The organism is Streptomyces sp. NPDC001373 (assembly GCF_042895815.1).
Classification (GTDB): domain Bacteria; phylum Actinomycetota; class Actinomycetes; order Streptomycetales; family Streptomycetaceae; genus Streptomyces.
In genome coordinates this window covers 1-113,796 of the sequence record NZ_JBIAWQ010000019.1, presented here as the reverse complement: position 1 = coordinate 113,796, position 113,796 = coordinate 1, and the positions used below count along the sequence as shown (strand labels likewise).

Here is a 113,796-nt window from a genome sequence, read left to right as displayed (position 1 = left end):
CCCCGTCGGTGCTGGTGAGGGCCAACGCGGGAGGGACGGGGACGAAGGGCGGGCGGGGCCGGTGAAGCCGGGGGCTGCGGCGCCGACACGGCCGCGGCGGGATCACGCAGCACGACGCCGGTTCGTCGGACACGGCAGAGGCACCGCCGCGGTCCCGCCGGTCCGGAAGGGCTGCACAGGGGCTCGGGGGGCGCGACGGCGCAACCTCGCGAGTGACCGCACGGGCCGTCCGGGCAGTTGGCATACTTCGTCCCCGTGGACCAGTTGATCGCAGCAGACCCGACGCACATCGGTCCGTACCGTCTGATCGCCCGGCTGGGTGAGGGCGGCATGGGCCTGGTCTATCTGGGGCGTTCCGAGGGCGGGCGCACCGTCGCGGTGAAGGTCGTGCAGGCCGAGCACGCCGGGCACCCCGAGTTCCGCGGGCGCTTCGCCCGGGAGGTGGCCGCCGCCCGGCGGGTGGGCGGGGACTGGACGGCGGCGGTGCTCGACGCCGACCCGGGGGCCGCCGTGCCGTGGGTGGCCACGCAGTACATTCCGGGGCCGGACCTGCGCACCGTGGTCGCCGAGGACTTCGGGCCGCTGCCCGAGTACTCGGTGCACACCCTCGCCAACCGGCTCGCCTGTGCCCGAGTACTCGGTGCACACCCTCGCCAACCGGCTCGCCTTCGCCCTGCGGGCCGTACACGGGGCGGGCCTGATCCACCGTGACCTGAAGCCGTCCAACGTGCTCGTCACCGTCGACGGCCCGCGCGTCATCGACTTCGGCATCGCGCGGGCGATGGACAGCCTCACCGGGGACGCCTGCACACCCGCACCGGCATGCTCATCGGCTCCCCCGGCTTCATGTCTCCGGAGCAGGTCCGCGGACGGCGAACTCACCCCCGCCAGCGACGTCTTCTGCCTCGGCGCCGTCCTCGTGTACGCGTCCACCGGACGGCTCCTGTTCGGCGCCGCCGACTCCGGGCTGAACGCCCACCTCTTCCGGGTCGCCGAGGAGGAACCGGACCTCACCGGCGTTCCACAACAGCTGGCCGGCCTCGTCCGCGCCTGCCTGGAGAAGGACCCGGCCGCCCGGCCGACCCCTCAGGAAATCGCCGACCGGACGGCGGTCGAAAGCGCCGGGGAGTGGCTGCCGGGCGCGGTGCTGGCACAACTCGGCCGCCGCGCAGCCAGGTTGCTGGACTGGGCCCCCGAGACGCCCCCGGTGGAGCCTCCCGCGCAGCCGGACCCCCGCGTTCCCTCCGTGCCGCGCCAGCACCAGCACCAGCCGGTGCCTGCGCCACCGCCCCCGTACGCGCCCACGGTCCCGGCCGCGGCGCAGTCCGTCGCCGCGCAGAGCTTCGGGCCGCTCGCGGACGCCCCGCCGGCCCCGGCGGCGGCCCCGCACCCCAGGCGTTGGTGGGGCCTGGGCGTGATCTCGCTGACGCAGCTGCTGGTCCTGCTCGACGTGATGGGATTCAGCACCGCCCTGCCGACCGTGCGGGCCGATCTCGGCTTCGCCGACGACGGATTGAACCCGGTCACCGTCTACGTGTTCGCCTTCGCCGGGCTGCTGCTGCTCGGCGGGTACGCATCCGACCTCCTGGGCGCCAAACGGGCCCTGATCACCGGCCTGGCCGGCTTCACGATCGCGTCCGTGCTCTGCGGCTCGGCCGACGGCCCCGGCCTGCTGATCGCGGCGCGCGCCCTGCAGGGCGCGTTCGCCGCCCTGCTGACACCGTCCGCGCTTTCCCTGGTGTCCACCGGCTTCACCGACCAGAGGGAACGCGCTCGTGCCTTCGGGATCTACGGGGCGGTCGCGGCCGGCGGCGGGGTGCTCGGGGTGCTCGTGGGTGGCTGGCTCGCGGAGCTGGCGTCGTGGCGCATGTCGCAGTACGTCTCCGTCCCGCTGGCGGCGCTCACCCTGACCGGCGCGGCCACCCTGCTGCCGGGCCGCCCGCCGGGCGACGTCGCCCGTTCCGACCGGTTGGGCGTGCTGCTCGGTTCAGGCGGACTCGCCGTCCTGGTCTACGGCATGGACGAGGCCGGCCGGCTCGGCTGGACCACTCCCCCGGCCCTTCGCCTCCTGGCGGCGGGCGCCCTCCTGCTCACGGCCTTCCTGTGGAGGCAGACCGCGAGGTCCGGTGCCCCGTCGGCCGGGTCCCTCGGGTGGGGCCGCGACCGCCTCGGGTGTGCCCTGACGATGCTCCTGACCGGCACCGGGTTCCTCGCACTGCTCCCCGCGCTCACCGTTCACCTGCAATACGTCTACGGCTACGCCCCGGGCATGACCGGAGTGATGCTCCTTCCGCTGGCCGCCGCGGCCGTCATCGCCGCCACACAGGTCTCGGCGCGCCTCCAGGAACGCACCGCGCCCCGCGTGCTGATCGTGTCGGGGCTGGTCACCGCTGCGGCCGGGATGCTGATCCTCGCCTGCGCCGACGCCGGCAGCGCGTACGGGCCCCATCTCCTCCCCGGCATGCTCCTCACCGGATTCGGCGGCGGCCTCGCCTTCGGGCCGCTCTTCGCCACCGCCACCTCCGGCGTCGCCCCGCAGCACTCCGGCGCGGCCTCGGCGGTCGTGGTCATGGCCCAGCAGGTGGGCGAGGCGATCGGTGCGGCGCTGCTCGTGACCCTCGTCAGCGCTCGTCTGGCCGGTTCGTCGGAGGAGAGCCAGTCCGACCAGCTGGTGCACGGCTACACCGACACCCTCTGGTGGGCGGCCGGCGCGCTGCTGTTGGCGGCGCTGGTGGCCGGCCTGCTGGTCAGGGGCCGGGCGCCCACGGCGGTCGGTGTGAACGTCCGGTGACCGGCGCCGACCTGCCGGAACGCCTGGACGGCGGAGGGGGCGAGGTCCACATGCTCGGGTGGGCGGTGGCGCGCGGGGCGCCGTACGCGGGGCCGTGCCCGGCGGCCGGACCGGGGTGCACGAGCCGGTACCGATCGCCCGCCGCGAGGGCGGATCCTGAAGCGTCACGCGTCGGCCGGGGCGGCGCAGGCCTCGACCTGGTCAGTCGAGACGCAGGGGGACGACGGCTTCGCGAGCAGTCTGCTCCACCGCGGAGCGGGCTGCGGCGTCTTCTCGTTCCGCATCCCCACCGCGGCTGGGCGGCAGCAGATACCTCACGCTTACGGTCACGTTGGCCACACGGACCAGAGCAGCAGCCTCGTTGCCCGGTACCGACACGGTGCTGGCTTCGTCGCCCAGGCCGGCCACCGTTACGGTGTGTGATCCTTCCTCCTCGATGTGGCGCCGGTTCATGGCCTGCTGTTCGCGCGCGGCGTCGGTCGCGCTCCCACCCATGGTCCCCCGCCATTGGGCGAGTTCGTACTCGATCCAGAGAGTCGCGCCGTTCTCCGCATCCCGCCACACGCAACGAGCTCCGGGACCGAGACCGGTTTTCGGTGGGTGGTCGCCTTCGCCGCCGGCATGGGGGGTCAGGCGGGAAGCGGCAACGGCTCCGACAATGCATGGGGCGGGCAGTCGCGAGGCCTCGTGACGGCCCGGCCACCAAGGTGCGTTCCATGGGCGGTCGGCCACCGCGGCGACCGCTACCAACACCACCGTGAGCATCAGCCACGCGCGTCCGTACGAACCGGACGGCGGATGCGCCGGTGCGGAGCCGTCGCCACCCGCTCCATCGCGACGCGTAGCGACCTGTCCGTACACGGTGAGAAACACCGAAACCCCGAGCAGCAGGCTGAGCCACCAAAGGGCCAGTTCGCTGCCCAGCAGGCCCCGGCTGTGGAACCAGCGGCTCGCCGCCACCTTCTGACTGCAGTCTGGCCCCGGTCGCCCGTCACGTCACAGGCCAGGGGGGAAGTGCGGCGTCCGGGCCTGTGCGGTCCGCCTGGTCACAGGATCAGGGGCAAGGCCTCCGTCGAGTGGGACGCAGGTCGGTGGGGACCCTCAGTGGTAGGCCCAGAGGTAGTAGTAGCCGTCGGTGTGCGGACCGCGGCATTGGGTCCGCCACCCGGTGGTATAGGTCATCCGGGTGGCATACGAATGGCACTCGATCTCCCAGTAGTACCTGGCTCCGGTGTACCGCCACCGGGGCGCGGCGCCGGCGGCATCTGCGGTGGTCGCCTGCACGGCACGGGCGTCGACGTTCGAGGACGTCCGGATCGGCACTTCGTTCACGACACCCGTGGGCGCGTGCGCCGGAAGGGCGGAAGCGGCGTACGCGGCCGTGGGTTGCACCGCCAGGACTGCGGTCACGGCACTCCCCGTGAGGATGCGTCGGAGGTTCACGGTTCTCCCTCGTTTCGTTATGGGCTCGTCGCCTCACCGGCGACAGGACAGCGCGTGGACGCAGTTGTTCCACCGACCAGTTGCGTCCGGCACGGGTTTCACGTCGCGACGCTGGGCGCCGCGCGGCGCATGTCCAGATTGCTGCGGAGCCCGGGCGGCCGCCTTGTACAAAGGCGCACTCTGTTCGTACAGAGCAAAATGACACGACATACCGGCGCGGGCGGGCCGCAGACGGAGGTTGAAGCATCCATGGAATCGAGGACCAAGGGCGAGTGTGTGGAGCGTCGCGCTTCCGAGCGATTACGGGCTCAGGTGGTGGTGTACAGAGGCCATCGCGTCACGCGGCCCGGGCCCGTCAGGCTCACCCTCCCCTCGGCCACGGTGACGTTGATCCTGGGCTGGGGAGATCCCCTGAGCCTCTTTCACGAGGCCGGGAGTGCCCCGGCAGAGCGAACAACGTGGCATGCGATGCTCGCCGGTCTGCAGACGGCGTCTATCAGGGGCGGCTTCGGGGGTGTCGCGGAGGCGGTCGAGGTGGAGTTCACTCCCCTCGGGGCGTACCAGTGCCTGCGGCTGCCACTGCACCACTTGGCCAACGCTCGCCTGCACCCGGATGAGGTGCTGGGCGCCGGCTGGTCGGCCAGGCTCACCGAGCAGCTCATGACGAGGCCGGATTGGGAAGGGCGCTGGGCCGTCATCGACAACGCCCTGGCGAGGCGGATAGTGGACGCTCCACCGCCCTCGCAGGTGGTTGCCGAAGCGTGGAGCCGACTGCGCGCCTGCCACGGGCAGGTATCCGCCAAGGAACTGACCGCCGCCACGGGCCGCGGCAGGCGGCGGCTACAGATGCTCTTCCGCGAGCAGATCGGACTGCCGCCGCAAACCGTCAGCCGGATACTGCGGTTTCAACGTGCGCTCACCCTGGAGTCCGGCGCCTGTCGTTCATTGGCTGACCGGGCCACTCTGTGTGGCTACTACGACCAGGCGCACATGAGCCGCGACTTCCGCGACCTTGCCGGACTCACCCCGGCACAGCTGTGCCTTCTCGCCGACCGTTCCGCCTCCCGAGGCCAACCCCCGACCGAAGGGCGGCTGGCCAATGTCTTCGATCGTTGAGGGTGCGTCTCGCACTCCGTCTGCCCGATGAACGCCGACTGGCCGAACGACGTGGTCCGCGTTCCACTGAACTTGATCCTGTGATGCCGGTGCCGTTCGCCTGCCAGCCGGTTCGACGCCGGCAGCCCTGAGACATGAGGTACGCGTAGGGCGGCGGGCTGGCCCGGGAGAATCGCGCGAAGATCGCCGCTTCTCGTCGGATCGGGTGACGGGCGGCCGGTCGGCAGCGGCATCGCACCTGCTGCCGACCGGCCTTGCCCGACGGTGTCAGAAGAGGCCCGGCAAGTCCGCCAGGGACACGATGAACGGCACTGCCGCGGTGACCGCTCCCCGGCAGACCACGCGCCCACCGGCGCTCATTCGGCAGTCTTTCTGTCACCGGAAACGAGGATCTGGAGCGTGTACGACACAACGTCTTCCCCTGGCTCCGCACGACTGACCACCAGTCCTACTACGGCGTCCTCAAGCCACTGCTCCAAGACCACGCCGAGCCTGAGCGTGATGGGCAAGGTCAGGACCGCGCGGTACGGAACGCCAGATAGCGGCTGAAGGCTTCGTTGCTGTCGGGGGTGAAGCTCCACTCCAGCAGGGCCGACCGCAGCTCAGGCTCGGTCAGCCAGCCATGCCAGGCGACCTCATCGGGATCGGGGACCACGGCGTCCGGCACCACGGCTTCGTGCACGCCGAGCCAGTGAGGGCTCAAGCCGCTGCGGTTGATGAACGTGAACAGCAGGCGCGGCAGCGCACGAATGCCCAGCTCTTCGGCCAGTTCCCTCGCGGCGGCCTGTTCATAGGACTCACCGACATGTGCGGCACCACCGACCTCGACCTCATAGAGCCCAGGGAAGCGCGATGCCTGCTCCGACCGTCGGTGGACGAGGATCCGTCCACGCTCATCACGACACACCGTCACGGCGACTCGGTGCAGCCAACCCTTCCGAATGGCCTGCCGGCGGCTGACCACCATCCCCAGCACACGATCTTGATCGTCGACACGCTCCACCAGTTCATCCACGACATACACCCTGGCAGAGCCCACTGACAACGCCGCTTCTCGTAGCCCGCAGAGGCCGAGCAGGAGAAGCGCACCAGGAGGCCGGACACGGATGACCACGGTTGTCGACCTGTCGCGCGCAGGATCAACCGCCCACAACACCGTCGGCGACATCCGGCCTGCCTGTGTGACAAGCCTCGCGCTTCGGCTCAGCGAGGCTCCCAGCCGATCGGTGCACGCAGACGGGATGGCAGGAACCAGCCGCCTTGCGGCTCAGACACGGTCGAACTCCGATGGCACGCGATCAAGGTTCGCTGGCACGGGACAGCAGCCTTCCGGGCCGCCGATACCGATGGCAGCGGCCACCTGGGGGCCTACGAGTACCGGAAGTTGTTCGGGGTGCCCCGGGTGCGACCGGCCGGACTCAACGACGGGTTCAGGCAACTGGACGCGGACGGGGGCGGACAGGTCGAGGAGGCGGAGTTCGTCGCTGCGTCTGCACCTTCTTCTCCGCCCGCATCGACAGCACGGCAGGGGCGGGCCTGCTCGGCCGGTCAGGGACGGACCGGTCCACGGGGCGGCAAGCGCCCGCGCGCTCGCGGGACGGCCGCCTTGCTCAGCCCGCGTAAGGCGGTTCGACGGAGTGGATGCCTGGCGGTGTCAGGTGCGCCGCTCGGATGCGTTCCTGAAGTCGAGCGTGGCCCTGGCTGCCTCGGACAGCTCTGCGACTCCATTCGACGCGAACGTGCCGAAGGTACTCGCGTCGCTCCAGGCACAGACGGACATCGCGGGGTTGTTCTCGTAGTGCCCGCAGGCCAGACGGCCGCCGAGAGGGCCGGCAGGGTACTCAGCGGAGTCGCTGCTCCTGGCTCCGGCGAAGAAGTTCCGGAACTCCTGCGTCATCGAGTCCCTGCGCTTTTCCGCAGCCAGCTTCTGCGACCACTGGGTGGTGTCGATGTGAAGGACGCCGTCGGCGCGGCCGTCATCGTCCCGGTCGTAGTACCAGGTGCGGCCCCGGGGAAGGCGTACGGCCTCCGCCTCGCGGTAGGAGGCCGTCTCCTCCTCTGCCATCAGCCGGTAGCCGTCCAGGGTTGCGGGCGGCATGATCGTACGCGGACCGGTCGGGGCCGCGGCGGCTGCCACCGGGCCGCTTGAGGCCGCGGCGGTCTCCGCCGTGCGCGGCTCCGGCCCGTACCGGAGTACGGCACTCACCACGGCACCCGCCCCGAGCAGGCCCAGGATGATCAGAACCGTACGGAGCCGGCGCACTCGCAGCGCCGCGGTCTGCCCGTCGGCGGCCGCGCCGGGAGGCAAGGCGCTGACCCGCCGCCATGACGCGGTGGCGAACCAGAGCACGAGCATCAGCACGGCGGCACCGAAGAGGAGGCCCAGTAGCCTCCCGCTTTCGTACGCCTCGGAGGTGGTGTCGATGGACAGGTAGATCATCACCGGCGCATCGTACGCGTGTCCGAAACTCGCACGGCGGCCGGTCCAGCCGGGTGATACGTACCGGGCCGGCACATCGACGAGTGCGTCCGAGGCACCCACACACCACGACGGACGGCTCCGGCACGGGCACCCGGCGACCAGGGCCGCCATGCCGAGCTGCCGGAACCTCACCCGTTTGCCGTCCGATCTGGACCACTACCAGGTTCCGGCCACCTGACCTTGACCAGTGTTGGGGCAACGGCGGGGGGTGCTGCGCGGCCCTAAGGTGATCACCGGCCGGCTGGAGCTTCGGATCTCGGGGGGGTGCTACGAGCCTGGCAGGTGCTGCGCCACGTCCGGGCCCGGCGGACGCGGATCTGCCGGGACCTGTCGGCATCACGCTCTGAGCGGTGCCGGGGTTCACGGGGTTCGCGATCCCGGGCGGCGTTCGTCTGGACACGCGTTGTGACGGTGCGCGCCGACGGCGTCAGGGGTCTTCGGGTTGACGCGCGGGTCCAGTGCGTGAGGGGGCTGGTGGGGGCCGTGTGCGACCGGACGAGGGGCGCCGGTGGAGCGCGGCGCGCACCCTGGAGATGGAATGATCCGGACACCTGAAGGCGGTGGTGGCGATGCGGCAGTGCGGCGTGCCGGTCCGGCGGCGCTCGTATCCGGGACGTGCCCCGGCTTCGGGGTGAGTGGCCGTGCAAGGTGAACAGTCGGTACAGGCGGCTGCGGCCCTGGACCCGGAGGAGCGGGTGGAGCTGCTGCTGCGGGATCTGCGCAGTACGCGCACGGGGCTGACAGCGCGGGAGGCGGCCCGGCGGCTGGTGCACTACGGACCCAACATGCTGCGCCGGCGTGGAGGTCGGCGCTGGCCGGGTGAGCTGGCGCGGCAGTTCACGCATCCGCTGGCGCTGCTGCTGTGGGCAGCGGCGCTGCTGGCATGGTGGGCGGGGATCATCGCGGTGGCGCTGGCCGTCGTCGTGGTGATCGTGGTCAATGCGGCGTTCGCGTTCGTGCAGGAGATGCAGGCCGAGCGGGCGGTGGAGGCGTTGGCGGCCTATCTGCCGGAGCGGGCGAAGGTGCTGCGTGACGGGCAGGAGCTGGTGGTCGATGCGGTCGATCTGGTTCCCGGGGACGTGCTGGTGGTGGAGGAGGGGGACCGGATCTCGGCCGACGCGCGGCTGATCACGGGGGGAGTGGAGGTCGACCTGTCGGCGCTGACGGGCGAGTCGATGCCCGCCTACCGCTCCGCCGAGCTCACCGATGTGCACGTGCCGCTGCTGCAGGCGCGGGACCTGGTGTTCAGCGGGACCGTGTGCACGGAGGGCGAGGGGCGGGCACTGGTGTTCGCCACCGGCATGCACACCGAACTGGGCCGGATCGCAGCCCTGTCGGAGCGGGTGGAGCGCGAGGTCAGCCCTCTGGAGAGCCAGGTCAGACGGGTGGCCTGGCTGATCGCGCTGATCGCGATGGTCACGGGCCTGGCGTTCTTGCCGATAGCGGTGTACGGCGCGAAGCTGCCGTTCCACGACGCCGTCGTCTTCGCGGTCGGCCTGCTGGTGGGCAACGTCCCCGAAGGACTGCTGCCGGTGATCACCCTGGCCCTGGCCCTGGGCGTGCGGGAGCTGGTACGGCGCGGTGCGGTCGTCAAGCGGCTCAGCGCGGTGGAGACGCTGGGCTCGGCGGACGTGATCTGCACCGACAAGACCGGCACCCTCACCGAGAACCGCATGCACGTCGCCATCGTGTGGACCACCGCCGGGCTCCACCACCTCGCCGACGCCGACAGCGCGGCGGGCAGCGCGGACAACGCGGCCCTCGCTGCCCTGGCAGCGGTGATGGCCCGCTGCAACAACGCCCGGTCCCCCACCGACAACCCCGACGGCACGGCGACCGGTGATCCCACCGAGCTCGCCCTGCTGGAGGCCGCCGGCCGTCTGGGCCACGCGATGAGTCCCGCCGACCGGGAACGAGGCCGTCTCCGGCAGTTCCACTTCGACCCGGTGCTCAAGCTGATGTCCACCGTGGACGAGCGCGATCACGGGATGTGGACGCACACCAAGGGCGCGCCCGAAGCGGTCATCCCCCTCTGCAGCCGGATCCAGCAGGGCGACGCGAGCACTCTGCCCCTCACCGAGGACGCTCGCCGCCAGGTCGGCGAGCAGGTCGACGCCCTTGCCCGGCAGGGACTACGGGTCCTGGCCATCGCCCAGCGCCGCATGGACGCCGCCACGCCGCCCGCATCCCGCGCCGAAGCCGAGCAGGACCTGACCCTGATCGGCCTTGCGGCCATGGCCGACCCGCCCCGCCCCGAGGTCGCCGAGGCCGTCGCCCACTGCCACCACGCAGGCATCCGGGTCATCGTCGTCACCGGCGACCACGCCCTGACCGCCGCGGCGATCGCCCGCCAGGCCGGCATCGGCAGCCCCCACCTCCGGGTGGTCAACGGCGACGAACTCGACCGCATGCCCGAGGACGAACTCGACCGCCTGCTGCGCCACCACCGCGAACTGATCTTCGCCCGCTGCTCACCGGAGGCGAAACTGCGGATCGCCGACGCGCTGCGTGCCGAAGGCCACGTGATCGCCATGACCGGCGACGGCGTCAACGACGCCCCCGCCCTCAGGCGCGCCGACATCGGCGTCGCCATGGGACGCTCCGGCACCGACGTCGCCCGCGAAGCGGCCACCATGGTCCTCACCGACGACAACTTCGCCACCATCGTCACGGCCGTTGAAGCAGGGCGCCGGATCTACGACAACATCCGCAAGTTCATCTACTACATCTTCGCCCACACCACCCCCGAGGTCACCCCCTTCCTGGTGTTCGCCCTGGGCGGCGGAGCGATCCCCCTCCCCCTGACCGTGATGCAGCTGCTGGCCTTCGACGTCGGCACCGAAACCCTGCCTGCCCTCGCCCTGGGCCGTGAACGCGCCGAACCCGGCCTGATGGACCGCCCACCGCGCCCCCGCTCCGAAGGGGTCATCCGCGGCTCCATGCTGCTGCGCGCGTGGCTCTTCCTCGGCGTCATCTGCGCCGTCCTGCAGATGGCCGGGTTCTTCACCGTCCTCGTCCACGCCGGCTGGCACCCCGGCGACCCCACCGGCCCCGGCACCCCCTTGCACCACGCCTACCAGCAGGCAACCACCATGACCTTCCTGGGCATGATCGCCGGACAGATCGGCACCGCCTTCGCCGCCCGCACCGACCACGCGTCCCTGCGCTCCATCGGCGTCTTCACCAATCCCCTGCTGCTGTGGGGCATCGGATTCGAACTCGCCCTGGCCGCGCTGTTCATCTACGCCCCGCCCTTCCAGCACCTGCTGGGTACCGCCGCCCTCACCCCCGCCATGGTCGCCCTCGTCGTCCCGTTCCCGTTCGTGGTGTGGGGTGCCGACGAACTACGACGCTGGCTCCTGCGCCTACGACGAGCACGTGGGCCGGCCAAGGCGAACCCCGGAGAGGCGGTGGTGCGACGTTGAGGCTGCCCGTGTGGTCGCGGCCCGGCTCTGCCCCTGTCGCAGTACTCGCGGTGGAGCGCAACCGGTGAAGGTCTCAGCGAAGGCGGCGTTCGCGGCACTGGCGGTGCCGAACTTCCGTCTCTTCTTCGCAGGCCAGTCGGTCAGCCTGATCGGCACGTGGATGCAGGCCGTGGCCCAGTCGTGGCTGGTGCTCCAGCTGACCGGGTCGGGAACGGTCCTCGGGCTGGTGGTCGCCGCCCAGTTCCTGCCCGTCCTGCTGGGCGGCCCCTACGGCGGGCTGCTGGCCGACCGGGCTGACAAGCACCGGCTGCTGATGGCCACACAGTCCGCCCTGGGAGCCCTCGCCCTGGTGCTGGGGCTCCTGACGGTCACCCATGTGGTCCGGCTGTGGATGGTCGTGGTCCTGGCGGTCGGCCTCGGCGCGGTGAACGCGGTGGACCTCCCCACCCGCCAGACGTTCGTGCCGGAGCTGGTCGGCCCGGAGCTGCTGCGCAACGCGGTCGGCCTGAACAGCATCATGATCAGCGCGACACGCGCGATCGGCCCCGCGGCGGCCGGGTTGCTCATCGCCACGGTCGGGGTCGGGGCCTGCTTCCTGGCCAACGCAGCCAGCTTCCTCGCCGTCCTTCTCGCGCTCCACCTGATGCACACCGGCCGGCTGCACCCCGCGGGTGCCGTCGAACGGGCACCCGGCCAGCTGGCCGAGGGCCTGCGCTACGTGCGCCGCACGGCCGGTCTGTGGGCACCGCTGGCGATGATGGCCCTGATCGGCACCTTTGCCTACGAGTTCCAGGTCGTTCTGCCGCTGCTGGTGCGCACCGTCCTGCACGGCGGACCGCAGACCTACGGCTTTCTCACCGGCGCCATGGGGCTGGGCTCCGTGGCCGGCGGACTCGCCGTCGCCGCCCTGGGCCGGGCCGGCGTCGTCCCCCTGATCGGCGCCGCGGCCGGATTCGCCGCCACGCTCGCCGCCGCGGCGGCGGTGCCGACCGCGCCGGCCGAAGTGGCGGTCCTTGCCCTGGTCGGGGTGGCCGGCACCGTCTTCCTCGCCATCGGCAACACGACACTGCAACTGATCAGCGATCCGGCGTTCCGGGGCCGGGTCATGGCCCTGTGGTCCGTCACCTTCCTGGGCAGCACCCCCGTCGGCGGACCCGTCGTCGGCGTCGTCTCCCAGCGCCTCGGTCCCCGCGCCGGGCTCGCCCTCGGTGCGGGAGCGTGCCTTGCCGCCGCCGTCCTGGGCCTGCTCGCCCTTCCCGGGATCCCGCAAGCCGCACGCTTCGTCGAGCGTACGAGAGCCCGCCGGCAGCCTCCTGCGTCTGACACCGGTACCGACCGCGCCTGACCGCTCCATGCCGAAACCCCCCGACCAGATCCGCCGCCTCTCCCCACGCGCCGGGCCTACTGTGGAGGAGTGGGAGCGAGCCGCAGCGCTGAGACGGACCGCGAGGTCACCGTCTGCCTGGCCGGCGACGTGATGCTCGGCCGGGGCATCGACCAGGTGCTGCCGCACCCGGGTGACCCGCGGCTGGCCGAGCCGTGGGTGACGGACGCTCGCGCCTACGTCGAGATGGCCGAAGCCGTGAACGGCCCGGTGTCCAGGGCCGCCGGCTACGACGGGCCATGGGGCGACCTGATGGAGGAACTTCGGGCTACGGGGCCCGACGCCTGGGTGCTGAACCTGGAGACCAGCGTGACCCGGGCGGACGACTTCGCTCCTGGGAAGAGCGTCCACTACCGCATGAATCCGGAGAACATGCCCTGCCTGACCGCCGCCCGGCCCGACGTGTGCACACTGGCCAACAACCACGTCCTGGACTTCGGCCGGGACGGGCTGGCCGAAACCCTCGACAGCCTCGGCGCCGCCGGGCTGCGCACCGCCGGTGCGGGTGCCGCCGCAGCCGAGGCGTGGCGTCCGGCCCGGGTGGCGCTGCGGCCTCCCCCGTCCGGCACGGGGTCCGCGTCCCGTCACGGGCCGCGCCTCCTCGTGTTCTCGGTCGGACTCCCGTCGAGCGGCATCCCTCTCGACTGGGCTGCCGCCCCGGACCGCAGCGGCATCGCCCTCGCCCCCGGACCCTCGCCGGCCGCCGCGGCCGACCTGGTCGCCCGTATGCGGTCCGCCCGCCGGCCCGGCGACCTGACAGTCGTCTCGATTCATTGGGGTTCCAACTGGGGCTACCGGGTCCCGCCCGAGCACATCCGGTTCGCCCACAGTCTTGTCGACGGCGGCGCCGACCTCGTCCATGGCCACTCCTCACACCACCCCCGCCCCTTGGAGGTCTATCGCGACCGGTTGATCCTCTACGGCTGCGGAGATCTGGTCGACGACTACGAAGGGATCAGCGGTCACGAGCAGTACCGCAGCGACCTCCGCGTCCTCTACACGGCCCGCCTCGACGAGGCCACGGGGGCGCTGCGAGAACTGCGCCTGACCCCCTTCCAGGCCCGCCGCCTCACACTGCACCGGGCCCACCTGCGCGACGCCCACTGGCTGCGCGGCGCGCTCACCCGGCACGGCGGCCCCTTCTCGACGGCCCTCACCGTCAGCGGCGACGGGGTGCTCACCCTCTCCCCGCGGACGCACGAGGTGTGACGTCAGACCACCTGCCCAGCCGTTCGCCCGTCAGGCAGCGACCTGATCACCCGGCCCGTCCGACCATTGCGGCAGACGGTCCGCGCACCCTCCGACACGGCGTGTTCAGGTCCGTCGCATATCGTGCGCGCGGGACGCGGGCCCGCCGGTCCGCGCTGCAATCGAAGGAGCAGCGACGTTGAACAACGCGTACAAGCCCGCCCCGGGGGTTCCGGACGAGCTCCAGCGGCGGCTGGGGGTGCCGGACGCGGTGCTGATCGGGCTGGGGTCGATGATCGGCGCCGGTATCTTCGCCTCCCTGGCCCCGGCCGCCCACGCGGCCGGCTCCGGCCTCCTGCTCGGTCTCGCGGTGGCCGCGGTCGTCGCCTACTGCAACGCCACCTCATCCGCCCGGCTCGCCGCCCTCTACCCGGCCTCCGGCGGCACCTACGTGTACGGGCGTGAGCGCCTGGGTGAGTTCTGGGGCTACCTGGCAGGCTGGGCGTTCGTGGTGGGCAAGACCGCCTCCTGCGCGGCCATGGCCCTGACCGTCGGCTCCTATGTCTGGCCTGCCCAGGCCCACGCTGTGGCCGTGGCCACCGTGGTGGCCCTGACCGCGGTCAACTACGCGGGCATCCAGAAGTCCGCCCTGCTCACCCGCGTCATCGTGGCGGTCGTCCTGGCGGTCCTCGCCGCCGTCGTGGTCGCCTCGCTGGCCTCGGGCGTCGTGGACACGGCGCACCTGGACATCGGTACCGACGCGACGGCCGGCGGGGTGCTCCAGGCGGCCGGGCTGCTGTTCTTCGCGTTCGCCGGCTACGCCCGCATCGCCACCCTCGGCGAAGAGGTCCGCGACCCGGCCCGCACCATCCCGCGGGCCATCCCGATCGCCCTGGGCATCACCCTCGTCGTCTACACCCTCGTCTCCGTCTCCGTCCTGCTGGTCCTGGGCCCGGATGGCCTCGCCTCCGCCGGTGCACCGCTGACGGAGGCCGTGCGGGCAGCCGGCGCCGAGCGGCTCGTCCCCGTCGTACGCGTCGGTGCCGCCGTCGCCGCCCTCGGCTCCCTGCTCGCCCTCATCCTCGGCGTCTCCCGTACCACCCTGGCCATGGCCCGCGACCACCACCTCCCCCACGCGCTGGCCGCCGTGCACCCACGCTTCAAGGTCCCCCACCGCGCCGAACTCCTCATCGGCGCCGTCGTCGCCGTAGCCGCCGCGACAAGCGACGTCCGCGGAGCGATCGGGTTCTCCTCCTTCGGCGTCCTGGCCTACTACGCCATCGCCAACGCCTCCGCATGGACCCTGACCCGGGCCGAAGGCCGCCCGGTCCGGATCGTCCCCGTCGTCGGCCTCGTCGGCTGCCTCGTCCTCGCCTTCGCCCTCCCGCTGCCCTCCGTGATCGCCGGAGCCGCCGTCCTCCTCGTCGGGGCTGCGGCCTATGGGGGGCGCCGCATGCTCACCGGCCCCACCCCGTAGCGACACGTGCCGACGACAGTCAGGAGGCGGCGCAGACGGTCTCGACGAAGTGACCGATCTGCTCTTCCGTGAGGTGGCGGGCGAGGTCGGCTTCGCTGATCATGCCGACCAGCCGGTGGTCCTCAATGACGGGCAGCCGCCGAACGCGGTGCTCCTGCATGATCTCCAGGACCCGTCCTGTGTCCGCATCCGCCGCCACCGTGTACGGCTTGCCCTGAGCGAGCATTCCTGCCGTCATACGGTGCGGGTCCTTGCCCTTCGCCAGGCACTTCACGACGATGTCGCGGTCCGTGATGATCCCGTGGAGCCGGTCGTCAGGTCCGCAGATCGGGAGTGATCCCACCCCGAGTTCACTCATGCGGCGGGCCGCGTCCATGAGCGTCTCGTCTTCCTGCACGCAGGACGCGCCTTTGTGCATGATCTCTCGTGCGGTCGCCATGGCTTCCTCCTCTCGATCGAGGGCCCCGGCGGAGTCTCCTCCGGAACAGGGCATGCGCCGCGAGCCCCCTGGCCGCTGCTTGCGCCGACGGCTTCGACCGCCTTCGGCGCCCCGCACCGGTCCGTCTGTCCCATTCTCCGTCCCGGCGGTCGGCGACGCGAGCGCGATCGGGTCGATGGTGTTCCGTCATCGGGTACGGGGCCGGTCGGCGGGGGCGGTCATCAGCCAGGACACGGTACGGCTGATGTCGGAGGACGCGACGATGCCGACCAGCCTGCCGCTGTCGTCGACGACGAGGGCCCGCCGGGGCCCGCCCGCGAGCATCTGCGGCAGTACGTCGACGAGCTGCTCCTCAGGGCCCACCACCACAACCTCCGGCCGGGGAACCATGACCTCCCGAACCCTTGTCACCCCACGCTGCGCCTCGGCGACCCGGCCTGCCGCGGCGAGCGTGAGCAGACCCGCCGGGGAGCACCCGTCGTCACCGATGACGGGAAAGGCCGAGTGGCGGTAGCGGTAGCGGGGATCCGCCAGGAGGTCCGCGATGGTCAACGAGGCAGGGACCGTGACCGGGGAGGGCGTCATGGCGTGCCGCACGGTCACACCTGCCAACACGACCCGCAACTGCGCCTGCCGGCCTTCCGCGGTCGCGGCGGCGATCAGGAACCAGGCGAGGAGGACGAACCACAGTCCGCCGACCACGTCGCCCCGTGCGAACAACAGCAGCCCTGCCAGGAGGAGCAGCCAGCCGAACCCGCGCCCCGCCGCGGTCGCACCGGCCGTGGCCCGCGCGCGGTCTCCGGTCCTCCACCAGATGAAGGCCCTCAGCAGTCGGCCTCCGTCCAGCGGAGCTGCCGGCACGGAGTTGAACAGCGCCAGCAGAAGGTTGATCACCGCGAGCCACACCAGCGCTTCGCTCAGCAGCCCCCGCCCCGCCGCACTGTCGACCAGCCACGCGCCCAGTGCGAAGAACGCACCCAGCCCCAGGCTGACGAGTGGTCCGACGCCGGCGATCCGCAGTTCGGCGGCGGGTGTGGACGCCTCCGTCCTGAGCCTGGCCACCCCGCCCAGAAGCCACAGGACGATGTCGTCCACCGCCACCCCGTTGCGACGGGCCACCACGGCATGGGCCAGTTCGTGGGCGAGCAGTGAAGCGAAGAAGAGGGCGGCCGCCAGCAACCCGACGAGCCAGTAGGCCCACCAGGCGCGCCCCGGGGACACGGCGGGCAGCCGCCCCTGCGCCAGCCCCAGTGCGATGAGCGTGAAGATCGCCAGGATGCTCCAGTGGACACCCACTCGGACTCCCGCGATCCGGCCCAGTACGAATGTCGGTTTCACGATCCCTCCGGTTACCAGCGTAGGCACGGGCCGGTTTCGCGACAGGGCCGACCGGGCCCTCTCGCTGCCCTACCGGGTGCGGACCGCACTCCCCCGTACGACGCTGGAAGCAGGGGTGCTCTGCTTCGGCCGACCGGTGTCCGTCACGGAGCCGGCCCGGGCTTCCCGGTCGTTCACAGGCCCCGCGACCGGCCGACGGGGGACGGCCCGCCGACGGATCCCGGCCGCGTGACGGGAGGCCGCTCATGTTGTTCTCCGATCGAACCGCCGCCGGCAGGCTGCTGGCTGACGACGTCGCCCGGCTCGCCCTGACCCGGCCGGTGGTCCTCGGTCTGCCCCGCGGCGGGGTGCCCGTGGCCGCGGAGGTGGCACGGGTCCTGGGGGCGCCGTTGGACGTGATCGTGGTCCGCAAACTCGGTGTGCCCTTCCAGCCCGAGGTGGCCTTCGGCGCCATCGGGGAGGGCGGCGTACGGCTCGTCAACGATGCGACGGTCAGGGCGGCCCACCTCGGGGAACGCGACTGCGCCCAGGTCGAGGAGGCGGAGCGGGAGGAACTGCGGCGGCGGCTGGCACGCTACCGCCGGGGCCGGGAACGGACGGCGCTCACCGGACGCGTCGTGGTCATCGTGGACGACGGGGTCGCCACCGGATCGACCGCGTCCGTGGCCTGCGAGGTGGCACGCCGGCAGGGAGCGGCGCAGGTGGTCCTGGCCGTCCCGGTCGCGGCGCCACAGGCACTGCAGCGGCTGCGGCACGAGGCCGACGCCGTGGTGTGCCTGTGGGCGCCCCCGCACTTCTCTGCCGTGGGCCAGTGGTACGAGGACTTTTCGCAGGTCGGCGATGAGGAGGTCTCGGCACTGCTGGCCGCTGCGACGAGGGCCGGCACGCATCCGGTGAATCCGGCAGGGGCCACGAGCCCGGTGGAGATGGGCGACGTGGTGGTGGACGCCGGTGGAACGGCCCTGCCCGGGCTGTTGGCCGTGCCCGGTGATCCGGCGGGCGTCGTCGTCTTCGCGCACGGCAGCGGCAGCAGCCGCCTGAGCCCCCGCAACCGGCGGGTGGCCGAGGTGCTCAACGACGCGGGACTCGCGACGCTGCTCTTCGACCTCCTCACCCCGACCGAGGCACAGGACCGGACCAAGGTCTTCGACGTTCCCCTCCTCGCCCTCCGCCTGACGCAGGCCACCCGATGGCTCCGGCCGAGGCTTCCCCTGCACGTCTGCTACTTCGGTGCGAGCACGGGCGCCGCGGCGGCACTCGTGGCCGCGGCCGAACCGCGGTCGGACATCGCGGCGATCGTCTCCCGGGGCGGCCGTCCGGACCTGGCACTGACCCGGCTCGCGGCCGTGCGCGCTCCGACCCTGCTGATCGTCGGCGGAGCGGACCTGCAGGTCCTGGACCTGAACCGCCAGGCCGCCGCACACCTTCGGTGCGAGCACCAGGTCGCTGTGGTCACCGGGGCCACGCACCTCTTCGAGGAGCCCGGAGCGCTCGACGCAGTGGCCGACGCGGCATTGGACTGGTTCACCCGTCACCTCGCGCCTCTGAGCGCCACGACACGGTGGTCGGCCCACCGGCGCAGAGCGTGACGGCCGACCGAGCGTGACGGCCGACCGAGGTGGAACCGCCGCCCCCGGTTCCATGGGCCGGCCGCGCCCGGGTGCGTCTCAGCCCCGTGCTGCGACAATGCGGAGGGAAGCATGCATCGTGCAGTCCGGATCAGGCGGCGAACATGTCCGACGTACCAGGTGGCACCTCCGAGGCGCCGATCAGGCTGTTCCTCCTCGACGACCACGAGGTGGTCCGGCGGGGGCTGCGGGACCTCCTCGAAGCGGAGGCGGACATCACCGTCGTCGGCGAGGCGAACACCGCGGAGCAGGCACTGGCACGCGGGCCCGCGCTGCGCCCGGACGTCGCGGTCCTCGACGTGCGCCTGCCGGACGGCGACGGCATCACCGTGTGCCGGGAGCTGCGCTCGCGGATGCCGGACCTGGCGTGCCTGATGTTGACGTCGTTCGACGACGAGGAGGCCCTGCTGGACGCGATCATGGCGGGGGCGGCCGGGTACGTGCTCAAACAGATCAAGGGCGCCGACCTGGTGTCGGCGGTGCGTACCGTCTCCACCGGGCAGTCCATGCTCGACCCCGCGACCACGGCCCGCCTGATGCACTCACTGCGCGACCCGGAGGCCGCGCGGGGGCCCGAGGACACCCGGCTGGCCACGCTCTCCGAACGGGAACGGGCGGTCCTGGAACTGATCGGGGACGGCCTCACCAACCGTCAGATCGCCAAAGAGCTCTACCTGTCCGAGAAGACGGTCAAGAACCACATCTCCCGGCTTCTGGGCAAACTGGGGGTCGAACGCCGCGTGCAGGCAGCGGTGATCGCCGCGCAGGTCCACGAGCAGGAGCACGAGGGCGGCGCCCCGTCGTCCAAGCGCTGACCGGGCACACCGGTGAGGCGCCGCGTCGCAACCGTCTTTGCGCACGTGGACCGAGCGGCCCCCGCCCGGGACCGTTCGGCCCTCCCCCGACGCGCCGCCTCCGGCGGATGGTGGTTTCGCACCACCTCAGGCCTCGTGGTGGACGAGGAGCTGGCATGACCTACCCGATCATCACCAAAGAGCCCCGTCCGCGCGGCACCTGGCGGCTCCCGGACTACGAACAGGCCCGCGCGACCTTCACCTGGGGCGAGGCCCGGTCGTGGCTGAGCGGCCTGCCGGACGGCGGCGGCCTGAACATGGGATTCGAGGCGGTCGACCGGCACGTCGCGGCCGGTCACGGCGCGTGGGAGGCCTTGCGGTGCGTCGCCGCCGACGATTCCGTCACCCGCGTGAGCTATGCGGACCTCGCCGCCGACACCTCCCGGTTCGCCAACGTCCTCGCAGCCTCGGGGGTGGCCCCACAGGAGCGGGTGTTCACTCTGCTGGGCCGGCGCCGGGAGCTGTACACCGCTGCTCTGGGCACGCTGCGTGCCCGGCGCGTGCTGTGCCCGCTGTTCTCCGCCTTCGGCCCGGAGCCGGTGCGGCAGCGGCTCGCTCTGGGCGACGCCCGGGTCCTGGTGACAACGGAGGCCCTCTACCGGCGCAAGGTCGAGGCGATCCGGCACCTGCTTCCCGGCCTGGCCCACGTACTGCTGGTCGGTCCCGTCACCGACCCGCCCGCGGGCACCCTCGGACTGGAAGACCTCATGGCGCAGGCCTCCCCCGTGTTCACGGTGCCGCCGACCGACCCCGAGGACATGGCCCTGCTCCACTTCACGAGCGGAACGACCGGCACGCCCAAGGGCGCGGTGCACGTCCACGACGCGGTCGTGGCCCACCATGCCACGGCGTCCTTCGCCCTGGACCTCGGGCCGCGGGACGTGTACTGGTGCACGGCCGACCCCGGCTGGGTGACGGGCACCTCGTACGGGATCCTCGCCCCTCTCACGCACGGTGCCACCCTGGTGGTGGACGAGGGCGACTTCGACGTGCACCGCTGGTACCGGATCCTCGACACGCAGAACGTCGCGGTCTGGTACACCGCTCCCACAGCGATCCGGATGCTGATGCGGGCCACGCCGCGGGGCGGCGGAAGCCGTCTTCCCGGCCCGTACGACCTCTCCGCCCTCCGCTTCATCGCCAGCGTCGGCGAGCCGCTCAACCCCGAAGCCGTCGTATGGGGGCAGGAGGTCCTGGGCCTCCCCGTGCACGACAACTGGTGGCAGACGGAAACCGGCGCCATCATGATCGCCAACTACGCCTCCAGCGACATCCGCCCCGGCTCCATGGGGCGTCCCCTGCCCGGCGTGCACGCGGCGATCCTGGAACGCGGCCAGGACGGACGCGCAGCCGTCACCGACGGGCACGTACGACCCGTGAGCCGACCGGGTGTGGAGGGTGAACTGGCACTCCGGCCGGGCTGGCCCTCGATGTTCCGCGGCTACCTGGACGACCGCCCTCGCTACGAGGCCTGCTTCGCCGACGGCTGGTACCTCACCGGCGACCTGGCGAAGCGGGACGAGGAGGGCTGGTTCTGGTTCGTCGGCCGTGCCGACGACGTGATCAAATCATCCGGTCACCTCATAGGGCCGTTCGAGGTCGAAAGCGCCCTGATGGAGCATCCGGCCGTGGCGGAGGCGGGGGTGATCGGCCGCCCGGACCCGGTCGTGGGGGCCGTGGTCAAGGCATTCGTCTCCCTGCGGCCCGGCTACGAGGCCGCGGACGCGCTGAAGCGCGAACTGCTCGCGTTCGCCCGGCAGCGGCTCGGGCCGGCAGTGGCCCCGCGCGAGATCGACTTCGATCAGAACCTCCCGAAGACCCGCAGCGGCAAGGTGATGCGCCGCCTGCTGCGGGCCCGTGAACTCGGCCTGCCCGAGGGCGATCTGTCGACCCTGGAAAGTCCTGCCTGAGCAGCGCGTGAGGAAGGCCCTGCCATGAACGCCACCACCAGGAGAGCCCCCGGCCCGAAGCGCCCCGGCAGTCGTCGTCAGCCGCATGCGGCCCAGGACGGCGGACCCCGCCCCGAACGTGACCATCAGCTGGTGCTCCTGCGGCAGATGCTGTTGATCCGCAGGTTCGAGGAACGTTGCGTCGAGCTGTACAGCGCGGCGAAGATCCGCGGGTTCGTCCACCTGTACATCGGCGAAGAGGCGGTCGCCGTGGGTGTCGGCCAGGCCCTCCGCGAGGAGGACGCCGTCGTGTCCACCTACCGCGAGCACGGTCACGCGCTCGCACGCGGCGTGCCCGCCGAGGCCGTCATGGCGGAGATGTTCGGCAAGACCACGGGGTGCAGCCGGGGGCGCGGCGGGTCGATGCACTTGTTCGACGGCGGACGGCGGTTCTACGGCGGCAACGCCATCGTCGCCGGCGGACTGCCGCTGGCCGCCGGACTGGCCCTCGCGGACCGGATGCGCGGCACCGAACGGGTGACGTGCTGCTTCTTCGGCGACGGCGCCTACGCGGAGGGCGAGTTCCACGAGACGGCCAACCTTGCCGCCCTGTGGCAGCTGCCCCTCCTGCTGGTCTGTGAGAACAACCTGTACGCCATGGGGACCAGTCTGGCGCGGGAACACGCGCAGACGAACCTCGCGATGCGCGCCGCGTCGTACGGTATGCCCGCCTGGACCGTCGACGGCATGGACGTGCTGGCCGTCGAGGCCGCCGCACGGCGGGCGGCGGAGTCCGTCCGGGCGGGTGGAGGCCCGCACTTCCTCGAGGCGCGGACGTACCGCTTCCGCGCCCATTCCATGTACGACCCGGACCGGTACCGGAAGAAGGAGGAGATCGCGCAGTGGAAGACACGTGACCCCCTGGACGGCCTGGAGGCGATGATGCGTGACGCCGGGAACCTGGACGACGGGGCGATGAAGCGGCTCGAGGAGGACGTGGCCGCGCAGATCGACGCATCCGTACGCGCCGCGGAGGCCGCCCCGTGTGAACCCGTCACCGACCTGCTGCGGTTCGTGACGAGCCCCCCCGGGAGGGCGGCGTGAGCGCGCACGGGTCCGCCGAGGGTGCCGGGACCGCACGTACGACGTACCGCGAAGCCCTGCGAGAGGGGCTGCGCGAGGCGCTGCGCGGCGACGACCGGGTCTTCCTCATGGGCGAGGACGTAGGCAGGTACGGCGGGTGCTTCGGGGTGAGCCTGGGGTTGCTGGAGGAGTTCGGGCCCGACCGGATCCGCGACACCCCGCTGTCGGAATCCGCTTTCGTGGGAGCCGGAATCGGTGCCGCGCTGGGCGGGCTGCGTCCTGTCGTCGAGATCATGACCGTGAACTTCAGCCTGCTGGCCCTCGACCAGATCATGAACAACGCGGCCACCCTGCTGCACATGTCCGGCGGGCAGCTGAACGTACCCATCGTGATCCGTATGACGACGGGGGCGGGCCGGCAGCTCGCCGCCCAGCATTCCCACAGCCTGGAGAGCTGGTACGCCCATATCCCGGGCATCCGGGTGATCACCCCCGCCACCGTGGACGACGCCCGTCACATGCTGGCCGCGGCCCTCGACGACCCCGACCCCGTCGTGCTCTTCGAGCACGGGAGCCTCTACAACGACGAGGGTGTGCTGGACACCACGATCGACTCCGTCGGCCTGGACTCGGCCGCGGTCCGTCGGCCCGGCACGGACGTCTCCGTGATCACGTACGGTGGCTCCCTGCCCAAGGCACTGGCCGCGGCGGAGGAGCTCGCCGGGGAGGGCATCGGCGCGGAAGTGGTCGACCTGCGGTCCCTGCGGCCCCTGGACGACGCCACGGTGATGGAGTCCGTCGCGCGCACCCACCGCGCCGTCATCGTCGACGAGGGCTGGCGCAGCGGCAGTGTCTCGGGGGAGATCGCGGCCCGCATAGCAGAGCAGTCCTTCTACGATCTCGACGCGCCCGTCCAGCGGGTGTGCAGCCAGGAGGTGCCGATGCCCTACGCGCGACAGCTGGAGGAGGCCGCCCTGCCCCAGGCCGCTTCCGTCGTGGCGGCGGTCCGCCAGGTGGTGGCCTGACATGGGCGAGTTCACCATGCCGTCCCTCGGAGCCGACATGGACGAGGGCACCCTCGTCGAGTGGCTGGTCGCCGCAGGAACCGAGGTCGCGCGGGGTGACGTCGTGGCCGTCGTGGAAACCGCCAAGTCGACGATCGAGGTCGAGTGCTTCGAGTCCGGCACGGTCACCGCACTTCTGGTCGAGCCGGGCGCGACGGTGCCCGTGGGAACCCCCCTGGCCGTCATCAGCCCCGAAGCCTCCGGGCCCCCTGCCGTGGCGCCCCGGCCGGTCCTCGCCGGGTCCGCCCTGGCCACCCCCCTCGTGCGGCACCAGGCGGCCGAGGAGGGAGTGGACCTCCAGGCGGTGGACGGCAGCGGCAGGGGCGGCCGGATCACCCGCGCGGACGTGTCCCGGGCCGCGCACCCGGCGCCCGCGCGGATCGCGGCGTCACCGCTCGCCCGGCGCCTCGCCGAGTCCCTGGGCGTCGACCTCGCCGCCGTCAAGGGCACGGGCAGCCGCGGCGCGATCAAGGCCGACGACGTCCGCGCCGCCGCCGGAGGCGTGGGCACGGAGCCGGCTCCCGCACTCCCGGCCGAACGGGCCGTGCCGGCCGTGCCGCCGGCCATGTCCGCCGGGGCCCGCGCAGCACCGTCCGGCGGTGACCGGCTCGCCATCGCCCGGCTGATGACCCGCGCCAAGCGGGAGATCCCGCACTACTACCTGTCCACGGTCATCGACCTCGCCGCCGCTCTGGAATGGATGCGCACCGAGAACGGCACGCGGCCGGTCGCCGACCGCCTGGTCCCGGCCGCGCTGCTCCTCAAAGGCGTCGCGCTGGCCGCTCGTGAGGTGCCGGAACTGAACGGCCACTGGAGCGACGACGGGTTCGTGCCCGCGACCGGTGTCCGCCTCGGCACGGCCGTGTCGCTGCGCGGGGGCGGACTGGTGGCGCCCGCCCTGGCGGACGCCGACCGGTTGCCCCTCCCGGAGCTGATGGCCACCCTGAAGGACCTCGTCGCCCGGGCCAGGCACGGCAGGCTCCGCGCCTCGGAGACGGCGGACCCGACGCTCACCGTGACCAACCTGGGTGATCAGGGCGCCCAGACGGTCTTCGGCGTGATCTACCCGCCGCAGGTCGCGATGGTCGGCCTCGGCCGGGTGACCGACCGCCCCGTCGCGGTCGACGGCATGCTCGCCGTCCACCCGACCGTCACGGCCACCCTGTCCGCCGACCACCGGGCCAGCGACGGTGCGACCGGCTCCCGCTTCCTCACCGCGCTCGACCGCCTGCTCCAGCACCCGGAGGACCTGTGACCCGAGACGAAGCCCTCGAGACGATCAAAGCCGTGATCGAGGAGGTCGTACCCGGCGCCGACCTCGCCGGGGTGTCCCCCCACGAGAACTTCCGCGAGCACCTGGAGATGGACTCGCTGGATTTCCTCAACTTCGTCGAGGTGCTCAGCGCACGGACGGGGCTCGCCCTGCCGGAACAGGACTATCCGTCGCTCACCACCCTCGAGGGCTGCGCGGACTACGTGGCCACCCGCAGCCGGGGCACGAAGGAGGACCCGCCCCGCACAGCGTGAGAACCCGGACCACGCAGCCCCCGCCCGGGACCCGGTCGGCCCTACTCCTCACCGGGCGCGGACAGCGAGTCTGGAAGGGCTCGGAACCAGGGGCTGGAGGAAACATGCACCACCTGCGCACCGTCAACGACGTCATGACACACGCCGTCGTCTCGGTCGGCCAAGCGGCACCGGTCCACGACATCGTCGAGGCCATGCGGCGGTGGGGCTTCAGCTCCCTGCCCGTCCTGTCGGCCGAGGACAGGGTCATCGGCGTGGTCTCCGAAGCCGATCTCCTGGCCAAGGCGGAGGGCACCGACGCGTCCCACACCGTGACCGCCGGGCAGCTGATGACCGTTCCGCCCGTGACCGTGCCCCCGCACGCCACGATCGCCGCTGCCGCCCGCCTCATGGCGGAAGGACACTTCAAGCGGCTGCCGGTGGTCGACGACGACGGCAGGCTCGTGGGCGTCGTCAGCCGCGGCGACCTCCTGAAGATCTACCTCCGCCCCGACGCGGACATCGCCGAGGAACTGCGGGACCTGCTCACCTCTCGGCTGATCGCCTCCGGAACGGCCAGCGTGCACGCACACGTCGACCACGGAGTCGTCCGGATGGAGGGCGAGGTGGCCGATCCGGCACTGGCCGACGTACTCGTGCGCGTCGCACGCGCCGTTCCCGGCGTCGTGGACGTCACGTCCACGCTCCACTCGCGGGTGCCGGCCTGACCCGGGACCACGGTGAACACAACGGATCCGGCTGGAAGGAACGGGACGATGAAAGTGTCCGCGTCCATGTCCGCGCCCGCGGTGTCCGTCACCACCGCGACGACCATCGGAGAGGCCGCCCGGCAGATGGACGTCCACGGCGTCGGCTGCCTGGTCGTGACGGAAGGCGGAGCCCTGCGCGGTGTCGTCACCGACCGTGACATCGCCGTCCGTGCGGTGGCGACAGCACTCGACTGCGACGTTCCGGTGCGGGAGGTCATGACCACTCCGGCCGCCACCGTCGACGTGGGCGACGACATCCACGCCGCGTACGCGATGTTCCGCACCAGGGGAGTCCGGCGCCTTCCCGTCCTCGACGGACAGCGCGTCGTGGGCATGCTGACGGTCGACGACATGCTGATGGACGTCTTCCGGAGGGTGGCGGACCTGCTCGGTCCGGTCGCCTGGAGCGTCCTGGAGGAGCCGCCCGGTCCCCGGGACGAGATCGGCCCGCGCGCACCCACCCCGGACAGCCCTCGCGCTCCCTGAGACCGCGGGTCGCGGTGGTGGGGAGCGCGTTTCGGTGGCGCGGCCGCTCAGGCGGCCGCGGCCAGTTCGCTGCTGATGTGGTGGGCCCAGGTCTGGATCCGCTCCGAGTTGCGGAAGTCGCCGCCCTTGCCGTGCCGGACCACTGCCTTGGCGATGATTCCCGGTGTGTGTTCGGTGATGCTGCCACCGAAGGTGACGTGCTCCCGGGCACCGAGCCGTTCCATCTGCCTGGCCACAGCCGGGACCGGCGGGATCTCGTGCTGTTCGGCGGAACTGTCGACCGGGCCACTGCTGAACAGGAAGACCGGCCGGTGCCGGAGGTACTGCTCGTTGCGTTCCGCGCAGTGCAGGGCCTTGCCGCTCCAGCGGCCGGCGTACAGGGCCCCGCCCAGGACGACCGCGTCGAAGCCCCGGACGTCGTCCACGTCGTCCGCCGGGAGCACCACGGCGTCGAGGCCGTCCTCGCGGAGGGCCTGTCCGATCTCCGAGGCGATCCCGGCGGTCGCGCCGTGTCGGCTGCCGTAGGCGACCAGCACCCTCTTGGCGCTCATGCCTGCTCTCCTGCCTCCGGGGCCTGGGGACGCCGGACGGGAATGCTGCGGCGGCCCGCGGGAGGTTCGGCCTCCATCGGGACGCGGACCGTGAGGATCCCGTCCTCATAGGCGGCCTCGACCCCGTCGGTCGGGATCTGTCCGGGCAGCCGGACGCTGCGCAGGAAGGATCCGTAGCGGAACTCCGAATGGTCCTTGTCCTCCGTGCTCTCGGTGTGTTCGGCGCTGACCGTGAGGGTGTCGCCGTCGACGGTGATCTCGATGTCCTTCTCGGGGTCCAGCCCGGGCATCTCGGCGCGGAGCGTGTACGTGCCGTTGGAGTTGGTCACCTCGATCGGGATCGGGTGGACGTCGAGGGCCGGCCGCCACACGGGGAGGCGCGGGAAGTCGGCTCCGAGCCAGTCGGTGAGGTCGGGGAAGAGGCCGCGCCTCCGCTCCATCTGTGTGCCTGCCATGGGGTGCTCCCGGGTCTCCGGCGCCGCACGGCGGCGCCTTCGTACGGTTTCTGTCACCACGATCGGCCTGTCGGCTCACGGTCCGCTTGGGCCTGTCGGGGCAGCGCCGGGACCATTCGGCCCCGGGTCGCGAAGCGAGGCATCCGCCAGGCGGCGCACGGCTGCTCCTGCAGGGCCACCCGGTCCCCAACGGTCCCCTGGTGGCCCCGTCCAGGGGCCTGTCGAGCGGTGGATGCTGGAACCATGTCCGAGGTGACCACAACAGATCTGTACGAGGTCACGATGGCGATGTCGTACCTCCGAGAAGGCATGTGCGCCGACGCGACCTTCAGTCTCTTCGTCAGGGACCTGCCACCAGGGCGGGGCTTCCTGGTCGCTGCCGGCCTGGAGCCGGCCCTCGACTACCTGGCCCGGTTCGAGGTGACGGCGGACGACGGCCGGGTGTTCGCCGAGGCACTGCACCGGCCGGCGGCGGATCTGGCGCAGCTGGTCGGTCTGCGGTTCGAGGGTGAGGTCCGTGCGGTCCCCGAGGGGCGGCTGGTCCTCGCCGGTGAGCCGCTGCTGGAAGTCACCGCGCCACTCGCCCAGGCCCAGCTCGTCGAGACGTTTCTGCTCAGCCAGCTCTGTCACCAGACGGCCGTCGCCTCCAAGGCGGCCCGGTGTGTCCTGGCCGCCCGCGGCCGGCCGGTGATCGACTTCTCGCTGCGCCGCGGCCACGGGCCCCAGGCGGGTTTCCAGACCGCCCGCCTCGGGGGGATCGTCGGGTTCGCCGGAACCAGCAACGTCGATGCGGCGGTGCGGCTCGGCCTGACCGCCTCGGGCACCATGGCGCACTCGTACATCGAGTCCTTCCCCTCCGAGGAGCACGCGTTCCGGGCCTTCGCGCGCGCCCATCCCGGGCCGGTCACCTTCCTCGTCGACACCTACGACACCGACCGCGGTGTGTCGACCGCCGCCCGCGTCCTGGCCGAGCTGCGGCGGGGCCCGGGCTGCGCGATCCGCCTCGACAGCGGCGACCTCGGAGAGCTGGCTCACCGCTCCCGTGGTCAGCTGGACGCGGCAGGCCTGCCCGACGTGCGGATCATCGCCAGCGGTGGCCTGGACGAGTACGCGATCGACGACCTCGTGCGTTCCGGGGCTCCGATCGACGTCTTCGCCGTCGGGACCCGCGTGGGTGTTGCCGACGACGCACCGTTTCTGGACGCCGCGTACAAACTGGTGGCCTACGACGGGCGGCCGGTGATGAAGCTGTCCTCGGCGAAGGCCACCGCCCCCGCGGCCAAGCAGGTGTACCGCCGGGCCGGGCCGGCCGACGTGATCTCCCTGCGTGACGAAGCACCTCCGCCGTGCTCGGAGCCGCTGCTGGAGACGGTGATGCGCAACGGCCGCAGAACCGGTCCACCCGACTCGCTCGCCTCCGCGCACTCCCGGTTCGAGGCCGACCTCGACGCCATGCCGCGCGAAGCCAGGCGTATCCGCGGCTCCCGGCCCCCCGCCCCGACCGTTTCGGAGCGGCTGTCCCGTCTCACGGAGGAAGTGCGAGAACGCCTGCTCAAGGAGATCGGGAACCCGGGTGCCACCCGCTTCACGGACGGTACTCCACCCGGCGGCCGGTGAGCCGGTGCGGAGTGAGCTTCATCCAGTGGGTGCGCTCTCCGCCCGCCCAGGGCGTGGCGTGGACGGCCTCGGCCAGGCTTTCCAGCACGTCGGGACGGGAGGCTGCCTCGAGCACTCCCACGGCCAGCACGCTCCACCCCCTCGCCGCCACCTCGTCGATATGCTCCGCCTCGAAAGCGGCCTCGGTGCTCGCGGCCCGTGCCAGCACGGTGTCGGCCCCGGTCCGGAAGGCGATCCCGTCATCGACGACCAGGTAGTTCACCGGGTGGACGGCCGGGCCGTCCGCGGCGAAGACGGCGACCCGGCCGATGCCGCGGACGCCGAGCAGCCGTCGGCACTCCTCCTCGCCCAGAACGACAGGCCGGGCTTCGGTGCAAAGCGTCCTGGCCGGTCGCCCGGCATCGTGATCGGTGCGGGTGCCGGCCAGGGCGCCGACGGTGGTACCGAGCACCTGGGCGATGCGGACGAGCGTTCCGACCGTCGGGAGGGCGACGTGGTCCTCCAGGGAGGCGATGTAGCGCGCGTCGGCCCCGCAGCGCTCCCCCAGTTCCTCGCGACTCATTCCGGCTGCGGTTCTGCAGGCGGCAAGCCGCCGCCCCAGGTCGGTGGTCATGGTGTGAACCCTCCTCGAGCCGCTGGACCGCCGTGCGCGTGCCGCGGTCCACGGGACGCGCCCTGCCTGTTCCCGGTACAGCCAGGCTGGGCCGCGGCCGGGCCCCTCCGCATGGGCCGGTCGGTCCCCTCTCCCGGTCGGGGCCGTCCCCCGCGGTGCTCTTCCGGGTGCCGGAACACGGCCCACCGCCGCGTGGAGCTCCGCCTGGACGTGAAGCACACTGGTGGAGCGGACGCGACGGCCGTGTGCGGGCCGTCCGCTTTCCGGGTTCCCCCGGCATGGGCCGTTCGGGCCCGGGAGGGGGCCGCAGGGCCCGCGCCGGGAGGCGAGGGCAGACGAAGACTGGAGAGGGACTCGCGTCAGGAGGCCGTCAATGAGCACCCCGTCACCCACCCGAATCGCCACGGCACTGCCGGCCGACTGTCGCACGCGCCTGATGGAGATGGCCCGAGAGGTGAACTTCGCCGAGGGGACCCGTCTCTTCCGCGAGGGCGGCCACGCCGACAGGTTCTGGATCGTCCGGTCCGGCACCGTGACGTTGGACGTCCATGTTCCCGGCCGGCGCGCAGCGGTCGTCGAGAGTCTGGGAACCGGCCAGCTCGTCGGCTGCTCGTGGCTGTTCAAGCCCTACACCTGGCACCTGGGCGCCGAAGCGACGACCCCTGTCCGCGCGTACGAGTTCGATGCCGAGCACGTACGGATGCTGATGGACGCCGATCCCGTGTTCGGCTCCGCCGTCGGCCACTGGGTCGCCCAGGTCCTCGCCCACCGCCTGCAGGCGACCAGGGTCCGCCTGCTCGACCTGTACGCCCCTTACGGAAGCGGCAGCTCCCTGTGACCACCGTCCGACCGGGGACCGTGAACGGCTCGCCGAGGAGGCCGTGGCCTACTCGGCCGAGGGCTGCTTAGCTGCCGTTTCGTGCAGATGCCGGACGTGGGCGTCCGGGCCCGGGAAGAAGACGGTCGTACGGCCGGTGTCGGACCAGCGCACGTCGAAGGGCGGGGTGCCGTCGTCGTGGTGCAGGGCTACGACCTCTCCGTCCCGGCCAGGCCGGCCGACGGTGGGCCCGCCCACGACGATCTGGTCGCCTACCTCGGCATGGATCCCAGATCCGTGTTCCCGTGCATAGGCGTTCATGACCTCGCCTTTCTGTGGAATGCGCCCCGCAGGAGCCGGGCGGCCACGAATGCGGAGAGCGCGGCAGCGAAGGCCAGCCATATGCCGGTCCAGCCGACGGGCTCGGTGTCCAGGAGCGACCGCAGTGAGGGGACGTACAGGGCGGCCGCCCCGAGGACGGCGGATGCGGCCGCGGAGGCGGGCAGGAAGAGGTTCTCCGTGGTCATCAGACGGGCCCTCAACCCCAGGGCGACGCCCAGCTGGGCTGCGAGCAGGGCCAGGAAGAGCACGCTCTGCCACGGCAGGCCGGCGGTGCGGGCGGCCGCACCGGCCAGCAGGCTGACGGCCGTCACGGCGGACGCCAGAACCAGGAGGCGCTGCCAGACACCCGCGGCGAGGATGTGCTGGCCGGCGGGCCGAGGCGGGCGCCGCATGGCCTGCGGCGCGACGGGCTCCGCGCCCATGGCCACGCCCGTGAGGCCGTGGGTGAGGAGGTTGATCCACAGGATCTGCGCCGCGCGCAGCGGCAGGGCCAGGCCCAGGAAGGGACCGATCAGCATCACGAGGATCTCCGCGGCTCCGCCGGCCATGGCGTAGACGAGGAATCGCCGGATGTTGTCGTACACCCGGCGGCCCTCTTCGACGGCCGTGACCACGGTGGCGAGCTCGTCGTCCGTGAGGACCAGGTCTGCGGCCTGGCGGGCCACTTCCGTGCCCCGGGCACCCATGGCGACACCGATGTCGGCCTGGCGGAGGGCGGGGCCGTCGTTGACTCCGTCGCCGGTCATGGCGGTGACGGCGCCGTGGGCCCGCCAGGCGCGGACGATGTCCAGCTTCTGCTGCGGGTCCGTGCGGGCGAAGACCCTGATGCCGGTCAGGTCCGTGTCCGGCGCGGCGGCCAGCTCGGGGCCGGTGAGGACGTCCCCAGGTTCCCCGTCCTGGACGAGGCCGGTGCGTTCGGCGATCGCGCGCGCCGTCGCGGGGTGGTCGCCGGTGATCAGGACGGAGGTGATGCCCGCATCCCGGCAGGCGGTCAGGGTCGCGGCGGCAGCGGCTTTCGGCGGATCGCTGATGGCGATCAGCCCGAGCAGACGCAGTCCCTGTTCTGCCTCGACGGCCGGCCGGTCCCACAGGAGCCGCTCCGTGCCCGCGACCGCCAGCACGCGGAACCCGTGGGCGGCCAGGATGGCGGTCTCGTCGCGGGCCCGGTCCAGCAGCTCGGGCGGGTCGGCGAGCACGCGGGGGGTGAGGACGGCCTCGGGAGCCCCTTTGAGGCAGACCAGCACGTTGCCGTCGGGCAGGTGGTGCAGTGTGCTCATCCGCTTGCGCAGGCTGTCGAAGGGCGCTTCCGCGATCCTCGGACAGGCCTGGCGGAGCTCGGCCGGGCCGGGGCAGCCTGCTTTGGCAGCTGCTGACAGCAGGGCGGCCTCCATGGGGTCGCCGACGGCGCTCCAGGCGTCCGATCCGGGTCCGGGAGGCTTGAGGCCCGCGTCGTTGCACAGGGCCGCCGTGGTGAGCAGCTCCCGCAGCGGGCGGAGCTCTTCGGGCGTCAGCGCGCGCCCCGCGCGTGTCAGCTCCCCGTGCGGTGCGTATCCGGTGCCCGACACATCGGCGCCGCCCGAGGGCGTCCACAGGTGCTGGACGACCATACGGCCCTCGGTGAGGGTGCCCGTCTTGTCGGTGGCCAGCACACTCACCGACCCGAGGGTCTCGACGGCCGGCAGGCGGCGGACGAGAGCGCCGCGCGCCGCCATCCGGCGGGCTCCGAGGGCGAGGGCGAGGGTGACCACGGCCGGCAGGGACTCGGGGACCGCGGCGACGGCCAGGCTGATGGCGGTGACGGCCATCGTGTCCGGGGCCAGGTCCCGTAGCAGGCCGAGGGCGAAGACCAGCACGCACAGGGCGAGGGTGACCAGGGCGAGGACGCGTCCCAGGGAGGCGAGCCGGCGCTGGAGCGGGGTCGGCTCGTGGCCGCCGTCCAAGAGGGCGGCGATGCGTCCGAGGGCGCTCGCCGGGCCGGTGGCCGTGGCGGTGGCGGTGCCGCGACCGCGTACGACGACGGTTCCGGCGGACACCGTCCCGCCCGCGGCCTTGTCGACCGGTTCCGACTCGCCGGTGAGCATCGACTCGTCCATCAGGAGCGCGGACGCCTCGGTGAGACCGGCGTCCGCGGCGACGATGTCTCCCTCTCCCAGCAGCAGGGCGTCCCCCGGGACCACCAGCGCGGCGGCCACCTCGTGCGGGGCTCCGTCGCGCAGCACCCTGGCGTGGGGGGCCGAGAGGGCGGAGAGCGCGGCGACGGCGCGGTCGGCCCGGACCTCCTGGGCGACCCCCACGGTGGTGTTGACGACGATCACCAGTCCTATGACGACGGCGTCCGGGTGGTCACCGATGGCGATGGTGAGCACGGCGGCACCGAGCAGCACCATGATCAACGGGTCTCGGAGCTGGGCGAGCACCCGCTGGTACAGGGGCGTCGGCGGGGGCGGTGCCACCTCGTTGCGGCCGTAGCGGACCAGTCGGCGCTCGGCCTCGGCCTGTGCCAGCCCCGAGGGGTCCGGAGCCTGCGGGGCTCGGACGGGCTGTGCGTCGATCGCGCGGTGGGTCACGTCGGCCTCATCGCTCCGGGACGGTGATCACCGGGCAGTGGGCGCGGTGCAGCAGGCCGTGCACCGTGGATCCGAGACGCATGCCGGTGTATCCGCCCCGGCCTCGACGGCCCACGACGACGGCCAGGGCGTGCTCGGCCGCCCGGGCCAGTTCCTCCACCGGGTGGCCGATCGGCAGTTCGTGGGTGAGGCGCACGTCCGGGTACTTCTCGGGCAGGCCCGCGGTGGCCTCGGACAGCAGGGCCCTCTGCGCCTGCAGGGCGACTTCCTCGTCGTGGAGCAGGAAGACCGGCGACTGCCACACGGAGATGGCCCGGACGGCGGCACCGTGCAGATCGGCCGCGTCGAAGGCGAACCGGAGCGCCTTGGCCGAGGCGGCGCTGCCGTCGATGCCGACGACGACGTACGGCGGTTCCTGGGTGGTGTGCGGGGCATCGCCCACGACGACGACCGGGCACGGGGCCTGCGCGGCCACGGGGACGACGAGCGATCCCGCACTGAGCGTTTCCGCGACGCGGCCCAGGTGCCGTGAGCCGAGCACGACCATGCGGGAGCGTCCCGCCGATCCCACGATGACCGCGGAGGGGACACCTTCGCGCAGACTGGTTTCCACAGCCGACTCGGGATGGCGTTCGCGGACCCAGTCGCGGGCCTGATCGAGCCTCTCGGCGCCTGCCCGTCGCAGATCCGTCCGCCCCGGGCTGTCGTCGGCGTGGTGGGTGTCGTGCCGGGGCGGCACGACGAGCACCAGACGGACCGGAAGGTGGCGCAGGTGGGCTTCGTCGGCGGCCCAGGCCAACGGCAGGCGCCACTCCCGTTCGGGGTCGATGCCCACGAGGACGTCGCGGGCGGCTTCCCACTGGCCGGTCACGACCCGCTCCCGAAGTCGGCCCCCGCTCGGGGGAGGAGGAGGACCGGGCAGTGGGCGTGGTGCAGCACGCGGTGCGGGACGCGGCCCAGGCTGCGGCCGAGTCCGAGCGGGGTGAGTGCCCTGCGCCCGCCCATGACGAGCAGGTCGGCGCGGCGGGACGCCTCGACGAGAACGCCCGCCACGGAGCGGCTCTTCTCCGCGTCGCTCTCGACCGGCAGCTCGGGGAACTCGGCGTGGACCTTGTCCGTGACGGCCTCCAGAACCGCCGCGTGCTCACCGGCGATCGCGCCGACGTCGTCGAGCGTGCTCACCACCCTGCCGACGGACTGGAGGATGTTCCACACGTGCAGCAGCCGCAGCGACGCCTTGCTCAGCTCGGCCTCCCGCGCGGCGTACCGGGCACATACGAGATCGTGCTCGTCACGGACGGCGGCGAGGACGGTGCCCCGCCCACCTGTCTCGTCGAGGCCGCGGACCACGACGACCGGAGTCCTCGCACCGGCTGCCGTATCGAGGCCCACGGAGCCCAGCATGAGCGAGTCGAAGCCGCCCAGGCCCCGGTTGCCCACCACGATGGTGCCGTGCAGGCCGGCGGCCCGGTGCAGGCTGGTGACGGCATCCACGCGGCTGAACTCGGTGGTCATCAGCAGACCGGGGTACTCGGCCGCGACGGCCTTCGCCGTCTCGTCCAGGAGCGTGCGGCCGGCCGCACGGACTTCTTCGACACCCCCCGCGGACAGGTACAGGGTCCTGCTGTCGGTGTCGGAACCGTGGACGATGTGCAGGGGGCGGCTGCGGCGTACGGCCTCCCCGCCGGCCCAGAGGGCAGCACGGCGGGCCGGCTCCGAGCCGTCCACACCGACGACGACCGAGCTGGTGTCCGGGGTACGGATGGTGCTTTCCACGGTTCCTCCCGACAGAGAGGCCGATGGGGGACACCACCCACGCTGACACCGGCGGTGCGGCGGGAAGAGGGCCGCACGGGACCGCTGCCAGGACCAAAGGTCCCCATCGTGGCGGCCCGCCTCCGTCCGTCCGCGGCCGGGTGGCCCTTCCGGTCCCTGGAAGGGGCTGTTCGGCCCTCGATTCCCTCCCTCTCCCCGGCGGAGGGTGAGCAGACACGGACGCACGGCTTCGGCCTCCCACGGACCGGAAGCGCAGGAAGGCGACGCCGGGCCACCGCATGAAGGAGCTGGTCGTCGTGAAGCACCATGTAGCGGTCGGAGTCGACGGCTCCGACGAGAGCCGGGCGGCCGCCCATTGGGCAGCGCGGGAGGCCGTCCTGCGGCAGGTGCCCCTGCGGCTCGTCCACGCCGTCGACTGGCCCCTGGACCCGGTCCTCCCCGGCCTGGGCAGGCAGGACGCGGACCGGTGGGCGGACCAGGCCCTGACCGAGACGGCGCAGGAGCTGCGTCGGCGCCATCCGCGCCTGGAGATCACGAGCCGCTGTCCGAAGGGGCGCCCGGCGGCGGCCCTCGCCGCCGAGGCAGCCGACGCTTCACTGCTGGTCCTGGGCTCGCGCGGCCTGGGCGGCCTGGTCGGGTTCCTCATCGGCTCGGTGGCGCTGTCCACCGTGATCGCCACCGACACCCCCGTCGTCCTCGTCCGGGCCGCCGACGACCCGGACGGCACCGGCCCCGGAGCCGGTGCGGCCGCCGAGGTGGTCGTCGGGGTCGACATCCACGAGGCCGGCGACCGGATGCTCGCCTTCGCCTTCGAAGAGGCGGAACGACGCGCATGCCCGCTGCGGGCCGTGCACGGATGGAAGATGCCCCCCGCCTACACGTATATCCCCTTCTTCGACCCGGACAACGAGCGCGACATCGCCCGAAGCGTCACCCACATGGTCGACGACATGCTGCTGCCCTGGCGGCACAAGTTCCCGGACGTGGACGCCACCACCAGCGTGTTCATGGGATCCGCCGGTGAGCAGCTGGTCCAGTGCTCCCGAGGAGCGGAACTGGTCGTGGTCGGTCGCCGCCTCCGGCGCTCCCCGCTCGGCGCACACCTGGGGCCCGTCGCCCACGCGGTACTGCACCATGCGGCAGCACCCGTGGCCGTCGTCGCCCACGCCTGAGGGACCCGTACCTTCCGCCGGCCCGCCCACAGCAGAGGAATGGCCATGAAACACCTGTGCACCGTCGACGACGTCATGACCGATGCCGTGATCTCCGTCGACCACGACACCGCGTTCAAGGACATCGTGGAAGCGATGCGGATGTGGAACGTCAGCGCCCTCCCGGTCCTGTCCGGGGAGGGAAAGGTGACCGGCGTCGTCTCGGAAGCCGACCTGCTGCTCAACGGAACGGACACCGGCCCTGACCGCGCGACCACCGCGGAGCGGCTGATGACGCGCCCGGCCGTGACGGTGACGAGAGACGCCACGATCCCGGCCGCGGCACGCCTGATGGCGCGCTGCCACCTCAAGCGCCTGCCCGTGGTCGACGGCGACGGCCACCTGATCGGCGTCGTCAGCCGCGGCGACCTGCTGAAGGTGTACCTCCGGTCCGACGCCGACATCGGAACCGAGATCCGTGAGCTGATCACGGGCCTGCTCAGCCCCCGCGGCCCCGCCGAGATCCACGTCCACGTCGCGAGCGGTGTCGCCTATCTGTACGGCTCCCTGCCCGATCCGACGCTGGAAGACGTGGTGGTCCGCGCCGCCGGCACCGTGCCGGGAGTCGTGGACGTCAAAGCCGAGTTCACGGTCACCGTACCCGTCTGACACCCGGGGACCCGGTGGGCGGCAGGACCTGGGAGCAGCGGGTATCCCGTCCGAGGAGGAAGACCATGTCGAACAAGATCATCGCAGGCCTGGACGGATCGGGCGCAGACACCGCTTCGGCCGACTGGGCGGCCGAGGAGGCCGAACTGCGCGGTGCCGGGCTCGAGCTCCTCCACGTGGAGGACTGGCCGGAGTACGCGCCCTTCGCCCTACCGCTGCCCGAGGCCCGTAGGCAGTGGACCGACGACCTCCTGGCCGCCACCCGCAAACGACTGGAACACGCACACCCCGCCCTGGCCATTCGCACGCGGCGGATCGACGGGCGCCCGGTGGCCGACGGCCTCGCGGCCGCCGCCGCGGACGCGGACCTCCTCGTTCTCGGCTCACGCAGACTCGGCGCCGTCGCCGGGTTCCTCGTCGGCTCCACCGGCTCCGACACCCTTCCCAGAACCGAGACACCCGTCGTCCTCGTCCGCGCAGCCCCGGAGACCGGCGACACGGCCGGGCGGAAGGCCGACGGCGGGCCGGTGGTGCTCGCAGTGGACCTCCACAGCAACTGCGATCGGCTGTTCGCCTTCGCCTGCGAGGAAGCCCACCGGCGGTCCTGCCCGCTCGTCGTCGTCCACGGCTGGTCACCGCCGCCCATGCTCGCCTACGCTCCCATAGTCGACCCTGGAGTCGAGCAGGAGATCGCCGATGGGCTGGAGGCCACGCTCCGGGAACTGCTGAGTCCCTGGCAGTCGAAGTACCCACGGCTCGCCATCGACTCACGCTCCGTCATCGGACAGCCGGCGGTACAGATCCTGGAGGCGGCGACCGGCGCGGCACTCGTCGTCGTCGGCCGGCGCATCCGCCGCGCGGCGCTCGGCTCCCACATCGGCCCCATCACCCACGCCGTGATGCACCATGCCCCCTCACCGGTGGCCGTCGTCGCACACGACTGAGCCTCCACCACCACGAAACCGCAGGTCCCATGGCTCCGGTGACCGCTGCTGATCCGACTGCCGCCGAGGGCGCCGTGCACCGGCCTCCTCGCCTCGGTGTCCTCCCCGCCGGCCGCCGCCGGAGGTCCTGGGTCATGGGTCATGGGTCACGGGGCGAGGTCCCGGCGGTGGAGCAGCAGGTGGGCCAGCACGAGGCCCAGCAGCCCGGCTCCCGCCAGGATCCCGCACTGGGGCCAGAGGACACCGCCTTCGGCCAGGGCGTCGCCCGGGACGTAGTAGTGGAAGGGGCTGAGGAACCTCAGCGGTGCGGCCGGCGCCCAGGCCAGAGCGATGAAGTTGGCGGCGAAGCCCACTGCTCCGATCGCGATGACCGCACCGATCACCTGGGCCCGCCTGCGGCCCGCCGCCGACACGGCCATGGCCGGGCCGATCATGCACCACGCGAAGGCGATGCCCATGACCCCGGCGGCGAAGACCCCGCCCAGGGGCACGACACGGTGGATACCCGGTGACAACGCCACTCCCACGGCGACCGTGAGTGTCGCGGCGGCGTTCAGGGCCACCACCACGGCGAGCAGCGCGGCGGTCCTCTCGGCCAGCAGCCGGGTGCGGCTGACGGGGCGGACCATCACCAGCTCCACCGTCCCCGATTCCACGTCCGCCGCCACGGCGGCCGCCGCAAGCGAACCGATCGCCGTGAGCTGCATGGCGATCCAGAACGGGTGGGTGAGGCCGGCGCCCAGCAGCCCGGGGTAGCTGGCGATGGACACACTCCCGCTGGAGCCGCTGAACGCCTGGTAGGCGGACGGCGGGCCCTTCCCACCGGCGGAGAAGAGTTCCTCCGGAGCGAGCGCATCGGCCACCACCACGATGAGCGCCTCGAAGGCCGCCATCCCCAGCAGCAGGGCCCCGAGCATCCGGCGCCGCCGGTAGAGGGCGAGCCAGAACAACGGCCACCGGCTCCTCACGCCTGCGCCTCCTTGCCACCGCCGCGGTAGAGGTCCAGGAACGCCTCGTCGAGACCCGCCTCCTCGACGGTGACGTCGACGACCGTCGGCCCCAGCAGCCCGCGCAGCGCCTGCACCACCTCGCTCGGCGGTACGAGCAACTCGACCCGGTTCCCGTGCCAGCGCGGGGTCCACCGCTCCGCGGCGCCGAGTGGACGGGGTCCCGAACCTTCCTCGAAGGCCAGCCGGATCCTCCTGGCCCGTGCCTCGCGCAGGCCCGCCACGCTCTCGACCGTCACCAGCCGCCCGTCGCGCACGATCGCCACTCGCCCGCAGGTGCGCTGTACCTCCGGCAGTACGTGACTGGACAACAGGACGGTCCGCCCGGCCGCCGCCATGTCGAGCAGCAGTGCGTAGAAGGTCTCCTGCACCAAGGGGTCGAGCCCCTCGGTCGGTTCGTCGAGCACCACCAGCTTCGGGTCGTGCTGCAATGCCTGCACCAGCCCCAGTTTCTGTTTCATGCCCCGGGAGTAGCCGCCCACGGGGCGCGCGAGCACCGCCTGCGTCAGACCCAGCCGGTCGCACAGGTCACCACGGCGGGGCGCCAGCGCGCCCTGCAGGGCGGACAGCAGGTCGAGGGTCTGCGCCCCTGTCAGCTCCGGGTAGAACCGGAGCTCGCCGGGGAGGTAGCCGAGGTACGGTGCCACTCGGCCGTGGTCGCCGATCGGATCCAGTCCCAGGACCTTCACCCGGCCCTCACTCGGCCGGAGCAGTCCCACCAGGCAACGCAGGGTGGTCGTCTTTCCCGCGCCGTTCGGCCCGAGGAAGCCGAACACCTCCCCGGTCCTCACGGTCAGGCTCAACCGGTCGACCCCTACCACGGTGCCGTACGTCTTGGTCAGACCGCTCAGTTCTATCGCCGGCTCGTCACCCATGGCGTCATTCCGACGGGGTGGCCCACGGTGTGCTCCTTCCCCGGGGGCGGGCTCCGGCGCCCTCCATGTCGCCGAAGGCGAGGCGCTTCAGCTGCGCGCCGAGGTCTTCCATGGCCCGGGCCGCCGCGAGCTCGTCACCGATCTCCGGCACGTCCGCGTCGGTGGGGTTGCAGCGTGCGGTTCCGTGGCCGGTGAGCTGCGTGGTGCCGGTGTCCAGTTCGACGCGGACGTTGGTCGTCCCGTCTTCTTCGAACAAGTAGATGCGGGTCTTCCATTCAGCGATGTGCGACATGGTGTTCCTCCGGTGGTGTCAGGGGTGGTGGCGCCGTCGGCGGGCCCAGCGGCGTGCTTCGTCGGTTCCCCAGACCAGCGGCGGGAAGGCGGCGATGAGTAGGACGACGTCCAGAGGGAGGGCCGCGGTACCGAAGAGGTGCTGGAGCGGGGGCGCGTAGACGAGTGCCGCGGTGAAGGCGAGTTCGAAGGCGATGCCGGCGAGCAGCAGGGGGTTGGTGAGAAAGCCGATGTCGCGCAGGGCTGCGTGGTCGGTGCGTGCGGCGATGGCGGTGCCGACCTGGCAGGTGACGATCCCGGCGAAGGAGGCGGTGGTGGCGGTGAGGTAGGCGTGGTGGAGCGGGGTGCCGGGGCCGGTGGGGTCGCCGGGCTGCCATCCGGCGCGCCGCAGGACGTAGAAGAAGGCGGTCATGACCAGGGCCGCGGAGACGGTGCCCAGCCAGCCCCAGCTGCGGACGAGCATGTCCTTGTTGATCACGCCCTGGGTGACGGGCCGGGGAGGCTTGGCCATGATGCCCGGTTCCGCGGGCTCACGGCCGAGAGCGAGGGCGGGGAGGGTCTCGGTGCCGAGGTCGATGGCGAGGATCTGAAGCACGGTCAGGGGCAGCGGCACCGCGCCCGCGGAGAGCGCGAACACGAGGAAGGGAACCACCTCGGGGGTGAGGTGGGCGAAGATGTAGACGATGAACTTCCGGACGTTGTCGTAGACCCGGCGCCCGGATTCGACCGCGGTGACGATGGTGGCGAAGTTGTCGTCGGTGAGGACCATGGTGGAGGCCTCGCGGGCCACGTCCGTGCCCGACTTCCCCATGGCCACGCCGATGTGGGCGCGGTGCAGGGCAGGGGCGTCGTTCACCCCGTCGCCCGTCATGGCCACGATCCGCCCGTGTGCCCGCAGGGCGTCGGCCACTTTCAGCTTGGTCTCGGGCGAGGAGCGCGCGAAGACGATCTCGGTGTCGCCCTGCTGGAGGAGGTGGTCGAGGTCGTGGTCCGCGACGGCCTCGGACTGGGCGATCACCGTCAGTCCGGGCACGCCGATTCCCACGGACCGGGCCACCGCGGCGGCCGTGGCGCCGTTGTCGCCGGTGACGACGTGCACGGTGAGGCCCGCCTCGTGGCAGCGGTCGACCGCGGCCGCGACCTCGGGACGCGGCGGGTCGTAGAGACCGACCAGCCCGAGCAGGTGCAGGTCCCGTTCGGCCTGCTGACGCCGCGCCGGGGGCTCGGCACCGGCGGGCAGGTCGCGCGCGGCGACGGCCAGCACCCGCATGCCGTCCGTCGCCAGCGCGTCGGCCGCCGCCTGGGCCTCGCGGGTGGGCTCCCCGTCCGTCAGCAGGGACAGGACGGCCTCCGGTGCTCCCTTGGCGATCACGCGAAGGCGGCCGTCGTCCGTCAGCTGGACCACCGACATCAGGCGCAGGCGGGGGTCGAAGCGGAAGCAGGCCCGGCGGTCGGCGTCGCGGTCCGCCGGGTCGACGGGCAGGGCCCGCTCCGCGGCTCCCTCGGCCAGGGCTATCTCGGTCGGATCTCCGTGCAGCCGGCCGTCGGTCTCACGGGTGACGGTGGTGCACAGGGCTGCCGCGCGGATCAGATCGGCGCTCCCGGGCCCGGTCTCCGTGTGGTTCCCGGGCGTCCAGAAGCCGTGCAGGCGCATCTCGTTCCTGGTGAGGGTGCCGGTCTTGTCGGTGCAGATGACGTTGGTGGATCCCAGGGTCTCCACGGCGCTCAGCCGTTTGACGACCGCGCCCTGCCGGGCGAGCACGCGGACGCCCACGGCCAGGGCCAGGGTGATCGTGGGGAGCAGCCCTTCGGGAACGTTGGCGACGAGCAGGCCGATCGCGAACATCAGCGAATCGGTCACCGGCAGGCCCACCGCCACACCGGTCACGAGGAACACCGCCCCCATGGCGACGGCGACGACCGCGATCAGCCAGGCGACCCTCTTGACCTGTCTCTCCAGCGGGCTGGGCTCACGGCGGGTCCGCTGGCTGAGGGCCGCGATCCGGCCCAGCTCCGTGTGGTCGCCGGTGGCGAAGACGATGGCCTGCGCCTGCCCTTCCGTGGCGCTGGTGCCGCTGAACACCAGGTTCGGCTCCTGGAGCACGGGCACCGCCTGCAGACCGGGGCCGGCCAGGCGCTCGACCGGCGAGGACTCTCCCGTGAGCATGGACAGGTCGGCCTCGATGCCCCCCTTGGTCAGACGGGCGTCCGCGGGGATCCGGTCGCCCTCCTCCAGCACGACGAGGTCGCCGGGGACCAGATCACGGGCGGGGACGTGCTGCGGCTGCCCGTCACGGATCACCCGGGCCCGCGCGGGAAGGTAGTGGGCCAGGGTTTCCACGGCCTTCTCGGCCTGCTGCTCCTGGACGAGGGCGAAGCCGGCGTTGACCAGGACGACCGCGACGATCGCCCAGCCGAGCACGGCGATGGCCGCGATGAAGGCGAGGGCCGCCGCCGCCCACAGGAGCAGGGCCAGGGGGTGGACCAGCTGCCGCAGGAGCTCCCGCAGGATGCTCGGCCGGGCCGCACGACGGACCTCGTTGGGCCCGTAGACCGCCAGACGCCGTTCCGCCTCACGGCTCGACAGGCCCAGCGGCCCGGTGTGCAGTTCGCGGCGGAGCAGCGGGAGGGGCTCGAGCGGATCCGGGGTGACGTCCGGCCTGAGGTCCGGGTCCACGGTGATGTCAGCCATCGTCGGCTTCCCGACCGGGCCGCAGGCGCCCGGACCACAGGGGCTCGACGCCCTCCCACTCGGCCTCCCAGGCACGGGAGCTGCGTGCGTCGACGAGCCGGAGTCCGAAGCGGACGAGAACACCTGAGACGAGCAGGATCCCGGTGAACACTCCCATTCCGAGGCCGGACGCGTCCATCCCTACTTCGACCGCGCCGGGTGGCGCGGTCGCCGCGTTGCCCGCGTCGTCGACCCAGACGCGGACCGTGTCCCCCTCACGCGTGCCCACGGGGACGGGAAGGGCGCCCGTGTGCCCGCGATCCACGGGATAGTGCCACGTGACGGGGGCAACGGTGACGGGCGCCCCGCTCGGCCCGTCCCCGGCCCGGTAGGTGGTGCGGCCGACCGTGACGGCCTGGACCTCATGCCGATGCCGGGCGAGCGACTCGGCGGCGCGGCTGCCGTCCGTCCAGGCGGCACGTCCCACGGCGACACCGCAGAGGACGGCGACGAGGCAGGCCACGGCGAAGACGGCGTGCAGACAGGTGCGGGTGCGGTCCGCCTTCCGCCGCAGCGGATTGCTCCCCGGCCCCGACCTCCGGTCGTCCATGGCGCGCCTCCGCACTGCGTACCCGCCGGCCCGGCCGCCCGGTTCAGGCGGCGGCGAGCTCGGCGCTGTTGTGGTGGGCCCAGGACCGGATGCGCTCGGGATCACGGACATCGCCGCCCTTGCCCTGGCGGAGCATCGACCGGGCGGGCATTCGGGGAGTCCGGGCCGTGACGCTCCCTCCGAACGTCCGGTGCTCCCGCGCGCCGAGGAGCTGCATCTGCTCGGCGATACCGGCGGTGGCTCCGTGCTTGGTCCCGTGGGCGACCAGAACCTTCTTGGCGGTCATGGCGGGACTCCTCGTCTCGTCCTCGTGTGCTGATGTCACTGTCACGCGGCCGACGGCGGTTCCGCATGGGCCGGACGGATCCCGGAGGGGACCATTCGGTCCCCGCCGTAGCGGCTCCCCTCGGCCGCGGCCACGTGCTGCTTGACGTCGGCGAAGCTGTCGGGGACCACGGAGATCGAGTCGATCTCGACACCGACCAGGAACGCCGCGAACGCGGGATCGTCACTGGGACGCTGGCCGCACAGGCCCACGGGGCGTCCGACGGCGTGGGCCCGTGGGACGAGCATCCGGATCAGGCTGGTGACGGCGGGGTCGTTCTCGTCGAAGACGTCGGCGAGGGCTTCGGAGTCCCGGTCCACGCCGAGGGTCAGCTGGGTGAGGTCGTTGCTACCGATGGAGAAGCCGTCGAAGCGTTCGGCGAAGTCCTGGGCGAGCAGGACGTTGGCCGGGATCTCGGCCATCACGTAGACCTTGAGCCCGTTCTCCCCCCGGCGGAGCCCTTCGGCGGCCATGACGTCGAGGACCTTGTCGGCCTCTGCGAGGGAGCGGCAGAAGGGGATCATGACGATGACGTTGGTCAGGCCCATCTCGTCGCGCACCCGGCGCAGGGCCCGGCATTCGAGGGCGAAGCCCTCGCGGTAGCCCTCGCTGTAGTAGCGGCTGGCGCCCCGCCAGCCGATCATCGGGTTGGCCTCGACCGGCTCGAAGGGACGGCCGCCCAGCAGCTTGGCGTACTCGTTGGTCTTGAAGTCGCTGGTGCGGACGACGACGGGGTCCGGCCACCGGGAGGCGGCGATCCGGGCGATGCCGTACGCGAGGCGGTCGGTGAAGTACCCGGTGCGGTCGAGGTGGCCCTCGGTGAGCTGGTCGACGGCGCGCCGGTCGGCCGCGTCCAGGCGTTCCGGGTGGACCAGCGCCATGGGGTGGACCTTGACCTGGTGCGCGACGATGAACTCCAGGCGGGCCAGTCCCACTCCGTCGGCCGGCAGCCGCCACCAGCGGAACGCCGCCGAGGGGTCGGCGAGGTTGAGCATCACCCGGGTACGGGTAGCCGGCAGGGCGGCGAGGTCGGTCTCGGTCTCCTGGTACGGCACCAGGCCCGCGTACACCCGGCCGCGGCTGCCCTCGGTGCACGAGACGGTGACGTGCCCGCCGTGGCGCAGGACCCCGGTGGCGTTGCCGGTGCCGACGACGGCGGGGACGCCGAGCTCCCGGCTGACGATCGCCGCGTGGGAGGTGCGGCCCCCGTGGTCGGTGACGATCGCGGCGGCGCGCTTCATGATCGGTTCCCAGTCGGGGTCGGTGATCGCAGTGACCAGCACGGCGCCCATGGGGAAACGGTCCAGTTCGACGGGGGTGTCCAGGCGGCACACGGGGCCGGCGCCGATGGCTTCGCCGACCGCGATGCCTTCCGCGAGCGGCTCGCCGGGCATGCCGGTGAGGAGGCAGCGGCGCAGGGTCGTGGACCGCCGACGGGACTGCACGGTCTCCGGCCGGGCCTGGACGACGGCCAGCTCGCCGGACGTGCCGTCCTTGGCCCACTCCAGGTCCATCGGGCAGCCGTAGTGCTCCTCGACGGCCACGGCCCACTCGGCGAGCTGCCGCGCCTCGGCGTCGGTCAGGACGCGGCGGCCGCGCTCCTCGGCGGTGGTGTCGACGGTCCCGGTCAGCCCGCCTTCCGCGTAGACGGCCTTGCGGCGCTTGGCCCCGATGCGTACGTCGATGACGGGATTCAGGGCCGGGTCCTTCAGGGAGGGCTTGAAGACGGTGTACTCGTCGGGGTCGGTCTGCCCGCTGACGACGGTCTCGCCGAGGCCCCAGGCCGCGCTGATCACGACGACCTCGCGGAAGCCGGTCTCCGGGTCGAGGGTGAAGATCACCCCGGCACCGGCGAGGTCGGAACGGACCATCGCCTGGACACCGACGGAGAGGGCCACGCCCAGGTGGTCGAAGCCCATGCGCTCGCGGTAGTCGATGGCCCGGTCGGTGTAGAGGGAGGCGAGACAGCGGTGCACGGCCTCCAGCAGGCGCTCGGCGCCGCGGACGTTCAGGAACGTCTCCTGCTGCCCGGCGAAGCTGGCCTCCGGCAGGTCCTCGGCCGTGGCGGAGCTGCGCACGGCCACTTCGGGTACCGGCCGGCCCAGTTCCCTTCCGAGGGCCTCGTAGGCGGCGGTGATCTCGTTTCGAAGGGCCTCCGGCAGCGGCTCGGCCATGATCAGCGAACGGATGGCGGCACCGACGTCCTCGAGCGCGGCGCCCTCGCGGTACCGGTCCAGCTGCTCCGCGATGCGGGGGCGCAGGCCATGCCGGTCGAGCAGTTCCCGGAAGGCGTCGGCGGTGGTGGCGAAGCCGGGCGGTACGGTCACGCCGGCCGAGGCCAGCCCAACGGTGAGTTCGCCCAGCGAGGCGTTCTTCCCTCCGACGCGGCCGAGGTCTCCGCGGCCGAGCCGGGTGAACGGTATGACGCGTCGCATCTGTCCCATGACGGCCTCCGTGGCCTGGCTGACGGTGGGTTGCTCAGTAGGGCAGGGGGCGGCCGGACGGCGTGCGCAGGTCCAGGGGGGCGGGCTCGCGGGGCTGCTTCGGCCGGGTCTGCATCCGTTTGCGCTGCATCAGGGTCACCCTCCTGGAATAGCGGCGCCGCTCTGGCGTCCGGGTTCCACGATCACGCCATGTCCCGCTCCGTCCCCAGTGCCGAGAGGGCCCGTCGGCCGGGGCCGAGTGGTCCGCCCGGGTGTGGGGCCGATCGGCCCGCGGGAGGGGCCCCGAGTGGCGGGCGGCCGGGCTGCGGCACCCGACACGGCTCACGCCACGGACACGTCCGGTCGGACGATCGTGACGGGGCACGGGGCGTGGAGCGCCACTTGCAGGCTCACCGAGCCGAGGAGCGCCCGGCGGAAGCCGCCGCGTCCGCGGCTGCCCACTACCAGCATGTCGGCCCCTTGGGCCGCGTGCACCAGGACCTCGGCCGGGGGGCCGTGCACCAAGCGCTCGTTCACCAGGAGGCTCCCCGGCTCACCGAGCACGGTGCGGACCTCATCGACCAGCAGCCTCTCGGCCTGCTCCTGGTCGAGCGTCGCGTCCACCGCCGGAGCCGACCATGACGCCTCGCCCGGGATCTCCCAGGCAGTGACCGCGTCCACCCTTCCGCCGACGAGGCCGGCGTACCCGACCGCCCAGCGCAGGGCCGTCCGGGACGAGGGCGACCCGTCGACGCCCGCGACGATCCGCGGAACCTCATGCTGCCTGTCCATGTCCTTGCCCCTCGCGGGACATACCTTCAGCGTGTGCGCGACGAGTGGCCACCGCCACCCTGCGTCTCCGTGCGCCGTGTACCGTCCACGGCCCTCATCGCTCCTGCGGCGGTACGGCGACCGTGCCGTGCTGCCGGCCGCCGAGCACGACCTTGAGGGCGCCGGTGTCCGCGGCGCGGGAGAAGACGTCGTACGCCTCTTCCATCCGGTCCAGGTCGAAACGGTGGGTGACCATCGAGGCTCCGGGGAGGCGGCCGGCGGCCATCATGCGCAGCAGCATGGGGGTGGAGGAGGTGTCGACGAGGCCGGTGGTGATGGTGACGTCCTTGATCCACAGGTCTTCGAGGTGCAGGGTGGCGGGCTTGCCGTGGACGCCGATGTTGGCCACGCGTCCGCCGGGGCGGACCATGCGTGTGCACATCTCGAACGTCTCGGGCACACCCACCGCTTCGATCGCCACGTCCGCGCCGAGCCCGTCGGTCAGGTCCTCGACCAGACGCTCGGGCTCCTCCCGCGCGCTTGCGGTCGCGTCCGCACCGAGGTCGCGTGCCGCCGTCAGGCGGGAGGCCGCGAGGTCCACGGCGATGATCCGGCCGGGGCTGTAGAGCGACGCGGTGGCGATGGCCGCCAGACCGATGGGCCCGGCACCGACCACGACGACCGTGTCACCGGGGCGCACGTTCGCGTTGAGTACGCCGACCTCGTAGGAGGTCGGGAAGACGTCCGCGAGCAGTACGGCGTCCTGGCTGCTCACAGCGCTGGGAAGCGGGTGGACGGAGAGGTCGGCGAAGGGGACGCGGACGTATTCGGCCTGGGTGCCGTCGATGGTGTGGCCCAGCACCCAGCCGCCACCCCCGCGGCACTGCCCGTAGCGGGACTCGCGGCAGAACCGGCAGCGTCCGCAGGCCGAGATGCAGGAGATCAGGACGCGGTCGCCGGGGCGGACGCTGCGAACGTCGCCACCGGTCTCGACGACGGTACCGACGGCTTCGTGGCCGAGTATGCGACCTGGGGTGACCTCGGGGACGTCGCCCTTGATGATGTGCAGGTCGGTGCCGCATATGGTGACGGCGTCGACCCGGACCACGGCATCGGCGCCGTTCTTGATCCCGGGGTCGGGAACCTCCTGCCAGGAGGTCACTCCCGGGCCTTCGAAGACGAGTGCCTTCATGGTTGCGTCCTCTCTGCGCCGGGCGGTAGGGGTCACTGTCAGGCTGCGCCCCCGCGCCTCCACGGCGCTTGGGCCGGTCGGCCCCTGCCGAGGGGACCGGTCGGTCACCTGCGGCCCCGGCTCCCCCGCTGCCTCACGGCCGCCCGTAGCCGCCTCCACCGGGGGTGTGCAGGACGAAGACGTCTCCTGGGTACACGTCCACGGAGTCGCACCCCGCCATGGGCACGGCGCTGCCGTCGGCCCGCTCGACGTGGTGTTCGCCCAGGGCACCGGGAGCGCCGCCGGCCATTCCGTACGGTGGAACGCGGCGGTGCTGGGAGAGCACGCTGACGGTCATCGGTTCGCGGAAACGGATCCTGCGCACCACCCCGTCACCTCCGTGCCACCGTCCCGCTCCGCCGCTGCCGGCCCGTACCGAGAACTCCTCGACGAGGACCGGCAGGCGAAGCTCCAGTACCTCCGGGTCGGTCAGGCGGGAGTTCGTCATATGGGTCTGCACCGCGGAGGCGCCGTGGAACCCCGGTCCCGCGCCGGCCCCGGAGGCGACCGTCTCGTAGTACTGGTGGCGCGCGTTGCCGAAGGTGACGTTGTTCATCGTGCCGCTCCCCTCCGCCTGGGCGCCCAGCGCGGCGTAGAGGGCCCCGGTGACGGCCTGGGAGGTCTCGACGTTGCCGGCGACGATGGCCGCGGGCGGGGAGGGCGCCAGCATCGAGCCGGGCGGGACGATGAGGCGCAGCGGCCGCAGGAAGCCGTCGTTGAGGGGGATGTCCTGGGTGATGAGGGTGCGGAAGACGTACAGCACGGCAGCGGTGACCACGGAGGTGGGGGCGTTGAAGTTGGTGCCGAGCTGGGCCGAGGTACCGGTGAGGTCGACGGTGGCACAGCGCCGGGACCGGTCCACGCTCACGCGGACGGCGATCACGGCCCCCGAGTCGGTGCGGTAGCGGTACGCGCCCTCACTGAGCGCGCCGATGGCTTCGCGGACGGCGTTCTCCGCGTTGTCCTGAACGTGCCGCATATAGGACTGGACCACGTCCAGACCGAAGTGGCGGATCATGCGGCCGACTTCCACGACGCCCCTGGCGTTGGCGGCGATCTGGGCGCGCAGGTCGGCGAGATTCGTGTCGGGGTCGCGGGAAGGGTAGCGCGCGCCGGTCAGAAGGGCCCGCGTCTCCGCCTCCCGCACCACGCCTTCCTGGACGAGCAGCCAGTTGTCGAAGAGAACGCCTTCTTCCTCGATGGTCCGGCTGCCGGCGGGCATGGAGCCGGGTGTCAGCCCGCCGATCTCGGCATGGTGACCGCGGGAGGCCACGAGAAACAGGATGCGGTCCGCGTGGGCGGTCCCCTCCTCCCCGAAGACCGGGGTGATCACGGTGATGTCGGGCAGGTGGGTGCCGCCGTGGTAGGGATCGTTGACGGCGTATGCGTCTCCAGGGCGCATGGCTCCGGCCCGGCGCCGTACGATCTCGCGTACGGCTGTGCCCATGGAACCCAGATGGACGGGGATGTGCGGCGCGTTCGCGACCAGGCCGCCCTCCGGGTCGAACAGCGCACAGGAGAAGTCCAACCGCTCCTTGATGTTGACGGACTGGGACGTGGCAGCCAGCCGGGCGCCCATCTGTTCGGCGACGGAGACGAACTGGCTGTTGAAGATCTCCAGCATGACGGGATCGGCACGGGTTTCCAGCTCGGGCCCGGCAGGCCGGGTCGCCCGCTCCAGGCACAGGTGTCCCGCTTCGGTGACAGTGGCTCGCCATCCGGCATCCACGACGGTGGTGGCGTGCGTCTCTGTGATCACCGCGGGCCCCGGCACGGTCTCACCGGGGCGCAGCAGTCCACGCTCGTGGAGCGTGACAGTCCGCCAGCCGCCTTCCGTGTGGATGCGCGTGGTCTTCTCCGTGCCGTGGCCGGCGACGGCCTCGGACCGGTGCCGCAGATCGGGCTGTGGCGTAAGTCCCCGGGCCTCGCACGAGAGGGCGTCGACCACCAACGGCCGGTCGAGCAGGAAGGAGTACATCGTCCGGTGGCGATCGGTGAATTCGGCTGCCATGGAGTCCGCGTCGGCGAGTTCCACGGTGACAGGTGTGTCCGTGCCGTCGTAGCGCAGCCTTGCCGTGTGCCGGACGCGGACGATGTCGTCGGGGACGTCCTCGTCCCGCAGCACCCTGCGGGCCTCGGCTTCGAGTTCCGCCGCCGTGTCCCGCACGCGCCGCAGGTTCGTCTCGTCGAGCCCGCATTCGAGGGAGCGTTCCCGGACGGTCGTGACGTCCGCGAGTCCGATGCCGACCGCGGACAGGACCCCGGCCAGGTGCGGTACAAGGACGGTGGTGATGCCGAGGGCGTCGGCGACCGCACAGGCGTGCTGGCCCCCGGCGCCGCCGAAGCTGGTCAGGGCGTACCGCCGGATGTCGTGGCCTCGTTGCACGGAGATGCGCTTCACGGCTGCCGTCACATGGGCCACCGCGACCTGGAGGAAGCCCTCGGCCACCTCTTCCGGAGTCTTCAGGACACCGGTGGCGTCGTGGATCCTTTCGGCCAGGGCGGCGAACTCGCGCCGTACGACCGCCTCGTCGAGAGGCAGGTCGCCTGTGGGGCCGAAGACGTGGGGGAAATGGGCGGGCACGATGCGGCCCAGCAGCACGTTGGCGTCGGTGACGGTCAGCGGGCCTCCCGCGCGGTAGCAGGCGGGACCCGGCTGCGCCCCGGCGGAGTCGGGTCCCACGCGGTAGCGGCCGCCGTCGAAGTGCAGCACCGACCCGCCGCCGGCGGCCACGGTGTGGATGTCGAGCATCGGCGCCTGGAGGCGGATGCCCGCGACCTCGGTCGTGGTCACCCGGTCGAAGGCGCCCGCGTAGTGGGAGACGTCGGTGGACGTGCCTCCCATGTCGAAGCCCACGACGTGGTCGTAGCCGATCTGCCCGGACAGCCGGGCCATGCCGACGATGCCTCCCGCCGGTCCCGAGAGAATGGCGTCCTTGCCGAGGAAGTGTTCCGCGGCGGCCAGTCCCCCGCTGGACTGCATGAACATCACCGGGACGCCGTCGAGCTCCCGCGTCACGTGGCGCACGTACCGGTTCAGAGCCGGAGAGAGGTACGCGTCGACCACCGCGGTGTCTCCTCGGGGGACGAGCCTGGTCAGCCTTCCGGTGGCGGAGGAGAGGGAGATCCGGGTGAAGCCGATACGGCCGGCGAGCTCTCCGACCGCCGCCTCGTGCGCCGGGTGCAGGGCACTGTGCAGGCAGACCACCGCAACCGCCCGGATACCGTCCTCGAACGCCTCGCCCAGGGCTGTGGCAAGGGTGTCGAGGTCCGGCAGCCGCAGGACCTCGCCCCGCGCGGTGACGCGTTCGTCGACCTCGATGACGCGCTCGTACAGCGGTTCTGGCAGTTCGATCTTCCGGTCGAACAGCCGCGGTCGGTTCTGGTACCCGATGCGCAGGGCGTCGCGGAAACCCCGGGTGACGACCAGGACGGTGCGGGCACCGCTGCGCTCGAGGAGCGCGTTGGTGGCAACGGTGGTGCCCATGCGCACGGCCTGGACCGCCTCCGCCGGGATGGCCTCGCCCGGGCGGAGACCGAGGAGCGTGCGAATGCCCTCCACGGCCGCGTCGCGGTAGCGGCCGGGGTTTTCGGAGAGAAGTTTGAGGGTGCGCAGCCGGCCGCCGGGTGCAAGCCCCACGATGTCGGTGAAAGTGCCGCCTCTGTCGATCCAGAACAGCCATCCGGGCCGGGGTGTGAGGGCCATCTCGTGAGGCTCCCTTCCGTGTCGTCCGCCAGGCGCCCGCCGCTCTGCCGGCATGGCCGGTGCGGCCCACAGCCGCCGTGCCCACGGCCGCCCCTGCCGAACGAGCCGTACCGGACCAACCGGAAGGTAACAGAGTGTGATGAGCACGGCGCTGGACGTGTGCAGCGAGTCCACTCGGGGCGACCATACGGGGCTGGACGTGCTGGTCCAGTCGGGTGCGGGTGAGGGAGCCGGACTGCCGGACGCCGCCCACCTCGCGGCGGGCGCGAGGGGCGGCGCGCGGGAAGGCGCTCGCGGGGGCCGCCTGCGCTCCCTCCTCGACCGGACCGCCGCTGCCGGTCTGCCCTGACCGGCACGGACCCGGAGCGCCGCCCGCGGCCGCCTCACCTCTGCCGGGCGCCCTCACGCAGCAGGTCCGCGGTGCGGGCCATCGCGGCCGCCCTCTGCGCGCACTCCTCGTAGCAACGGCCGAGCACCGCGGCGTCGACCGCATCGGGCACGGTGCACACCGTGGCGCCCGTCAGCAGCCACCGGCTCAGGGCACTCTGTCGCACGCCGATGTCCGTCAGGTCCCTCTCCAGCACGGCCGGGGGCGCCTTCAGGTGGAGGGCGTCACCGGCTCTGGCCACCAGCCGAAGACTGGCCTCGCCGAGATCCCCCACGGGCACCAGAACGGTGCCGGCGAGCGGGGGTCCGGACTCTCTGGCCCTGGCCCCCGATCTCCTCGATCAGGACAGCGATGCGTCCGGCGTCCTCCGCCAGGTGGACGCCTGCGAGGACTGACGCACGCCGCCTCTCCTCGGCGGGGCCGTCGGATCCGGCGGAGGCAAGATCGGCAAGCCCGTGTCCTCGTGCCCGACAGTGCACCCCGCACTGCCTCCCCGCACTGCCTCCAGCGGCGGTCAGGGCACCGCGGTTCCGCGGTAGCCCCGGCGGGGTGGGGGCGGGGGCAGCAGCGTCGGCGGAGCCGGTGGCCGCAGGTCGGCGGGTTCTTCCCGTGCCGGGTGACCGGCGAAGGCGGCGACGATGTCGGTCGCCGTCAGCACGCCGACGAGTCGCCCGTCCTCCCCGAGCACGGGGACTGCGTCGGTTCCCGTACAGGTCATGAGGTCCGCCGCGTGGCGTACGGTCTGCGCCACATGCACGATCACCGGCCCGTGACCGCGCAGGAGATCCTCCACGCGCAGGCCGGACAGTGCAACGGCCGGGGCCGCGCAGGCCACCGCGACGTCGGCCCGGTCCAACAGTCCGGCACAGCGCCCGTCCGGGCGCACGACCGGTAGGTGGGAGGAGCCGGACCGCTCGAACAGCTCCCATGCCACGAGCGCGCTTTCGTCGGCGTCGACGGTGGTCGCCGCGGGACGCATCACGCGGTCGACCGTCCGTGCCAGAACTCTCCGCTCATGGTGGAGCCCCTCCGGCTGCTGTTCCATGGTCGCCTCCTTCGTGTACGCGCGCCTCGCGGCGACGCCGCCGGGGCGTTGCGGTCGGGCCGTCAAGCGCCCGGGGAGGGCCTCGCCGCGCGGAGTCGCGGTCAGGAGCCGGGCGGCTTCCCTGCCCGGCCGCGTGCGTCGCGGCAGAGACCGGATGATGCCATCGTATGTACCGAGGGCCTGCGCGCGGGGTTGCGCGCCGGCCGCAGAGGAAGGCGTGAGGACACATGAGGCTCCCGCTGACGGTGGGCATCGACGGATCGGATTCCAGCCTGCAGGCCGTGGACTGGGCGGTGGACGAAGCCTCCCGCCGTGGGCTGCCCCTGCGTCTGGTCCATGCCTCGCTGTGGGAACGTTACGAAGGCGGCCGCCCCTCCTTCGGCGCCGATCGCCCCACCGAGGAGGTCATGGTGCAGCACATCGTCGCCTCCAGCGCGGAACGCGCCCGACTGCGCAACCCGGAGGTGCCGGTAGCGGGCGACGTGTTGCCCGACGATGCGGTCTCCGCCCTCCTGCAAGCAGGGCATGAGGCATGTGCCCTGGTCACGGGAGCCCGTGGCCGCGGCGAGATCGCCGGGATGCTGCTGGGGTCGGTCAGCCTCGCGGTCGCAGCCCGTGCCACGTGCCCGGTCATCGTGGTCCGTGGCCCGGAGCGGAACCGGCAGGGGTCGTTCGGCCGGGTCGTGGTGGGGATCGGCGAGCCTGCCGGCGCAGGGGATGCCGTACGGTTCGCCGTCCGAGCGGCCGAGGTTCGCGGCTGTGCCCTGGAGGCCGTCCGTGCCTGGCGCGTGCCGGCCCACGATCGTCTGGCCCCGCGCGCACACGAGGAACAGGCCTCGGCCGACCTCACGGAGGCGCTCCGTGACGTCATACGGGAGCACCCCGCCGTGCAGGTGCACCGTCGTCCCGTCGAGGGTCCGGCCCACCGGGTTCTGCTGGAGGCATCGGCCACCGCAGACCTGGTCGTGGTCGGCGTTCCGGGACGGCACGGACACTTCGGTCTACAGCTGGGCCGGGTCGCTCACGTCCTGCTGCACCACGCCGCATGCCCGGTGGCCGTCGTTCCACAGCGAGCCTGATCTTCGAGGCCCACAGTGACAGCAGGTCACGGAAACCGGAGGTGCCGCCATGGCAGACACTGCGCCGGAAACGACCGGGGGGCGGCTGCCCGGGGACACCCACCGGCTCGAAGTCACCCACGTCGACGGTGACGCCTACGTGGTCGACGTGGGTGGGCACCGCCTCCGTGTCGACCAGCCCACGGACGCGGGCGGGACGGACACCGCGCCCACGCCCACCGAGATGTTCGCCGCGTCCCTGGCCACGTGCGTCGCGTTCTACGCGGGGCGCTACCTGCTCCGCCACGATCTGCCGCGCGCGGGTCTGGTCGTGCGGGCGGAATTCACCATGGCCACCGACCGACCCGCTCGGGTGGCCGCGGTGCGCATCGTGATCGTGCCTCCCCCGCAGCTTCCCGAGGGGCGGCGCGCGGGTCTTCTCGCCGTCGCCTCGCACTGCACCGTCCACAACACGCTCCAGCGGCCGCCGGACATCGACATCGGGCTCGCGCCGTAGCCGCCCCTGCCGGGTGGGCGGCCCGGCAGCGCGTGGTGCCGCGCCCCGGCCCTTGCGCGGCACCGGTCGGCCGGGGTCAGCCGAACAGCTCCCGTACGCGGATGGTGTGGATCCGACGCGGCGGTGTCTCGTTCCGCTCCCCCCGGGGCCGGGCCCGCTTGGGCAGGCGCCCGCTGGGGCAGGGCCCCGGCTGCCGGAAACCGACCCGGAAGGCGGGGGGCACGGGCTTGGCGGCACGGGGCGTGCCACCGGGTTTCGGTGCAGGTGTGTTCACGGGTCCCACCGCGCCGTCTGCGGCAGGTCGAGCCGGGCGGCGGGCGGTTCGGCGCTCGTGGACTCCCCTTCGACGAACCGGGTGAGTGCCCGGGCACTCTCGAGGAACTGAGCGGGGAAGACGATGGTGGAGTTCTTCTCCGCCGCGATCTCCGCGAGGATCTGCAGGTTGCGCAGCTGAAGGGCGATGGGGTGACGGCCGATGACGTCCGCGGCCTCGGCCAGGCGGTCGACGCTGAGGGCTTCTCCTTCGGCCGCGATGATCTTGGCGCGCTTCTCGCGTTCCGCCTCCGCCTGGCGGGCCATGGCGCGTTGCATCGTGGTGGGCAGTTCGATGTCCTTGAGCTCGACCAGCAGAACGTAGACACCCCACTGCTGAGTGAGGCTGTCGAGGATGTCCTTGATCTGGATGTTGAGGGTCTCCGTGTCCGTGAGCACCTGGTCGAGCAGCGAGCGGCCCACCACGTTGCGCACGGTCGTCTGGGCGATGTGGTTGATCGCCGACGAGACGTCCTCGATCTCCACGATGGACTTGACCGGGTCGTCGCGGCGGAAGTAGGCGACGGCGGCCACGCCTATGGAGACGTTGTCCCGGGTGATGACCTGCTGGGACGCGATCGGCATGGTCACCGTGCGCAGACTCACCTTCCACATGTGGTCCACCAGCGGGATCATGAAGCGGATACCAGGATTCCGCACGTTGCGCAGCCTTCCGAACCGGAAGACCACACCGCGCTCGTACTGGCGCACGACGGCAACGCCGAGACGGGACATCCGGACCACCTCCTCGGGTGCTGCCCATGGTGACGCGAGGGTGTGCGCGGCCGCCTGGGCCCATCAGTACCCAGCCGGGGTCCGAACGGTCCCCGGAACCGGTGCGGCCGGCGCCGCGGCTCTCGTCCTGTCCGTGACCGGCGTGACCATCGCCGCGAACCCGGGAGGGCCGGACGCGGGACCGGGCGGCCGCCGGCGGGCGTGCCCCGCGCGCCCGGGTGACAATGCGGGAGGTGGGCCGCAGGGCAGGCAGGGCCGGCCCCGGAAGAGGGGTTCGACGTGGCCGAGAGCGCGGTCCGCACAACGGTCATCGGGCTTGGCAACGACTTCCGCCGGGACGACGGGATCGGGTGGGCCGTCGTCGCCGCGCTCAGGGAGCGGGCGGCACGTCGCGAGCTGCCACCGGGGACCGTCCTGACACAGTGCGACGGCGATCCCGGTCGGCTGCTGGAGCTGTGGGCGGGCGCCGGTCGAGTGATCGTGGTGGACGCCTGCTTCCCGCCCTCGGCACGGCCGGGGCGGACCTGGCGGTGGGACAGTGCGGTGGGCGGCACCCCGCTTCCGGCCGGGCCGGGCCGGCACAGCACACACGCGCTGGGGCTCTCCGAGGCCCTGCGGCTCGGTGCGGCACTCGGGCGCGGCCCCGATCGTCTGGTCGTGTACGCGGTGGAGGGAGCGGACCGCTCGGTGGGACCGGGCATGACCGCGGCGGTGGCGGCAGCGGTGCCGCGTCTGGTGCGGCGGGTCGAGGCGGAGATCGCACGGCACGCCACGTTCCCCGACGGCGTCCGCACCCGTACGGGCTCCCCGGACGGGACTCGCCGGACCGCGTTCGCGGCCCGCAGACCACCCGCCTGACACCCTGTCCGTACGCAGTCGCACACCGTGGCGCCCCGGCGCGCGGGCAGGACCCGCGTCCCTCCCCGGGCGCGCCGGACGCGCCCGCGCCCTCTCGGGCCGCAGGGCCCGCAGAAGAGAGGGCAGGACAGGACATGGACGACCCCGACGACACCGCAACCGCCCCCGGCGGCGGAACCGAGGCGGTGCTCGGCCCCGACGGGCTGGAGGCGCTGGTGCGGGCCCTGAAGCGCCGCGGCCGTACGGTGATCGGCCCGACCGTGCGCGACGGGGCGATCGTCCTCGACGCTCTGGACTCGGCGGCCGCGCTGCCGTACGGCTGGGGAGTGGAGCTGGAGGCGGGCCGCTACCGGCTCCGCCCGCGCGCCGACGGAGCGGCCTTCGCCCACAGTGCGGGGCCCCAGTCGTGGAAGTCGTTCCTGCACCCCGAACGCGTCCGCCAGTGGTCGGCCGACCGCGGGCCCGACGGCGGGCTGGCCGTGCGTGAGGAGGAGCCGGAGGACCTCTCGTACGCGTTCCTCGGCGTGCGGCCCTGCGATCTGCGCGCCATCCGGATCCTGGACCGGGTGCTGACCGGCGGCCGCCACCGGGACCCTGCCTACGCCTCCCGGCGGACGGGCGCCTTCCTGATCGCCGTCGAGTGCACGGAGCCCGGGGCCACCTGCTTCTGCGTCTCGATGGACACGGGCCCAGCCGTGGACTGCGGGTACGACCTCGCCCTGACGGAGGTGGTGGACGCCGCCGGCCACCGCTTCCTGTGCCGCAGCGGAACGCCGGAGGGGGCCGAGGTACTCGCGGAGCTCCCGGGCCGGGCCGCCGACGAGGCCACGCGTGCCGCCGCGGCCGACGGGGTGCGGGGGGCGTCGGAACGGATGGGCCGGTCCCTGCCGGTCGTGGACCTGCGGACGCTGATGCGGGACTCACTGGACGCGGACCGCTGGGACGACGTCACCGCCCGGTGTCTGAGCTGCGGCAACTGCACCATGGTCTGCCCCACCTGCTTCTGCACCACCACCGAGGACGTCACGGACCTGACCGGCGACCACGCCGAACGGTGGCGCCGCTGGGACTCCTGCTACGACCTGGACTTCTCGTTCCTGCACGGCGGCCCGGTCCGGGCGAGCCCGCGCAGCCGCTACCGCCAGTGGCTCACCCACAAGCTCGGCACCTGGCACGACCAGTTCGACAGCTCAGGCTGCGTGGGGTGCGGCCGGTGCATCGTCTGGTGCCCCACGGGGATCGACCTCACGGAGGAGGTACGCGCCTTGCACGAGGAGGCCGCACGCCCGCAGGGCGCGCCGTGACCGCGGCTGCCGGAGGGCCCGCCGCCGCGGGACTGCCGGGCGCCCTTCCGCCGGAGGAGCGCGAGCGGCTCATGGCCCTCGCCCGCTCCGTCACCCTGCCCGGCGGCGCACGCGTCTTCGAGGAGGGCGGGCAGGCCGACCGGTTCTGGATCGTCCGCTCGGGCGCCGTCGCACTGGACGTGCACATGCCCGGCCGGGGGCGCTCCGTGGTGGAGACGATCGGCGCGGGCGGCCTGCTCGGCTGGTCCTGGCTGTGCCCGCCCCACCTGTGGCACCTGGGCGCCGAGGCCCTGGAACCGACCCTCGCCTGGGAGTTCGACGCCGCCGCGGTGCGCACCCTGTGCGCCGAGCGGCCCGCGCTCGGCCTGGCCCTCGTCACCGTGGTCGCGGGGACGATCGGGGACCGGTTGCGTGCCGCGCGGACCCGGCTGCTCGACCTGTACGGGCCGCAGCAAAGCGGGCCCGTACCGTGACGGCCGTACCGCTGCCGTACCGCGTACGGGAGCGCCGGGAGGAGACCGGTGACGTGGTCACCCTCACCCTGGAGCCGGTCGACGGACCGCCGGCGCCGTTCGCGCCCGGCCGGTTCGCCATGCTGTACGCCTTCGGGGTCGGCGAGATCCCGGTCTCCGTGTCCCGGATCCTCGACGGGGGCGCGCTCGCCCACACCGTACGGGCCGTCGGCGCCGTCTCGCGGGCGCTGTACGGGCTCCGGCCCGGGGCCGTGGTCGGGGTCCGCGGTCCCTTCGGCACCGGCTGGGACGCGGCCTGCGCCCGGGGCGGCGACGTGCTCGTCGTCGCCGGCGGCATCGGCCTCGCCCCGCTGCGCCCCCTGATCGACGCCGTGCTGGCCGCACCGGAGGCGTTCGGGCGGCTGAACGTGCTCGCCGGTGCCCGCACGCCGGCCGATCTGCTGTACCCGGAGGAGTTCCCCGCGTGGCGCCGGCCCTTCGCGGCCGTGACCGTCGACCGGCCGTCCGCCGGCTGGACCGGGAGGGTCGGTGTCGTCACCGCGCTGCTCGACGAGGCCGCGTTCGAGCCGGCGCGGACGACCGCGTTCGTCTGCGGCCCCGAGGTCATGATCCGCGCCACCGGCCGCGCGCTCGCCCACCGCGGCGTGCGCCAGGACCGGATCCGGGTCTCCCTGGAACGCACCATGCGCTGCGGCACGGGGCACTGCGGGCACTGCCAGCTCGGTCCCCTGCTGCTCTGCCGTGACGGCCCCGTCGTCGGCCACGACCAGGCCGAGTCCCTGCTCTCCGTCCGGGAACTGTGACATGACCACCCCCAGCACCCGCCCGCTCCCACCCGCCCGGCCGCGTCTCGGCGTCTTCAAGTTCGCCTCCTGCGACGGCTGTCAGCTCACCCTCCTCGACTGCGAGGACGAACTGCTCGGCCTCGCCGCCGAACTGGAGGTCGTCCACTTCGCCGAAGCGTCCAGCGGCACCGCGCCCGGCCCCTACGACCTGGTGCTCGTCGAGGGCTCGGTCAGCACCCCCGAGCACATCGACCGGATTCGGCGCGTCCGGTCCGAGGCCCGGCACCTGGTCACCATCGGGGCCTGCGCCACCGCCGGCGGCGTCCAGGCCCTGCGCAACCACGCCGACACCGACGCGTACCTCGCCACCGTCTACGCGCGACCCGACTACATCGCCACCCTCGCCACCTCGACGCCCGTCTCCGCCCATGTCCCCGTCGACTTCGAACTGCGCGGCTGCCCCATCGACCGCGGCCAGCTCCTCGAGGTGATCACCGCGTTCCTCGCCGGGCGTAGGCCCGGTATCCCGAGCCACAGCGTGTGCTTCGCCTGCAAGCGGCGCGGCACCGTCTGCGTCACCGTCGCCCACGGCACACCCTGTCTCGGCCCCGCCACCCACGCCGGCTGCGGAGCCCTGTGCCCGGCGTACGGACGGGGCTGCTACGGCTGCTTCGGACCCGCCGAGACCACCAACCTGCCCGCGCTGGTTCCGCTGCTGCGCCGTGACGGGATGACCGAGGAGGACGTCGGCAGGTTCCTGCACACCTTCAACACCACCGCGTTCGCGGCCGTGGAGGAGCAGGGACCCGGCACGGCGGCCCCGGAAGGAGCCGGATGAGCGAGCCGGCCCCCCGCTCCCGGATCCTGCGCGTCCCCGCCCTCACCCGTGTGGAGGGCGAGACCGCGCTCCACCTTCGCATCCACGGATCGACCGTCACCGAGACACGTCTGGCGATCTACGAGCCGCCGCGCTTCTTCGAGGCCTTCCTCCGGGGCAGGGCCCACACGGAGCCCCCCGACCTCACGTCGCGCGTCTGCGGGATCTGCCCCGTCGCCTACCAGATGAGCGCCTGCCGGGCGATCGAGGACGCGTGCGGCGTCCACGTCGACGGACAACTGGCCGCCCTGCGGCGCCTGCTGTACTGCGGGGAGTGGATCGAGAGCCAGACCCTGCACGTCCACCTGCTGCACGCCCCCGACTTCCTCGGCCACGACGACGTGATCGGCCTGTCGCGCACCCACCGGGAGCACGTCGAACGCGGGCTGCGCCTGAAGCAGGCGGGCAACGCGGTGGTCGAGCTGCTGGGTGGCCGCGCGATCCACCCCGTCAACGTCCGTCTGGGCGGCTTCCACCGCACCCCCGCCCGCTCCGAACTGCGCCCGCTCGCGGAGCGGCTGCGCACCGCCCTCGACGACGCCTGGGACACCGTGCGCTGGGTCGCCGGCTTCGAATTCCCCGACGCCGAGTGCGACGCCGACCTGTTCGCCCTCGCCGAAGCGGGCACGTACGCCATCGAGTCCGGCACCCCCACCGTGCTCCGGTACGACGATCCCCGCACCCCCCGTCCCTTCCCCCTGCGGGACTTCTGCGACCACGTCACCGAGGAGCAGGTCCCGTGGTCCACGGCCCTCCACGCGCGCCTCGACGGGCGGCGGCACCTCACCGGCCCCCTCGCCCGCTGGGCCGTCAGCGGCCACCTCCTGTCGCCGACGGCCCTGGAAGCGGCCCGGGAGGCCGGACTGGGCGATCCCCCGCCGCGCCCGGGTGCGCCGGACGGCACGCGCGGCTCCGCCTGCAGAAACCCCTACCGGAGCATCCTGGTCCGGGCGGTGGAAGCCCTCTACGCGGTCGAGGAGGCGATCCGCATCATCGACGCGTACGAGCCCCCGCCCCGCCCGTACCTCGAGGTGCCGCCGCGCGCCGGCACCGGGCACGGGGCGACGGAGGCACCGAGGGGGCTGCTCTACCACCGCTACGCGCTCGACGGAGCCGGCCTCGTCACCGATGCCCGCCTCGTGCCGCCCACCGCCCAGAACCAGGGCGCCATCGAGGAGGACCTGCGCCGCACCGTCCAGGCGGGCCTCGACCGCGGAGAGGACGACGAAACGGCTCTGACCCACCTGTGCGAGCGGGTGGTCCGCAATCACGACCCGTGCATCTCGTGCGCGGCCCACTTCCTCGACCTCGACATCGAGCGGACCCCAGGGCTCACCTGACGGCCGCGGCGGCCTCGGCCTGGATCCCGGATCGCCCTCCGGAAGCCGCACAGGCGTTCAGGGCCGCGCCTCGCTGCGCAACCCGCCCCGCCTGGGGAACCGGGCGGTGGGCGCCGTCCAGAACTCCAGGATCCACAGCGTGCCGCACTCGACCGTGAACTCGACGCCGTACAGGTCCTCGTGCTCGGCCCGCAGACGGTCCATGCACGCGCGCAGCCGTCCGTGGACCGCCGGGGCGAGCTCGCCCAGCCGTTCGAGCGGCAGGGGGCTGCGGGCTGCGGCCAGGACGTCCTCGCCCTGGGTGTCGGGCAGGTAGGCGCCGTGGAGTCCGGGCCGCCCCGTGACGGGATCCCGGACGAAGGCGACGCCGCTGCCGGAGTCGGGTCCGAGGTTGCCGAAGACCATCGTCTGGACGGTGACCGCCGTGCCGGAAGCGCCGGGGAGGCGCTCCGCAGCCGGTGCCGCGTCCGGGGCCGCGAAGACGGCCAGGACGGCCCGGCGCAGCTGCTCGGCCGGGTCCTGGGGGAATTCCTCGCCGGCCCGCTCCGCGATCAGGTCCTTGAAGGATTCGACGAGGGTGATCAGGTCGACGGTGTCGAAGCGGCTGTCGTCGGCGACGGCGTGCCGCCGTCCGAGCCGGTCGGCGATCTCCTCGAACAGCGAGCCGTCCACCCCCATCAGTGTGGTGCCGAACATGTGGACGAGGCGCCGGTAGGAGTCCCAGGCGAAGCGCTCGTGCCCGGGCGCCTTGCCCAGGCCCAGTACGGCGAGGTCGTTCAGGCCGATGTCGAGGACCGTGTCCGTCGTACCCGTCGGGCCGGAGTCCGAGCGGACGGAGAGCAGCAGCGGGTCGTCCACCCGGCCGAGCCGCTTGCCCGTCGCCCGCTCCAGGGCCGCGAGGTGGTGCGCGAGCTGCTCCTCCAGCCCCTCCGGTGGCGCACCCGTCGCCCGGAAGACACGGCACGCCTCGGAGGTGACGGTGAACCCCGGCGGGACCGGCAGGCCCAGACGGGTCATCTCCGCCAGGCCGGCTCCCTTGCCGCCGAGGAGCCCGGCCGGGTCGGGGCAGCCCTCGGTGAAGTCGTACACGTACTGCTTCATCTGACCTTCTCCGTCCGCACACGCCCGGAACGCCTTCCCCTTGCACTGTCCACTCTCACCTGGGGGCCTCCCTTCGCATCAGGGCCCTTCGGTCCCCGGGCGCGGGAATCCGGCGCTGCGGCGCGCGGGCCGTCGAGTCCGGGATGCGTCCGGGTGTGGGCCGAAAGGGTCACCTCCCTGGGCCGCTCGGCCCTCCCGGTGCGACGGACCGTGCAACAGACTGAGCCGTGGACGCGGCCTGTACGCCCCCGGCAACCGCGGCAGCCCCTCTCCTGCCCCCGTCCAGCGGCCGATCGCCCCAGGAGCCAGCCATGCCCGCCTTCCGGTACACCGTCAGCGATGTCATGTCGCACACCGCGGTCGCCATCGGCCGCAAAGCCTCCTACAAGGAGATCGTCGAGCTGATGCACCAGTGGAAGGTCAGTGCCCTGCCCGTCCTGGAGGGGGAGGGCCGCGTCGTGGGCGTCGTCTCCGAGGCCGACCTCCTTCCCAAGGAGGAGTTCCGTCGCGCCGACCCCCAGCTCCCCGGACAGCTCGACGAGGCGGCGAAGGCGGATGCGGTTTTGGCCGAGGACCTCATGTCCAGCCCCGCGGTCACCGTCCGGGCGGATGCCGCGCTGGCCGAGGCCGCGCGCATCATGGCGCGCAGGACCGTCAAGCGGCTGCCGGTCGTCGACGACCTCGGCATGCTCGAAGGCGTCGTCAGCCGCAGTGACCTGCTCAAGGTGTTCCTGCGTCCCGACGAGGAGATCGAGGCGGAGATACGCCAGCTCGTCCTCGGCGAACTCCCCCTGCCCGCCCACATCGAGTTCACCGTGCTCGACGGCGTCGTCACGCTCGAGCCGATCCGGGAACGCGCCCTCGTGCCCCTGCTGGCCCGGGCGATCCGGGCGGTCGAAGGGGTGGTGGAGGTGCGCACCGACCCGGAGCGGGCGGACGCTGCCGCTGCCTGACTGCGCCCCGCCCCGCGAGCGGGCCCATGTGTCCGGCACAGCCCTCCTCGAAGAGGCCACCATGGACCACCGCATCACCGTCGGACTCGACGGATCACCCGAGAGCGCCGCCGCCGCCCGCTGGGCCGCTCGCGAGGCCGAGCTGCGCCACGCGCGGTTGCGCATCGTCCACGCCGGTGAGCGGCCGGTGCCGGTCGGCGTTCCCGAGGCGGCCTCCGCGGTACGGGGCGAATGGGCCGAAGTCCTGCTGCGGGAGTCCGCCGCCGCCCTGCGCCGCGTCCACCCGGAGCTCGACATCACCACCGGGTCGGTCTGCGGTCCGCCGGCGGCCGCGCTGGCCACCGAGGCGGCCACCTCCGACCTGCTGGTCCTGGGATCCCGCGGGCTCGGGACACTGACCGGCTTCGCCGTCGGCTCGGTCGCACACGACGTACTCCATGCCACCGAGCGGCCCGTCGTGCTGGTGCGCAGCGGAGAGGACGCGCTCCCCCACCCGAGTGGCGGCCACAGCGGGCGTGATCTCGTCGTGGGCGTCGACATCAGCCGCCCGTGCGACCCCGTGCTCGCCTTCGCGTTCGAGGAGGCTTCACGTCGGTCGTGTCTCCTCCACGTCGTCCATGCCTGGACGCCCACCCCGTTGTTCGGGTCCGGAGCGGCCTACGATCCCCGCATCCGCGCCCAGCTCGGCGAGACCATGGCGGGCGACCTGGACGATGCCCTCGCACCCTGGCGGGACAGGTTTCCCTCGGTCCAGGTGACTGCCCGGGCCCCGATGGGGCACGCCGCGCAGAAGCTGCTGGCCGCGGGTGCGGAAGCCGGGCTGATCGTCGTCGGCCGCCGGATCCGCCGCCCGTCGTACGGCGCGCGCGTGGGCTCGACCACGCACGCCGTGATCCACCACAGCACCTCGCCCGTGGCCGTCGTCGCCCATGACTGAGGTCCGCACATCGGCGGCACACGGTCGGTCTCAGTCCGGCTCCATGTAGGGGCGCCGGAAGACCGGGGCCTGGCCGGTGCCCCACGGCCGTACGGCGGCAAGGGCCTGGACGACCGCGGATTCCAGGGACCCGCCGGTGTCGACGGCGACCGCCTCGGCCCACGGCGCCTCCTGGGCCGCCATGGCGGTGGCGATGCCGAGGTCGGCGTCGGAGGCTCCGGTGGCCCGGTTCTCCAGACGGGCCGCCGACACCTCGCCCGGGACCCGGCAGTGGAGGGCCACCAGGTCGGTGCTCGTGCGCTCGGCCAGCCGCTGCGCGGCCTCCCGCTGCTGCACGTCGGACCACGTGGCGTCCAGGACCACGGACTCGCCCGCGGAGAGCAGGGAGGCCGCGCGGTCAAGCAGGGCGGCGTAGGTCCTGGCGGTCCACTCGGGCGTGTACAGGCCTTCGCCGTAGGCGGCCGCCGCGGACTGCTCCGCCGGGATGCCCGCCAGCTCCTTGCGGAGGCGGTCGCTGCTGAGCAGGGTGACGCCCAGCCGGTCGGCCAGCGCGCCGGAGAGGGTGGACTTCCCGCTGCCCGGCAGGCCGCCGACGAGCGTCAGGCAGACGGAGGAGGTGCGCAGATGCCGCAGGGCCGCCGAGAGCAGCCGTCGTGCGGCCACCTCCGCTCCGGGCGCGCCCTGCCGGGCCTGGATGAGCGAGACCTTGGCACGGACGAACGCGCGGTAGGCGACGTAGTGGTGGCGCAGGGACGGGGGCGCGGGGTCGCCGGAGTACTCGCCGTACTGGGCGAGGAAGTACGCCGCGGCCTCCGGCGCGCCCAGCTGTTCCAGATCCATGGCGAGGAAGGCGGCGTCGTCGAGGCCGTCGACGGCGCGGAGCCGGTCGTCGAACTCGAGGCAGTCCAGGACGCGGGGACCGTCGTCGAGGCAGAAGATGTCGTCGGCGAGCAGGTCTCCGTGGCCGTCGACCACGCGCCCCTGCGCGATGCGCGCGGCGAACAGCGCGTCACGGCCTGCCAGGTAGCGGCGCACCAGTCGCTCGACCTCCGCGACGCCGTCGGGAAGGGGGCCGTCGCCTGCCATCGCGCGGACCTGGGTGAAGCCGGACTCCCACCGCGAGGACAGTGCCTCGCGCGTGCCCTGTTCGTCCACTTCCGGGCTGCGGGGTGCGTCCGCGTGACAGGCCGCAAGCTGCCGGGCGACGGAGCGGAGGGCCTCGTCGACGGCGACCCCTTCCCGTACCAGCCGGGAGAGGCGACGGTCGTCCGGCATGCGCCGCATGACGACGACGGGCTCCGGTTCGTCCGCGCCCGGGCCGTGGAACTCCCCGAGCCCGAGGTAGACGTCGGGGGAGAAGCGGCTGTTGAGGGCGACCTCCCGCGCGCACGCCGAGCGTCGGGCGCCGACGGTCGTGAAGTCCAGGAACCCCAGGTCCACGGGCTTCTTCAGCTTGTAGGCGCGGTCTCCGAGGAAGACCACCACGGCGGTGTGGGTCTCACGGACCTCGGCGCGCGGTGCGCCGTCGGACCGGCCGCGGCCGCGGACGGGCGGGCGCGTGGCGTCGTCCGGCGGAGGTTCGGACATCGTCGGTTCCTTCCGGCGGATCGGCTCAGTCGTGGGGGACGACGGCGACGGGACAGCGCGCGTGATGGATGGCGGCCACGGCGACGGGGCCCAGCCGCGGGGCCAGGGCGGGGCGGTGCATCCGCCGGCCGACGACCAGCAGAGCGGCGCCCTCGGCCGACCGTACGACGGCCTTGGCCGGGCTCTCGACACCGATGCCGTCGATCACCTCCACTCCCGGGAACTTCTCGCGCCAGGGTTGGAGTACGCGGACGAGATGCTCGTGCGCGTCCTGCCTGATCTCCTCGGTGACGTCGTGGGCCACACCCCAGGGGACGTGCGCGTGGAGGGGTGCGCTCTTTCCGTGGACGGCTTTGAGGGGAACTCCCCGCACCGCCGCGGCGTCGAAGGCGAAGGCGAGCAGGTCGTCACAGGGGCCGTGCAGCTTCAGGGCCACCACTACGCCGCCCGGCGTACCCGGAGGATGCGGTGCCCCTTCCTTCCCGGCCTCTGCCCGGACCAGGACCACCGGCCGCTCGGCCCGCGCCACCAGGGGCATGCTGATGTCGCCCAGGAAGTAGCTCTCCACGTACTCCAGGCCGCGCGAACCGAGCACCGTCATCTCGGACTCGGCCGCCGCGTGCAGCAGTGCCTCCTGGGCATCGTCGGCAACCAGGCTGCCGACGACGGTGAGCCCCGGGTGGCGAGCCTGGAGCTCGGCCCGCGCGCTGTGCACGAGCCGCTTCGCCCAGTAGTTCTGATCGGGCTCCGCGGTGGCCCGGGGCGGCTCCGGCGCCAGCATCGGCCACGCGTGCAGGAGCCGCAGCGTGAGCCCGCGCCGCTCGGCTTCGTCTGCGGCCCACCGGGCGGCGGCGAGGCTCTCGGGTGAGCCGTCGAGGCCCACGGTGACGACAGGCTCCATGGCGGCTTCCTCCGTGTCGCAAAGACCTCGCATGACAGGGGGAGGCCGCCCGTCCGGGGCGACCTCCTGTTTCGCTTACGTCGATGAGTACCCCACACCGTGCCGCGGCGCATGCGGAGGACGGGCTCGGTGGTGCTGCGGCGGGCGGGGGGTCAGCGGGCGGGGGTGTCCCGTACCGGGTGCTTGCTGAGGATCGAGACCCGGTTGAAGGCGTTGATCGTGATCGCCACCCAGATCACGGCCGAGATCTCGTCGTCGTCCAGCACCTCACGCGCCTGTGCGTACGCACGCTCCTGGGCGAGGGCGTCGGCGGGGTGCGTGGTGGCCTCGGCGAGAGCGAGGGCCGCACGCTCGGGGGCCGAGAAGAGGTCGGTGTCCCGCCAGGCCGCGAGCACGCCCAGGCGCCGGGTGGTCTCCCCGGCGCGCAGAGCGGCGCGGGTGTGGACGTCGAGGCAGGACGCGCAGCCGTTGAGCTGGGAGACCCGCAGGTTGACCAGCTCGACCAGGATCCGGTCGAGGCCGGCCTCGGCGGCCGTCGCGCGGACGGTGTCCGCGGTCTTGACCAGCGCCTGGTACGCGGCGGGGTCCTGCTTGTCGAGGTAGATCCGGCCCTTGGTCCGGTGGGCTTCCCTGGTCTGCGCCGTCTCGGTCATGGTGAGCTCCTTCGCCTGTTGTCCCGGGTCGTCTTCGGGACTATGATCACCGATAGTTGTTGAAAACGAAACTAGTTTGGTCGGAGAGAGGCCGGGAGATGGATCACACGGAGGCCGGGATCGAAGCCGGGGTCGAGGTCCTCACCGCCCGCGACGTCCCGCTGGGCGGACCTCGGGCGATGACCGTACGACGCACCCTGCCGCAGCGGGCCCGGACGCTCATCGGGGCCTGGTGCTTCGCCGATCACTACGGCCCCGACCGGGTCGCCGACTCCGGCGGCATGGACGTGGCCCCCCACCCGCACACCGGACTCCAGACCGTCAGCTGGCTGTTCAGCGGGGAGATCGAGCACCGCGACAGCCTGGGCACCCACGCCTTCGTGCGGCCCGGCGAGATCAACCTCATGACCGGGGGCCACGGCATCAGCCACACCGAAGTCTCCACCCACTCCACCACCGTGCTCCACGGCGTCCAGCTCTGGGTGGCCCTCCCCGGCGAACACCGCCACGCGCCCCGCGAGTTCCAGCACCACGCACCCGCGCCGGTCCGCGTCGACGGCGCGGAACTGCGGGTCTTCCTCGGCACCCTCGCCGGCGCCGCCTCCCCCGTCCGCACCTTCACCCCGCTCCTCGGCGCCGAAGTGCTGATCGACGCCGGGGCCACCCTCACCCTCGACGTCGACCCCGGCTTCGAACACGGGCTCCTCGTCGACGAGGGCGACGTCCGCCTCGGCACAACTCCCCTGCGCCCGGCGGAACTCGGCTACGCCGCCCCCGGCCGCACCACGCTCACCCTCACCAACAACTCCGAACGCCGGGCCCGAACAGTCCTGCTGGGCGGCCCGCCCTTCGAGGAGGAGATCGTGATGTGGTGGAACTTCATCGGCCGCAGCCACCAGGACATCGTCGAGGCACGGGAGGAGTGGGAACGGGCCTCCGACCGCTTCGGCAGCGTCGACGGCTACCCCGGCGGCCGGCTCCCGGCCCCCGCCCTGCCCAACGCCGTGATCACACCCCGCAAGAACCCCTCCCACCGCTGAACACCACACCGAAAGGCCCGTCATGAGCGACCAGACCACCACCCCCGCCGTCCGCCGCGTCGACGCCCGCCACCGCTACGAGATCCTCGTCGACGGCGAACACGCCGGCCTGACCGCCTACCGCGACCGCGACGACCAGCGGGTCTTCTTCCACACGGAGATCGACGACGCCTACGCCGGCCGGGGACTCGCCGCGATTCTCGTCGAAGAGGCCCTGGCCGACGTCCGCGCAGCCGGGATGCGGATCGTTCCCGTCTGCCCGTACGTGGCCAAGTACCTCACCAGGCACCAGGAGTTCGCGGACATCACCGACCCCGTCACCCCCGAGGTCCTCACCTGGCTCGACGCCCGACTGGGACGCTGACTCCTTGACGGGAAACCGCGTCCAGTGTCGCCGGGCGCGGCCTGCTTCCCGGACGGGGCACCTGTCCGTTGAACAGGACACAGGTGCCGCGGGCGTCGATGAGGACGGTGGCGGCCGCCACCACGCCCCGCCGGATCAGTTCGCCCGTTCCGTGCCGCGCGACGCGTCATCGGGAAGACACGTTCGCGACTCCTCGTCCAGGAGGGGACACCGTCGCGGCATTCCCTCACGCGGCGCCGGGGCCACAAGACTCCTCCGGCGCACTTCGACGCTCATGTCGGGAATGACGGGTGCGTTCCTGTCCTCGGCCATGAAGCTGATCTGCGACGTCGGACTGGACGGGGAGGCGAGCGTCATGATCCAGCCGTGGTTCATGACCTCCTCGAAGCCGAGCAGACCGTAGAACTCCCGGCTCTCCCGTACGGACTCCGACCGGACATCGGGTACGACGCGGCGAACGGACATCGGCAACTCCCGAGTGACAGGTCAGGCCAGGCCCGAGGCGATGGCGCGGCGGACGGCGTCCGCGCGGTCGCGGATCCCGGCCTTGGCGAACAGGTTGTTGATGTGGGTCTTGACGGTGGCCTCGCTGATGAAGAGCCGCTCGGCGATGCCCCGGTTGGGCAGGCCCCGGCCGATCAGCGCGAGGACCTCGCGTTCACGGGGGGTGAGGTCATCGGGCAGGGGCCGGTCGGGCGAGGGTGCCCTGGTCCTGACGGTGGCGAGGAGGCGGTCCTGGACCTCGCGGTCGAGTACGGACTGGCCGGCGGCCGCGGCCCGGATCGCGCGGGTGATGTCCTGGCGGCCGGCGTTCTTGGTCAGGTAGCCGCGGGCTCCCGCGCCCAGCGCTCCGAGGATCGAGTCGTCGTCGGCGAAGGTCGTCAGGACGACCACCGCGACCTCCGGGTGCTCCCCGGCCAGCCGGCGGGTCGTCTCGATGCCGTCCATGACGGGCATCCTCAGGTCCATCAGCACCACGTCCACCGGGCCGGCGGCGACGGCCGCCAGCACCTCGGTGCCGTTCGCCGCGGCCGCGACGACCTCGATGTCCTCGGCCAGGGCGAGGACCGCGGCCAGGGGCTCGCGGACGGCGGCCTGGTCGTCGGCGACGACCACTTTCAACGGCTGCTGCTGTGCCACGTGTCCGGTCATTGCGGGATCACTGCCTCCACTTGCCAGTCGCCCTGGTGCGGGCCTTCGGTGACCGGGCCGGCTGTGAGCGTTCCCCCCAGCAGGGCGACGCGTTCGCGCATGCCGATCAGTCCCATCCCGCTGCCCGCACCCGGGACCGCCGGGCGCGTGGCGGGGCGGTTGCGGATCCTCAGCGCGGTCGATGCCGGGGCGAACGCCAGCTCCACGGCGACGGCTCCCCCGGGAGCGTGCCGGGCCGCGTTGGTCAGGGCCTCCTGGGCGATCCTCAGCAGGTGCCGGCCCGCCTGGGCGGGCAGCTCGCGCACGGTCCCGGTGACGGTGAGGACGTCCCGGTGACCCGAGGACGCGAGCATCGCGTCCAGGCTCTCCCGCAGCGGCAGCACGTCCTCGCGCAGGGCGTGCACGGTCCACTGTGCCTGCTTCAGGCTCTCCTTGACGAGGCTGTGCGCCTTGGCATGGGCCTCCCGGACCTTCTCCAGGTCCCCCGTGTCGATCAGCGCGTCCGCCAGCTCCAGCTGCATGTTGATCCCGGCGAGGGAATGCGCCAGGACGTCGTGCACGTCCCGTGCGATCCGGCTCCGTTCGCTCAGCACGGCGGTGCGCGCCTCGGCGCGGGCGGCGCGTTCGGCCGACTCCGCAGCGTCGATCGCCGCCCGGACGGCCTGCCGCCTGCTGCGGTTGACGATGCCGATCACGACCGGGACGCCGGTGGTGAGGCCGAAGACCCACGGCAGCGCCTCGTGCCCCGGTCCGAGGCGCAGGTACAGCACGGCACCGCAGAGCAGGCTGCACGCCCCGGCCAGGACGAGGGCGGGCCTGGGGTCCAACCGGTATCCGATGTGTCCGGCGAGGAAGAAGGCGAAGAGATAGCCCGTTCCGCTGCTGCTCAAGCCGATCAGGGCGGCCGCCGCGAGGACCCCGAGCGAGAGCCACACGACGGCGATGCGCTGCGGGACCCTGTGCTCGGGCAGCCGACGGGCCAACAGCGCGGCGGAGTTGACCACGAACAGGACGGCGACGGCCAGGCCGCGGCCGCTCGGTCCCATGGGCCGGATCGTCAGGAGCCCCACGACGACGACCGCGACGGAGACCACCCACTGCGCGCGCGGATCGTACCCCGGTACGGGGCGCACCCCCGCGCCCCGGTCGGTGTCGTCGCCGGGGTGCGGGGCGCGCGGGTCTGCGGGCACATGCCGAAGATACGGCACGGTCAGACCGTGGGGGCGGGTACGGGCAGGGTACGGGCCGTCCGGACCGCCCGGCTGCGTACGTAGATCGTGGCCACCCGGGTGACGACCTCGGTGAGTGCCATCAGGACGAAGGCCGTGACCCACGCCTGCCGGCCGGTGATGTGGTGCGCGAGGCTGAACCGGGCGACGTCGGCGGCGCCGCCGCCGTGCCCCACCCAGGTCTGGAACCCCATCCGGGCTCCCATGCCCGCGACCCACAGGACGGCCGACACGGCGCCGGCCTTGATCAGGAGGTCTCCGTCGAGGGTGCGGATGCGGGTGTGGATCCCCCCGGCGATGCCGAGCGCGGCGCCCACGACCGTCAGGGCCCCGATCAGGACGAGGTCGTTGCCGGCGGTGGGGACGGAGTCCAGGTACGAGTACCCCACGAAGGCCACGATCGCCAGCGGGAGCAGGAAGGTCTTGTGGTCGAGGCGGCCCTCCCGCAGCTGCCGGAAGACGATCAGGACAAGGGCGATGTCGGTGATCCACTCGGTTGCTGTCATGCCCTCCAGACTGCGGCGATGCCGCTCTCCGCGCCTGGACCCCGGGGTGGAGAAGGGGGTGGAGATCCGGGCCGGCCCTCCCTGCCGCCAGGCCCTCCGGGGCCGGTGCCCGCCGCCTGGATGCGTACGTGGGCCTCCACCGCGGACCGCCGGCTCGCTCAGGCCGGTGCATCCGCCTCCGCCGCGAACGGGGAAATGCTGATGGAGGTGTACGCGATGAGCGACGCGCACGGGCTGCGGCCACCGGAGTCGGTACGGGAGTACCCCCGTCCACCGAGCGTGGAGCCGGACGACCGGCATGTGGTGATACGACATCGGGGAGTGACGGTTGCCGACTCCCGGGGTTGCCGGCGCGTCCTGGAGACGAGCCATCCCCCCGTCTTCTACGTGCCACGCCACGATGTGCGCACCGACCTGCTGTCCCGGTCACGGACGGAGACCTTCTGCGAGTGGAAGGGCTTGGCCACCTACTGGACGCTCGTCATGGGCAGGGACACCGTCACCGATGCGGCCTGGAGCTATGAGGCTCCCGCGGCCGGCTACGGGGAGATCGCCCGATACCTGGCGTTCTATCCGGGCAGAGTCGATCTGTGCACGGTCGACGGCCAGCGCGTACGGGCCCAGCCCGGTGACTTCTACGGCGGCTGGATCACAGGCGAGATTCGGGGCCCGTTCAAGGGCGGGGCGGGAACCGGCCGCTGGTGAATTCCTGCCGATCCGTCGTGTCCGGGCACCCCTGAGGCCAGCCGACTTCTTCGCACGGAACCCCTGTGGCAGTGCCTCGGCGCCGGAATGCGCGGCAGCCGCACCGGTCAGCCGTCATGGATTCGGCCGCAGGGCCATATTTCCACCAAGTAAGTCAAGACTTACCTTCAGGGATCTCCGACCGTATGGTGTGGGCCGGATCGAAGGAGCCCTGTTGTCGAAAATGAATGGCCCCACAGTGCGCGCGGTCGCATCGGAGCGGGATTATGTGTCCTCCGTGTACAAGTTGCTCTCCGAACGGCTTTCCGAGGCACGAGCTCACCGGGCGAGTGTGCTGAAGGACCCGGCGGAAGGCGCCGGTGAGGCATACGAGAAGGAAATCGCCGCCGAGCGCCTGGCCAGGGAAATCGGCCGACTGGAGGGTGCAGAAAAGGGGCTGGTCTTCGGACGCCTCGACCGGACGGACGGAACGGCCCTGCGGATCGGGCGGATCGGACTGCACACGGAGGAGGACGACCTGCCTCTGCTCGTGGACTGGCGCGCGAACGCGGCACGGCCCTTCTACGAAGCGACACCGGTCCACCCGATGGGCCTGCGGCGGCGCCGGCACCTGCGGCTCGAGGAGCGCACGGTCGTCTCGGTGAGCGACGAACTGCTGGACGGGTCCGCCCCGACCGACGAGGACGTCGTGGGCGACGGCCCGCTGGCCGAGGCCCTGTCGGCACGGCGTACGGGCAGGATGCACACGGCCGTCGCCACCCTGCAGGCCGAGCAGGACGAGATCGTCCGCTCCTCCCACCGCGGGGTGACCGTGGTGCAGGGCGGGCCCGGCACCGGCAAGACGGTGGTCGCCCTGCACCGGGCGGCCTACGTCCTGTACGCGTTCCCGCGCGCCGCACAGGAGGGGGTCCTGGTGGTGGGCCCGAACGCCCGGTTCCTCGACTACATCTCCCAGGTCCTTCCCTCACTCGGGGAGAGCGACGTCGTGCTGGCGACCTGCCGGGAGCTGGCCGGAGTGTCCACGGACGCGGCGGACCCGTTCGATACGGCGCGTCTCAAGGGCTGCTCCGAGCTCGCCGACGCCCTGGCCGGCCTGCTGCGCGTCCGCCAGGCCCCCGCCGGAGACTTCACCGTGCGGGTCGGGCAGGAAGTCGTCCGCCTGCCCCCCGAGGAGGTCGCCTCGGCACGCGACGCCGCCGTGGCGGCCGCAGCGGGGCACAACCCCGCGCGCCGGGTGTTCAGGGAGCTCTTGGTGGATGCCGTCACCGACGCGATGCAGCGGGACATGGGCGACCTCCTGGAGCAGATCGACGCCGACGCCGAGAGGATGACGGGCATGGACCTCGACCGGTTCACGGGAGCCGCCCGGCGCCGCGTCGAAGGTGCGGCCGACTCCGGTCCGGCCCACGAGCTGGACCTGGACGCCATCCGAGCCGATCTCCTCGACGACGCCGGCGTCGACCGGGCGGTCGAGGTGTTGTGGCCGCGGCTGGTGCCCGGTGACCTCGTGAAGGCGCTCCTGACGGACGCCGACGCACTCGCCGAGCGCCTGCCCGGACTGACCGTACGGGAGCGGTCCCTTCTCCTGCGTGGTCCGGACGACCCGTGGACCGATGCGGATGTGCCGTTGCTGGACGAGGCGGCGAGCCTGGTCGACGGTCCCCCCGAGCGGACCTTCGGGCACGTCGTCGTCGACGAGGCGCAGGAGCTGACCTCCATGCAGTGGCGGATGATCGTCCGCCGCTGCCCGGGCAGGGCGATGACGCTGGTGGGCGACTTCGCCCAGGCGGGCCCGGTCGCGACCGCACGCGACTGGAAGGAAGCGTTGGGCCCCCACGTCGGACCGCGGTTCAGACTGCACCACCTGACCGTCAGCTACCGCACCACGCAGGAGATCCTGGAGAGCGTCCGGGACCTGCTCGCGCGGATCGCTCCTGACCAGAGGCCCACGAGGTCGCTGCGAAGCGGTGAGCGGCCTCGCACCGTCACCGCGCCTCCGGACGGGTGGGCCGCCTCCGTCGTTCAGGAACTCCGCGCCCAGATCACCGCGCACCCGGGCGAGCTGCTGGGGGTGATCTGCGCGGACACCAGGGTGAGCGAGCTGACGGCCCAGGGCATCGCCCACCTCGCACGCATCGTACCGGCGTCCGAAGCCCGCGGCCTGGAATTCGACGGGGTTGTCGTCATGAACCCCGAGGAGATCATCACGGCCCGCCCCGGCGGGGAAAGGGACCTGTACGTGGCCCTGACCCGGGCAACCAAGCGCCTGTGCACCCTCACCGTCCGGCCCGCCTGACGACTCGGGCACCCGCGCCCCGCCCGCTGTGCAGCGCGTGTCTCCGGTCGTCCGCCCGGCTTCGGAAACCGCGCCGTCCATCGATCCGGAATTCGCCGGGCGTTTTCCCGGTCCACCTGGTCCGGAGAGGCGAGCCGTATGCCTGACGCCGGAGGGCGCGGTGGAGAGAAACAGGAAATCCTGACCCGGTGGAGAACTCCCAGAGGAATCGGCGCCCTATTGACTTTCTGCATCGCCACGGGGTCCGCCGTTTTCGGATTCATCACGAGCACCGGCGGGGGCGGTACATTTCCTGGCTCGACTCGACCGGCTACTCCTCGGGCTCCCAACGGAGGCAGCCGTCCGCCGAGGAGGCGGCAATGATCCACGTGGTCCGCACGATGCTCGCTCCCCGCCCGATGCAGGACGCCCTGATGTACTTCGCGGACTTCGCGCACGCTCAGGACTGGGACCCCGCGACGGTCTCGTGCGTCCGCCTGGACCAGGGACCCGTGCGGCCGGGCTCGCGGTGGCGCAACGTCTCCCGCTTCCGCGGACGCACGAGCGCACTGGCCGGCTCGCCGGCGAGGAGCAAGGGCTACGTCGCGGAGACGGGCAGCGGCGGCGTCACCCACCGAATGGCAGCGGTGACCACGCGGCCGCCGGGCCCCGCCACGGGCAACAACAACCGCACGGTGAGAGGCAGCCCGAGCTGGGCCCTGACCCATCGGGGCAGCAGACCTGCCGCCGCTGCCGCCAGCAGGGCGTACGGAACACGTACGGCGCCCGGCAGTGGAGGATGCGACAGCAGGTAGTCGGTGGTCGCGCGCGATGCCGCGGTGGGTCGGAGCTCCCCGCGGTATGCGCCGAGACGGGCGGTCAGCCCCTCGCGGGTTTCCGGCGGCTTTTCCACTCCCAGCCGGCGCGCGACGTACGCCATGTCGGCCACGTACCCGTCCTGTCCGGGACCGTCCAGAGGCCGGCGCCCGTAGCGCTGGTAGGCCCGCAGGAAGCACTCGGTCTCGGCGCTGTGGACCCAGGCGAGCAGGTGCGGATCACCCGCCCGGTAGGCCACGCCCTCGGCAGTCACCCCTTCCACACGCTCGTGCACAGCTCGTAGCCGCAGCACGGCCTGCGCCGCGTCCTGGGCCGTGCCGAAGGTGGTGACGGCCAGGAACGTGCTGGTGCGCTGGAGCCGGCCCCAGGGGTCCCCGCGGAACCCGGAGTGCGCCCAGACGGCCTCCATGGCGACCGGGTGCAGCGACTGCAGCAGCAGAGCGGCGAGCCCCCCGACGTACATCGAGGCATCCGCATGCACGATCCGGATCGGGCGGCCGGGTGCGAACCAGCGCGGCCCAGGAGCCCCGTGGATACGGGCACGCCGCTGCCGCGCCGCCGGGCCGGCCACCCGGAGCAGCAGTTCCTCCCCTGCCCGGGCCCTGAGCCCGGGCAGGAGTGAGCCTGGCCACCGCACGCACCCAGCATCTCTCGCTTCGGCCTGCCGCGCCGCCCGGACCGCAGGCGCTCCCAGAGGAGGCCGCGGCGGGCGGCCGGAGGCGGGCCGGCCAGGAGAACGGACCGGACCCGGAAGGCGACGGCGCGCCGGTTCCCTTTCGGAGGGCGCGCCGCGCCGCTGCCCGGGGCGGAGAGGGCCCGACCAGGCCCGTGTGCGAGCAGACCCGTCAGGACTCCGCCTACTTGGGCGCGGTCCAGACCTGGCGCTTGTCTCCGCCCGCCGTGTACAGCTGTACCGCCGTACCGTTGTCGGTCTTGCCGCCGGTCACGTCCAGTACCTTGCCGGAGGCCACGTGCACGATCTGACCCTTGGCGTTGACCGTCCAGCGCTGCGCGGGCGAGCCGTTGCAGTCGTAGAGCTGGATCTTGTTGCCGTTGGTGGCCAGATTACGCGAGTCGTCCAGGCACTTGCCCAGCGCGCGGAACGTGCCGTCCTTGCCGAGGATCCACGACTGGGCGACCGAGCCGTTGCAGGCGTACAGCTGGATCTGTGTGCCGTTGGCCGCCTTGCCGCCCTTGACGTCCAGGCACTTGCCGCCCAGGCCCGTCACCTTGCCCTGCGGGGGCAGCGCGGCACCGGCCCCGGCGGCGAGCAACCGCAGCCCCTGTACGTCGAACTGCTGGACGTAGCTGCCCGCCCGCTTGTCCTGGTACGCGTATGTGGGCGAGCACATGACCGGGAACTCCCCGGAGTCGGTGCCCTTCACGCAGTCGCCCTTGGTCAGGCTGCGGTTGGCGTGGGTGAGACCGAGCGTGTGGCCTATCTCGTGACTGACGTGGTTCCTCATGTACGTCTCCCCCATCGCGGCCGTGGGCTTGCCCTGCGCCGTGAAGAACGAGTCGTCGATGTAGGCGTGTCCGCTGGTCACGGTCTGCGACACGGAGGAGTTGGTGAAGCCGCAGCTGAGGTTGGCGGTCCCGGAACCGTCGCGGACCACCTTCCAGCCGGTGCTCCCCATGGTGCCCTCGTCGGCGGGCGGTACGCACGGGCGGTGCAGCACGCCGACGATCACCTCACCCTTGACGCGGACGTGGTCCCAGCCCACGGGACTGGTGTCGACGGTGACCGGCAGCGTGGTGATCCGCTGGAGGTCGGCGGCCGTGGCCTTCGCGTACGGGGCCAGCCAGTCCGCGGACTTCTGGTCGTAGAACCTGATCGTGTAGCCGGTTGTCAGCCACTTGGTGGCGCCGCTCAGCTTCCACCCTTCACCCGAGGGCGGATTGGTGGTGCCGGCCCCGGCGGCCGCGATGATGCCCGAGCGCGGTGCGCTCGCCGCCGTGTCGCCGAGCGTCAGCACGCCGCCTTTGAATGCCGTGTTGTCGCTGGTGTAGGTGGCGGAGTCCGGCGCGTGGGCGTCCGGCGCGTCCTCGATGGGCGGGACCGTGACCGTCTCGGCGGCCTCCGGTCCACTTCCGGAGTCCTCGGTACCGAACGCGGTGGGGGCGAGCAGGCCGCCGCCCACGGTCGCCGCCACGGCACAGGCCGCCATCACTGCCTTTCGGCGCTTGCCTATGAATGCCAAATCCCCGTTACCTCTCCTTGTGAAAGCTCCCGGCCGGTACCCACCAGGGCTCAGAGCACCGGGAGTTGATCAGATGATAGGAGAGGAGGGAACCGCTGCCTCCACCGCCCGGCACGCGCGCACTCAGGACCGGACCGGCCCGGCCGCGATCGGCCCTCCCGACGGCCACCTCCCCGGCAGGTCTCCGTCGTCGGCACGCCGGCTGAGGGCGCTGGTCTGCCGGTTAGCCTTCGCCCGCGTCCTCCCACCGGTCCTGCGGCGCGGCCGAGAGTCAGACCTCACCGCCCTGTGCGTGTGCGTCCTTCGCGTCCCATGAGGCGCCTGCGTCCCGGGCGATCCGCCGCCGTCCGCCAGGCCGGACTCCGCCTCGCCGCCGCCATCTTCATCCGGTCGGCGAGACGATCCCGAGGAAACGCCCTCAGCACGACCCGGTGCGGGTGCCGCGCCGGGCCCGCCGCAGCGCGGAGTGGACCAGCCAGCCCGCGGCGGCGCCGACCGCGTACCAGGCCAGGTCGGGCGCGTTGAAGGTGGAGCCGAGCACGAGACGGGCGAGGGTGCTGCGCCGGGAGAGCTCCGCGGGCACCGGACCGAGCTGGAGGAACTCGACCGCCCAGCTGGCGGCGAGCGCGATGGCGGCGGCCCGCACGGGCGACAGCCGCGGGGCGGCCGTGACGACGAGCGTCAGGAGCAGGACGGTGTACAGCGCGTCGCCGCCGTACTTGGCCACGTCCCCCGCCGCCACCGCCCTGAGCCCCAGCCCCGCGCCGACGGTCAGCGCGGCCGCCGCCACCGCCGCCGCGCGGGTGCGGGCCGGCCGGGCGGGGGCGGGGTCCGGTGCGGCGGGGTCCGTGATCTCACGGTCGGGGTGCGTGGGTGCGGAGGCCATCCGATCATGGTGCCGGATGCCCGGGCCGGGCCCGTCCGGGGCCCGGGGCATACGCCGGGCCGGCCGTGGGCAACGGGTTCACCTCCGCTTCGTGAGCCGTTCGACCGCCGCGTCGTAGCGTGCCTGGAGCGCCGCGTCCGGCGACACCCGCAACAGGGCGCCGAGCGCCCGTACCGCGCCGTCCTCGTTGCCGGACGACTCCGCTTCCCGGGCCGCCAGGTCGAGTTGCGCGATGCCCTCGGCCTCCTCCCCGAGGCCCAGCAGCGCTTCTCCCCGCACCATGAGGAGCAGGATCCGGGTCACGTCGGCCGTGCCCGACCGGTCCTCGAAGGCCAGCGCATCGTCCGCCGTGTCGAGGGCCTGGCGCCATCTCCCCGCGTCGGCCCAATGCCGGGCGAGATGCTGCATGGCCAGCCGCTCGATGGTCCGGTCGCCGGCCTTGCGGGCCAGCCCGACCGCCCGCCGGCATCCCTCCGCGGCCTCGTCCAGGCCGCCGAGCGCGGCCTGTGCCAGGGCCAGGACGATCAGGGCGTTCGCCTCGCCCACCGCGTCACCTGCCCGGGAGGCGAGTGTGGAGGCGGCCCGCAGGTGAGTGAGCGCCTCCGGGATGCGTCCTTCCTCGGTCAGGACCCAGCCGAGCACGTTCAGCACCCGCGACTCACCGTACTCGTCCGCGTCGGCGCGGGCCGCCTCGAGCCCGGTCTCCAGCAGGGGGACCCAGCCGTCCCGTACCCGCCACACCATCAGCGGCCAGAGCGTCATGACGATCCGCCAGGTCCGGTCGTGCAGTCCGGCGGCGTGCGCCGCGGCCGCCGCCTGCGTGAGGTCGTCCCTCTCGGCGGCGTACCAGGCCACGGCGGCGGACCGGTCGGCGAACTCGCGCACGGCGACGGGCGGCAGGTAGTCCGCCGGCAGCGGGAAGCAGTCCTCGTTGCCGGGCTCGGCCGCCGCCACGGCCGCGAGGGCCGTGGCGATGTAGTGGTCGAGCACGCGCTTGAGAGCATCGGGCCCGGCGGCGAGGCTGCGCGCGTAGAGGCGTACGAGGTCGTGCATCGTCCATCGGCCGGGCGCCGACTCGGTGACGAGGTGCGCGACGGCCAGCCGCTCCAGGGAGGTCTCGGCGGCTGCCGGATCCGTGTCCGCGAGGGACGCCGCCGCGTACCGGTCGACATGCGTGCCGGGGTGGCGGCCGAGATGGGCGAACAGACCGGAGGCTTCCCGTGGGAGCTGTTGCAGCGTCAGCCGCAGCGCCGCGCGCACGCCGGTGTCCTCCACGTCCAGCAGGCTCAGCCGGCGCGTCTCGTCGGACAGCTCGGCGGCCATCGCGTCCAGTGACCAGGAGGGCCGTTGCGCCAGGCGGGCAGCCGCCACCCGCAGAGCCAGCGGCAACCCGCCGCACAACTCGGCGAGCCGTCGCGCGGCCGCCGGCTCCGCGTGTACGCGTTCCGTGCCGAGTACCCCGGCGAGGAGCACCGTGCCGTCCTCCGGCCCGAGCACGTCGACGGCGACGGGCGTGGCGGTGTCGGTGACGATCAGCCCCGGCAGCCGGTGCCGGCTGGTGACGAGGGTGGCGCAGTGCCTGCCTCCCGGCAGGAGCGGCCTGACCTGCTCGGAGTCGCGCGCGTTGTCGAGTACCACGAGGAGCCGGCGTTCGGCGGCGAGCGACCGGAACAGCGCGGCGGCGCCGTTCACCGACTCCGGTATCCGCTCGTGCGGCACGCCGAGCGCCAGGAGGAACTCGCGCAGCACCTCCATGAGGGCGGGCTCGCCAGTGTCGCCGAAGCCGCGCAGGTCGGCGTAGAGCCGCCCGTCGGGGAATCCGGCACGGCCGTGGTGGGCCCAGTGCAGCACAAGGGCCGTCTTCCCGACCCCGGCGGGCCCGATGACCAGGCAGACGGGAGCCTCGCCCGCGGCGGCCCGGGACAGAGCGGCGAGCTCGGCCATACGTCCGTGGAAGCCGCGCGGCGCGCGCGGCAGCAGGTCGGGCGCGCCGGCCCGCACAGCGGCATCCGGTACGGCGGCGGGTGGCGCGGCGTCCGTCCCGGGGGCCCGGCGGGGGCGCCCCAGGCTCGCGGTGTGCTCCAGCTCCCGGGCGCCGGCCGCGTCCAGGCCCAGGGCTGCGGCCAATGCCTGCACGGTGCGGCGCTGCGGTCCCCGGGACCGTCCGCGCTCCATGTACGACAGCGCCCGCACGCTCACGCCCGCCGCATGCGCCAGCTCTTCCTGGCTCAGCCCGGCCCTCGTCCGCAGACCGTGCAGGAGCGCGGCGAAGCTGCTGGTGGCCGGTGTGCCGGTGTCCATGTGTGGAAATCCCCTGGTCAGTGCGGCCCAGCCGAAACGCCGTACCTCGCCTGCAAAAGTATGCACGACTCTACTTTTGCGGGTGAAACGCTGCACCCAGCGGGGTGGTTCCTGGCTCCCGGTCCGCCGCGGGGCTGCCCCGGGCCGTCATCGGGTGCCGTCGAGCACCCGTCGCCGCAACGCGAAGACCCGGTCCGGCACCGCTGCATGCGGTGCCGGACCGGGTCCGTTGATCGTGTTCCTGCCGGTCGTCGCTGTCGCCGGTCGTCAGTGCGAGGGGCAGGAGGCCTGGGTGACCTTGCCGGCCTTCGCGGTCGACGTCGAGGGGTCCAGCGTCAGGCACTTGCCGGTCCACTGGTTGATGAAGTAGTAGCCGCGATCCTGCCCCTGGGCCCCGAGGTTCACGGGGATGACGTTCCACAGCTGGCTGCCGGAGAACGACTTGGTCTCGCAGGGCCACCAGAAGAGCTGCGTGCCGTCACCGGGCGGCGTGCCGTTGTTGTAGGGGATGGTCAGGCAGGTGCCGTTGCCGGCCTTGAGCCAGTAGTAGCCCTTGCCGTCGTAGTCCGGCTTGGTGGCCGTCCACTGGTGGCTGCTGGGCACCGGGTCGGCGCAGGCGCGCTGCGTCACCAGGCCGCCGCTGCCGTCCGTGAACTCGTCACCGCGCACCATGCAGCGGTTGGAGCCGTAGGTGCTGCGGTACTGCTTCCCGTTGACCAGCCACACGGCCGGGTCCGGCGGATAGACATAGGCGTCCTTGTTGAGCCCCTCGACCACCGAAACGGGGTTGACGCCCGGGGTGTCGCTCTTCTCGTAGAAGTTGACCGCCACGAAGTTCGGGGCCCGGCCGGTGACGCCTCGGCACGTCTCGACGCGCCTTTTGAGGGCGTTGCCGTTGTGGCCCGCGGCGAGGTCCTGCGGGTTGATCGCGTCGGAGTTGAACTGGTTCATCGTGAACAGCGGCGTCAGGTTGGTCGTGCCCGGCATGACCTTCGTGGTCAGCGGCTGGCTGTGGTCCCGAACCGCGCAGCCCGACGGGGCGTTGCCCGTGCCGTAGCCGTACTTGTTCTCCACCGTGTGCGACCACGTGTTCATCAGGGTTCCGGACCCGACGGCCACGTCGTCCCAGCTGTCCTGGAAGATCACCAGGCGCTGGTTGTCGGCGACCATGTCGCGCAGCCGGGGCCAGTTGTTGCTGAAGATGCCGTACTTGTTCTGGTCGAACAGCAGCTTGCCGGCGCCCTTGGCATCCAGCATGGCAGTGAGGTCCCTGGTGAGCGTCGGCCGGCTGGCGTAGTTCTCCAGGAAGAGCGTCACCACCTCCTGCGGGTTCTTCTGCAGGAAGTTGATGACGGTCAGCAGCGCGGACTTGAAGTCCTCGTAACAGGTGACCCGGCTGGTATGGCACAGCCCGACGGGACCGGAGCCGTTGGGGTCGTAGGTGTCGAGCATCAGCCCGCGCACCCCGCCCTCGAGCTGTTCCTTGATGGACTGGGACTGGTTCGGCGGGAGCGGGAGCTGAGACCAGTCGTCGGCGAACGCGTTGTGCGAGGTCACCCAGGACCACTGGTCGTAGCGCGCAGAGCCGTACTTGCCGGTGTCCGCCGCGACCGCGCCCGTCGGCGCCGTCAGCATCGAGGCGAGGACGAGGAGCGGGAGCGCCGGCAGCGCGAACAGGCGCAGCAGGCGGGCACGGCGGCCGGAGCCCGGACGGGGCACGGCACGACTGGTTCTCATGGTGAATTTCCCTGGTGGAAAGCGGTCGCCGGCATCCGCGGGCGCGGTGCGCGGGCGACCTGGAGTCTGTAGGTTCCCCCCGGTCCGTCGCGCAGCCGCGCACGAGGGGGTGTGGAGGTGAGCGACGGACCGGCCCGGCTGGGGCTGGTCGGCCCCCTCCGGGTCGCCACCAGCGAACCGCGGCGGGAGGGAGCCGACCAGGCAATTCCACCGGCAGAAGTACGGCCCGGCGTACTTGTGCCGGTGAGGACGGGGCGGACCGGCCGAAGGGTGTTGCAGAGGCTTGGTTCTGCCGACCAGGTCCTGCCGGTGAGCGTCTCTGCCGGCCGAACCTCACGATGCGGCAGTGGACTCCGGACCCGAAACCATCCGCGTCAGCGTGCGCCGGGACGCATCGCGGCCGCCGTGTCCGCCGCAACGGCCGGCGCGTCGGTCAGCGGTCGGTCGAGCAGTCGCACGAGGTCGGGGCTGGAGTTGCCGAGGAACCCGTGGCGGACGCCGGTGGCGATCGAGGCGAGCATCGGCGGCTGGAACGGCAGCAGAGCGTCGTCCGCGAGGAGCCGGGCGCGGTACTCGCCGAGCCCGATCGTTCGGTGGGCGACGCCGAGACGTACGGCGACATCGCCGGCGGTGATCGGTTCGCCGACCAGGTCGTAGGTCTTGTCGACGTGCGCGCTCGGGTGGCCGGCGACGATGGCAGCGGCTGCGGCCAGGTCCGCCCGAGCCACCGCGGAGAGAGCGCCATCGCCGAAAGCCGACTCCAGGCCCTCGTGTGTCCACGTCAACAACGCCCCGAAGAGCTCGGCGTAGAGCCCGTTGCGCAGGATCGTCCACCGGAGGCCGCCGGCCTTGACCAGGTCCTCGGTGGCGCGGTGGGCGAGCGCGAACCCGAGGTGATCCCCGGCGCCGGTCAGGCTGGTGTAGATCACGTGCGCGACACCGTCTCGGACCGCAGCGTCGAGAAGGGCCCGGTGACGAGCGATGACCTGGTCGTCCTCGGCATAGCCGGCCGAGACCAGGACCAGTGTCGAGACACCGGTGAGGTCCAGGCTGGCGGAGTCGTCGAAGTCCAGGTGGCGCTGCCCGTCGGTGGGCGTCCGGCTGCCGCCCACGGCGGGCACCTTCCGGTCGGCCAGCTCCTGGAGCACAAGGGAGGCGAGCTGTCCGTTCGCGCCGGTCACCATGATCATTGCGGTTCGATCTCCTGCCGTGGTTCTCTTCAGTAACTACGGCGATCCTGAACCGGCCGCGGTCGGCCCACAAGGAGGCAGTCTCTTGTCAGTGACGCACACCGATGTAACCGCTGGACCCGCAGAGCTGGAACCGTGCGGGCAGCCGGACCACCCCGATTGCGGGATCCGCGACGTGCTCGACCGCGTGGGCGACAAGTGGTCGGTCCTCGTGATCGTCGAACTCACGCAGGGGGCGCGGCGCTTTCGCCAGCTTCAGCGCGCCATCGACGGAATCTCCCAGCGGATGCTGACGCTCACCGTGCGCCGGCTGGAACGCGACGGGCTGGTACTGCGGACCGTCTACCCGACCGTGCCTGCCCAGGTCGACTACCGGCTCACCGGGACCGGCGCAAGCCTGACCCACCTCGTCAAGGCCCTGGCCGACTGGTCGCTCGAACACCGGAGCACCATCGCCCATGCCCGCGAGGCGTACGACGCTCGCCATCCCGACAACGAGATCCGATGAGCGTGAACATCAACCACGTCACGACCCACAACAACCCGCCGGGGCACCAACGGGCGGGGCACGCTCCTGAACGAAGTACAGGCCCACGGCCGTGATCTGGTGCTACCCCTCGTAGGGCCCGGGCCCGGGCCCCGGCCCTGGGTCAGGCTGCGGCGCGGAAGACGTGGGCCGCCATCGGCGCGGTGACCGGCCCGGGGCCGAGGCGGGCCGTCATCTCCGCGAGGACGGTCTCCCGGACGGCAGGCCCACCGCCGCGCTCCTCCACGGCCGCGCGCACCGGCGTACCCGTGAGGTACCCGGTGACCAGATCGGCGATCGACTCGGCCCGGCCCTGGAGAGTGACTGCGTGCTGCTCCTCGACGACGAACCCCGCGGCCGTCAGGTCCGCCACCGCAGCGGCCGGGTCGGCGTAGCCGTGCGGAACCGTCGGGAAGAACCGCGGCGGGTCGACCGGGAAGGCCCGCTCCAGGCCTGCCTGCAGGGCGACTTCGAAGGCGTGCTCCTCGATCGGACCCCACGTGTTGAACAGGAACCGGCCGCCCGGGGCCAGGACCCGCCGGACCTCACCGAAGGCCGCTACCCGGTCGGGAAAGAACATGACGCCGAACTGGCAGACCACCAGGTCGAAGGCCTCGTCCGGGAAGGGGAGCCGCTGTGCGTCGGCCTGCCGCCAGACCGCCCCCGGAGCACGGGCGGACCCGAGGTCGACCATCGCACCGTTCAGGTCGGTGGCCGTCACCTCGGCCGGCGGCGGCGTCATCGCAAGGAGCATCGACGTCAGCACACCCGTCCCGGCTGCCAGTTCGAGGACGCGCCGGGGGCGGAGGGCCGCTGCCCGCGCGGTCAGGTCCTCGGCGAAGGGCCGGAAGACCACCGGCACCAGGTACTGCTCGTACACCGCCGGCATCGACTCCGACCACGTGTGGTCGGCCTGGGTTCCCGTCACTCCCCAGACGCTAGTACCGACCGGGCGACATCGCAGCCCCGCCGCGCCGCCGGCCGCGCGCTGAAGCCGGGGCAGGCCGACAGCCCTGCGGCCCCTGCCGCAGGTGGCCGCCGGCCGAAGTGCGGGCGTCTCGGGACGGGCCGGTCCCGCCGGAACGGCCCGTCCCCGTCCAGAGCCTCCTCAGGGCCTTGGCAGGGTGCGCGGTCACCCGGCGGCCACGGCGCGGTCGAGCTCGGCCGCCGGAAAGGGCGTCCGCTTGCTCTCCCTGAGCAGCCTGCGGTGGAAGGCGTCCAGGATCACGGCGGTCCGGGCGTGCCGTTCGATGATCGCCGCGATCTCCGGCGCCACCCCCTCGGGCCTTCGGCCGGCGATCCACTCCTCCAGGAAGACGTCGGTCTCCCTGTCGCCGCGGAGGCGGTCCACGAGGTGGTGGCGGAGCAGGTGGCCCGCGGTGTAGTGGCGGTCGTACGCGAGGTGGTCCGAGAGGAACCGCCCCTCGGCCGCTGAGAGCTCGAAGCCCGAGCTCAGGGCCAGTCCGAAGTCGGCGAAGTAGATCAGCCGGCCGTCGGTCAGGACGTTGCGGAAGTGGGCGTCGAAGTGCACGAGGCCGCGGGCGCTCATGAACGCCGCTCCGCGAGCCAAGGCGTCCTCCGCCCAGGAGTAGGGGGAGGCGGGGGCGGTCGGCGCAGCGTTCTTCCGCTGCTCGTGCAGCCACGCGCCGAGCGTCTGCGGCACGTGCTCGAGGAAGAGCACCAGGCTGTGGGAGGACCGGCCGATGGCCTCCAACCGTTCGCGAACGGCCCGGGAGCCTTCCCAGTGGGCGACCGCTCCTTCCACTCCCCCGAACTCGTCCATGAAGTCCTCGGGCGGGGAATCGGGCACGACACGCCAGTGGTACATGAGGGGGAATCCCTCGTACTCCCCCGCCAGGACCCAGTTGCTGGTCATGGTGTGAACCGCGAGCTCCCGCCAGGCACCGAACCCCGCCGAGCCCACTCCGTACTGGTAGAACGCCGGCAGGCCGAAGAGGTTCGCCGTGGACCGTACGTTCTCCGGCTGGATCTCGAGGTCCGTCAGCGGCACCCTCTTGACGAAGACCCGTGTCCCGTGGACGTCCAGCTCCGCAGACCTGCCTCCGATGCCGGAGCCGGCCGGACACGCGGACGCCACCAGGTCACCGAGCCGCCGGTCGCTCAGCAGCGCCAGACGCGTCGACACCGTCCCGTAGGCGGCCAGACGCGCGGCGTGCCGGGAATCGGAGCGGCGCGTCAACGGCTCCTCGGTGCCCCCACGCGGGACGTCGGCGATCATGCGTCCCCTCCCCCCTCCCTCGCTGAGCGGCCACGGCGCCGGTCCGCGCTGTCACCGCGGACCAGCTCGAACGCCGTCGGCTTCCGTCCGGCAGGGTTCAGGAACGCGGCGCGGGCCTTCTCCGGCCGGCCCGGTCCCAGGGTATCGGTGCTCTGGGGTGCCGGGCGGTTCCCCACATCGCCGGGCCCATGGTGACGAGCGGGGCGCGCGGCCCCGGGCCGGGCTCCTGGCGGGCGCCCCCGGCACGGCGCGCGACGGGGACGTCGTCGCCGCGTACGCGCGGCTCACGGAACATCCCTGCACGTGCTGGGCGCCCTCGACCGCTTCGCCCGCCGGTCGTGGGGACGGGAGGAGCGGCGCGCCCGGCAGGCCGGCCCCGTCGAGCTATCGGTCGCGGGTGACGCTCCAGGCCGGCATGTGCTCGAAGAACGCCACGGCGTCCGGCCGCCAGCGCTCCCGCCACGTCGCGGCCTGGGCCGCGGCCTCGCCTGCGTACCGGTCGGCGTCAGCCCCTAGCTGCCGGTCGATGCCGTGCGCTCGCGCGATGCCGCGGATGCGGTCGAGGGTGACGTCGTCACAGGCGGGGGCACCCAGGGCATCGTTCAGCAGCTTGCGTTCGTTCGCGTCGCAGACGGCCAGAAGGGCGCGGACGGCGTAGCTGCGGCGACCGGAGCGGATGTCGGAGCCGACGGGTTTGCCGAGGGACTCCGGGTCTCCGAACAGGTCGAGCCGGTCGTCGTGGATCTGGTTGGCGATGCCCAGGGCGGTGGCGTAGCGGCGCAGTTCGCCGTCGTACGGGGAGAGGTCGGCACCGGCGGCGAGCAGGCCCAGACGGAGTGGGGCGAGGACGGAGTAGCGGGTGGACTTGTACTCGGTGACCTCGTGCAGGAGCCCGGTGTCGGGCGCGGGGTGGAAGTCGCGTTCGAGGTCGATGAGTTGGCCTCCCACGGTGGCGGCCGCGGTGTCGGCGTGGACGGCGGCCATGGCCAGGGCGCGGTCGGGTGGCAGTGTGCCGGTGAGCAGGACACGGCCGGCGAGGAAGGCGGCGAGGTCGCCGGCGAGGATGGCAAGGGCGAGCGCGGTGTCGGGCCGGTCCGGGAAGTCCTGGCGGTACGCGTAGTAGGTGGAGGGGCCGCCGCGGCGAGTGGGTGCGTCGTCGATGATGTCGTCGTGGATCAGGCCGTGGGTCTGCAGCAGCTCGATGCTGATGGCGGCCTCGTCCAGTCCGGGCACGTCCTCGTCGGTGACCAGGGCCGCGGCTTCGCGGAGCAGGATCACGCGCAGCCGCTTGCCGCCGCGCAGCGACAGCTCACGCACCAGTTGGAGGGCGCGGGCGGGGAAGGCGCCCTGCCGCGGTATCTCCAGGCTGCTGCCCGCGGGGTCGGTCAGGGAATCGAGGTAGGCGGCGAAGCGGGCGTCGAACCGGCGCTGATGGCCGGCCGCGCGCCGCCAGGCGGCGGTGAGGGCGTCGTTCACCGGCCCAGCCTGCCACGTGCCGCGCACCGGGCGCTTCCGCTGCGGATCCGGCCGGGTCCACGTCGAGACGGCGGAGCCGGCTCGGTCGTGAACGGCGCCGGGCTCCCGGTGATCCAGCAGCCGTGTGAGCCGGTCGCGCACCGTCCACCGCTCGACAGGGCGCCCGGGGGCGCGACGAGCCCGGCTCGGTCACCGGGTACTGGACCACCGGCTGCCGGCCGCGGGCATGGACCACCGCGAGGTGGGGGCGGCCGAAGACGCTGGGGATGAAGGTGACGCCGTTGCCGTGGGCGTGCGTCACCCCCGTTCCCCACGGCGCCGGCCCCCTTCGAAGGGGGCCGGTGCGCGCTCTCGGCCCTAGCGGACCAGGTGGCTGCGGCGGAGTCGGATGGCGAGGATGACGACGTCGACGATCAGCACGGCCACGCCGATGAGGAGGAGGTAGAACAGGCCTTCGGCGAGTGCTCCGACGAAACCGAGTACGACGGCGACGAGGAGCAGGAGCAGGAACAGGGCCATCGGGTCCTCCCGTGGGAGTGGTCAGCGGCGGGCCAGGCGCCGCTCGCCGCCCGATCCCGGCTCGTGGGTCAGCTTGTAGTGGGCGAAGAGCGGCGGTTCGTCCTCGGCTGCCAGAACGTCGTCGGTGCCCATCGAGGGGGAGGACTTGACCGCCTTCCGGGAGTACGCGACCTTCAGGTAGCCCGGCCCGACCGTTGCTCCGGCCAGGGGTACGAACACCAGGCGGCGGCGGGTCGGCAGGCCGACGGTGATGGTGGCGAAGGTCGGCTGGTCGGTGGCCGTGTCGACGTACACCGACTCCATCGTGCCGATCTTGCTGCCGTCGGAGTCGACCACCTCGTGGCCGCGCCACTCCCGGATGTCACTCGCTTCGAACATCGACTCTCCGCTTCCTCTGCGGTCACACGCGTCGTCGCAGGTCTTCACGCACCTTGTCGTGCCGGGTCGGACCTGGCGGCTACCCGTCCGGTGGGCGCTCACACCATCCCTTGAAGATCAACACGATCCTCAACCTCACGAGGAGCAGTTCTCGGCCGCCTCCTACGGCCGACAGGTGCCCGGCAGCGCGTGCCGGGCACCTGTCGCAGGCCCGTCGTAGGTACGAGACCGGTTCAGGGTTCCTGGCGGCGGTCGCGCAGGGAGTCCTTGATCCCGCGGGCCTGTTCCTCGGCCTTGCCCGCGGTCTCACGGGCCTTGCCCTTGAGTTGATCCGTCTTGCCCTCGGCCTGCATCCGCTCGCTGCCGGTCGCCTTGCCCGCGACTTCCTTGGCCTTGCCCTTGGCCTGCTCCATCTTTCCCTTGGCCTTTTCCGCCATGAGGAAACACTTCCTTTCCGAAAAACGGTCGGTCGCTGGACAAGCTAGGCGAGATCGGGAGGATTCGCGCGTCGAGGCGAGAGCAGACGGCCCAAGGGGACGACGTTCAGGAGCGCTCCGGCGCACCCACCGGTGGCTCGGGGTGCTCGGCGCGGATCTCCGGCTCCAGCCCCTGGGCGGGCGTGGTGGGAGGCCGTCCGGCATCCGCCCGCCAGGCTTCGAACGCCAGGGTCGTCGCCGTCACCACGACCAGGCCGAGGAGCCAGCCGCCCACCACGTCGCTCACCCAGTGCACGCCGAGTGCCACCCGTGTGTATCCGACGCCCACCACCGAGACCAGGGCCGTCGTCCACGCCAGCGGGCGCCACCGGCGGGGCACCAGCGGCAGCAGGGCCAGGAGCAGCACCGCGCAGGAGGTGGTGGCCGTCATGGCGTGCCCGGAGGGGAAGGAAAATCCGGGCGCGTGGGAGACCGGGTCGGGCAGGTGCGGCCGAGCCCGGGCGACGACGTCCTTCACGAGCAGGCCGAGCAGCCCGCCGGCCGTGGCGGTGACGGCCGCCCACAGCGCCAGCCGTACGGCGCGCCGGATGAGGAGCCACACGACGAGGGCCGCCACGAGCAGCCGCAAGGTCACCGGATCCCACACCACGTGCGTCAGGAAGTCGAGCAGCCGCACCCACGCGGGATGCTCCAGCGCCGCAGTGTGCAGCCGCTCGGCCGTGCCCCGATCCAACCGGAGCAGCGGCTCCCACCGCGACTCCACCAGGACGAGGGCCAGCGCGAACGGCACGGACACCAGGGCGGTGACGGCCACGGTCGTCAGCAGCCGTGCACCGAACCGGGCGTCGGGCCCGGAGCGGTCGGGAAGGCGTACGGTGAGCGCGCGCCGCGGCGCAGAGGGTCGGGGCGGTCGGGGCATGGTCGGGGAGCTCCTTTCACGGGTCGTCCGCCGTGGTCTCAGACTCCGGGGTCCGGGGTGGCCGGTTCGGTCACCCCGGCCCGTACGGCCTCCAGTTGGGCGGCGAAGGCCAGGCCCAGGAACAGGGCCGTCGAGGTCAGGTAGGACCACAGCAGCAGGGCCACGAACGCGCTGAGGGGCCCGTACACGGTGGTGAAAGACCCGCCCGCACCCACGTAGAGGCTCAGCCCCCACGTCGCCAGCAGCCACAGCGCCAGGTAGACCGTAGCGCCGAAGGCCAGCCAGGTGTAACCGGGCTGGGTGCGGCGCGGAGAGAGGCGGAAGACCGCGCTGGTGGCGAGGAGGGCCAGCACCACACCGACGGGCCAGCGCAGCAGGTCCCAGGCACGGGCGGTGCTGGGCTCGAGGTGGTACACCTCAACCACGGCACGGCTCAGATGGGCGCCGAGGACGGTGCCGGAGAAGCTGAGCCCGAGGGGCAGGCCGGCCAGCACGGACATGACGAGCCCGCGGGTGTACTTGGGCAGGAACGGGCGGTCGCGCTCCGTTCCGTAGATGCGGTTGACGCCCCGCTCCACCTGGCACAGGGCGGTGGTCACGTTCACGACGGAGAACAGCAGGCCGAACCAGAGCGCGGCCTGGCTGCCGTCGCCGGGCCGGTGCCGGCTCTGGGCCAGGGCGGCGTCCACCACGTCCCGGCTCGGCCCGCTCGCCAGCTGCCGGATCGTCAGTTCCGCTATCCGGCCGACGGACTCCGTGTGGAGTGCGCCGGACAGCCCGATGAAGGCGATGGCCAGCGGGACGACGGCCAGCACCGTCTGGAGGGCCAGGGCCCTGGAGTGGCTGAAGCCGTCGGCGTACCGGAAGCGGATGAAGGAGTCCCGTACGAGGCTCCAGCCACCGTGGCGCCGCAGCGCGGCCACCGCCTCCTCGGCGGACAGCTCCTCACCCTCCACCGCGCGTTCGGCCTGCCATGCCGCCACGTCCCGGCGCTGCGGTACGCGTGTCGCGGTTCCCATGCCCGTCACCCCTGTCGAAGTCGTGTACCCGGCGGTCCGGTTCAGGCGCCGACGGTGTGCGCGGCCTGTCCGGCCCGGCCCGCTTCACCGGCCGGTTCCGTGCGCCCCCGCTCCCCCGGGGCGTGCGGGGTGCGCGGGGGGATCCAGATCAGCAGTGCGCCGGGGTCCACCTCCGCGCTCAACCGGGTGCCGGTGCCGATGACGTCGCCGTCGAGCTCGCGCGGCTGGGGCCGGGCGAAGCGGAGGTCGACGCGTTCGGCGCTGAAGTACTCCAGCGCGCCGCCGGCCACCGTGCCGTCGCGGCCGGGCGCGGGCCGCCCGGGCAGCATACGCGCCCCGAGGTGCCCCGCCGCAGCGAGCCAGCCGCGTACGCCGCGCGGGTCGGGCAGCAGCGGGAGTCCGCCCTGGAGGGTGCCGACGTTGCCGATGACGACCATGCGGGCGCGGCGCTCCTGTACGGGGCCCAGGTCGAGCCGGATGGACAGGCGCATGCGGGGGTCCCCGAGGTGGCGGGCGGCGGACAGCGCGTACGCCCCCCGGCCGAGGCGCCGCTTCACCCGCTCGGACGCGTCGGCGACCATGGCGGCGTCGAAGCCGGCACCCGCCATGACCGTGAACCGGACGGGCGGCGAGCCGTCGCCGCTGACCCGGCCCACGTCGATGCGGGTGGTCTCGCCGGAGAAGGCCGCCTCCAGCGCCGCGCAAGGGTCCGCGGGCAGCCGCAGGTTGTGCGCGAGCAGGTTTCCGGTGCCGCAGGGAACCACCGCGAGCGGGATCCCGGTGTGGGCCAGCACGTCGGCGCAGGCGCGGACGGTGCCGTCTCCGCCGCAGGCGACGACCAGGGCGGTGTCGTCCTCGTCGATCCGCCCTGCGAGCGCGCCGGCCGGGTGCTCGGCGGATGTCTCCGTCCACACCTGGTCGGCGTAGCCGTGCCGGCGCAGGACCTCCCGGACGCGCTCGGCCAGTTCGCTCGCGCAGCCGTGCGGGTGGCGCACCACCACGGCCCGTCGGCCTGCTCCGGCGCCGCAGGAGGCGGGGTCGTCCGGCGGCCCGCCGGGTACCCGGTGGGCGGTGACGGCGCCGAGCGCGGTCCGTGCGAGGGGACGGCACCGCGCGGGCGGCAACAGCGCGTGTGCCAGGACGAGCAGGGCGCAGGCGCCGTTGAGCAGGCCGCCGACGACGTCCGACGGGTGGTGCATGCCCCGGTAGACCCGGGAGCACGCCACAAGAACCGGGACCGCGAGCAGGAGGGTGACCAGGGCCGGCCGCACCCACCGCCGAGCGGGGCGCAGGCGGAGCGCCACGAGTACGGCGAGGCCTCCGAACAGGGCCGTCGCCGCGCCGACGTGGCCGGAGGGGAAGCTGGACGTCGGCGGCGCGGCGTCCAGGTGGAGCACGTGAGGACGCGGCCGCTCCACGATGAGGGTGACCAGGAGGAAGACCGCGGACTGCGCGGCGACGGCGCCGGCCAGGAACAGGGCCTCCCGCAGCCACCGCCCGCGCGAGACCGCCAGCACCGCGGCGGCGGCGAGGGCGGTCAGGGCCGTGATGCTCGGCGTGCCGGCCAGTTGGGACAGCCACTCCGACAGGAGGAGCGCGGGGCCGCCTCGGTGCGCGGCCAGGCTGCGGTCGACGCCGTCTTCCGCCGCCACCGGCCACCGGTCCGCCAGCGGCCCGGTGATGATCAGCCCCAGGCCGGCCATGAGGACGGCCTGTACGGGCAGCAGCCCGAGGACGGGCAGTCGGCAAGGTGGTGGAGGAGCGCTGTGTCCGGGTCTCATTGACGGCGTGTAACCCGAGGCGGGCCGTCCATGCGTGTCCTGCTCCGGCTCCTCGGGCGGCCGGAGCCGGTCGGGGCCGACGGTACGGCTCAGCCCCGCCGGGGCGGCACGGTCACGGCCTTGCCCTCGGCCACACTGGGCGCGGTGGCGAAGGCCAGTTCGGCACTGGTGATCTCCAGCAGCCGGGCCGGCCGGCGCGGCACGGTGCCCGCCAGGACCACCGGGTGGTCCAGGGCGGCTTGCAGCATGATGCTGAGCGCGGTCGAGTCGATGAACGTCACCTCGGCCACGTCCAGGACGAACCGGGCGACACCGGGCGCCGCGGGATCCATCGCCGTCCGCAGATCGGCCACGTTGTCCATGTCGAACTCCCCCGCCATCACGACGATGCGCACCTCCCCGTCGCAGCGGGTCCCGACGCGGCCGCGTGTCCCGTCGTTGTGCGTGTCCATGCTGCTCGCGTCCGCTCTCCCCGTGTCGGCGGACCCCGTCGAAGCGGTCCTTGCTGTCCTGGGCGGGGGGCGGGGCGGTGCCGTTCTCCACGGAGGCGATGGCGGGCGCGGCGAACCGGTCCCGCCTGGTCCGGGCGGCCTCCTGGGGAGAGGCCGGCCGCCGCCTCCCGGAACGCCGTCAGGCCCGCCACCAGCGCGTCCACCGCCTCGGGCGCCATCCGCCCGAGCAGCGCCGACAGATCCCGCAGCCGGATCGCCCGCCGCTCGTCCAGGAGCGCCCGCCCCCGGGGCGTGAGCCGCACCTCCACCTCGCGCCGCCGGAGCGGGTGGGGTGAGCGGGTGAGCAGCCCCATGGCCTCCAACCGGTCGCAGAGCCGGGTGACCGACGGCGGACGGGATCCGAGCACATCGCCCAGGGCCCGCAGGTTGACGCCCTCGGCGCCCTCGACGGCGAGCAGCGCCCGCAGCTGCGACGGCGACACCGCCGGTGTCACACCGTCCTGCCCCCGGGCGTGCAGCACCGCGAGGAGGTCCGCCGCGGCGGCCAGGACCGCGGCCGGATCCTCGTGCGCGCCGGAGCGGCCGGGGCCGGGCATGCCCCCACTGTGCCACCGTCCGGCACGGTCGGCCCGCGACGCTACCGCCCGTCGCCTTCGGGCACCGCGCCGGGCCTGCCGTGCCAGTCGAGACAGACGGCCATCGCGTCATCGGCGGCGTCCCCACCGCCCCGGTACCCCGGCAGCTCTTCCAGGAGCGCCCGCGGCACCTGCGAGGGCGGCAGCAGCCGCGTGTTCAGGACGGCTCTGGTCAGCGCGTGCAGGCCGTACGGTTCACCGGCCGGGGAGAGCACGTCGTAGACGCCGTCGCTCAGGAGAACCAGCCGGTCCCCCGGCAGGACCCTGAAGCGCTGACAGGTGTAGACGGTGTCCTCGAACATGCCGAGCGGCAGCTGCGCCTCCAGGTCGAGCGGCTCCACCGCGCCCCCGCGCAGCCGCCAGAGCCGGGGCGATCCGGCGTCGATGGCCTCGACCTCGCCCGTGTCCAGGTCGAAGCGGAGCAGCAGCATCGACAGGTGCTGCCGCCCCTGGTAGTGGCCGTACAGGGCCTGGTCCGCCAGGTCCGCCAGGGCCGCCTGATCGGCGAGGCCGAGGCCGGCCCGCCGGGCGTTGCGCAGGGCGCTGACGGCGAGACTGGTCAGCAGCGCCGCCTCGACGCCCTCGCCCATGCCGTTGTTGACGGTCAGCGTCAGGTGGTCGGCGGAGGCCGACCAGTCGAAGCTGTCGCCGAAGATCGCGTACGCGGGCTCCAGCTGCGCCCCGAGGTCGTACTCCGGCCGGGAACAGGAACGCCCCGGCAGCAGCTGCCACTGCATCTCCGCCGCCAGGGTGAGTCTCCTGGCCCGGCGCGCCTGGAGGAAGAAGTCGGTGTCGCGGTCGGCGACGAGGATCTCGTGGGCCAGCGCGTCGGCCACGTCCTGCAGCGGGTCGAGGAGTTCACCGACCGAGACGCCGGCCGGAAAGCGGACGCTCAGGACCCCGAGCCGGTCACCGCGCACGGTCACCGGCAGGTGCACGGTGGTCCCGCTCGCCCCGGGGACCACGTGCGGCTCCTGGGCGCCGAAGGCACGGCCCTCGGCGCCGTTGTACGCCGACACGGAATCGGCGGTGAAGGGCCGGGCGGTGACGGGCTGGAGCCGTGCCGAGGCGTAGTCGGCCATCAGCAGGTCGGCACCGGCCGCCCCGTGGTCCCGGACCAGGAGGCCCCGGACCTCCTCGAACACCTCGTGCGGGGCGGCGCCGCGCAGCACGCGCTCGACGCCACCGCCGCCCCCGACGCCCTCTGCGCGTACGACTTCGGTCACCGGCCCCGTTCCTGTCTCTCTCGCAACTGCCAAGATGGGGGACGACGAAGCCGCCGGTCCACCGAGGAAGGGCCGCGCGTACGTCCGGTAGGGAGTGTCACATGAGTCAGCGGTCGACCGACGCCGCCGGGCCCACCGCCCCGGCCGTGGCGGAGATGAGCGAGCTGATCGAGCTGCTGGAGGTGGTCTGGGAGCGGGGCCGGGACACCGCCAGTGCCCCGCCCGTCTCCTCGGCGCAAGCCCGGGTGCTGTTCCTCGTCGAGGCGAACGGCCGGCTGAACCTGCGCGAGCTCGGCAGACTGCTGGAGGCGGCCCCGCCGTCCGTCACCCGGCTCTGCGACCGTCTGCAGGCCGTGGGCTTCCTCGAACGGCACCCCGGGGCCGACGACCGCCGGGAGGTGCTGCTCCGGCTGACCCCCTCGGGCCTGACGTACCTCCAACGGCTGCGCACCCGCAGGCAGGAGGTGCTGGCCGAGGCGATGGCCGAAATACCGGAGGCGTCCCGGGCGGCCCTGGCGACGGGGCTCGCGGCCTTCTGCGCCGCGGTGGCGAAGCCGCTGCGGCTTCCGGCCCCGGAGTCCTTCACCACCAGGACGGCCTGAACCGGCCGGCACCCCACCCGGCGGCGTGCCCCCGCGGGGCCGGATCAGCTCAGACGGAGCACCGTCGTGATGGTCTTGCCGTCGGCACGGGTGCTGCAGTCGACGCGGTCCGCCAGACGCTGGACGAGGGGCCAGCCGTAGCCGCCGGGGTGGTCGACCGTCCCCGTACGGGCCGTGGGCAGGCGGGGGTTGGCGTCGGCGATCGACAGGCGCAGGACGCCGTCCTCTATGTCGGCCCGGAAGGCGGTGACTCCGTGGCCGTGCCGGATCGCGTTGGTGACCAGCTCCGAGGTGACGAGCAGCGCGTCCGCGGCGGGGACGCCGTCAAGGCTGACACCTGCGAGCAGCAGCAGTTCGCGGACGTGGTCACGGGCCGCGGCCGCGGACCCGGGCGGTACGGCGTGCCCGTCACCGGCCGCCTCCTCGCGGTGCCGCTGCGAGCCCTGGGGGGCCTGGGACGGCGGGGGTGGGTGGTTCATGCTCATCGCCTGCCCATGCCCGTACGGATCGTACCGTGACGCCCCGTTCGGGCACGCCGGATGGCGGTCAGCATGTCATCGCGGTCGCCAGGCTGTCGGCCATACGGAACGCCGGTGCCGCTCCTGTGACGTCCAACAGCCTCCGGACGGCGGTGTGCAGGGGGCCGGCGAGGACGAACACGGAGCCGGCGGCCTCATGGGCCCGCTGCGCGGCGAGCAGCGCGTGCAGCACGGAGGAGTCCACGAAGGGGGTACCCGACAGGTCCACGACGGTGCGCGGCGGGCCGCCCTCCGACGCCTGCGCGAGAGCACGGGCCAGCAACGGCGCATCGTCCTCGTCGACTTCGCCGTGCAGGCTGATGACGGTCGCATCGCGTTCTGCGGTCGTGGTGACGACCGCTTCCCCTCCGGTCACCGGACCATTCTCCTCCATCGTGTGCGGTACGGGATACCGGGCATCCGCCCGGCACGCATCCCCGCTCCCTCGTCCCTCCCGGGAATGAACCCTCGACACCCCGTCCACCCGGGGCCCGGTTGCGAGGTGTGCTGCCCATGGAGGATGGTTGCCGCAGGACAACTGTTATTCCGAGGTCTTTCCGCCGTGATGAACGCGATGAAGAGGTGAGGGGTCCGCGCAGCGGGCCTTCAACGTTTGGTTCCTTCCACCGAGACGACGTCGAACCCGCCCGCCACGGCCCGGCCGTGGAGCCAGGCCCCCTACCCGGTGCTGGTGGCCGACGCGGATGCGCTCGTGGTCCACGCCAACGAAGCGGCGGGGCTGGTGTTCCCGGACGCCCGCCCGGGCTCGCCGATGGCGGACACGGTCCCCGGCTGGCTCGTGGCGGCGCACGCGCGCTGCACCACCCCCCTCCCCGCGCAGCGCCCGCCGGCCGATGCCGGCATCGTCCAGGGGTGGGTCGGCGACCGCTCCTACGAGGCGCACCCGACACCCCGTGACGACGGCACGGTCGTGTGGTGGCTGGTCGACGACACCGACCACCGCCTGGCCCGCGAAGCCCTGCGGACGGAACGCAGACGCACCGAGTTCCTGGTCCGCTCCTCCAATCTCCTGCTGTCGTCCCTGAACCTCGGCCGCTGCATGGACGTCACGGCGCAGATGGCGGCCGACCACCTCGCCGACGCGGCCCTGGTGATCGCCCCCGTGCAGGGCCGCCGGCTTCCCGTCGTCTCGTGCGTCCGGGGCGGAAGCCCGTCCGTGTCCCGTGCCGCCGTCGACCCCGGGGACGTGCCCGGGCTCGCCGAGGCGCTCCAGGGTTTCCCGCCCGTCCCCTCCCGCTGGCTCGACCCGTCGGCCGCGCCGGCCTGGCTGGTCCCGGACGGCCTCGGCGCCCTGGGGTCGATCGTCATCACACCCCTGCCCGGGCACGGTGTGCCCGCGGGCGCCCTGGTGCTGCTGCGCGGCGACGGCGCCGGCGCGTTCACGGAGGGCGAGGAGGTGTTCGCGCGCCTGTTCGCCGCTCGCGCCGGCGCCGCGATGTCGGCCGCCCGGCTCTACGCGGAGCAGGCGTCGATCACCGACACCCTGATGCGCGCGCTCCTGCCCCCGTCGCTGCACCAGGTCTCCGGGGTGGAGTACTACGCCGGCGGCTACCGGCCGTCGAAGGACCACGAGCGGGTCGGCGGCGACTTCTACGACGTCCACCCCGCCACCGACGAGGGCGCGCCCTCCTTCGTCGTCCTCGGAGACGTGTGCGGCAAGGGGCTGGAAGCCGCGGTGATGACCGGCAAGATCCGCAACACGCTGCACGCCCTCCTGCCGATGGCCGACGACCACCACCGGATGCTCAGTCTGCTCAACACCTCGCTGCTGAACTCCGAGAACGCCCGCTTCGCCACCATGGTGCTCGCCTCCGCGGCCCGGGACGGCAACACCGTGCGGCTGCGCCTCACGAGCGCCGGACACCCCGCGCCTCTGATCCTGCGCTCCGACGGCCGGGTGGAGGAGGCCCCCACCAAAGGCACCCTGGTGGGTGCGCTGCCCGAGATCACCACGCAGACCGCCCGCGTGACACTCTCCCCCGGGGACACCTGCGTGCTGTACACCGACGGAATCAGCGAGGCGCGGGGAGGGCCCATGGGCGGTGTGATGTTCGGGGAGGAGCGGCTGCGCCGCGCCCTGTCGCAGTGCGCGGCGATGCCCGCCGAGGCGGTGGTGGAGCACGTGCAGATGCTCACCTCCCAGTGGGTGGGGTCGGGGCGCCACGACGACATGGCCGTCGTGGTCATCTCGGCGCCGCGCACCAACCACCTCAGCGCCGTGGACGGCCACACCCGCGGAAGGTTCACCGCGTGAGCCCGTACGACACCACGGCACCGGCGCCGGCCCCTGCCACCACGGCGGCATCCGCATCGGCATCGGGCGAACTCCGTGCGCGGGTGTGGGAGTCGGTGATGGCCTTCGACGAGGCCGCCACGATCGGCACGGTGGTCCGCGCGCTGGACGAGGGCGTGGGCGCCGAGGCCCTCCTGCTCGACGTCATCGCCTCCGTCCAGGGACGGGTGGGCCGGGAGTGGGCGGCCAACCGCATCACGGTCGCCCAGGAGCACGCCGCCACCGCCATCAACGACCGGGCCGTCACGGCCGTCGCCCTGCACCCCTCGGTGCACCCGGCGCCGACGCGCGGCCGGGTGGTGGTGGCCTGCGTGGACGGCGAATGGCACGCGCTGCCCGCCCGGCTCCTGGCCGAGGTACTGCGCCTCAGGGGCTGGCACGTCGACTACCTCGGGGCGCAGGTCACCGCCCCGCACCTCGTCGCACACCTGCACCGGACCGGGCCGGACGCCGTCGCCCTCTCCGGCTCCCTCGCGACGCGGCTGCCCGCCGCGCACGCCACGATCACCGCCTGCCAGGCCGTCGGGACCCCCGTCATCGTGGGCGGGGCGGCCTTCGGCCCCGGGGGCCGGTACGCCCGCCTGCTGGGCGCGGACGGCTGGGCACCCGACGCCCGGGCCGCCGCCGACGAGCTGGCCTGCGGCCCACTGCCGCGGGTCCGGCCCGGCCACCAGGCCGTCGAGGACCTGCCCCACCTCAAGGACCAGGAGTACACGCTGGTGGCCCGCAGCCGTCCGCGGCTGGTCGGCTCCGTGTTCGGGAAACTGGCGAACGCCTACCCGGCGGTGCGCACCTACACCGAGGTCCAGCGCGAGCGCACGGCCGAGGACCTCTCCCACATCGTCGAGTTCCTCGCCGCCGCTCTCTACACCGGTGACGAGGACCTCTTCTGCGGCTTCCTGGTGTGGACCGCCGGAGTCCTGGACGCCCGCGGGGTTCCCGCCGCCTCACTGCTGCCCGCCCTGGAGCTCCTGGAACGGGAACTGCAGGACTTCCCCCGCGCCACCGCCACCCTGCGGGCCGGAGCCGCCCGCCTGACCCGCATCCCCCTCACCACTGCTCTCGCCACTGCCGGGACCGCTGAATGACGAGCCTGCCCTCCGCCCCGCTCGGCCTGACGTACTCCGCCTCGCACGACACGGTGCGGGTCGAGCTGAGCGGCGACCTCGACCACCTGCACGCCGACCTCCTCGTCGACGCCGTGGACCAGTTGCTCACCGCGCGTCCCGGGCTGCGGGACCTGCGGCTGGACTGCGGCGGGCTGACGGCCGTCGACTCCAGCGGCCTGGCGGCGCTGCTGATGGTCAGGCGACGCACCGGCACGGCGGGCGCGGGGCTTCACCTCGACGCGCGGACCGTACAGCTGGACCGTCTCCTGGAGCTCACCGGCACGCTGGAGTACCTCACGGCACCCGGTACGGGCGGACAGGCCCTGCGCGGCACCGGATGCGGCAGCCCGCGCAGCGCTCCGGCGGACGAGCACCGGCCCCCCACTCCCTCCGGCGTTGCGGAGCCGCGTACCTGAGCCTCTGCCGCATCACTGGCCTGCGGAGCTGATGTGCAGGGCGCAGATGTCGTCGCGACGGGCCTGCGGGGCGACCAGCGCCCGCACGATCGAGTCCAGGAACCGCGGCGTGCCGACGTGGGCCGCGGCTGTGGCGGCCAGGCGGGCCAGGCCCTCGTCGATGGACTCGCCCGGCCTTTCGACCAGGCCGTCGGTGTAGAGGAGCAGGTGGTCGCCGGGCAGCAGGTCGACGGTGGAGACCTCGTAGTGGGCTCCCTCGTCGGCGCCCAGCAGAATGCCGGACGTGGAGGGCAGGAAGCGCGCCCGGCCGTCACGCACGAGAAGGGGCGGTGGGTGGCCGGCGCACACCCAGGTGAGGCGGGAGTCGGCCGGCCGGTACACGGCCATGATCATGGTGGCCGTGGTGCCGCTCCGCTCCGGGGTGTGCAGCAGCAGGGTGTTCAGGTTGCCCAGGACGGTGGGCAGGGGGGTGCCCGTGAGGGCCATGCCCTTGGCGGTGAAGCGCAGCAGGGCCATGGTGGCGACCGCGTCCAGCCCGTGGCCGGCGACGTCGCCGACGACGAACAGGGCACTGCCGTCGGGCAGCTCGATGGCGCTGTACCAGTCGCCGCCCAGATCGAGACCTTCCTGCAGGGGCCGGTAGGCGACTTCGACGGTGAGGCCCGCCAGGTCCAACTGCCGGCGGGGCACCGGCAGCAGGGTGTGCCGGAGGCGGGCGGCGAGGTCGCGTTCGGCGGTCAGCAGGCTCTGCTGGGCCAGCGCCTCCTGCTGCTGTTCCCGCAGCTGCTGTGCGGCGTGCTCGGCCGCGGTGAGGTCCTGGAAGAAGCCGTGGACCTGGACGGGCCGGCCCTGTACGTCCGTCTCGGTGTCGGCGACCACCCGCACGTGGCGGACCCCGTGACCGGGAAGACGGACGCGGAACGTACGGTCCATCGGGTCCCCGGTCCTCAGCAGGCGCCCGACCGCGTCCTGCACCGCGGCACGGTCCTCGGGCTCGGCGTGGGTGGCGAGTTCCTCCAGCGTCATCGGCCCCTGCGACCGGTCCCTTTCGAAGATCGCGTACACCTCGTCGGACCAGGTGATCTCCCCCCGGACCAGGTCACGGTCCACCCAGCCCATGCGGCCCGAACGCTGCATGAGCGCCAGCCGGCGCTGCTCGCGCTCGCCGGCGTCCAGGCGGCTCCAGGAGACGATCAGCCCGTTCCGGCACCGCACCACGCGCACGCCGTACCGGGAGCGGTGCGGGACGCCGGCGGTGCTCTCCTCGTACTCGAGCTGTCCCTCGTAGGCGGCTCCCGTCTCCAGCACTCCCAGGTAGCCGCGCCACAGGTCGGTGGCGTCGATGCCCGGATACGTCCGCTGGACGCTCAGCCCCAGAAGGGCGCGGCCGCGGCGCCCGCCGATGTCGACCGCCTCGGGCGAAGCGGCCACGAGCCGGAAGTCCGCCACCTCACCCTCGGCCCCGTACTGCGGCCGGAGGAAGACCACCGAACCCGAAAGCCCTGCCAGGACCTCCTGGACCACCGTCTCGACCAGGCCGTCTCCGTCTGCCGCCGGGCCGGCGCCAGTCTCCGGCGCTCCCGGCCCCTCGTGGTCCGTCATACAGCGAGGATGCCACGGCGGCAGCACCGCAAGCCCACACCGGCCACACGTTCCCCCGCCTCGCCACGAGCCCTGAATTCCGCCGTTTGACGACGACGGCACTACCCGTGTGCGTCGTAGTCGTGAGGGTGACCGCCGCGCCATTCGATGAGCGGGGAGTCGGCCAGTGCCTCGGGCTCCTGGGCCCCGGCCCGGCGGAGGAATTCGACCAGGTCACGGTCGCTGTAGGCGGTGCCGGAGATGATCGCGTCGATGCGCACGCGGCGGCCGCCGCTGTCGTTGGGCGGGTAGACGACCACTGGGTGTCCGGCCATGACACCACCTTCCTGCGCGCCGGGCCTCGTGGTCGAGCCCGCAGACTCTGCGGCAAACCGCAGGCTCACCGGCCGCTGCCGCATCTGCCGCCCAGCGGCCCGTCCCCCCTGGTGACCACCGCGTGCCCGCCGAGAGGTGAGCGCGCAGGCCCGGGCATCACTGCGGGAGGAGGCCGCGCTCCGCCTCTGCGGCGGCCCTGGACGGGAACTGAACGATCACGCCGCTGCGGGACCGGGTGCGGTCGTCCGGCCCGGCGCCGTGGCTCACAGCCAGCCGTTGCGCTGGGCCTGGAGGGCCATCTGGAAGCGGTTCTCGGCGCCCAGGCGGGCCATGAGGATCTGGAGCCGGCGGAAGAAGGTGCGACGGCTGACGCCCAGTTCGCGGGCGATGACCTCGTCGCCCGCGCCACCGGCGAGGAGGCGGAGCAGCCGGCGGTCGGCCGGCTGCAGGCCGGCCGGGCGGGTGGCGCGGCCGTGGAAGGGCAGGGCTTGCTGCCAGGTCTGCTCGAACAGGGCGACCAGGGCCGAGAGCAGGCCGCACGGCTGGACCACGAGCGTCGTGTTGTGCACGTCGGCCTCCCTGATCGACAGGGACACCAGCGCGTACGCCTCGTCGATGACCAGCAGCTTGACCGGCACCGTCGGCGCCACCCTGGCCTGCTCTCCCGCCTCGATGCACGGCTCGATGGCCGTCTCCAGCCGCCCGGGCGTCTCCAGTGACGCCTTCGAGTAGACGACCCGCTGCGTCACTCCGCGGGCGAGGGTGGCCAGCGCGTCGTCGAGGGCTTCGGTCTGCGGGAAGTAGGGCGGCGATTCGAGCTGGCGGATCTGCTCGCGGGCGCTGGCCCAGGCCTGGCGGAGCCTCGGGCCGACGGCGTCACCGGTGACGACTTCGACGAGGTTGTCGTCGCGGGCCGTGAGCCGCCGCCGGCGGAAGGACTCGAACGCGCCGCCCACGGTGATGCGGGACGCGTCCAGCTCGGCCGCACGCCGCCTGGCGAGGATCTCCAGGCCGGCGGCGGGAGGGACCGGCGCCACCACGTCCGCGCCCTCGTCGGCCGCGCCGGCCAGCCCGGCGTCGACCAGCTCACCGTAGGCCGCGGCGAACTCGCCGCCCTCCAGCCCGGCCGCCCGCCGCAGCTCGGAGAGCGGTGCGGGAGCCAGGTCCAGAAGGGACAGGTACACGCGACCCGCCGCGGGGCCGACCCCCAGCATCCGCAGGGCCTCGTCCAGTTTCGCGTTCGCCATGCACCGCATTATCGACGACCACGGGACAGGGGTGACCGATCAGTGCCACTGGCACGACAGGGCCTCCGGAGGGCGCGCCGCCGCAGTACCGTCCGGGCATCGCCGGGGTCTCCCGGCAGCCGAAACCGTCCGGAAGAAGGTGCACGACGTGGCGAACGCTCGCAAGAACGGCCTCTACACGGAGATCTCCGACGAGCTGTCCGCTCTGATGAAGACGGGCTGGGCGGACACCGAACGGCACGACCTCGCGGTCGACGAGCAGGCTCCGTACGCGGCACTCCGCCGAGCCGCCCTCTCCGCCCGCTTCCCCGGTGAGCGGCTGGTGGTGCCGTCCGGCAACCTCAAGCCCCGCTCGAACGACGACCTGTACCCGTTCCGCCCGTACTCGGGCTACGTCCACATGACCGGGGACCAGGCCCGCGACGGCGCGCTCGTCCTCGAACCCCGGCCGGACGGCGAACACGACGCGTACTGCTACCTGCTGCCGCGCGACAAGCGTGACACCGACGAGTTCTGGCTGGGCTACACCGCCGAGCTGTGGATGGGCCGTCGCCGCTCCCTCGCCGAGTCGGAGCGGGTGCTCGGGCTGGCCTGTCGCGACGTCCGCGCGGCGGTGGGCGACCTGGCCGCCGCGACCGACGTGCCCACGCGCATCGTCCGCGGCGTCGACCCGGAGCTGGAAGCCGCGGTCACCACCGACGCCGGACGCGACGCCGAGCTGGAGGAGGCCCTGAGCGGGCTCCGCCTCGTCAAGGACGAATGGGAGATCGGCGAGATGCGCAAGGCGGTGGACTCCACCGTGCGCGGATTCACCGACTGCGTCGGCGAGCTCTCGCGGGCGATCGCCTCCTCCGAACGGTGGATCGAGGGCACCTTCTTCCGCCGGGCACGGCTGGAGGGCAACTCCGTCGGATACGGCTCGATCTGCGCCGCGGGCGACCACGCCACGATCATGCACTGGACCGACAACGACGGCCCGGTACGGCCCGGCGACCTCCTCCTGTTGGACGCCGGCGTGGAGACCCGCACCCTCTACACCGCCGACGTCACCCGCACCCTGCCCGTCAGCGGCACGTTCACGCCCGTGCAGCGCACGGTCTACGACGCGGTGTACGAAGCTCAGGAGGCGGGCATCGCCGCCGTGAAGCCGGGGGCCGCGTACCGCGACTTCCACGTGGCGGCGCAGCGGTACCTGGCGGAGAAGCTCGTCGAGTGGGGCTTCGTCGAAGGTCCGGCGGACCGTGCGTACGAGCTCGGACTGCAGCGCCGTTTCACCATGGCCGGCACCGGCCACATGCTCGGCCTGGACGTCCACGACTGCGCCCAGGCCCGCACCGAGGAGTACGTCGAGGGGGTGCTGGAGCCGGGCATGGTGCTCACGGTGGAGCCGGGCCTGTACTTCCAGCCGGACGACCTCACGGTCCCCGAGGAGTGGCGCGGCATCGGCGTCCGGATCGAGGACGACCTGCTGGTGACCGCCGACGGCCACGAGAACCTGTCCGCGGGCCTGCCGCGCTCGGCGGACGAGGTCGAGGCGTGGATGGCCCGCGTGGCGGGCTGAGCGGCGGGAGGCCGGGGCGGGCGCCGTCGGCCCGGGCCGCCCCGGCACTGCCGACGGATCGCGGGCGGCGGTACCCGGGAAGGGTGACTGTGCACCGTGATGCGGGACCGGACGCGCCGCAGGGGGAAGTCCTCGAGCGGGACCACCGTCGATTCGACCGTGGTCGTGCCCTGCGGGCCGGCGGAAGGAAAGTCCTGTGGATGCCATCGTGCTGCTGCGCGAAGACCATAAGACCGTCGAGAGGCTGTTCAAGCAGTTCGAGAAGACCGACGACGAGGACACCACCGAGCGTCGCCGGATCGCGGACGAGGTGATCGAGGAGCTCACCGTCCACGCCTGGATCGAGGAGCAGTACTTCTACCCGGCCGCCCGCGAGGCCGCCCCCGACACCAAGGACCATGTCCTGGAGAGCGTCGAGGAGCACCACGCGGTGGTGTGGATGCTCTCCGAGCTGAGGACCATGGACGCCTCCGACGAGCGGTTCAAGGCCAAGATGACCGTGCTGATGGAACAGGTGCGCCATCATGTCGAGGAGGAGGAGCAGGACTGGTTCCCCGACGTGCGCAAGGCCATGGGCCGCAACCGCCTCGTCGACCTCGGCATGCAGCTGGAAGAGGCCAAGGGGCAGGCCCCGCGCGATCCGCTGAAGGTCCCCAGCGCGGCATCCGGATGACCACCGGGGCAGGGCGCCCACGCAGGGGGCGGCGGGTGCGCCGGGCAGGTGAGACGCTGGCCGTGGCCCTGGCCGTCGTCGCGGCGGGTGGGTGCGGGGCGCCCGGACCGCGCGAGGACGACGCCGTCTCCGCGGCGCTCGCCTTCGAGAACGCGCTGGGCAGCTCCCGCTACGCGCGGGCCTGCTCCCTTCTGGCACCCCGGACCCGCCGGGAAGCAGCAGCCGAGGAGGACTGCGGCCCTGCCCTCGCGAAGCAGAACGTGCCGGTCGCAGCCGGCGGGGCGTCGGCACGGGCCGGAGGCGGTCGCGTTCTACACCTCCGGGCAGCTCTTCCTGGAGGAGTACTACACGCTTGCCGTCCTGGCCCGTGGCGGCATCGGCACCCCTCATCTGGACGGCAACACCCGGCTGTGCACGGCCACGGCGGGGGAAGCTCTGAAGGAGTCGTTCGGCAGCGACGGGCAGCCCGGCTCGTACGAGGACATCGACCACGCCGATGCGATCGCCCTCTTCGGGCACAACATCGCCGAGACGCAGGTGGTCCAGTGGATGCGGATCCTGGACCGGCCGGACGGTGACGAGCCGCCCCGGCTGCTGTGCGTCGACCCCCGGCTCACCCGGTGGCGCGGCGGGCGAGTGTGCATCTGGCGCCCCGGCTCGGGACCAACGTGGCACTGCTCAACGCCCTGCTGCACGAGGTCATCCGGCACGGCTGGACCGACCCCGGGTACATCGCCCGGCACACGGTCGGGTTCGAGGCTCTGCGTGAGCGGGTCGAGCCGTGCACGGCTCGCCGGGCCGCCGGGATCTGCGACGTGCCGGCGGCCGCGATCGAGGAGGCCGCCGAGCTGCTCTGCAGCGCCGACCGGCTGCTGTCGACCGTGCTGCAGGGGTTCTACCAGGCCAACCAGGCGACCGCCGCGGGCGTCGAGGTCAGCCCCGAGGAGGCCTTCGAGGCGTGGAAGCGGTGCAGTGCCGGACGCCCCTGCGACTACACGGGCCTGACCTACGACACGCTCCGCGGCCCGAGCGGCATCCAGTGGCCTTGCACCGCACAGGCTCCGGCCGGCACGGACCGCCTGTACGGCGACGGCGTGGCCTGGGCACACCCGGACCTGTGCGAGACGTACGGCAAGGACCTGGTGACGGGCGAACCGCTGGGCGAGGAGTGGTACCGGTCGGTGAACCCGGAGGGGAAGGCGCTCATCAAGGCCGCCCCCTACGTCCCGCCTGAGGAGTGGCCGGACGAGGACCACCCCTTCCAACTGACCACCGGACGCACTCTCTACCACTTCCACACCCGCACGAAGACGGGGCGGGTGCCCCAACTCGCCGGCGCCGCACCGGACGTATGGGTGCAGATCGCGGACGAGGACGCGACCCGCCTCGGGCTGGCGGAAGGCGACCTCGTCGACGTCACCACGCAGCGCGGCATGCTGCGTGGACGGTTGCGCGTCGGTGCCGTCCGTCCGGGTGTCCTGTTCGTACCCTTCCACTACGGGTACTGGGACACCCCGGCCGGCAGGGCTCCGGCCCCGGGTGTCCCGGGGCGTGCCGCGAACGAGGTGATCGCCACGCTCTGGGATCCCGTCTCCAAGCAGCCGCAGTTCAAAACCGCCACAGCCGCCCTGGCCCTCGTCGAACGGGCCGACGGCCCGGGCGGGGCCGCGGGACGGTCGCCGTCAGCCTGACGGGGCGTCCTCGAAGGCGATCTCGCCGCTCGGGCGGAGCTCGGCCGCCATGTTGCGTTCCATCATGCGCAGGGCCGCCTCGGCGAGGCCGGCGTCGATGTGGGCGACCGCGTCGAGGGCCACGACGACGTCGAGATGCCGGATGTGGGCGTCCAGAGCCGAGTAGAGCACGCACTGCTCGGTCACCTGTCCGCACAGCACCACCCGTTGGACGCGGAGCTGGCTCAGCAAGTAGGCCAGGGGCGTTTCGAAGAAGGCCGAGTGCCGTGCCTTCACGACGAAGAGGGCGTCCTCGTCGGGCGCGATCGGTTCGACCAGGCCCGCGTACCGGCCGGCGAGGGCCGCTTCGAGGATCTCGCCGTGGTGGGAGCGCCAGCGGCCGAAGTTGTCGTTCACGTAGACGACGGGCGCGTCGGCGTGACGCGCCCGTTCGAGGAGTGCTCCGACGCCCGGAAGGGCTTCACGAACGGACCGCACGAGCACCTCGGCGTCCTCGTGCTCGTAGGTGTTCAGCATGTCGATCACGATGAGTGCCGTCCGGGCCATGTCGTCGCCTCCCGCCACGCCGGGCACCTGCCCGCGCCGTCCGGCGGCAATCGCTCCATCGATCGCCCGGTCCACTCGGCCGTGCCAGGCGATGCGGGGCCGGGGCGCACTGCCGCGGCCGGGGCGACGGGCGTTGCTGCCGGCTCCCCGGGTACGCGCTATATCCTGAAGGTAGAAAAGCGCGCATATGTGCGACATAGACCCTCAAGGGGATGTTGGCCATGGAGGCCCAGGCAGCGACCCAGCCGGTCACGAGCCGTGTTTCACCCGACGAAGGCATCCGGACGTGCCGTCCCGCCATCGTGCGTCAGACGCGGTCCGACGGTGCCGAAGGCGAGGAGACACCCACCGCGCCGGATTGGAACATCGTCCGGGGCGAAGACTAGCGCCGCACCGCAGCAGGGGGTATACGGCGTGCCGTCTGCGTCGCCTTCGCGCGGGAGGGCGCGGACGTCGTGTTCACCCACCTGCCCGAGGAGGCCGCCGAGACCGCCCGCCTGATCCGCCGGGCCGACCGCACCGCCGTAGCGGTCGCGTGCGACATCCGGCACGAAGGCGAGTGCACCGCCCTGGTCGACAGGGCGGTGGGTCCCGGACGAGCCGAACGGCCGGGTCAGTCGCGCGGTGACCAGAAGGCCGTCAGCGTCCCGCTGCCCGGAGACAGCTGCTGCCCGCCGCCGGGCACGTCCACCACCACGACGCCCGAGGTCGGGAATCCTTCCTTCAGCCGCTCCAGCAGCTCCGGAGGGCCGCTCCGGCAGAGGCCGACCGCCAGGTCGTGGATGCCCGGATTGTGGCCGACCAGTACCAGGGAGCCGAGGCCCCGTGCCCGCTCCGTCAGTGCGCTGACCAGCACACTCGGTACCGCGTTGTAGAGCCGCTCGTCGTACAGGGCGGGCGGCGGGTCCTCCAGGGCGGGGACCGCGAGCTGCCATGTCTGCCTCGTCCTGCGGGCCGGCGAGCACAGCACCAGATCCGGCTCGAAACCGGAGTCCGCGAGCCAGCGGCCCGTCAGAGGCGCCTCGGCCCTTCCGCGCTTGCTCAAAGGACGATCGATGTCGTCGTACGGCCGGTGCTTCGGCACCGCTTTCGCGTGCCTCACCAGCAGCAACCGGCACACGGCCGCCCTGTCGGGGGCCGAGGACGCCGACTGGAGGCCGGAATTTGGGGACATGGCCGTCTCCTTCCGAGTACCCACGGCACCTCGCCCGGCGGCTGAGTGGGGGCGGGCGGTTCAGGGCCGCTCGCGCAGGACCCTGACGCTGGTCACGTCCGTGTCGACGGCATCGGGCACGACCATGCCGGCCTCGACACCGGTGCGCAGGTAGCGCAGGACCTCGGCGGTCAGCCGTTCACCGGGCAGCGCGGCGGGGATGCCGGGCGGGTAGGGAGTGAGCATCTCAGCGGCGATGCGCCCGTCGGCATGTGCCCACGGGACTTGTTCGGTGCGTCCGAAGAACGCGTCGCGGGGCAGCGCCACCTGTTCCAGGCGGAGTTCGAGGGGCGACGGGACGTGCACGGGCTGTCCGGTCCGCAGTCCGGGCGCGTGGGCTGCGAAGTCGGTCAGGGCCGCAAGCAGGATGCCGGCGGTGTGGTCGTCGTCGGCGTGGGTGAGCTGGGCGCTGATACGGCGGTGGTCGCAGACGTGGAGGTTGACGCGGTGGTTCGCGCGCAGCCAGTCGGCGGCCCGGTATCCGGTGATCTGCAGGGCGCTGACGTCGATGATGATCTGGAGCGGGTCCAGGTCGGAGGCCTTGCCGGGGCCGCAGAAGTCGGCGCGGTCGTGGACGTGCATGCCGTCGATCCGGGAGATCCGGTCGCGGACCCGGCCGGTGAGGGTGAGCGCGTCGTCGTAGAGGGTCTTGCCGTGCTCGACCATCTGACGGCGCCAGCCGTCGAGGGCGGCGTACACGAGGACGGAGGGGCTGGTGGTGCCCAGGAGGTCTTCACGGCCCTTCAGTACTTCGGGGGCCACCAGGTCGCCCTGGAGGTGGAAGACCGAGCTCTGTTCGAGTCCGGAGCCCATCTTGTGCACCGAGGTGACGCACACGTCGGCGCCGGCGTCCATGGCCCAGGTCGGCAGGTCGGGGTGGAAGGGAAGGTGGGCGCCCCATGCCTCGTCGACGATGAGGGGGACGCCGCGGCGATGGCAGACCTCGGCGATGGCCACCAGGTCCGAGCAGGTCCCGTAGGGAGTCGGGGTGGTGACGAGCGCGCCGCGGGCGCCGGGATGCCTGGCCAGCGCTTCGTCGAACGCCTCGGGGGACGGCGGGTGGGCCAGGTGGCGTCGGGCGTCCCACTGCGGGTCGGCCCAGACGGGGCGGATGCCGGACAGGACCAGCCCTGAGACCACTGCCTTGTGCGCGTCCCGTCCGACCACCAGCTCCTCGTGTGGCCCGGCGACCGAGAGCATCGCGGACTTCACGGACAGCGAGCTGCCGCAGGTGGAGAAGAAGGCGTGGTCGGCGCCGACGGCCTCGGCCATGAGCGCCTGCGCCTCCTCGACGATCCCCCGGGAGGAGCTGCGGTCGTCCAGGCCGCTCGTGGCCAGGACGTCCGAGTGGAACACGGCGTCACCGAGCACGGCACGCACCCGGGGATCCGCCCCTCTTCCCTGCTTGTGTCCCGGCGGGGTGAACGGCGTCTGGCCGGTTTCGTGGTAGGCGGCCAGGGCATCCAGTACGGGTGTCCGCGACTGATCCATACCTTCGCGCCTGCCCACCGCACGTGTGCGAAAACGCTCGCAGGACCCGGGTGTGCCGACGGGAGTCCTGTCGGCTTGCTGACGTCGCCCGTCAGCCGGCGTGCACGTGCGGACGGCGGGAGCGGTCCGGTTCGGCCTCGCGGATGACCTCGCGGGTGACGGGGGCGACCTCGCCCTGGCCGAAGAGGAAGAACCGGAAGAAGTTGGCCATCGGGTTGCCCTCGGTCCACTCGAAGTAGATGTGGGGCCGTTGGCCCGTCTCGTCGCGGACGTGGAGCAGGAGGGCGGCCAGCGCGTTGGGGATGCTGGAGCTCTCCAGGGTCAGGACGCGGTAGCGGTCGTGGAGGACTTCGCCGCGCACGCGCATCCCGGATTCGAATTCGGAGGCGTCCAGGACGGTGACCTCGACGAACATGACGTCGTCCTCGGCCGGGATGTCGTTGTCCGCGCGGATCTGCGCCTTCTTCTGCCGGTACTCCTCAAGGTCCCGGCTGTCCGGCTCGTTGGCGATGAACCGGATCGTCCGGTTGGCGGTGTCGCGGATGAACCGTTCCGCCATGTCGTCGAACTCGATGTGCGTGACGCGCAGCTCGAAGACGCGGGCGAGGCGCGAGAGGAGCGAGAGCGCCATGATGCCGCCGATGAAGCAGGCGCCGATCTTCACGCCGTCGGGGCGCTCGGCGACGTTGATCGCGGTGGTGTAGATGAAGACGGCCGAGATGATGCCGAAGCCGATGGTCCAGCCGCGCTCCCCGGCCCGGCGGGCGGCGATGGTCACGGCGACGGCCGCAGAGGTGATCAGGACCAGGACACCGGTGGCGTAGGCGCCGCCCTGGGCGTCGACGTCGGCGTTGAAGATCCAGGTCACCAGGAAGGCGATCAGGGTGAAGACGATGACCATGGGGCGCAGGGCGCGGGCCCATTGCGGGGCCATGCCGTAGCGGGGCAGGTAGCGCGGCATCAGGTTGAGCAGACCGGCCATGGCGGAGGCGCCCGCGAACCACAGGATGCAGATCGTCGAGATGTCATAGACCGTGCCGAAGGCGGTGCCGAGGTACTCGTGGGCCAGGTAGGCCAGGGCTCGGCCGTTGGCCTCGCCGCCCGGCTGGAACTGGGCGGCCGGGATCAGCAGCGTGGTGATGAGGCTGGAGCAGATCAGGAAGATGCTCATGATCACGGCCGCCGTGGTCAGCAGCTTCTTCGCTCCGCGGATCCGCCCGGCGGGCTTCTCCTCGGTGTCCGTGGGGTCGCCGTGGACGTGCGGCATGACCGCCACACCGGTCTCGAAGCCGGACAGGCCCAGGGCGAGCTTGGGGAACACGACGAGCGCGATGGCGATCATCATGAAGGGGTTGCCGTGCTCGGCGGTCAGCGCGGTCGTCCAGTCGGTGATGACCTGCGGCTCCGCGAACACGTGCCACAGCCCGACCGCCACCACGATGACGTTCAGGCCGAGGTAGGTGGCCACCAGGACCACGGCGACGCCGATGGCCTCGCTGAACCCCTTGAGGAAGACGCCGCCGAGCAGCGCGATCAGGATCAGGGTGATCAGTACCTCGTGGCCCTGCAGGGTGCTGGTCAGGTGCGGGTTCTCCACCATGTGCGCGGTCGCGTCGGCGGCCGACAGGGTGATGGTGATCAGGAAGTCCGTCGCCGCGAACCCCAGAAGGGTCAGGACGAACAGCTTTCCCTTCCAGAAGGAGAGCAGCTTCTCCAGCATGGCGATGGAGCCCTCGCCGTGCGGGCTCTCCTCGGCCACGCGCCGGTAGACGGGCAGCGCGCCGAAGAGGGTCAGCAGCACGAGCACGATGGTCGCCAGCGGCGACAGCAGACCGGCTGCGAGGAAGGCGATGCCGGGCTGGTAGCCGAGGGTGGAGAAGTAGTCCAGTCCCGTCAGGCACATGACCCGCCACCACGGCCGGCCGTGCGGCTGGGCCGCCGCTTCCTTGGCGGCGGGGGAACTGGTCTGGGCGGTCAGGCCTTCCAGCATCCACGCGCGCAGGCGCGAGGAGCGGGCAGGGGTGGCCATGGTCGGGCGCTCCTGTCGTACGGTGTGGATTCAGCCATCGGAGTCGACGGCTGGGCCAGCGTACGCAGCGAGAACGCAGCCAATACGTCTATAGCCTCGTCTGACGGAATCCTGACGCGCTCTTAACGCCCTTCCTTCCGGTGGCCTAGGGAACTCCCTCCCCCTGGGGGCAGAGCATGGTAGAGAGGATCACCCGGGACTCAGCCCAGGCCGGGGATGAGGGAGACCAGAAGGTCGATGAGCTTGATCCCGACGAACGGCAGGACGAGCCCGCCCAGGCCGTAGACGCCGAGGTTGCGGCGCAGCGGGCCGTGGGCGGAGGCGGGCGGGTTCGGTCTCCGGGATCAGGACGGTCACCTGCGCGTCCTGGTGGGTCTGCGCCGGCTTCCGTACGTACGCCGACAGGGGCCGTCCGAGCGCTCGGATGTCCGAGGCAAGCTCGATCAGTTCGACGCCCGGCTGCCACAAGCACGACGGCAGCGTGTGGCTGCGCCGCCCGGGCCGGGTGACGGAGTATGCCGAGTGGCCGGACGGCGAGACCGAGCTGCGGGTCGTCGGCGGCGGACACTACTACGGCCGCTTCCTCCTGGATCCCCACCCCGGCCCGCTGCCCCCGGAACGGGACCGTCTGGTGGCCGTCGCGCTGGCCGCCCAGGCAGGCGCCGCGCTCGACACGGCCGGGCTCTCCCACCGGGTCTGACCGGGCCCCCGGCCGGCCCTCCCCCGGTGCTTCCCGTCAGGGTGGCGTCAAGAGTTCCGCCGAGCCCGTATGGACCCCGTCAAGGCGTCTTAACGGCGGGATGAAGACACGGTTATCTCGTCATCGGCCATCTGGCCGAT

Annotated in this window: 104 protein-coding genes and 4 pseudogenes; 46 read left to right on the top strand and 62 right to left on the bottom strand. The window is 72.6% G+C overall.

Annotated features, from left to right (window positions below; all coding sequences use genetic code 11):
- Positions 1-255: 255 nt before the first annotated feature.
- Positions 256-711, top strand: a complete 456-nt coding sequence (locus ACFY15_RS30620; protein ID WP_390690108.1) for a hypothetical protein — start codon at positions 256-258, stop codon at positions 709-711.
- Positions 626-2,791, top strand: a complete 2,166-nt coding sequence (locus ACFY15_RS30615; RefSeq protein WP_390826441.1) for an MFS transporter — start codon at positions 626-628, stop codon at positions 2,789-2,791. The genes ACFY15_RS30620 and ACFY15_RS30615 overlap by 86 nt, the downstream gene beginning before the upstream one ends.
- A gap of 201 nt (positions 2,792-2,992) precedes the next feature.
- Here the strand turns inward: ACFY15_RS30615 and ACFY15_RS30610 are convergent, their stop codons facing one another.
- Both ACFY15_RS30610 and ACFY15_RS30605 read right to left on the bottom strand, forming a co-directional pair.
- The gene (locus ACFY15_RS30610; RefSeq protein ID WP_390826440.1) at positions 2,993-3,751 is read right to left on the bottom strand and encodes a hypothetical protein; all 759 of its coding nucleotides are present in this window, start codon (positions 3,749-3,751) and stop codon (positions 2,993-2,995) included.
- Positions 3,752-3,892: 141 nt separating this feature from the next.
- Positions 3,893-4,201: a hypothetical protein gene (locus ACFY15_RS30605; RefSeq protein ID WP_390690105.1), complete on the bottom strand. Its 309-nt coding sequence runs from the start codon at positions 4,199-4,201 to the stop codon at positions 3,893-3,895.
- A gap of 414 nt (positions 4,202-4,615) precedes the next feature.
- Between ACFY15_RS30605 and ACFY15_RS30600 the strand changes: the two genes are divergently transcribed.
- On the top strand, positions 4,616-5,350 hold the full coding sequence (locus tag ACFY15_RS30600; protein WP_390826439.1) for a helix-turn-helix domain-containing protein: 735 nt from the start codon (positions 4,616-4,618) through the stop codon (positions 5,348-5,350).
- A gap of 511 nt (positions 5,351-5,861) precedes the next feature.
- On the opposite strand, the gene ACFY15_RS30595 is transcribed toward ACFY15_RS30600, so the two are convergent.
- Positions 5,862-6,365 carry an NUDIX hydrolase gene (locus ACFY15_RS30595; protein ID WP_390690103.1) on the bottom strand — a complete coding sequence of 168 codons (504 nt, stop codon included), beginning with the start codon at positions 6,363-6,365 and terminating at the stop codon, positions 5,862-5,864.
- A gap of 639 nt (positions 6,366-7,004) precedes the next feature.
- Positions 7,005-7,793 (bottom strand): hypothetical protein, encoded by a 789-nt coding sequence (locus ACFY15_RS30590; RefSeq protein ID WP_390690102.1) that lies wholly within the window; start codon positions 7,791-7,793, stop codon positions 7,005-7,007.
- A gap of 680 nt (positions 7,794-8,473) precedes the next feature.
- Here ACFY15_RS30590 and ACFY15_RS30585 point away from each other — a divergent pair.
- The 4 genes from ACFY15_RS30585 to ACFY15_RS30570 all read left to right on the top strand — a co-directional run bounded on the left by ACFY15_RS30585 (position 8,474) and on the right by ACFY15_RS30570 (position 15,306).
- A complete protein-coding gene (locus ACFY15_RS30585) occupies positions 8,474-11,257 on the top strand; it encodes a cation-translocating P-type ATPase (RefSeq protein ID WP_390826438.1) in 2,784 nt (927 codons plus the stop codon).
- A 64-nt stretch (positions 11,258-11,321) separates the two neighbouring features.
- On the top strand, positions 11,322-12,602 hold the full coding sequence (locus ACFY15_RS30580; protein ID WP_390690100.1) for an MFS transporter: 1,281 nt from the start codon (positions 11,322-11,324) through the stop codon (positions 12,600-12,602).
- A 69-nt stretch (positions 12,603-12,671) separates the two neighbouring features.
- A complete protein-coding gene (locus ACFY15_RS30575) occupies positions 12,672-13,850 on the top strand; it encodes a CapA family protein (protein WP_390690099.1) in 1,179 nt (392 codons plus the stop codon).
- Between the two features lie 178 nt (positions 13,851-14,028).
- Positions 14,029-15,306, top strand: a complete 1,278-nt coding sequence (locus ACFY15_RS30570; RefSeq protein WP_390690098.1) for an APC family permease — start codon at positions 14,029-14,031, stop codon at positions 15,304-15,306.
- A 19-nt stretch (positions 15,307-15,325) separates the two neighbouring features.
- Here the strand turns inward: ACFY15_RS30570 and ACFY15_RS30565 are convergent, their stop codons facing one another.
- On the bottom strand, positions 15,326-15,745 hold the full coding sequence (locus ACFY15_RS30565) for a CBS domain-containing protein (RefSeq protein ID WP_390690097.1): 420 nt from the start codon (positions 15,743-15,745) through the stop codon (positions 15,326-15,328).
- 186 nt (positions 15,746-15,931) lie between these two features.
- Positions 15,932-17,083 carry a site-2 protease family protein gene (locus ACFY15_RS30560; RefSeq protein ID WP_390690096.1) on the bottom strand — a complete coding sequence of 384 codons (1,152 nt, stop codon included), beginning with the start codon at positions 17,081-17,083 and terminating at the stop codon, positions 15,932-15,934.
- A gap of 245 nt (positions 17,084-17,328) precedes the next feature.
- Here ACFY15_RS30560 and ACFY15_RS30555 point away from each other — a divergent pair, with 245 nt between their 5' ends.
- The 9 genes from ACFY15_RS30555 to ACFY15_RS30515 all read left to right on the top strand — a co-directional run bounded on the left by ACFY15_RS30555 (position 17,329) and on the right by ACFY15_RS30515 (position 26,363).
- Positions 17,329-18,672, top strand: a complete 1,344-nt coding sequence (locus ACFY15_RS30555) for a phosphoribosyltransferase family protein (RefSeq protein WP_390690095.1) — start codon at positions 17,329-17,331, stop codon at positions 18,670-18,672.
- Between the two features lie 143 nt (positions 18,673-18,815).
- Complete coding sequence (locus ACFY15_RS30550) at positions 18,816-19,526, top strand: response regulator (protein ID WP_390690094.1); 711 nt, start codon at positions 18,816-18,818, stop codon at positions 19,524-19,526.
- Between the two features lie 155 nt (positions 19,527-19,681).
- On the top strand, positions 19,682-21,475 hold the full coding sequence (gene acsA, locus ACFY15_RS30545) for an acetate--CoA ligase (protein ID WP_390690093.1): 1,794 nt from the start codon (positions 19,682-19,684) through the stop codon (positions 21,473-21,475).
- 24 nt (positions 21,476-21,499) lie between these two features.
- Positions 21,500-22,558 (top strand): pyruvate dehydrogenase (acetyl-transferring) E1 component subunit alpha, encoded by a 1,059-nt coding sequence (gene pdhA / locus ACFY15_RS30540; RefSeq protein WP_390690092.1) that lies wholly within the window; start codon positions 21,500-21,502, stop codon positions 22,556-22,558.
- Positions 22,555-23,562: an alpha-ketoacid dehydrogenase subunit beta gene (locus tag ACFY15_RS30535; RefSeq protein WP_390690091.1), complete on the top strand. Its 1,008-nt coding sequence runs from the start codon at positions 22,555-22,557 to the stop codon at positions 23,560-23,562. The genes pdhA and ACFY15_RS30535 overlap by 4 nt, the downstream gene beginning before the upstream one ends.
- A gap of 1 nt (position 23,563) precedes the next feature.
- On the top strand, positions 23,564-24,856 hold the full coding sequence (locus tag ACFY15_RS30530) for a dihydrolipoamide acetyltransferase family protein (protein ID WP_390826437.1): 1,293 nt from the start codon (positions 23,564-23,566) through the stop codon (positions 24,854-24,856).
- Complete coding sequence (locus ACFY15_RS30525) at positions 24,853-25,128, top strand: acyl carrier protein (RefSeq protein ID WP_390690089.1); 276 nt, start codon at positions 24,853-24,855, stop codon at positions 25,126-25,128. The genes ACFY15_RS30530 and ACFY15_RS30525 overlap by 4 nt, the downstream gene beginning before the upstream one ends.
- A 104-nt stretch (positions 25,129-25,232) precedes the next feature.
- Positions 25,233-25,835, top strand: a complete 603-nt coding sequence (locus ACFY15_RS30520) for a CBS domain-containing protein (RefSeq protein ID WP_390690088.1) — start codon at positions 25,233-25,235, stop codon at positions 25,833-25,835.
- Positions 25,836-25,883: 48 nt separating this feature from the next.
- Positions 25,884-26,363: a CBS domain-containing protein gene (locus ACFY15_RS30515; protein ID WP_390826436.1), complete on the top strand. Its 480-nt coding sequence runs from the start codon at positions 25,884-25,886 to the stop codon at positions 26,361-26,363.
- 47 nt (positions 26,364-26,410) lie between these two features.
- Here ACFY15_RS30515 and ACFY15_RS30510 read toward each other — a convergent pair whose 3' ends face one another.
- Entirely contained in the window at positions 26,411-26,914 is a 504-nt protein-coding gene (locus ACFY15_RS30510; protein ID WP_390690086.1) for a flavodoxin domain-containing protein, read from the bottom strand.
- A complete protein-coding gene (locus ACFY15_RS30505) occupies positions 26,911-27,369 on the bottom strand; it encodes an Hsp20/alpha crystallin family protein (RefSeq protein WP_390690085.1) in 459 nt (152 codons plus the stop codon). The genes ACFY15_RS30510 and ACFY15_RS30505 overlap by 4 nt, the downstream gene beginning before the upstream one ends.
- Positions 27,370-27,612: 243 nt before the next feature.
- On the opposite strand from ACFY15_RS30505, the gene ACFY15_RS30500 reads away from it, so the two are divergent.
- Entirely contained in the window at positions 27,613-28,986 is a 1,374-nt protein-coding gene (locus ACFY15_RS30500) for a nicotinate phosphoribosyltransferase (RefSeq protein ID WP_390690084.1), read from the top strand.
- On the opposite strand, the gene ACFY15_RS30495 is transcribed toward ACFY15_RS30500, so the two are convergent.
- Positions 28,955-29,599, bottom strand: a complete 645-nt coding sequence (locus ACFY15_RS30495) for a helix-turn-helix domain-containing protein (protein WP_390690083.1) — start codon at positions 29,597-29,599, stop codon at positions 28,955-28,957. The two genes, ACFY15_RS30500 and ACFY15_RS30495, sit on opposite strands and share 32 nt — an antisense overlap.
- A 373-nt stretch (positions 29,600-29,972) precedes the next feature.
- Here ACFY15_RS30495 and ACFY15_RS30490 point away from each other — a divergent pair, with 373 nt between their 5' ends.
- Positions 29,973-30,437: a Crp/Fnr family transcriptional regulator gene (locus ACFY15_RS30490; RefSeq protein ID WP_390690082.1), complete on the top strand. Its 465-nt coding sequence runs from the start codon at positions 29,973-29,975 to the stop codon at positions 30,435-30,437.
- A 48-nt stretch (positions 30,438-30,485) separates the two neighbouring features.
- On the opposite strand, the gene ACFY15_RS30485 is transcribed toward ACFY15_RS30490, so the two are convergent.
- Genes ACFY15_RS30485 through ACFY15_RS30470 form a run of 4 tightly spaced genes read right to left on the bottom strand, consistent with a single transcriptional unit; the run spans position 30,486 to position 35,101 of the window.
- On the bottom strand, positions 30,486-30,737 hold the full coding sequence (locus ACFY15_RS30485; protein ID WP_390690081.1) for a DUF1918 domain-containing protein: 252 nt from the start codon (positions 30,735-30,737) through the stop codon (positions 30,486-30,488).
- Entirely contained in the window at positions 30,734-33,325 is a 2,592-nt protein-coding gene (locus ACFY15_RS30480) for a cation-translocating P-type ATPase (protein WP_390690080.1), read from the bottom strand. Before ACFY15_RS30480 ends, ACFY15_RS30485 begins: the two co-directional genes overlap by 4 nt.
- Positions 33,326-33,332: 7 nt before the next feature.
- Positions 33,333-34,196, bottom strand: coding sequence for a universal stress protein (locus ACFY15_RS30475; protein ID WP_390690079.1), 864 nt, complete (start codon positions 34,194-34,196; stop codon positions 33,333-33,335).
- A complete protein-coding gene (locus tag ACFY15_RS30470; protein WP_390690078.1) occupies positions 34,193-35,101 on the bottom strand; it encodes a universal stress protein in 909 nt (302 codons plus the stop codon). The genes ACFY15_RS30475 and ACFY15_RS30470 overlap by 4 nt, the downstream gene beginning before the upstream one ends.
- Before the next feature lie 296 nt (positions 35,102-35,397).
- On the opposite strand from ACFY15_RS30470, the gene ACFY15_RS30465 reads away from it, so the two are divergent.
- From ACFY15_RS30465 to ACFY15_RS30455, 3 genes are all read left to right on the top strand, one after another.
- Entirely contained in the window at positions 35,398-36,273 is an 876-nt protein-coding gene (locus ACFY15_RS30465; protein ID WP_390690077.1) for a universal stress protein, read from the top strand.
- Between the two features lie 45 nt (positions 36,274-36,318).
- Positions 36,319-36,921 carry a CBS domain-containing protein gene (locus ACFY15_RS30460; protein ID WP_390690076.1) on the top strand — a complete coding sequence of 201 codons (603 nt, stop codon included), beginning with the start codon at positions 36,319-36,321 and terminating at the stop codon, positions 36,919-36,921.
- Between the two features lie 65 nt (positions 36,922-36,986).
- Positions 36,987-37,865 (top strand): universal stress protein, encoded by an 879-nt coding sequence (locus tag ACFY15_RS30455; RefSeq protein ID WP_390690075.1) that lies wholly within the window; start codon positions 36,987-36,989, stop codon positions 37,863-37,865.
- Between the two features lie 146 nt (positions 37,866-38,011).
- Here the strand turns inward: ACFY15_RS30455 and ACFY15_RS30450 are convergent, their stop codons facing one another.
- From ACFY15_RS30450 to ACFY15_RS30405, 10 genes are all read right to left on the bottom strand, one after another.
- The gene (locus ACFY15_RS30450; protein ID WP_390690074.1) at positions 38,012-38,833 is read right to left on the bottom strand and encodes an ABC transporter permease subunit; all 822 of its coding nucleotides are present in this window, start codon (positions 38,831-38,833) and stop codon (positions 38,012-38,014) included.
- Entirely contained in the window at positions 38,830-39,747 is a 918-nt protein-coding gene (locus ACFY15_RS30445; protein WP_390826435.1) for an ABC transporter ATP-binding protein, read from the bottom strand. Before ACFY15_RS30445 ends, ACFY15_RS30450 begins: the two co-directional genes overlap by 4 nt.
- Positions 39,748-39,751: 4 nt before the next feature.
- A complete protein-coding gene (locus tag ACFY15_RS30440; protein WP_390690072.1) occupies positions 39,752-40,039 on the bottom strand; it encodes a DUF1876 domain-containing protein in 288 nt (95 codons plus the stop codon).
- A gap of 18 nt (positions 40,040-40,057) precedes the next feature.
- The gene (locus ACFY15_RS30435) at positions 40,058-42,730 is read right to left on the bottom strand and encodes a cation-translocating P-type ATPase (protein ID WP_390690071.1); all 2,673 of its coding nucleotides are present in this window, start codon (positions 42,728-42,730) and stop codon (positions 40,058-40,060) included.
- Positions 42,723-43,319, bottom strand: coding sequence for a hypothetical protein (locus ACFY15_RS30430; RefSeq protein WP_390690070.1), 597 nt, complete (start codon positions 43,317-43,319; stop codon positions 42,723-42,725). The genes ACFY15_RS30435 and ACFY15_RS30430 overlap by 8 nt, the downstream gene beginning before the upstream one ends.
- A 43-nt stretch (positions 43,320-43,362) precedes the next feature.
- Positions 43,363-43,605, bottom strand: a complete 243-nt coding sequence (locus ACFY15_RS30425; RefSeq protein ID WP_390826434.1) for a hypothetical protein — start codon at positions 43,603-43,605, stop codon at positions 43,363-43,365.
- A 41-nt stretch (positions 43,606-43,646) separates the two neighbouring features.
- A complete protein-coding gene (ppsA, locus tag ACFY15_RS30420) occupies positions 43,647-46,088 on the bottom strand; it encodes a phosphoenolpyruvate synthase (protein WP_390826433.1) in 2,442 nt (813 codons plus the stop codon).
- A 321-nt stretch (positions 46,089-46,409) separates the two neighbouring features.
- Positions 46,410-46,859 (bottom strand): universal stress protein, encoded by a 450-nt coding sequence (locus ACFY15_RS30415; protein ID WP_390826432.1) that lies wholly within the window; start codon positions 46,857-46,859, stop codon positions 46,410-46,412.
- Positions 46,860-46,953: 94 nt separating this feature from the next.
- Positions 46,954-48,030: a zinc-dependent alcohol dehydrogenase family protein gene (locus ACFY15_RS30410; protein ID WP_390826431.1), complete on the bottom strand. Its 1,077-nt coding sequence runs from the start codon at positions 48,028-48,030 to the stop codon at positions 46,954-46,956.
- Positions 48,031-48,163: 133 nt separating this feature from the next.
- The gene (locus tag ACFY15_RS30405; protein ID WP_390690065.1) at positions 48,164-51,775 is read right to left on the bottom strand and encodes a hydantoinase B/oxoprolinase family protein; all 3,612 of its coding nucleotides are present in this window, start codon (positions 51,773-51,775) and stop codon (positions 48,164-48,166) included.
- A 139-nt stretch (positions 51,776-51,914) separates the two neighbouring features.
- On the opposite strand from ACFY15_RS30405, the gene ACFY15_RS30400 reads away from it, so the two are divergent.
- Positions 51,915-52,124, top strand: a complete 210-nt coding sequence (locus ACFY15_RS30400; protein ID WP_390690064.1) for a hypothetical protein — start codon at positions 51,915-51,917, stop codon at positions 52,122-52,124.
- A 34-nt stretch (positions 52,125-52,158) separates the two neighbouring features.
- Here ACFY15_RS30400 and ACFY15_RS30395 read toward each other — a convergent pair whose 3' ends face one another.
- Both ACFY15_RS30395 and ACFY15_RS30390 read right to left on the bottom strand, forming a co-directional pair.
- Complete coding sequence (locus tag ACFY15_RS30395) at positions 52,159-52,404, bottom strand: hypothetical protein (protein ID WP_390690063.1); 246 nt, start codon at positions 52,402-52,404, stop codon at positions 52,159-52,161.
- A gap of 273 nt (positions 52,405-52,677) precedes the next feature.
- Positions 52,678-53,208 carry an HPP family protein gene (locus ACFY15_RS30390; RefSeq protein WP_390690062.1) on the bottom strand — a complete coding sequence of 177 codons (531 nt, stop codon included), beginning with the start codon at positions 53,206-53,208 and terminating at the stop codon, positions 52,678-52,680.
- A gap of 227 nt (positions 53,209-53,435) precedes the next feature.
- Here ACFY15_RS30390 and ACFY15_RS30385 point away from each other — a divergent pair, with 227 nt between their 5' ends.
- Both ACFY15_RS30385 and ACFY15_RS30380 read left to right on the top strand, forming a co-directional pair.
- A complete protein-coding gene (locus tag ACFY15_RS30385; RefSeq protein ID WP_390690061.1) occupies positions 53,436-54,287 on the top strand; it encodes a universal stress protein in 852 nt (283 codons plus the stop codon).
- A gap of 49 nt (positions 54,288-54,336) precedes the next feature.
- Positions 54,337-54,783 (top strand): OsmC family protein, encoded by a 447-nt coding sequence (locus tag ACFY15_RS30380; RefSeq protein ID WP_390690060.1) that lies wholly within the window; start codon positions 54,337-54,339, stop codon positions 54,781-54,783.
- Between the two features lie 270 nt (positions 54,784-55,053).
- On the opposite strand, the gene ACFY15_RS30375 is transcribed toward ACFY15_RS30380, so the two are convergent.
- On the bottom strand, positions 55,054-55,830 hold the full coding sequence (locus ACFY15_RS30375) for a slipin family protein (protein WP_390690059.1): 777 nt from the start codon (positions 55,828-55,830) through the stop codon (positions 55,054-55,056).
- A 279-nt stretch (positions 55,831-56,109) separates the two neighbouring features.
- On the opposite strand from ACFY15_RS30375, the gene ACFY15_RS30370 reads away from it, so the two are divergent.
- The 6 genes from ACFY15_RS30370 (at position 56,110) to ACFY15_RS30345 (ending at position 61,467) form a co-directional block, all read left to right on the top strand.
- Positions 56,110-56,688 (top strand): hydrogenase maturation protease, encoded by a 579-nt coding sequence (locus ACFY15_RS30370; protein WP_390690058.1) that lies wholly within the window; start codon positions 56,110-56,112, stop codon positions 56,686-56,688.
- Positions 56,689-56,822: 134 nt separating this feature from the next.
- Positions 56,823-57,992, top strand: a complete 1,170-nt coding sequence (locus ACFY15_RS30365; RefSeq protein WP_390690057.1) for a 4Fe-4S dicluster domain-containing protein — start codon at positions 56,823-56,825, stop codon at positions 57,990-57,992.
- Complete coding sequence (locus ACFY15_RS30360; RefSeq protein ID WP_390690056.1) at positions 57,989-58,465, top strand: cyclic nucleotide-binding domain-containing protein; 477 nt, start codon at positions 57,989-57,991, stop codon at positions 58,463-58,465. Before ACFY15_RS30365 ends, ACFY15_RS30360 begins: the two co-directional genes overlap by 4 nt.
- Complete coding sequence (locus tag ACFY15_RS30355) at positions 58,462-59,268, top strand: FAD/NAD(P)-binding protein (protein ID WP_390690055.1); 807 nt, start codon at positions 58,462-58,464, stop codon at positions 59,266-59,268. The genes ACFY15_RS30360 and ACFY15_RS30355 overlap by 4 nt, the downstream gene beginning before the upstream one ends.
- Before the next feature lies 1 nt (position 59,269).
- Positions 59,270-60,088, top strand: a complete 819-nt coding sequence (locus ACFY15_RS30350; protein WP_390690054.1) for an oxidoreductase — start codon at positions 59,270-59,272, stop codon at positions 60,086-60,088.
- Positions 60,085-61,467 (top strand): Ni/Fe hydrogenase subunit alpha, encoded by a 1,383-nt coding sequence (locus ACFY15_RS30345; protein WP_390690053.1) that lies wholly within the window; start codon positions 60,085-60,087, stop codon positions 61,465-61,467. The genes ACFY15_RS30350 and ACFY15_RS30345 overlap by 4 nt, the downstream gene beginning before the upstream one ends.
- Positions 61,468-61,524: 57 nt before the next feature.
- Here the strand turns inward: ACFY15_RS30345 and ACFY15_RS30340 are convergent, their stop codons facing one another.
- Positions 61,525-62,568 carry a PEP/pyruvate-binding domain-containing protein gene (locus ACFY15_RS30340; protein ID WP_390690052.1) on the bottom strand — a complete coding sequence of 348 codons (1,044 nt, stop codon included), beginning with the start codon at positions 62,566-62,568 and terminating at the stop codon, positions 61,525-61,527.
- A gap of 311 nt (positions 62,569-62,879) precedes the next feature.
- Here ACFY15_RS30340 and ACFY15_RS30335 point away from each other — a divergent pair, with 311 nt between their 5' ends.
- The gene (locus tag ACFY15_RS30335; protein ID WP_390690051.1) at positions 62,880-63,521 is read left to right on the top strand and encodes a CBS domain-containing protein; all 642 of its coding nucleotides are present in this window, start codon (positions 62,880-62,882) and stop codon (positions 63,519-63,521) included.
- 28 nt (positions 63,522-63,549) lie between these two features.
- A complete protein-coding gene (locus ACFY15_RS30330) occupies positions 63,550-64,458 on the top strand; it encodes a universal stress protein (protein ID WP_390690050.1) in 909 nt (302 codons plus the stop codon).
- Between the two features lie 30 nt (positions 64,459-64,488).
- On the opposite strand, the gene ACFY15_RS30325 is transcribed toward ACFY15_RS30330, so the two are convergent.
- The 3 genes from ACFY15_RS30325 to ACFY15_RS30315 form a co-directional block, all read right to left on the bottom strand.
- On the bottom strand, positions 64,489-66,045 hold the full coding sequence (locus ACFY15_RS30325) for an AAA family ATPase (protein ID WP_390690049.1): 1,557 nt from the start codon (positions 66,043-66,045) through the stop codon (positions 64,489-64,491).
- A gap of 25 nt (positions 66,046-66,070) precedes the next feature.
- On the bottom strand, positions 66,071-66,946 hold the full coding sequence (locus ACFY15_RS30320) for a universal stress protein (RefSeq protein ID WP_390690048.1): 876 nt from the start codon (positions 66,944-66,946) through the stop codon (positions 66,071-66,073).
- 152 nt (positions 66,947-67,098) lie between these two features.
- Positions 67,099-67,599: a carboxymuconolactone decarboxylase family protein gene (locus ACFY15_RS30315; protein WP_390690047.1), complete on the bottom strand. Its 501-nt coding sequence runs from the start codon at positions 67,597-67,599 to the stop codon at positions 67,099-67,101.
- 98 nt (positions 67,600-67,697) lie between these two features.
- Here ACFY15_RS30315 and ACFY15_RS30310 point away from each other — a divergent pair, with 98 nt between their 5' ends.
- The gene (locus tag ACFY15_RS30310; protein WP_390690046.1) at positions 67,698-68,639 is read left to right on the top strand and encodes a pirin family protein; all 942 of its coding nucleotides are present in this window, start codon (positions 67,698-67,700) and stop codon (positions 68,637-68,639) included.
- Between the two features lie 22 nt (positions 68,640-68,661).
- On the top strand, positions 68,662-69,003 hold the full coding sequence (locus ACFY15_RS30305; RefSeq protein WP_390690045.1) for a GNAT family N-acetyltransferase: 342 nt from the start codon (positions 68,662-68,664) through the stop codon (positions 69,001-69,003).
- 135 nt (positions 69,004-69,138) lie between these two features.
- On the opposite strand, the gene ACFY15_RS30300 is transcribed toward ACFY15_RS30305, so the two are convergent.
- From ACFY15_RS30300 to ACFY15_RS30285, 4 genes are read right to left on the bottom strand one after another with little or no spacing between them, the layout of a single operon-like run.
- On the bottom strand, positions 69,139-69,468 hold the full coding sequence (locus tag ACFY15_RS30300) for a glyoxalase (protein WP_390690044.1): 330 nt from the start codon (positions 69,466-69,468) through the stop codon (positions 69,139-69,141).
- A 21-nt stretch (positions 69,469-69,489) separates the two neighbouring features.
- Positions 69,490-70,155, bottom strand: a complete 666-nt coding sequence (locus tag ACFY15_RS30295; RefSeq protein WP_390690043.1) for a response regulator — start codon at positions 70,153-70,155, stop codon at positions 69,490-69,492.
- The gene (locus ACFY15_RS30290; RefSeq protein ID WP_390690042.1) at positions 70,152-71,363 is read right to left on the bottom strand and encodes a sensor histidine kinase; all 1,212 of its coding nucleotides are present in this window, start codon (positions 71,361-71,363) and stop codon (positions 70,152-70,154) included. Before ACFY15_RS30290 ends, ACFY15_RS30295 begins: the two co-directional genes overlap by 4 nt.
- A 2-nt stretch (positions 71,364-71,365) precedes the next feature.
- On the bottom strand, positions 71,366-71,890 hold the full coding sequence (locus tag ACFY15_RS30285) for a hypothetical protein (RefSeq protein ID WP_390690041.1): 525 nt from the start codon (positions 71,888-71,890) through the stop codon (positions 71,366-71,368).
- A 216-nt stretch (positions 71,891-72,106) separates the two neighbouring features.
- On the opposite strand from ACFY15_RS30285, the gene ACFY15_RS30280 reads away from it, so the two are divergent.
- Together ACFY15_RS30280 and ACFY15_RS30275 are read left to right on the top strand one after the other, a co-directional pair.
- Entirely contained in the window at positions 72,107-72,595 is a 489-nt protein-coding gene (locus tag ACFY15_RS30280) for a DUF427 domain-containing protein (RefSeq protein WP_390826430.1), read from the top strand.
- A 223-nt stretch (positions 72,596-72,818) separates the two neighbouring features.
- Positions 72,819-74,891, top strand: a complete 2,073-nt coding sequence (locus tag ACFY15_RS30275; protein ID WP_390826451.1) for a HelD family protein — start codon at positions 72,819-72,821, stop codon at positions 74,889-74,891.
- Between the two features lie 577 nt (positions 74,892-75,468).
- Here the strand turns inward: ACFY15_RS30275 and ACFY15_RS30270 are convergent.
- The 6 genes from ACFY15_RS30270 to ACFY15_RS30245 form a co-directional block, all read right to left on the bottom strand.
- Positions 75,469-76,344 (bottom strand): oxygenase MpaB family protein, encoded by an 876-nt coding sequence (locus ACFY15_RS30270; RefSeq protein ID WP_390690038.1) that lies wholly within the window; start codon positions 76,342-76,344, stop codon positions 75,469-75,471.
- Positions 76,345-76,564: 220 nt separating this feature from the next.
- Positions 76,565-77,860: a ricin-type beta-trefoil lectin domain protein gene (locus ACFY15_RS30265; protein WP_390826429.1), complete on the bottom strand. Its 1,296-nt coding sequence runs from the start codon at positions 77,858-77,860 to the stop codon at positions 76,565-76,567.
- Positions 77,861-78,326: 466 nt separating this feature from the next.
- Positions 78,327-78,794 (bottom strand): DUF2809 domain-containing protein, encoded by a 468-nt coding sequence (locus ACFY15_RS30260; protein ID WP_390690036.1) that lies wholly within the window; start codon positions 78,792-78,794, stop codon positions 78,327-78,329.
- Positions 78,795-78,872: 78 nt separating this feature from the next.
- The gene (locus tag ACFY15_RS30255) at positions 78,873-81,095 is read right to left on the bottom strand and encodes a helix-turn-helix domain-containing protein (RefSeq protein ID WP_390690035.1); all 2,223 of its coding nucleotides are present in this window, start codon (positions 81,093-81,095) and stop codon (positions 78,873-78,875) included.
- A gap of 267 nt (positions 81,096-81,362) precedes the next feature.
- Complete coding sequence (locus tag ACFY15_RS30250) at positions 81,363-82,832, bottom strand: RICIN domain-containing protein (protein ID WP_390690034.1); 1,470 nt, start codon at positions 82,830-82,832, stop codon at positions 81,363-81,365.
- 374 nt (positions 82,833-83,206) lie between these two features.
- Positions 83,207-84,022 carry an NAD(P)H-binding protein gene (locus ACFY15_RS30245; protein ID WP_390826428.1) on the bottom strand — a complete coding sequence of 272 codons (816 nt, stop codon included), beginning with the start codon at positions 84,020-84,022 and terminating at the stop codon, positions 83,207-83,209.
- A gap of 85 nt (positions 84,023-84,107) precedes the next feature.
- Between ACFY15_RS30245 and ACFY15_RS30240 the strand changes: the two genes are divergently transcribed.
- Positions 84,108-84,530 (top strand): winged helix-turn-helix transcriptional regulator, encoded by a 423-nt coding sequence (locus ACFY15_RS30240; protein ID WP_390690032.1) that lies wholly within the window; start codon positions 84,108-84,110, stop codon positions 84,528-84,530.
- Positions 84,531-84,672: 142 nt separating this feature from the next.
- Here the strand turns inward: ACFY15_RS30240 and ACFY15_RS30235 are convergent, their stop codons facing one another.
- The 13 genes and pseudogenes from ACFY15_RS30235 to ACFY15_RS30175 form a co-directional block, all read right to left on the bottom strand.
- Positions 84,673-85,437, bottom strand: a complete 765-nt coding sequence (locus ACFY15_RS30235) for a class I SAM-dependent methyltransferase (protein ID WP_390690130.1) — start codon at positions 85,435-85,437, stop codon at positions 84,673-84,675.
- A gap of 243 nt (positions 85,438-85,680) precedes the next feature.
- The gene (locus ACFY15_RS30230; RefSeq protein WP_390690031.1) at positions 85,681-86,787 is read right to left on the bottom strand and encodes a protein kinase family protein; all 1,107 of its coding nucleotides are present in this window, start codon (positions 86,785-86,787) and stop codon (positions 85,681-85,683) included.
- 384 nt (positions 86,788-87,171) lie between these two features.
- Entirely contained in the window at positions 87,172-88,263 is a 1,092-nt protein-coding gene (locus ACFY15_RS30225) for a polyprenyl synthetase family protein (protein WP_390826427.1), read from the bottom strand.
- Positions 88,264-88,456: 193 nt separating this feature from the next.
- A pseudogene (locus ACFY15_RS30220) lies at positions 88,457-88,564 on the bottom strand (DUF5937 family protein); the annotation flags it as partial.
- Positions 88,565-88,620: 56 nt separating this feature from the next.
- Positions 88,621-88,782, bottom strand: coding sequence for a hypothetical protein (locus ACFY15_RS30215; protein WP_390690029.1), 162 nt, complete (start codon positions 88,780-88,782; stop codon positions 88,621-88,623).
- 21 nt (positions 88,783-88,803) lie between these two features.
- Positions 88,804-89,160 (bottom strand): PRC-barrel domain-containing protein, encoded by a 357-nt coding sequence (locus ACFY15_RS30210; RefSeq protein WP_390690028.1) that lies wholly within the window; start codon positions 89,158-89,160, stop codon positions 88,804-88,806.
- Positions 89,161-89,393: 233 nt separating this feature from the next.
- Entirely contained in the window at positions 89,394-89,597 is a 204-nt protein-coding gene (locus tag ACFY15_RS30205; RefSeq protein ID WP_390690027.1) for a CsbD family protein, read from the bottom strand.
- A 106-nt stretch (positions 89,598-89,703) separates the two neighbouring features.
- Positions 89,704-90,516 (bottom strand): phosphatase PAP2 family protein, encoded by an 813-nt coding sequence (locus tag ACFY15_RS30200; RefSeq protein WP_390690026.1) that lies wholly within the window; start codon positions 90,514-90,516, stop codon positions 89,704-89,706.
- A 38-nt stretch (positions 90,517-90,554) separates the two neighbouring features.
- Positions 90,555-91,535: a YihY/virulence factor BrkB family protein gene (locus tag ACFY15_RS30195; RefSeq protein ID WP_390826426.1), complete on the bottom strand. Its 981-nt coding sequence runs from the start codon at positions 91,533-91,535 to the stop codon at positions 90,555-90,557.
- Positions 91,536-91,576: 41 nt separating this feature from the next.
- Positions 91,577-93,316 (bottom strand): diacylglycerol kinase family protein, encoded by a 1,740-nt coding sequence (locus ACFY15_RS30190; RefSeq protein WP_390826425.1) that lies wholly within the window; start codon positions 93,314-93,316, stop codon positions 91,577-91,579.
- Between the two features lie 89 nt (positions 93,317-93,405).
- Entirely contained in the window at positions 93,406-93,711 is a 306-nt protein-coding gene (locus ACFY15_RS30185) for an STAS domain-containing protein (protein ID WP_390826424.1), read from the bottom strand.
- Positions 93,712-93,878: 167 nt separating this feature from the next.
- Positions 93,879-94,364 (bottom strand): annotated as a pseudogene (locus ACFY15_RS30180) (MarR family winged helix-turn-helix transcriptional regulator); the annotation flags it as partial.
- Between the two features lie 41 nt (positions 94,365-94,405).
- On the bottom strand, positions 94,406-95,629 hold the full coding sequence (locus ACFY15_RS30175; RefSeq protein ID WP_390690024.1) for a PP2C family protein-serine/threonine phosphatase: 1,224 nt from the start codon (positions 95,627-95,629) through the stop codon (positions 94,406-94,408).
- Positions 95,630-95,730: 101 nt separating this feature from the next.
- Between ACFY15_RS30175 and ACFY15_RS30170 the strand changes: the two genes are divergently transcribed.
- Positions 95,731-96,231, top strand: a complete 501-nt coding sequence (locus ACFY15_RS30170) for a MarR family winged helix-turn-helix transcriptional regulator (protein ID WP_390826423.1) — start codon at positions 95,731-95,733, stop codon at positions 96,229-96,231.
- 44 nt (positions 96,232-96,275) lie between these two features.
- Here the strand turns inward: ACFY15_RS30170 and ACFY15_RS30165 are convergent, their stop codons facing one another.
- Together ACFY15_RS30165 and ACFY15_RS30160 are read right to left on the bottom strand one after the other, a co-directional pair.
- On the bottom strand, positions 96,276-96,710 hold the full coding sequence (locus ACFY15_RS30165) for an ATP-binding protein (RefSeq protein ID WP_390826422.1): 435 nt from the start codon (positions 96,708-96,710) through the stop codon (positions 96,276-96,278).
- A gap of 67 nt (positions 96,711-96,777) precedes the next feature.
- The gene (locus ACFY15_RS30160; RefSeq protein ID WP_390826421.1) at positions 96,778-97,125 is read right to left on the bottom strand and encodes an STAS domain-containing protein; all 348 of its coding nucleotides are present in this window, start codon (positions 97,123-97,125) and stop codon (positions 96,778-96,780) included.
- 309 nt (positions 97,126-97,434) lie between these two features.
- On the opposite strand from ACFY15_RS30160, the gene ACFY15_RS30155 reads away from it, so the two are divergent.
- Genes ACFY15_RS30155 through ACFY15_RS30145 form a run of 3 tightly spaced genes read left to right on the top strand, consistent with a single transcriptional unit; the run spans position 97,435 to position 100,588 of the window.
- Complete coding sequence (locus tag ACFY15_RS30155; protein WP_390826450.1) at positions 97,435-99,024, top strand: PP2C family protein-serine/threonine phosphatase; 1,590 nt, start codon at positions 97,435-97,437, stop codon at positions 99,022-99,024.
- A complete protein-coding gene (locus ACFY15_RS30150; protein WP_390826420.1) occupies positions 99,021-100,151 on the top strand; it encodes a B12-binding domain-containing protein in 1,131 nt (376 codons plus the stop codon). The genes ACFY15_RS30155 and ACFY15_RS30150 overlap by 4 nt, the downstream gene beginning before the upstream one ends.
- Entirely contained in the window at positions 100,148-100,588 is a 441-nt protein-coding gene (locus ACFY15_RS30145; RefSeq protein ID WP_390826419.1) for an STAS domain-containing protein, read from the top strand. The genes ACFY15_RS30150 and ACFY15_RS30145 overlap by 4 nt, the downstream gene beginning before the upstream one ends.
- Before the next feature lie 12 nt (positions 100,589-100,600).
- On the opposite strand, the gene ACFY15_RS30140 is transcribed toward ACFY15_RS30145, so the two are convergent.
- From ACFY15_RS30140 to ACFY15_RS30130, 3 genes are all read right to left on the bottom strand, one after another.
- Positions 100,601-102,190: a PP2C family protein-serine/threonine phosphatase gene (locus tag ACFY15_RS30140; RefSeq protein ID WP_390826418.1), complete on the bottom strand. Its 1,590-nt coding sequence runs from the start codon at positions 102,188-102,190 to the stop codon at positions 100,601-100,603.
- A 101-nt stretch (positions 102,191-102,291) separates the two neighbouring features.
- Positions 102,292-102,504: a hypothetical protein gene (locus ACFY15_RS30135; protein WP_390826417.1), complete on the bottom strand. Its 213-nt coding sequence runs from the start codon at positions 102,502-102,504 to the stop codon at positions 102,292-102,294.
- A 264-nt stretch (positions 102,505-102,768) separates the two neighbouring features.
- Positions 102,769-103,752 carry a LuxR family transcriptional regulator gene (locus tag ACFY15_RS30130; RefSeq protein ID WP_390690017.1) on the bottom strand — a complete coding sequence of 328 codons (984 nt, stop codon included), beginning with the start codon at positions 103,750-103,752 and terminating at the stop codon, positions 102,769-102,771.
- A gap of 148 nt (positions 103,753-103,900) precedes the next feature.
- On the opposite strand from ACFY15_RS30130, the gene ACFY15_RS30125 reads away from it, so the two are divergent.
- The 3 genes and pseudogenes from ACFY15_RS30125 to ACFY15_RS30115 form a co-directional block, all read left to right on the top strand.
- On the top strand, positions 103,901-105,313 hold the full coding sequence (locus tag ACFY15_RS30125) for an aminopeptidase P family protein (RefSeq protein ID WP_390826416.1): 1,413 nt from the start codon (positions 103,901-103,903) through the stop codon (positions 105,311-105,313).
- A gap of 196 nt (positions 105,314-105,509) precedes the next feature.
- A complete protein-coding gene (locus ACFY15_RS30120; RefSeq protein WP_390826415.1) occupies positions 105,510-105,986 on the top strand; it encodes a hemerythrin domain-containing protein in 477 nt (158 codons plus the stop codon).
- A gap of 291 nt (positions 105,987-106,277) precedes the next feature.
- Positions 106,278-107,677 (top strand): annotated as a pseudogene (locus ACFY15_RS30115) (molybdopterin oxidoreductase family protein); the annotation flags it as partial.
- On the opposite strand, the gene ACFY15_RS30110 reads toward ACFY15_RS30115, so the two are convergent.
- Complete coding sequence (locus tag ACFY15_RS30110; RefSeq protein WP_390690127.1) at positions 107,669-108,223, bottom strand: cysteine hydrolase family protein; 555 nt, start codon at positions 108,221-108,223, stop codon at positions 107,669-107,671. The pseudogene ACFY15_RS30115 and the gene ACFY15_RS30110 sit on opposite strands and share 9 nt — an antisense overlap.
- A 404-nt stretch (positions 108,224-108,627) precedes the next feature.
- Here ACFY15_RS30110 and ACFY15_RS30105 point away from each other — a divergent pair.
- Positions 108,628-108,810 (top strand): annotated as a pseudogene (locus ACFY15_RS30105) (SDR family oxidoreductase); the annotation flags it as partial.
- A gap of 26 nt (positions 108,811-108,836) precedes the next feature.
- Here ACFY15_RS30105 and ACFY15_RS30100 read toward each other — a convergent pair.
- The 3 genes from ACFY15_RS30100 to ACFY15_RS30090 all read right to left on the bottom strand — a co-directional run bounded on the left by ACFY15_RS30100 (position 108,837) and on the right by ACFY15_RS30090 (position 112,956).
- Positions 108,837-109,397 carry a SixA phosphatase family protein gene (locus tag ACFY15_RS30100; RefSeq protein WP_390826414.1) on the bottom strand — a complete coding sequence of 187 codons (561 nt, stop codon included), beginning with the start codon at positions 109,395-109,397 and terminating at the stop codon, positions 108,837-108,839.
- A 60-nt stretch (positions 109,398-109,457) separates the two neighbouring features.
- A complete protein-coding gene (locus tag ACFY15_RS30095) occupies positions 109,458-110,927 on the bottom strand; it encodes an aminotransferase class I/II-fold pyridoxal phosphate-dependent enzyme (protein ID WP_390826413.1) in 1,470 nt (489 codons plus the stop codon).
- A gap of 91 nt (positions 110,928-111,018) precedes the next feature.
- A complete protein-coding gene (locus ACFY15_RS30090; RefSeq protein WP_390690012.1) occupies positions 111,019-112,956 on the bottom strand; it encodes an amino acid transporter in 1,938 nt (645 codons plus the stop codon).
- A gap of 424 nt (positions 112,957-113,380) precedes the next feature.
- Between ACFY15_RS30090 and ACFY15_RS30085 the strand changes: the two genes are divergently transcribed.
- Positions 113,381-113,656 (top strand): hypothetical protein, encoded by a 276-nt coding sequence (locus ACFY15_RS30085; protein WP_390826412.1) that lies wholly within the window; start codon positions 113,381-113,383, stop codon positions 113,654-113,656.
- Positions 113,657-113,796: the final 140 nt, after the last annotated feature.

Coding starts and splice junctions, on each gene's coding strand:
- ACFY15_RS30565 (WP_390690097.1), bottom strand. CDS start 15,745: ATGGCGACCGCACGAGAGATCATGCACAAAGGCGCGTCCTGCGTGCAG.
- ACFY15_RS30555 (WP_390690095.1), top strand. CDS start 17,329: ATGTTGTTCTCCGATCGAACCGCCGCCGGCAGGCTGCTGGCTGACGAC.
- ACFY15_RS30550 (WP_390690094.1), top strand. CDS start 18,816: ATGTCCGACGTACCAGGTGGCACCTCCGAGGCGCCGATCAGGCTGTTC.
- acsA (WP_390690093.1), top strand. CDS start 19,682: ATGACCTACCCGATCATCACCAAAGAGCCCCGTCCGCGCGGCACCTGG.
- pdhA (WP_390690092.1), top strand. CDS start 21,500: ATGAACGCCACCACCAGGAGAGCCCCCGGCCCGAAGCGCCCCGGCAGT.
- ACFY15_RS30530 (WP_390826437.1), top strand. CDS start 23,564: ATGGGCGAGTTCACCATGCCGTCCCTCGGAGCCGACATGGACGAGGGC.
- ACFY15_RS30520 (WP_390690088.1), top strand. CDS start 25,233: ATGCACCACCTGCGCACCGTCAACGACGTCATGACACACGCCGTCGTC.
- ACFY15_RS30515 (WP_390826436.1), top strand. CDS start 25,884: ATGAAAGTGTCCGCGTCCATGTCCGCGCCCGCGGTGTCCGTCACCACC.
- ACFY15_RS30510 (WP_390690086.1), bottom strand. CDS start 26,914: ATGAGCGCCAAGAGGGTGCTGGTCGCCTACGGCAGCCGACACGGCGCG.
- ACFY15_RS30505 (WP_390690085.1), bottom strand. CDS start 27,369: ATGGCAGGCACACAGATGGAGCGGAGGCGCGGCCTCTTCCCCGACCTC.
- ACFY15_RS30500 (WP_390690084.1), top strand. CDS start 27,613: ATGTCCGAGGTGACCACAACAGATCTGTACGAGGTCACGATGGCGATG.
- ACFY15_RS30495 (WP_390690083.1), bottom strand. CDS start 29,599: ATGACCACCGACCTGGGGCGGCGGCTTGCCGCCTGCAGAACCGCAGCC.
- ACFY15_RS30490 (WP_390690082.1), top strand. CDS start 29,973: ATGAGCACCCCGTCACCCACCCGAATCGCCACGGCACTGCCGGCCGAC.
- ACFY15_RS30485 (WP_390690081.1), bottom strand. CDS start 30,737: ATGAACGCCTATGCACGGGAACACGGATCTGGGATCCATGCCGAGGTA.
- ACFY15_RS30460 (WP_390690076.1), top strand. CDS start 36,319: ATGAAACACCTGTGCACCGTCGACGACGTCATGACCGATGCCGTGATC.
- ACFY15_RS30455 (WP_390690075.1), top strand. CDS start 36,987: ATGTCGAACAAGATCATCGCAGGCCTGGACGGATCGGGCGCAGACACC.
- ACFY15_RS30445 (WP_390826435.1), bottom strand. CDS start 39,747: ATGGGTGACGAGCCGGCGATAGAACTGAGCGGTCTGACCAAGACGTAC.
- ACFY15_RS30440 (WP_390690072.1), bottom strand. CDS start 40,039: ATGTCGCACATCGCTGAATGGAAGACCCGCATCTACTTGTTCGAAGAA.
- ACFY15_RS30435 (WP_390690071.1), bottom strand. CDS start 42,730: ATGGCTGACATCACCGTGGACCCGGACCTCAGGCCGGACGTCACCCCG.
- ACFY15_RS30430 (WP_390690070.1), bottom strand. CDS start 43,319: ATGGACGACCGGAGGTCGGGGCCGGGGAGCAATCCGCTGCGGCGGAAG.
- ACFY15_RS30425 (WP_390826434.1), bottom strand. CDS start 43,605: ATGACCGCCAAGAAGGTTCTGGTCGCCCACGGGACCAAGCACGGAGCC.
- ppsA (WP_390826433.1), bottom strand. CDS start 46,088: ATGGGACAGATGCGACGCGTCATACCGTTCACCCGGCTCGGCCGCGGA.
- ACFY15_RS30415 (WP_390826432.1), bottom strand. CDS start 46,859: ATGGACAGGCAGCATGAGGTTCCGCGGATCGTCGCGGGCGTCGACGGG.
- ACFY15_RS30410 (WP_390826431.1), bottom strand. CDS start 48,030: ATGAAGGCACTCGTCTTCGAAGGCCCGGGAGTGACCTCCTGGCAGGAG.
- ACFY15_RS30405 (WP_390690065.1), bottom strand. CDS start 51,775: ATGGCCCTCACACCCCGGCCCGGATGGCTGTTCTGGATCGACAGAGGC.
- ACFY15_RS30400 (WP_390690064.1), top strand. CDS start 51,915: ATGAGCACGGCGCTGGACGTGTGCAGCGAGTCCACTCGGGGCGACCAT.
- ACFY15_RS30390 (WP_390690062.1), bottom strand. CDS start 53,208: ATGGAACAGCAGCCGGAGGGGCTCCACCATGAGCGGAGAGTTCTGGCA.
- ACFY15_RS30385 (WP_390690061.1), top strand. CDS start 53,436: ATGAGGCTCCCGCTGACGGTGGGCATCGACGGATCGGATTCCAGCCTG.
- ACFY15_RS30380 (WP_390690060.1), top strand. CDS start 54,337: ATGGCAGACACTGCGCCGGAAACGACCGGGGGGCGGCTGCCCGGGGAC.
- ACFY15_RS30375 (WP_390690059.1), bottom strand. CDS start 55,830: ATGTCCCGTCTCGGCGTTGCCGTCGTGCGCCAGTACGAGCGCGGTGTG.
- ACFY15_RS30365 (WP_390690057.1), top strand. CDS start 56,823: ATGGACGACCCCGACGACACCGCAACCGCCCCCGGCGGCGGAACCGAG.
- ACFY15_RS30350 (WP_390690054.1), top strand. CDS start 59,270: ATGACCACCCCCAGCACCCGCCCGCTCCCACCCGCCCGGCCGCGTCTC.
- ACFY15_RS30345 (WP_390690053.1), top strand. CDS start 60,085: ATGAGCGAGCCGGCCCCCCGCTCCCGGATCCTGCGCGTCCCCGCCCTC.
- ACFY15_RS30340 (WP_390690052.1), bottom strand. CDS start 62,568: ATGAAGCAGTACGTGTACGACTTCACCGAGGGCTGCCCCGACCCGGCC.
- ACFY15_RS30335 (WP_390690051.1), top strand. CDS start 62,880: ATGCCCGCCTTCCGGTACACCGTCAGCGATGTCATGTCGCACACCGCG.
- ACFY15_RS30325 (WP_390690049.1), bottom strand. CDS start 66,045: ATGTCCGAACCTCCGCCGGACGACGCCACGCGCCCGCCCGTCCGCGGC.
- ACFY15_RS30320 (WP_390690048.1), bottom strand. CDS start 66,946: ATGGAGCCTGTCGTCACCGTGGGCCTCGACGGCTCACCCGAGAGCCTC.
- ACFY15_RS30315 (WP_390690047.1), bottom strand. CDS start 67,599: ATGACCGAGACGGCGCAGACCAGGGAAGCCCACCGGACCAAGGGCCGG.
- ACFY15_RS30310 (WP_390690046.1), top strand. CDS start 67,698: ATGGATCACACGGAGGCCGGGATCGAAGCCGGGGTCGAGGTCCTCACC.
- ACFY15_RS30305 (WP_390690045.1), top strand. CDS start 68,662: ATGAGCGACCAGACCACCACCCCCGCCGTCCGCCGCGTCGACGCCCGC.
- ACFY15_RS30300 (WP_390690044.1), bottom strand. CDS start 69,468: ATGTCCGTTCGCCGCGTCGTACCCGATGTCCGGTCGGAGTCCGTACGG.
- ACFY15_RS30295 (WP_390690043.1), bottom strand. CDS start 70,155: ATGACCGGACACGTGGCACAGCAGCAGCCGTTGAAAGTGGTCGTCGCC.
- ACFY15_RS30285 (WP_390690041.1), bottom strand. CDS start 71,890: ATGACAGCAACCGAGTGGATCACCGACATCGCCCTTGTCCTGATCGTC.
- ACFY15_RS30280 (WP_390826430.1), top strand. CDS start 72,107: ATGAGCGACGCGCACGGGCTGCGGCCACCGGAGTCGGTACGGGAGTAC.
- ACFY15_RS30275 (WP_390826451.1), top strand. CDS start 72,819: ATGAATGGCCCCACAGTGCGCGCGGTCGCATCGGAGCGGGATTATGTG.
- ACFY15_RS30260 (WP_390690036.1), bottom strand. CDS start 78,794: ATGGCCTCCGCACCCACGCACCCCGACCGTGAGATCACGGACCCCGCC.
- ACFY15_RS30255 (WP_390690035.1), bottom strand. CDS start 81,095: ATGGACACCGGCACACCGGCCACCAGCAGCTTCGCCGCGCTCCTGCAC.
- ACFY15_RS30250 (WP_390690034.1), bottom strand. CDS start 82,832: ATGAGAACCAGTCGTGCCGTGCCCCGTCCGGGCTCCGGCCGCCGTGCC.
- ACFY15_RS30245 (WP_390826428.1), bottom strand. CDS start 84,022: ATGATCATGGTGACCGGCGCGAACGGACAGCTCGCCTCCCTTGTGCTC.
- ACFY15_RS30235 (WP_390690130.1), bottom strand. CDS start 85,437: ATGCCGGCGGTGTACGAGCAGTACCTGGTGCCGGTGGTCTTCCGGCCC.
- ACFY15_RS30230 (WP_390690031.1), bottom strand. CDS start 86,787: ATGATCGCCGACGTCCCGCGTGGGGGCACCGAGGAGCCGTTGACGCGC.
- ACFY15_RS30215 (WP_390690029.1), bottom strand. CDS start 88,782: ATGGCCCTGTTCCTGCTCCTGCTCCTCGTCGCCGTCGTACTCGGTTTC.
- ACFY15_RS30210 (WP_390690028.1), bottom strand. CDS start 89,160: ATGTTCGAAGCGAGTGACATCCGGGAGTGGCGCGGCCACGAGGTGGTC.
- ACFY15_RS30205 (WP_390690027.1), bottom strand. CDS start 89,597: ATGGCGGAAAAGGCCAAGGGAAAGATGGAGCAGGCCAAGGGCAAGGCC.
- ACFY15_RS30200 (WP_390690026.1), bottom strand. CDS start 90,516: ATGCCCCGACCGCCCCGACCCTCTGCGCCGCGGCGCGCGCTCACCGTA.
- ACFY15_RS30195 (WP_390826426.1), bottom strand. CDS start 91,535: ATGGGAACCGCGACACGCGTACCGCAGCGCCGGGACGTGGCGGCATGG.
- ACFY15_RS30190 (WP_390826425.1), bottom strand. CDS start 93,316: ATGAGACCCGGACACAGCGCTCCTCCACCACCTTGCCGACTGCCCGTC.
- ACFY15_RS30170 (WP_390826423.1), top strand. CDS start 95,731: ATGAGTCAGCGGTCGACCGACGCCGCCGGGCCCACCGCCCCGGCCGTG.
- ACFY15_RS30165 (WP_390826422.1), bottom strand. CDS start 96,710: ATGAACCACCCACCCCCGCCGTCCCAGGCCCCCCAGGGCTCGCAGCGG.
- ACFY15_RS30145 (WP_390826419.1), top strand. CDS start 100,148: ATGACGAGCCTGCCCTCCGCCCCGCTCGGCCTGACGTACTCCGCCTCG.
- ACFY15_RS30140 (WP_390826418.1), bottom strand. CDS start 102,190: ATGACGGACCACGAGGGGCCGGGAGCGCCGGAGACTGGCGCCGGCCCG.
- ACFY15_RS30135 (WP_390826417.1), bottom strand. CDS start 102,504: ATGGCCGGACACCCAGTGGTCGTCTACCCGCCCAACGACAGCGGCGGC.
- ACFY15_RS30130 (WP_390690017.1), bottom strand. CDS start 103,752: ATGGCGAACGCGAAACTGGACGAGGCCCTGCGGATGCTGGGGGTCGGC.
- ACFY15_RS30110 (WP_390690127.1), bottom strand. CDS start 108,223: ATGGCCCGGACGGCACTCATCGTGATCGACATGCTGAACACCTACGAG.
- ACFY15_RS30100 (WP_390826414.1), bottom strand. CDS start 109,397: ATGTCCCCAAATTCCGGCCTCCAGTCGGCGTCCTCGGCCCCCGACAGG.
- ACFY15_RS30095 (WP_390826413.1), bottom strand. CDS start 110,927: ATGGATCAGTCGCGGACACCCGTACTGGATGCCCTGGCCGCCTACCAC.
- ACFY15_RS30090 (WP_390690012.1), bottom strand. CDS start 112,956: ATGGCCACCCCTGCCCGCTCCTCGCGCCTGCGCGCGTGGATGCTGGAA.
- ACFY15_RS30085 (WP_390826412.1), top strand. CDS start 113,381: ATGTCCGAGGCAAGCTCGATCAGTTCGACGCCCGGCTGCCACAAGCAC.